The 86,406-nt window shown below is 62.4% G+C and carries 73 protein-coding genes (1 of these 73 cut by a window edge); 33 read left to right on the top strand and 40 right to left on the bottom strand.

Annotated elements, in window-relative coordinates; genetic code table 11:
- Positions 1-250 precede the first annotated feature (250 nt).
- The 7 genes from GGR38_RS14300 (at position 251) to GGR38_RS14270 (ending at position 6,796) form a co-directional block, all read left to right on the top strand.
- The gene (locus GGR38_RS14300) at positions 251-886 is read left to right on the top strand and encodes a phage connector family protein (protein ID WP_183626650.1); all 636 of its coding nucleotides are present in this window, start codon (positions 251-253) and stop codon (positions 884-886) included.
- Entirely contained in the window at positions 883-2,982 is a 2,100-nt protein-coding gene (locus tag GGR38_RS14295; protein ID WP_343059110.1) for a phage tail protein, read from the top strand. Before GGR38_RS14300 ends, GGR38_RS14295 begins: the two co-directional genes overlap by 4 nt.
- The gene (locus GGR38_RS14290; RefSeq protein ID WP_183626648.1) at positions 2,975-3,436 is read left to right on the top strand and encodes a hypothetical protein; all 462 of its coding nucleotides are present in this window, start codon (positions 2,975-2,977) and stop codon (positions 3,434-3,436) included. Before GGR38_RS14295 ends, GGR38_RS14290 begins: the two co-directional genes overlap by 8 nt.
- Complete coding sequence (locus GGR38_RS14285; protein ID WP_183626646.1) at positions 3,436-4,008, top strand: hypothetical protein; 573 nt, start codon at positions 3,436-3,438, stop codon at positions 4,006-4,008. The genes GGR38_RS14290 and GGR38_RS14285 overlap by 1 nt, the downstream gene beginning before the upstream one ends.
- Positions 4,009-6,135, top strand: a complete 2,127-nt coding sequence (locus tag GGR38_RS14280) for a M23 family metallopeptidase (protein ID WP_183626644.1) — start codon at positions 4,009-4,011, stop codon at positions 6,133-6,135.
- A 79-nt stretch (positions 6,136-6,214) separates the two neighbouring features.
- Positions 6,215-6,496, top strand: coding sequence for a type II toxin-antitoxin system RelE/ParE family toxin (locus GGR38_RS14275; RefSeq protein ID WP_183626642.1), 282 nt, complete (start codon positions 6,215-6,217; stop codon positions 6,494-6,496).
- Positions 6,497-6,508: 12 nt separating this feature from the next.
- Entirely contained in the window at positions 6,509-6,796 is a 288-nt protein-coding gene (locus GGR38_RS14270) for a HigA family addiction module antitoxin (protein WP_183626640.1), read from the top strand.
- Between the two features lie 46 nt (positions 6,797-6,842).
- Here GGR38_RS14270 and GGR38_RS14265 read toward each other — a convergent pair whose 3' ends face one another.
- Positions 6,843-7,466, bottom strand: coding sequence for a hypothetical protein (locus tag GGR38_RS14265; protein ID WP_183626638.1), 624 nt, complete (start codon positions 7,464-7,466; stop codon positions 6,843-6,845).
- Between the two features lie 191 nt (positions 7,467-7,657).
- Here GGR38_RS14265 and GGR38_RS14260 point away from each other — a divergent pair, with 191 nt between their 5' ends.
- Complete coding sequence (locus GGR38_RS14260) at positions 7,658-14,557, top strand: LPD3 domain-containing protein (RefSeq protein ID WP_183626636.1); 6,900 nt, start codon at positions 7,658-7,660, stop codon at positions 14,555-14,557.
- 214 nt (positions 14,558-14,771) lie between these two features.
- Here the strand turns inward: GGR38_RS14260 and GGR38_RS14255 are convergent, their stop codons facing one another.
- Positions 14,772-16,463, bottom strand: a complete 1,692-nt coding sequence (locus GGR38_RS14255) for a GmrSD restriction endonuclease domain-containing protein (RefSeq protein ID WP_183626634.1) — start codon at positions 16,461-16,463, stop codon at positions 14,772-14,774.
- 365 nt (positions 16,464-16,828) lie between these two features.
- On the opposite strand from GGR38_RS14255, the gene GGR38_RS14250 reads away from it, so the two are divergent.
- The 8 genes from GGR38_RS14250 to GGR38_RS14215 are packed head-to-tail and all read left to right on the top strand — an operon-like array spanning position 16,829 to position 23,456.
- Positions 16,829-18,499 carry a hypothetical protein gene (locus GGR38_RS14250; protein ID WP_183626632.1) on the top strand — a complete coding sequence of 557 codons (1,671 nt, stop codon included), beginning with the start codon at positions 16,829-16,831 and terminating at the stop codon, positions 18,497-18,499.
- Complete coding sequence (locus tag GGR38_RS14245; RefSeq protein ID WP_183626630.1) at positions 18,499-18,870, top strand: tail fiber assembly protein; 372 nt, start codon at positions 18,499-18,501, stop codon at positions 18,868-18,870. Before GGR38_RS14250 ends, GGR38_RS14245 begins: the two co-directional genes overlap by 1 nt.
- Positions 18,870-19,139, top strand: coding sequence for a hypothetical protein (locus tag GGR38_RS14240; protein ID WP_183626628.1), 270 nt, complete (start codon positions 18,870-18,872; stop codon positions 19,137-19,139). The genes GGR38_RS14245 and GGR38_RS14240 overlap by 1 nt, the downstream gene beginning before the upstream one ends.
- A complete protein-coding gene (locus GGR38_RS14235; RefSeq protein WP_183626626.1) occupies positions 19,126-19,368 on the top strand; it encodes a DUF7940 domain-containing protein in 243 nt (80 codons plus the stop codon). Before GGR38_RS14240 ends, GGR38_RS14235 begins: the two co-directional genes overlap by 14 nt.
- Entirely contained in the window at positions 19,352-19,954 is a 603-nt protein-coding gene (locus GGR38_RS14230) for a glycoside hydrolase family protein (RefSeq protein ID WP_183626624.1), read from the top strand. Before GGR38_RS14235 ends, GGR38_RS14230 begins: the two co-directional genes overlap by 17 nt.
- On the top strand, positions 19,951-20,487 hold the full coding sequence (locus GGR38_RS14225) for a hypothetical protein (RefSeq protein ID WP_183626622.1): 537 nt from the start codon (positions 19,951-19,953) through the stop codon (positions 20,485-20,487). The genes GGR38_RS14230 and GGR38_RS14225 overlap by 4 nt, the downstream gene beginning before the upstream one ends.
- 1 nt (position 20,488) lies before the next feature.
- Complete coding sequence (locus GGR38_RS14220; protein ID WP_183626620.1) at positions 20,489-20,794, top strand: hypothetical protein; 306 nt, start codon at positions 20,489-20,491, stop codon at positions 20,792-20,794.
- A gap of 10 nt (positions 20,795-20,804) precedes the next feature.
- A complete protein-coding gene (locus GGR38_RS14215) occupies positions 20,805-23,456 on the top strand; it encodes a fibronectin type III domain-containing protein (RefSeq protein WP_183626618.1) in 2,652 nt (883 codons plus the stop codon).
- 140 nt (positions 23,457-23,596) lie between these two features.
- On the opposite strand, the gene GGR38_RS14210 is transcribed toward GGR38_RS14215, so the two are convergent.
- The 3 genes from GGR38_RS14210 to GGR38_RS14200 form a co-directional block, all read right to left on the bottom strand.
- Positions 23,597-23,938, bottom strand: coding sequence for a hypothetical protein (locus GGR38_RS14210; protein WP_221227107.1), 342 nt, complete (start codon positions 23,936-23,938; stop codon positions 23,597-23,599).
- A complete protein-coding gene (locus tag GGR38_RS14205; protein ID WP_183626616.1) occupies positions 23,935-24,273 on the bottom strand; it encodes a hypothetical protein in 339 nt (112 codons plus the stop codon). The genes GGR38_RS14210 and GGR38_RS14205 overlap by 4 nt, the downstream gene beginning before the upstream one ends.
- Before the next feature lie 84 nt (positions 24,274-24,357).
- Positions 24,358-24,774 carry a hypothetical protein gene (locus GGR38_RS14200; protein ID WP_183626614.1) on the bottom strand — a complete coding sequence of 139 codons (417 nt, stop codon included), beginning with the start codon at positions 24,772-24,774 and terminating at the stop codon, positions 24,358-24,360.
- Between the two features lie 612 nt (positions 24,775-25,386).
- Here GGR38_RS14200 and GGR38_RS14195 point away from each other — a divergent pair.
- Positions 25,387-26,862: an oligosaccharide flippase family protein gene (locus GGR38_RS14195; RefSeq protein WP_183626612.1), complete on the top strand. Its 1,476-nt coding sequence runs from the start codon at positions 25,387-25,389 to the stop codon at positions 26,860-26,862.
- On the opposite strand, the gene GGR38_RS14190 is transcribed toward GGR38_RS14195, so the two are convergent.
- A complete protein-coding gene (locus tag GGR38_RS14190; protein ID WP_183626610.1) occupies positions 26,839-27,741 on the bottom strand; it encodes a glycosyltransferase family 2 protein in 903 nt (300 codons plus the stop codon). The two genes, GGR38_RS14195 and GGR38_RS14190, sit on opposite strands and share 24 nt — an antisense overlap.
- A 260-nt stretch (positions 27,742-28,001) precedes the next feature.
- On the opposite strand from GGR38_RS14190, the gene GGR38_RS14185 reads away from it, so the two are divergent.
- Positions 28,002-29,222, top strand: coding sequence for an NADP-dependent isocitrate dehydrogenase (locus tag GGR38_RS14185; RefSeq protein WP_183626608.1), 1,221 nt, complete (start codon positions 28,002-28,004; stop codon positions 29,220-29,222).
- Positions 29,223-29,388: 166 nt separating this feature from the next.
- Here the strand turns inward: GGR38_RS14185 and GGR38_RS14180 are convergent, their stop codons facing one another.
- Positions 29,389-30,114 carry a tetratricopeptide repeat protein gene (locus GGR38_RS14180; RefSeq protein ID WP_183626606.1) on the bottom strand — a complete coding sequence of 242 codons (726 nt, stop codon included), beginning with the start codon at positions 30,112-30,114 and terminating at the stop codon, positions 29,389-29,391.
- Between the two features lie 199 nt (positions 30,115-30,313).
- On the opposite strand from GGR38_RS14180, the gene GGR38_RS14175 reads away from it, so the two are divergent.
- The gene (locus GGR38_RS14175) at positions 30,314-32,092 is read left to right on the top strand and encodes a cation:proton antiporter domain-containing protein (protein ID WP_183626604.1); all 1,779 of its coding nucleotides are present in this window, start codon (positions 30,314-30,316) and stop codon (positions 32,090-32,092) included.
- A gap of 145 nt (positions 32,093-32,237) precedes the next feature.
- Here GGR38_RS14175 and alaS read toward each other — a convergent pair whose 3' ends face one another.
- The 9 genes from alaS to GGR38_RS14130 form a co-directional block, all read right to left on the bottom strand.
- A complete protein-coding gene (gene alaS, locus GGR38_RS14170) occupies positions 32,238-34,886 on the bottom strand; it encodes an alanine--tRNA ligase (RefSeq protein ID WP_183626602.1) in 2,649 nt (882 codons plus the stop codon).
- Between the two features lie 190 nt (positions 34,887-35,076).
- Complete coding sequence (gene recA, locus GGR38_RS14165) at positions 35,077-36,150, bottom strand: recombinase RecA (protein ID WP_172341397.1); 1,074 nt, start codon at positions 36,148-36,150, stop codon at positions 35,077-35,079.
- A gap of 107 nt (positions 36,151-36,257) precedes the next feature.
- Positions 36,258-38,708: a response regulator gene (locus GGR38_RS14160; RefSeq protein WP_183626695.1), complete on the bottom strand. Its 2,451-nt coding sequence runs from the start codon at positions 38,706-38,708 to the stop codon at positions 36,258-36,260.
- Positions 38,709-38,716: 8 nt separating this feature from the next.
- A complete protein-coding gene (locus GGR38_RS14155) occupies positions 38,717-39,286 on the bottom strand; it encodes a DUF2062 domain-containing protein (RefSeq protein WP_343059108.1) in 570 nt (189 codons plus the stop codon).
- On the bottom strand, positions 39,283-39,765 hold the full coding sequence (gene smpB / locus GGR38_RS14150) for an SsrA-binding protein SmpB (protein WP_183626601.1): 483 nt from the start codon (positions 39,763-39,765) through the stop codon (positions 39,283-39,285). Before smpB ends, GGR38_RS14155 begins: the two co-directional genes overlap by 4 nt.
- A 123-nt stretch (positions 39,766-39,888) precedes the next feature.
- The gene (locus GGR38_RS14145) at positions 39,889-41,097 is read right to left on the bottom strand and encodes a type III PLP-dependent enzyme domain-containing protein (RefSeq protein WP_172341394.1); all 1,209 of its coding nucleotides are present in this window, start codon (positions 41,095-41,097) and stop codon (positions 39,889-39,891) included.
- A gap of 309 nt (positions 41,098-41,406) precedes the next feature.
- On the bottom strand, positions 41,407-42,582 hold the full coding sequence (locus tag GGR38_RS14140; protein ID WP_183626600.1) for a carboxynorspermidine decarboxylase: 1,176 nt from the start codon (positions 42,580-42,582) through the stop codon (positions 41,407-41,409).
- Between the two features lie 3 nt (positions 42,583-42,585).
- Positions 42,586-42,930, bottom strand: coding sequence for a DMT family protein (locus GGR38_RS14135; RefSeq protein WP_168604558.1), 345 nt, complete (start codon positions 42,928-42,930; stop codon positions 42,586-42,588).
- Between the two features lie 17 nt (positions 42,931-42,947).
- Positions 42,948-44,159 (bottom strand): saccharopine dehydrogenase family protein, encoded by a 1,212-nt coding sequence (locus GGR38_RS14130; RefSeq protein ID WP_183626598.1) that lies wholly within the window; start codon positions 44,157-44,159, stop codon positions 42,948-42,950.
- A 199-nt stretch (positions 44,160-44,358) separates the two neighbouring features.
- On the opposite strand from GGR38_RS14130, the gene GGR38_RS14125 reads away from it, so the two are divergent.
- Both GGR38_RS14125 and GGR38_RS14120 read left to right on the top strand, forming a co-directional pair.
- Entirely contained in the window at positions 44,359-45,597 is a 1,239-nt protein-coding gene (locus GGR38_RS14125) for a BtaA family protein (RefSeq protein ID WP_183626596.1), read from the top strand.
- A 5-nt stretch (positions 45,598-45,602) separates the two neighbouring features.
- Positions 45,603-46,256, top strand: coding sequence for a class I SAM-dependent methyltransferase (locus GGR38_RS14120; protein ID WP_183626594.1), 654 nt, complete (start codon positions 45,603-45,605; stop codon positions 46,254-46,256).
- A gap of 16 nt (positions 46,257-46,272) precedes the next feature.
- Here GGR38_RS14120 and GGR38_RS14115 read toward each other — a convergent pair whose 3' ends face one another.
- The 5 genes from GGR38_RS14115 to GGR38_RS14095 all read right to left on the bottom strand — a co-directional run bounded on the left by GGR38_RS14115 (position 46,273) and on the right by GGR38_RS14095 (position 52,327).
- Positions 46,273-47,472, bottom strand: coding sequence for a class I SAM-dependent RNA methyltransferase (locus GGR38_RS14115; RefSeq protein ID WP_183626592.1), 1,200 nt, complete (start codon positions 47,470-47,472; stop codon positions 46,273-46,275).
- Between the two features lie 15 nt (positions 47,473-47,487).
- On the bottom strand, positions 47,488-48,852 hold the full coding sequence (locus GGR38_RS14110; RefSeq protein WP_183626590.1) for an NAD(P)H-hydrate epimerase: 1,365 nt from the start codon (positions 48,850-48,852) through the stop codon (positions 47,488-47,490).
- Positions 48,849-50,690 (bottom strand): dihydroxy-acid dehydratase, encoded by a 1,842-nt coding sequence (ilvD, locus tag GGR38_RS14105; protein WP_183626588.1) that lies wholly within the window; start codon positions 50,688-50,690, stop codon positions 48,849-48,851. The genes GGR38_RS14110 and ilvD overlap by 4 nt, the downstream gene beginning before the upstream one ends.
- 78 nt (positions 50,691-50,768) lie before the next feature.
- Positions 50,769-51,503: an N-formylglutamate amidohydrolase gene (locus tag GGR38_RS14100; RefSeq protein ID WP_183626586.1), complete on the bottom strand. Its 735-nt coding sequence runs from the start codon at positions 51,501-51,503 to the stop codon at positions 50,769-50,771.
- Entirely contained in the window at positions 51,500-52,327 is an 828-nt protein-coding gene (locus GGR38_RS14095) for a 4-(cytidine 5'-diphospho)-2-C-methyl-D-erythritol kinase (protein WP_183626584.1), read from the bottom strand. Before GGR38_RS14095 ends, GGR38_RS14100 begins: the two co-directional genes overlap by 4 nt.
- 104 nt (positions 52,328-52,431) lie before the next feature.
- Here GGR38_RS14095 and GGR38_RS14090 point away from each other — a divergent pair, with 104 nt between their 5' ends.
- The 3 genes from GGR38_RS14090 to GGR38_RS14080 all read left to right on the top strand — a co-directional run bounded on the left by GGR38_RS14090 (position 52,432) and on the right by GGR38_RS14080 (position 55,621).
- Positions 52,432-53,205, top strand: coding sequence for a uracil-DNA glycosylase family protein (locus GGR38_RS14090; protein WP_183626582.1), 774 nt, complete (start codon positions 52,432-52,434; stop codon positions 53,203-53,205).
- A gap of 146 nt (positions 53,206-53,351) precedes the next feature.
- The gene (locus tag GGR38_RS14085; protein WP_183626580.1) at positions 53,352-55,067 is read left to right on the top strand and encodes a lytic transglycosylase domain-containing protein; all 1,716 of its coding nucleotides are present in this window, start codon (positions 53,352-53,354) and stop codon (positions 55,065-55,067) included.
- Between the two features lie 14 nt (positions 55,068-55,081).
- A complete protein-coding gene (locus GGR38_RS14080; protein ID WP_183626578.1) occupies positions 55,082-55,621 on the top strand; it encodes a molybdenum cofactor synthesis domain-containing protein in 540 nt (179 codons plus the stop codon).
- A 191-nt stretch (positions 55,622-55,812) separates the two neighbouring features.
- On the opposite strand, the gene GGR38_RS14075 is transcribed toward GGR38_RS14080, so the two are convergent.
- Positions 55,813-56,691 (bottom strand): arylamine N-acetyltransferase family protein, encoded by an 879-nt coding sequence (locus GGR38_RS14075; protein WP_183626576.1) that lies wholly within the window; start codon positions 56,689-56,691, stop codon positions 55,813-55,815.
- 102 nt (positions 56,692-56,793) lie between these two features.
- Between GGR38_RS14075 and GGR38_RS14070 the strand changes: the two genes are divergently transcribed.
- Entirely contained in the window at positions 56,794-57,873 is a 1,080-nt protein-coding gene (locus GGR38_RS14070; protein WP_183626574.1) for a PA0069 family radical SAM protein, read from the top strand.
- Here the strand turns inward: GGR38_RS14070 and dnaE are convergent, their stop codons facing one another.
- From dnaE to GGR38_RS14040, 6 genes are all read right to left on the bottom strand, one after another.
- Complete coding sequence (gene dnaE, locus GGR38_RS14065) at positions 57,874-61,431, bottom strand: DNA polymerase III subunit alpha (RefSeq protein ID WP_183626572.1); 3,558 nt, start codon at positions 61,429-61,431, stop codon at positions 57,874-57,876.
- 101 nt (positions 61,432-61,532) lie between these two features.
- On the bottom strand, positions 61,533-62,015 hold the full coding sequence (locus GGR38_RS14060) for a glutathione peroxidase (protein WP_183626570.1): 483 nt from the start codon (positions 62,013-62,015) through the stop codon (positions 61,533-61,535).
- Between the two features lie 10 nt (positions 62,016-62,025).
- The gene (locus GGR38_RS14055) at positions 62,026-62,622 is read right to left on the bottom strand and encodes a GNAT family N-acetyltransferase (RefSeq protein WP_343059106.1); all 597 of its coding nucleotides are present in this window, start codon (positions 62,620-62,622) and stop codon (positions 62,026-62,028) included.
- 3 nt (positions 62,623-62,625) lie between these two features.
- Entirely contained in the window at positions 62,626-62,868 is a 243-nt protein-coding gene (locus GGR38_RS14050; RefSeq protein WP_183626568.1) for a hypothetical protein, read from the bottom strand.
- A gap of 66 nt (positions 62,869-62,934) precedes the next feature.
- Entirely contained in the window at positions 62,935-63,645 is a 711-nt protein-coding gene (locus tag GGR38_RS14045) for an ABC transporter ATP-binding protein (protein ID WP_183626566.1), read from the bottom strand.
- The gene (locus tag GGR38_RS14040) at positions 63,638-64,879 is read right to left on the bottom strand and encodes a lipoprotein-releasing ABC transporter permease subunit (RefSeq protein ID WP_168604540.1); all 1,242 of its coding nucleotides are present in this window, start codon (positions 64,877-64,879) and stop codon (positions 63,638-63,640) included. Before GGR38_RS14040 ends, GGR38_RS14045 begins: the two co-directional genes overlap by 8 nt.
- Before the next feature lie 187 nt (positions 64,880-65,066).
- Here GGR38_RS14040 and GGR38_RS14035 point away from each other — a divergent pair, with 187 nt between their 5' ends.
- The 3 genes from GGR38_RS14035 to GGR38_RS14025 all read left to right on the top strand — a co-directional run bounded on the left by GGR38_RS14035 (position 65,067) and on the right by GGR38_RS14025 (position 69,141).
- Positions 65,067-66,836, top strand: a complete 1,770-nt coding sequence (locus tag GGR38_RS14035) for a sensor domain-containing diguanylate cyclase (RefSeq protein WP_183626564.1) — start codon at positions 65,067-65,069, stop codon at positions 66,834-66,836.
- Between the two features lie 106 nt (positions 66,837-66,942).
- Positions 66,943-68,436, top strand: coding sequence for an amidophosphoribosyltransferase (purF, locus tag GGR38_RS14030; protein ID WP_183626556.1), 1,494 nt, complete (start codon positions 66,943-66,945; stop codon positions 68,434-68,436).
- 3 nt (positions 68,437-68,439) lie between these two features.
- On the top strand, positions 68,440-69,141 hold the full coding sequence (locus GGR38_RS14025) for an SDR family NAD(P)-dependent oxidoreductase (RefSeq protein ID WP_183626554.1): 702 nt from the start codon (positions 68,440-68,442) through the stop codon (positions 69,139-69,141).
- A gap of 182 nt (positions 69,142-69,323) precedes the next feature.
- Here the strand turns inward: GGR38_RS14025 and GGR38_RS14020 are convergent, their stop codons facing one another.
- The 3 genes from GGR38_RS14020 to GGR38_RS14010 all read right to left on the bottom strand — a co-directional run bounded on the left by GGR38_RS14020 (position 69,324) and on the right by GGR38_RS14010 (position 73,896).
- Entirely contained in the window at positions 69,324-70,697 is a 1,374-nt protein-coding gene (locus tag GGR38_RS14020) for a cryptochrome/photolyase family protein (protein ID WP_183626552.1), read from the bottom strand.
- A gap of 262 nt (positions 70,698-70,959) precedes the next feature.
- A complete protein-coding gene (locus GGR38_RS14015; protein WP_183626550.1) occupies positions 70,960-72,003 on the bottom strand; it encodes a 2-oxoacid:ferredoxin oxidoreductase subunit beta in 1,044 nt (347 codons plus the stop codon).
- Positions 72,004-72,015: 12 nt separating this feature from the next.
- Positions 72,016-73,896 (bottom strand): 2-oxoacid:acceptor oxidoreductase subunit alpha, encoded by a 1,881-nt coding sequence (locus GGR38_RS14010; protein ID WP_183626689.1) that lies wholly within the window; start codon positions 73,894-73,896, stop codon positions 72,016-72,018.
- 332 nt (positions 73,897-74,228) lie between these two features.
- On the opposite strand from GGR38_RS14010, the gene GGR38_RS14005 reads away from it, so the two are divergent.
- Positions 74,229-74,729 carry an RNA pyrophosphohydrolase gene (locus GGR38_RS14005; RefSeq protein ID WP_183626548.1) on the top strand — a complete coding sequence of 167 codons (501 nt, stop codon included), beginning with the start codon at positions 74,229-74,231 and terminating at the stop codon, positions 74,727-74,729.
- Here the strand turns inward: GGR38_RS14005 and GGR38_RS14000 are convergent.
- From GGR38_RS14000 to GGR38_RS13975, 6 genes are all read right to left on the bottom strand, one after another.
- Entirely contained in the window at positions 74,726-75,238 is a 513-nt protein-coding gene (locus GGR38_RS14000; RefSeq protein ID WP_183626546.1) for a tetratricopeptide repeat protein, read from the bottom strand. The two genes, GGR38_RS14005 and GGR38_RS14000, sit on opposite strands and share 4 nt — an antisense overlap.
- Positions 75,239-75,325: 87 nt before the next feature.
- On the bottom strand, positions 75,326-76,504 hold the full coding sequence (locus GGR38_RS13995; RefSeq protein WP_183626544.1) for an RsmB/NOP family class I SAM-dependent RNA methyltransferase: 1,179 nt from the start codon (positions 76,502-76,504) through the stop codon (positions 75,326-75,328).
- 267 nt (positions 76,505-76,771) lie between these two features.
- Positions 76,772-78,229, bottom strand: coding sequence for an IMP dehydrogenase (guaB, locus tag GGR38_RS13990; protein WP_183626543.1), 1,458 nt, complete (start codon positions 78,227-78,229; stop codon positions 76,772-76,774).
- A 156-nt stretch (positions 78,230-78,385) separates the two neighbouring features.
- Positions 78,386-79,255, bottom strand: coding sequence for a GGDEF domain-containing protein (locus tag GGR38_RS13985; protein ID WP_183626541.1), 870 nt, complete (start codon positions 79,253-79,255; stop codon positions 78,386-78,388).
- Between the two features lie 210 nt (positions 79,256-79,465).
- Positions 79,466-79,786, bottom strand: a complete 321-nt coding sequence (locus tag GGR38_RS13980; protein ID WP_183626539.1) for a hypothetical protein — start codon at positions 79,784-79,786, stop codon at positions 79,466-79,468.
- Positions 79,787-79,879: 93 nt separating this feature from the next.
- Positions 79,880-81,355 carry a M28 family metallopeptidase gene (locus GGR38_RS13975; RefSeq protein ID WP_246404678.1) on the bottom strand — a complete coding sequence of 492 codons (1,476 nt, stop codon included), beginning with the start codon at positions 81,353-81,355 and terminating at the stop codon, positions 79,880-79,882.
- On the opposite strand from GGR38_RS13975, the gene GGR38_RS13970 reads away from it, so the two are divergent.
- From GGR38_RS13970 to GGR38_RS13960, 3 genes are all read left to right on the top strand, one after another.
- Entirely contained in the window at positions 81,354-81,605 is a 252-nt protein-coding gene (locus tag GGR38_RS13970) for a hypothetical protein (RefSeq protein WP_183626700.1), read from the top strand. The genes GGR38_RS13975 and GGR38_RS13970 overlap by 2 nt on opposite strands.
- The gene (gene ypfJ, locus GGR38_RS13965) at positions 81,595-82,503 is read left to right on the top strand and encodes a KPN_02809 family neutral zinc metallopeptidase (RefSeq protein WP_183626537.1); all 909 of its coding nucleotides are present in this window, start codon (positions 81,595-81,597) and stop codon (positions 82,501-82,503) included. Before GGR38_RS13970 ends, ypfJ begins: the two co-directional genes overlap by 11 nt.
- A gap of 106 nt (positions 82,504-82,609) precedes the next feature.
- Positions 82,610-83,095 carry a hypothetical protein gene (locus GGR38_RS13960; RefSeq protein WP_183626535.1) on the top strand — a complete coding sequence of 162 codons (486 nt, stop codon included), beginning with the start codon at positions 82,610-82,612 and terminating at the stop codon, positions 83,093-83,095.
- Positions 83,096-83,411: 316 nt separating this feature from the next.
- Here GGR38_RS13960 and sdhA read toward each other — a convergent pair whose 3' ends face one another.
- The 3 genes from sdhA to sdhC are packed head-to-tail and all read right to left on the bottom strand — an operon-like array spanning position 83,412 to position 86,019.
- Complete coding sequence (gene sdhA, locus GGR38_RS13955) at positions 83,412-85,220, bottom strand: succinate dehydrogenase flavoprotein subunit (RefSeq protein WP_183626533.1); 1,809 nt, start codon at positions 85,218-85,220, stop codon at positions 83,412-83,414.
- Between the two features lie 4 nt (positions 85,221-85,224).
- Positions 85,225-85,605 (bottom strand): succinate dehydrogenase, hydrophobic membrane anchor protein, encoded by a 381-nt coding sequence (gene sdhD / locus GGR38_RS13950; RefSeq protein WP_172341359.1) that lies wholly within the window; start codon positions 85,603-85,605, stop codon positions 85,225-85,227.
- Between the two features lie 12 nt (positions 85,606-85,617).
- Positions 85,618-86,019, bottom strand: coding sequence for a succinate dehydrogenase, cytochrome b556 subunit (gene sdhC / locus GGR38_RS13945; protein ID WP_183626685.1), 402 nt, complete (start codon positions 86,017-86,019; stop codon positions 85,618-85,620).
- Positions 86,020-86,213: 194 nt separating this feature from the next.
- Between sdhC and GGR38_RS13940 the strand changes: the two genes are divergently transcribed.
- A protein-coding gene (locus tag GGR38_RS13940) for a 50S ribosomal protein L11 methyltransferase (RefSeq protein ID WP_183626531.1) crosses the window boundary here: on the top strand, positions 86,214-86,406 show its 5' end (the start). 791 nt of this gene lie beyond the right edge of the window; the window shows 193 of its 984 coding nt (coding positions 1-193); its start codon is at positions 86,214-86,216; its stop codon lies beyond the right edge, outside the window.

Here is an 86,406-nt window from a genome sequence, read left to right as displayed (position 1 = left end):
TTGAGCAGACCGTCGGGAAACTCCATTGGACACCTTCAAGCGAGTTGTAAGGAAGTACTGTTAGCTGGGTTCCCTCAATGGCCGCAACTGGGCGCCTTCGGACAGGCCGCATTTGTGGCCCAACGTTTAGAAAGCAGACGTTGCGCCTCACCGGCAAATCTATCCACGCGATATAGGCGGCGCGATTCAACGGCGCGGCGGCGCGGCTTAGCAGGGGGTATTCCTTTCCCCTGTTCAGGAGCCCGTCGCCTTGGCCTCTCTCATCACCCTTTGTAATGAGGCGCTGTCCGAAATTGCGGTCGCACAGATCGCCTCCATCGACGAGCCTTCGATAGAGGCGCGCGAGTGCAAGCGCTGGGCTCCGACCGTACTGGAGGAAATGGCCGATTGGACGGAATGGTCGAGCGCCATCAAGCGGGCGCCGCTGGCCCGCATGGCCAATGATCGCGGCGCGGAATGGCTTTGCGCCTATGCACCTCCGGCCGACATGGCCGATCCGGTCGCCCTGCGGGAGGCCGAGCCCGATGCGGCATGGTTGCCTCCCTATGGCCCCGGCACCTTTCCCGCGCAGGACGCCATTGCCATCCCGTTCGTCTATGAGGGCGGCAAGATCTATACGAACATCGCAGGCGCGATCCTCGTCTATACCACCAGCACCATGGACCCCGGCCGCATCCGTCCGCTGGTGCGCCGCGCCTTTGTGCTGGAACTGGCGGCCCGCCTCGCCTTCCCCGTCAAAAAGGATTTGAAGCTGGCGCAGGTCAAGGCCCAGCAGGCAGAAGCAGCGCGCAACCGGGCCATTGCCGATGAGGAGAACAAGAACCCGCGCCGCGCCCCTGAATATATCTCGCAGGCTGAATGGGCGCGCATGGGGGTGGGCCTGTGAGTTTCCGCGTTGGTCAGGTCAATTTCAGCCGTGGCGAAATCGCGCCGCACCTTGCCGCGCGTTTCGATGTGGAAGCGTGGCAATCCGGCCTGAAAACCGCGCTTAATGTGTTTGTCCTGAAATATGGCGGGGTGTGCAAACGGCCCGGCACCGAGCTTGTGGCCGAGGTGCTGGACGCCAGCGGCGACAATCTGCTGATGCCGTTCCAATTCTCCCTGACGCAGGCCTATGCGCTGGAATGGGGCGGCCATTATGTTTCGCCCTGCGCGCTGGGCGGGCGGGTTCTGGATGGCGCCGTGCCCTATCAATGCGCCACGCCCTTTGCCGCCTCGGAATTGGCGGACCTCGATTATGAGCAAACCACCGATACGGTCTATCTGGCCCATATCGACCATGTGCCCAGCAAGCTCACGCGCAGCGGCAACACCGATTGGGCGGTTTCGGCAGTAACCTTCTCGCCCACCATTTCCGCGCCGACCGGGCTTGCGGTGGCGCCCCATATTCCCAATCAGGACCAGAGCAACAGCGGCTCAGCCTATTACCCGGTTCGCCAGTCCTATGTCGTCACCGCCGTCAATGACGATACGGGCGAGGAGAGCCGCGCCAGCGCCTCGATTGAGGTTCAGAATGATTTGAGCCTCAAGCGCAATTACAACTATCTGACATGGGAAGCGCTTGAAGGGGCAAGCCGGTATAAGGTTTACAAGGCCGAGGAAAGCCAATGGTTCGGCTATATCGGCACCACGGAAAAGCTGTGGTTCACGGATAACAATATCGGGCCTGCGCTCGATAATGCCCCGCCTCAGGCCTATAACCCCTTCCCCGGCGCGGGCGACTATCCATCATCGGTAACGCTGTTTGAGCAGCGCTCGGTCTGGGGCCGAACCGCCAACGTGCCGCATGGCATCTGGGGATCGCGCAGCGGGCGGCTGGAAAATATGGATCGTTCGCGCCCCTTGCAGGCCGACGACTGCTTTTCGCTGGCGGTGGCGGGGGGCAAGGTCAATGCGATCAACCATCTGGTTGCCACCAAGGGCCTTGTGGCGCTGACCTCGGACGCGATCTGGTCTGTTGATGGGGATGGGCAAGGCGGGGCCATATCGGCGGCCTCTGCGCCCTCTGTGCGGCGCCAGAGCGGGCGCAGCGCCTCGCGCCTCAAGCCGCTGCTGGTGGACAGCGTGATTTTCTACACGCCTGCCGCTGGCTCGGCCGTGCGGACCATCGGCTATGACTTCTCGATTGACGGGCTCAAGACGAATGATGTTTCGATCTATTCGCCCCATTTCCTCGAAGGCCATCGCATCGTGTCATGGTGCCATGCGCAGGAGCCGCGCTCGCTGATCTGGGCCGCGCGCGAGGATGGCGCGCTGCTCTGCTTTGCGTGGGAGCAGGAGCAGAACGTGTGGGGCTGGACCCTGTGCGAGACGGACGGGCTGGTAAAGTCGGTCTGCTCGATCTTTGAGGATGGCGAGGACCGCGTTTACCTGATCGTCGAGCGCGTCATAGCCGGTGTGACCCGGCGCTTCGTCGAGCGCATGGCCTCGCATTGGTGGGATGATGTGGCCGACACATGCTTTGTCGATTGCGCCGTTTCCGCGTCCTTTGATGAACCGCGCCGGACCTTCACAGGCCTGGACCATCTGAACGGACGCACCGATATTGCCGGGGTGGCCGATGGCTTCATGGTGACAGGCCTGACCGTGACCGATGGGGCGGTGACGTTGCCCTCCTCGCTCCCGCCTTGCCGCAAGGCCTGCTTTGGCATCCCCTATCGCGTGGCCGTCGAAACCCTGCCCTATCGCGCCAATCTGCAAGGCATCGGGGTCAATGTCGGCCGGTCGCATAATGTCGGACAGGCGGTGCTGATCCTGCGCAATTCGCGCCAGATTACGGCCGGCATCGACGCCAACCACCTCTTTGCCGTCAAATCGCGCATGACCGAGGCCTATGCCCAGCCCGACGAATTGATGAACGGCGAATATCTGGTCAACATGGACAACAAGGTTTCGGACAATGCCGCCGTCCGCATCGAGCAGAACGCCCCCCTGCCCTTTACCCTGCTTGGGGTGGCCTATGATCCGGTGATTAATGGCTGACCGGGTTTCGCTGGTGCCTGCGCGCCATGCCCATATCGGCGCGATTGCGCGGCGGATGCGCGCCATGGATGCGATGGAATGCCGGGCCTTTGGGCGCGACCCCAAGACGGCCCTGCGCGTGGGGCTGGCCAACAGCGCGCAGGCTTGGACGGCGCTGGTCGATGGGCGGCCTGAGGCGATGTTTGGTGTGGTCGTCAATTCGGTGCTGACCGGTGATGCTGTGCCGTGGTTCCTCGGCACGGATGAGGTTTACCGCCATGGCCGGGAATTGCTGGCGTGGGGGCCGGGAATGGTCGAGCGGCTGCACGATTCAAGCCTGACCCTGCGCAACCTAGTCTCGGTCCACAATTCCAACGCCATCCGCTTGCTTGAGCGCTGGGGCTTCACCGTCCGCAAGGAAGTGATCGTCTCCGGCGGGGTTGCGTTCTATCCATTTGAGAAGGTGCCAGGTTAATGTGTGATCCCCTCACCCTGACGGCCGCCGCTGCGGCCACAGCGGCCATTGGGACGGGTGTTGGCGCGGTGCAAGCCTCCAGCATGGCGAATTATCGCGCGCAGGTGGCCGACCGCAACGCGGCGCTGGAAATGCAGGCGGTGCAGACCGAGCAGGAAAACACCCGGCAGGCCGCGCTCGACCATTACCGCAAGGTCGCCCAGCTTAAAGGCCAGCAGATCGTGGGCGCGGCAGCCAATGGCGTCTCGGTGGATTTCGGGACGGCGGCCGACACCGTGGCCGATACCAACATGCTGGCCGCCGAGGATGCCAATCGCATCTATCGGCAGGGTTTTCAGGCGGTGCGCAATCACGACATCAACGCGGCCAATTATGGCGCCGAGGCGTCGGCGTCTCGATCCGATGCGAGTGGGTCGCTGCTTAAGGGCGCCTTCGATATGGGTTCGACCACGCTTGGCGCCGCGACGCAATATTCCAAGCTGAAAGCCGGGATGAACCTGACGAACAGCGCGCGATCAGCAGCGAGCGGCATTCGCGTGACCAATGGTGTCACTTCTGGATGGGGTTTCTAAATGCCGCGTATTCCAACCTATCAGCCGGGCCAAGTCGGCGCCGTCCAGCCCGCCACGGCACGGTTCCGTACGCCGGACAGTCGGGGCGGCATCGGCGGGGCTATTGCGGCCGGAGCGCAGCAGCTTGGTCAGGCCATGGGCTCCTTTGCCGAAATGCAGGACCACATCAACGCGCAGAATGACGACACGCAAGCGCGCAAGATGGCCGTGGACTTTGCCGCCAAGGCCAATGCCATCAAGACCGACTTTGGCGCGCTGATGGGCGGCAATGCGCGCAGCGGGCAGCAGGCGGCGCTGGACGGCCTGACGCAATACCGCGATGACCTGGTGAAACAGGCCGCCAACCCGCGCATGGCCGCGCTGTTGCAAGAGCGCATCGCCCCGATGTTTGCCGATGGGCAGCAGGCGATCTTTGGCCATGCGCTCAAGCAATCGCAGGTCGAGCGGGCGGGTGTTCTAAAAAACGAACTGGACCTTGCCCAGAGCGAGGCGGCCCCCTTGTTCAGCAGCCCCGACAAACTCGCTCTGGCGGTCGGCAAGGTGCGCGCGGCGGCGCAGTCCTATGCCGATTTCACCGGGGCAGGCGAAGGTGCGCGCCTGGTAGTCAATGAGGCAACCGGCTCGGTCTATTCAACCGCTGTGAGCAACGCACTGGGGTCCGGCGATGTGGAAATGGCCAAGACCATTTTCGATGCCCACCATGACGAAATGACCTTTGACCAGCGCAACCGCACGTTTTCGGTGCTGCAAAAGCCATTGCTGGAGCATCAAGGCCGGGAGGATGCCTTTGCCTCCCTTCCCGCATCCGGGGGCGCCGGGCCTTCGTCTGGCGGCGGCGGCTTTGCGCTGCCGGTCAATGGCAAGGTGACTTCCCCCTTTGGTGCCAAGCGGGGCGCCGAAACGCATTCGGGCATGGATATTGCCGCGCCCACCGGCAGCGCCGTGCATCCGATGGCGGGCGGTGTCGTGGTCGATGTGGCGCAGGATGACCGATCCGGCCTCTATGTCCGCATCAAGCATGATGACGGGCATGTTTCCTCCTATGCCCATCTTGGCGCGCGGTCAGTCAAAGCGGGCGATCATGTCGAGGCCGGGACGGTGATCGGCACGATTGGCATGACTGGCCACACGACCGGCCCTCATGTCCATCTGCGCGTGAAGGATGCAGCGGGCAATGATGTGGACCCGATGGCCCTTGTAGGCGGCAAAGCTGGCGCGCAAAAGGTGATCGGTTCGACGGATGCCCCGCGCAATTGGGATCTGAACGCCTGGGTGACCGGCATCCGCGCCAATGGTGCGAAACAGGGCTGGACCGAAGGGCGCATTAAAGCCGCCGAGGAACAGGCGCGCTCCATTGCCTCGGTTGACCGGGCCGCGCTGGAAGATCAGTACCGGGACGCTTCGGACAAGGTTGCCGAATGGGTGGGCAATTATCAGGCGGGCCATGGCGGCAAGAACCCTGCCCCTGATGCCATCCCCTCGTCGCTGCTATCGCGGATGGAGCCGGGCCGCGCGGCCTCTTTGCGCGGCGATCTGGCGCGGTCGCAAAGGGCCGAGTTTGATGCCTCCGTGGGCAAGGCGCAGAACGATGCCTATCTGACGGCCCAATTGCGCATGTATGATGAGCCATCGGCCTTCATGCGGGCCGACATTGGCCGGGAATATCTCGGCAAGGTGTCGGGCTCGCAATTCGCCAGCCTTAAGCTGGACCAAGCCCGTATGCGCCAGCAGGCCGGAAAGCCGCAAAGCTGGGACCCTTATGCCGATTCCTCCAAGGCGCTCGGCTGGTACACCTCGTTCAACGGCCTCAAGCTGGATGATGCGCAAAGGGCAACAGTCCTGCAAACGATCAAGGCTCAGGCCGATGAATTGGTGAAGAAGAAAGGTGCGCCGCCCAGCGATAGCGAATGGTTTGATTTCGCCCGCCGCGCCGCGCGGCCTGTCGGGATGGTCGGGGCCTTTGGGCGCAGCGAGAAGCCGGTTTACAGCGTGACGGCCGGGGACATTGATGATGCCAGGAAAGAGCGGGTGCGCTCTGCGTTCAAACAGACGTACCGGCGTGAGCCTACCGATGATGAACTGGCGGCGTGGTATCGCAAGGAGCAGGCTGGGGCTCCATTGAAGTGATGAAGGACGGCTCGGATGACCCGCATTTCTCGCCATAATATCCTTGCAAGCCGTATCATGCAATGATACGTATCACCTCATGATACAGAGCGTCAAAGGGGATCTGATCTCGCAAGTGCTTGCCGGTAAACCCGGTAAAGGCTTTCCGACAGACGTATTCCGGGTCGCGGTGCGCAAGGTGGCTATGTTGGAGGCTGCCGTGAAGTTGAACGATCTGCGCTCTCCGCCGGGAAATCGGCTTGAGGCGCTGTCTGGTGATCGAGACGGGCAGCATTCAATCCGCATCAACGACCAGTGGCGCATCTGCTTTGTTTGGACGGATAATGGTCCTGAAAATGTTGAAATGGTTGACTATCACTAAAGGGATAACGCTATGACCATGCTGCAAGTGCCGGTCCATCCCGGCGAAATCCTGCGCCATGAATTTCTGGATGAATTGGGGATCAGTGCGGGATCGCTGGCAAAGCGGCTGAATGTTCCTCGCACGAGGATCGAGCGCCTTTGCGCGGGCGAAACCTCGATGACGGTTGATACAGCCAAGCGCTTGGCCGCTGTTTTCAGCATGACGCCGGAGTTCTGGCTCAACCTCCAGACCCACTATGACCTGCTGATGACGAAGGTTGAGGGCATCGAGGCGATTGAGCCGCTGATCGCTGCCTAGGCGGTATGGGCGAGTTCGGTGCTGAATGAGCGACGGGTTATGGTGGCTAGCGGTCGTTCAAGCGTTGGAACAAGAATATGCTCCCGTCAGTGTCGTCCATCAATTCCACGGCGGTCGGATGTACCTCGTTGTCTAAGCGCAGCTTCAAAGGTTGACCATTGCGTCGCACCACATACCCTCCAGGAGCGGCACCTACGTAGAACGTGGGCAAAACATAAGGGCCTTGCTTGTCACTTTCCACGACGTAGCTGACTTCCTGCGCGCCCATGATCATCTTGCCGTTCTTGAGGGTCAACCGTCCGCAGCAAGCATTGTCATAAGAACCGTTCGCGAGCGCAAGGGGCAGCTGAGGGACGCTGAACGACAGGGGGCCGAACGACGGAATGAACAGGCAGAGAGCGAAGCCTCCCCATGCAGTGTAGGCCACGATCATTAGCCGTTTCAGGTTCCTCACGTGCCGGTTCAGCACTGCATCGTTTAAGTCCTGATAGGCGCCCCCTCTAGTGAACTGATATAGCCCTTGCATGGGGAAAGTGGATGATTTTTCAACCGACAGGAACGTGTCAGGATGCCGTTCAATAAGGGCGTCACGTACCTTCTGCAGATACCAAAACTGCAAGATGCAACAGACGAAAAACACGCCGAAGGGGAGCAAAATCAGTGGAGGCATGGCGCATCATGCCTACCGCACTGGGACTTGTAAATCCAACGCGTCGAATGGCTGCTAGTGGGCGCAAGCTGCCATACAGGCAACCTCCGTAATGGCACCGTGTCTGGAACGCCTGTTTTTCCCTGAATGATGCCCAAAGCGGCCGAGATTGCGCGATTCAATGCCGCGTCATCGCGGCGTACCGCCGTCTCATGCCCGATCAGATCATTCCATTCCAGCCATGGAAGCAAACCCAGCCCGCCGCCGCGCAGCAGGATAAAGACCCGTTGATTGCCGCGATGGAGCGAGAGCGCGACGAGCGCATCCGCTCCAACCTGATGATGGCGCAAAACCCGGAACAGGTGGCGCAGGCCAGCGCCTTGGCGCGGCAAATGGGCGTTTCCCCTGCCGAAATCGACGGCCTTTTGCCCGAAGCCGCGCAGGCGCAAAAGGCCAAGGCGCTGGTGCAGGTTGCTCAGGATCACCCCGACATTGGAGCTCATCTGGCCAACAACCCGCGCACAGCGGCTGTTGCGCAGGGCGATCACGCTTCCCTTGGCATCTTGGGCGAGGCATGGCGGGTTCTGAAAGACACCTATAACCCCATCCTCGCCTTTGGCGCGGGGCTGGATGCGTTTGATCGCGCCGATGTGGGAAGCGCCACCACTGGCGCGGCAACTCCTGTTATGGCCGGGGTGGCCGCGCTGATGGGGGACGCAGGCGCGCGGGCCGCTCTCCCCTCGCCTCGGCGGGCTGGTATGGCGCTGGCCTCTGGCCTGCCCACCATCGGGCGTTGGGCGACAAGCCCTGTTGCATGGGCCGCCGATATTGCCGGTGTCTCGCCGGAGAAAAACGGCTTCCGTATGGCCGACAAGTATCTGGCCGACACCGCCAAGGATTGGATGCCCAAGGGCGGCTCTTGGGTTGAGCAGCAAATCCTTGGCGGCATTTCCAATACGCCCGGCACCATCGCATCGCTTATGGGCGGGGTCAGCGCGCGGGCGCTGGGCGCCACTCAGGCCGAAGCGGCTATTCTTTCGGTTCTGCCGCCGTCCATCCAGCAGGGCGGCGAAAGCTATTTCAAAGCCAGAGAGCAAGGCGTCGGGCGGGCCGGGGCAACGCTCTATGGCGTGCTTGACGCGGCGGCCGAGGCCGGAGGCGAATATCTCGCCAACAAAGCCTTCATCAAATCCAGCGATGCCGGGGAAAGCATTCTCAAGCGCTGGGTCAAATCGCAGATCCCCGACCTTCTGGGCGAAGAGGCGACGACCGTCGCGGAAAATACGACCGCATGGCTGTTCCTGCCTGAGAACAGGGACAAGACGATTGGCGATCTGGCGCAGGCCATGCCCGAAAGTCTGGCGGCAACGGCCATTCAGACGCTTGTGGGCGGCGGCCTGTCGCACCTCACCATCGCAGGTTTCGAAAAGGCGCTGGACACGGCCGCGAACAACAGGCGGCGCGCGGCGGTACAAGCCGTTGGGCCGGATGCCCTGCGCGCGATTCAGGCAATGCCCGAAATCGCCGCCATCGACGCCTTTGGCCGCGCCGCTGAGCAATCCTCGACGCGCAAACTCGACCCCGAGGCCTATCAGGAACTGATGCGCTCGGTGGGCGAGAACAGCGGCGTAACGCATGTGTTCGTGCCGGGCGAGGCCGCGCAGGCCTATATGCAGTCGGAAAGCTACGACCAATACACCGACCCCCTGCGCCGATTTGCCGCCGATGTGGCCGAGGCGGTGCAGACGGGGGGCGATCTGGTCCTGCCGGTGGAATTTGCCTTTGGCGCCCTGCCCGGCACTTCGGCTTGGGGTGCGCTCAAGGATGACATGCGCCTTGCCCCCGGCGGTATGTCTGCGCGCGAGGCGGCGGAATTTGGCGAATCCATCGGCAAAAAGCTGGATGATGTTCTGGCCAAGGTGGACGAAAGCAACGCCCAGCAGGACGGCGCCCGCCAGCAGATTGTCGAGCGCGTCCGCAAGATGCTGACCGATGCAGGCTATACGCCGGACATTGCCAATGTTCACGCCGAACTCTTCGCCACGCGCGAGGCGGTGCGGGCCGCGCGGCTAGGGCAGGAACTGACCGGGCTGGAATTTGACACGCGCATTGAACAGGTCTTGCCCCCTGCCCTTGCCGCCGCCCGCCAGACCGATGCGACCGATATGGTCATCAACGCCATGCGCAAGGGCAAGCCCGCGACCGTGCAGCAGGGGGACAGCCTGCTCGAATGGATCGCCAAGCGCGGCGGCCTCAATGACAGCGGCGGCGATCTGAAATCCATGGGACTTGATAGCTGGCATTTGCGGATGCCCGCGCCCGGCAAGCAGGACAAGAAAGGCCGCCCTGCCCGCCCCACGCCCATTCGCGGGCGCAAGCAGATCCTGCGCGATTTCGACCCCCGGCAAGGCAGCATGGGCGGACCGACCGGCGCGGGCGACTATGGGCTGGACACCACCCTACGCGCGGCTGTGGGAGCGGGCTATTTCCCCGAATTGCAGGGCATGGCCGATCAGGCCGGTGTCGATCAGCTTGATAGCCAGATGCTCCTCGATGCCATTGGCGCCGAACTGGCGGGCAATGCGCGCTATGCCGAGGAAGCCAAGACCGACCCCATTCGCGCGGCGGCCGAGGAATTGCAGCAGCTTCTGGCCGAGCGCGGCCTTGATCCTGCGGGCATGAGCGATGCCGAACTGCGCGCGGCGATCAACCAACTTTCCACCGAAGCGGTTGGTGCGGGCTTCGATCAGACCGGCAAGCCTATCACCTCCGTCACTGGCGAGGAAATTGCCCCCAAGGGGACGCCTGCAAAGGATCTGCGCGCCAAGGTTCGTGAATGGTTTTCCGCCCATCTGCGCGGAACGTCCGTGCGCAGCGAAGCGCTGGGCCGGGATGTCACCTTTGCATCGCCCAAGAAGATGCTCAGCTTTACCGCTGACCGCGAGAAGCTGTTGGCGGTTGCTGGCCTGCGTGATCTGATCGCCAAAGGTGAACTGATTTCAAGCGCGCCGCCATACAACCAGGCGCACGAAACTTCAGTCAGGGCCTATCATCAGATTGGCGGAACGGTCTCTATCGCGGGGAAGGATCGCTATGTCCGCGTCACCATCCGCGAGGACAATAACGGGAATTTCTTTTACGACCATGTGATACCGGAGAACGCTGGCCGCAACCCGGAGGCACCCGGCTACAAATCCGGACCTGGAGAGACGGCCAGCGCTCTCGATCAAATAGCAAAAACGCCGTCTGTTTTCAATATGGAGATTGAGAGCGGGCGCGGTCCTGCCGCTACCGGCCCGCGCGGGCGCATCATCTTCAACCCCGGCCAGCGTCCCCTCATCCAGCTTTTCCAGAGCCGCAATCTCTCTACTCTGCTGCATGAGATCAGCCACCAGTGGCTTGAGGAATTGCGGGCCGATGCCGCGCACGCCGATGCACCGGATCAGTTGAAAGCCGATTGGCAGACGGTGCAGGACTGGTTCGCCGCGCAGGGCCAGCCCATCGGAGATGATGGGGTTATTCCGGTTGATGCCCATGAACTCTTCGCGCGCGGCGGTGAGCGCTATCTGATGGAAGGCAAGGCGTCATCCTTGGCGTTGCAGGGCATGTTCGACCGTTTCCGCTCTTGGCTGCTGGCCGTTTACAAGACCGTGGCCAGCCTGCGCTCCCCCATCACGCCCGAAATCCGCGAGGTGTTTGACCGCCTGCTGGCGACCGATGAGGAAATCAGCGCCGCGCGTGAGAGGCTGGCGCTGGCCCCGTTGTTCAAGGATGCCGCGCAGGCGGGCATGGCGGGAGCCGAGTTTGCCGCTTACGCCGCCCAGGTGCAGGCCGCGCGCGAAAAGGCCAGCGGCGATCTGCTGGCCAAGACCATGCACGCGATCCGGCGGCGCGAGGAAGCCCGCTATGCGGCCCAGCGGCGCGAAGTGGCCGCCGAGGAAACCGAGCGGCTGATGCAATCGCCCATCCTGCAATCGCTGGAAATGATGAAGGCCGAGCCGATTAACAAGGAATGGCTGCAAGAGGAATTTGGCCTCGATGCGGTGGACCTGATGCCCAAGCGGGTTCCCCCGCTCTATAAGCCCGGCGGCGGCCATCCCGATATGATTGCCGAAATGGCGGGCTTTGACAGCGGCCATGCCATGCTGGAAATTCTGTTCGGCCTTGAAGCAGACCACAGGCAGGCGCGCGAGGGCGGCGACAAACGCACGATGCGCCAGCGGATGATCGACACCGCAACCGATGCGGAAATGGCGCGGCGCTGGGGCGATGATCCGTTCAATGACGGCTCAATCGAGCGCGAGGCCATGGCGGCGATCAACAGCGACCGGCAAGGCGAAGTCATTGCGGCCGAGGTCCGCGTTCTGGCTCGATCCACCGGGAACAGCCCCACGCCCTATCGCATGGCCCGCCAATGGGCGCGCGGGCGGGTGCGCGGCGGCACCGTGGCGCAGGAGGCCAGCCCGGCGGCGGTGCAGCGCCATACGCGCGCGGTGCAGAAGGCCGGACGCGCAGCCGAAGAGGCTTTCCTGAAAGGCGACCGGGAAGCCGCATTCCGCGCCAAGCAACAGCAAATGATTGCCTCCGCGCTGTTGGCCGAGGCCAAGGAAGCCATGGACGAGGTGCAGGCTGCACAGACGCGCATGGCCAAAGTGGCGGCGGCCAAGACCATGAAAAGCGTGGATCAGGACTATCTGGAGCGGGCGCAATCGCTGCTTGAAGCGGTGAACCTGCGCCCGCGTTCGCAGCGCTCCATCGACCGGCAGGCCAAATGGGAGGCGTGGGCGCAGGACCGGCGCGCCGAGGGGCATGATGTGGTTGTGCCGGACAGCTTCGCCGCCACGCTGGAGGGGCAGCATTGGTCGCGCCTGTCGGTCGAGGGCCTGCTTGGCCTGGATGAAGCCGTGGGGCAGGTCATGCACCTTGGCCGCCTGAAGCAAACCTTGCTCGACAATCAGGAGGAGCGGGAATTTGACGCGGTGGTGGCCGAGGCGATTGCGGCGGCGGGCAGCATCGAAGGGCCACCGCCCGCTGGCCTGCAAGAGCAAGGCTGGTGGGCGGCCCGTAAGGCCAATGTCCTGTCGGCCGATGCCTCGCTGCTCAAGATGGAAACCGTGTTCGATTGGCTCGACGGCGGCAATCCCAACGGCGTGTTCAACCGGATTGTGTTCCGCCCCATCGCGGCGGCGCAGGGGCGCGCTCAGGACATGCAGAAGGATTACATGGGCCGCATCCGTGACCTGTTTGCCGCCGTGCCGGCCGATCAGGTTTCGCGCTGGGCCGACAAGGTGCAGACGCCGTTTTTCGACAAGTTCAGCGGCAAACCCTATTCGCCCATGCGCCACAAGCTGATCGCCATGGCGCTGAATATCGGCAACGAGGGCAACATCCAGCGCCTTGCCGATGGCTATGGCTGGAATACCGGGGCTATCGAGGCCTTCCTGAATGACAATCTCACCGCGCAGGAATGGCAATTCGTTCAGGGCGTGTGGGACACGATTGAAACGCTCTGGCCGTTAATGGCCGCGCTGGAGCGGCGCGTGAACGGGGTTGAGCCGGAAAAGGTCGAGGCCCGCGCCTTCACAACACCACATGGCGAAATGCGCGGCGGCTATTATCCGGCTATCTATGACAGCAGCCTGTCGAGCATGGCCGAGGACCGCAGCGCCTCGCCTGAAAGCGCGTTGTTCGAACCTCTGGCGACCAAGGCCACCACGCGCGCTGGCGCGACCAAGGCCCGCACGCAAAAGGTGTCTGAGCCGATCCTGCTCGATCTGGGCGTGATCCAGCGTCATCTTGGCGAGGTCATCCACGATCTGACGCACCGCGAGGCGGTTATGCAGGCGTGGAAATTCCTGTCAAACCGCCAGGTGTCGGGCGCCATCGACGATGCTCTGGGCCAGCAGATCCGGCGCCAGCTTCGCCCATGGGTTAAGTTCGTGGCGAATAGCTGGGCGATGGAGCGCACGGGCAATGAGGGTTTGGGGCGGTTCTTCTCAGCCCTTCGCACTAACGCAACAATCGTGGCTATGGGCATGCGCATTACCACCTCTGTCATGCAGCTTGGCGGGTATGCAGACTCGGCCCAAGTCGTAGGCGCGACCGCCATGGCCAAGGCCATCGCTCAGAGCGCCAGGCATCCCGTCGAAACCGCGCGGTTTGTCTTTGAGCGCTCGGCCGAAATGCGGCATCGGATGGACACGCTCGACCGCGATCTGCGCCGCGAGCTTGCCAAAATTGATGCAAAAAGTTCTGAACTCAAAGCGTTGAACATGCTTACGGACGCTGTCCATAAATTGCTCGATGCCAAACGGTTTTACTTCCATACTATCGGCTGGGCAGACCGAGCAGTTACCGTTCCCACGTGGATCGCGGCCTATAATCAGGCCCTGACACAGGGCATGAGCGAAGAGGACGCCGCCTATTCCGCTGATAAGGCTGTGCGCGGTTCACAGGGTGCAGGGGGGAGCAAAGATCTTGCCGCGATCCAGCGTGATACTGGAGCGTGGGGGAAATTTTTCCAGGTATTCGTCCCGTTCTATAGCTACTTCTCGGCTCAATATCAGCGGCAGAGGTCTCTGGCGCGCGATGTGCGCGGCAAAGATTCGCGCAAGTCTCGCAATCTTCCCATGCTGCTTGCAAGCGCGTGGTGGCTTTACGCCGCCTCGCCCCTGCTCAATGAATTCCTGCGCATGGTGGCGGGCGGAAATGCTGGGCCGGACGACGACGAATGGTGGCTGCAATGGACCATGCGCAAGATGCTGGCGAATGCCTTGGGCCCTATTCCTTATGTGCGAGATTTATTCGAGCCTGCTTGGAATAAGGCTATCAAGGGCAAGGCCTATAGCTCCGGGTCTACACCTATTCAGCGCTCTGCCGAATCGTTTGAGCAATTGGCCAGCGATCTGGGCCAATTCTGGCGCGGCGAACCCACCCAACACGCAACCAAGGATTTTCTCGAAACGGCGGGCTATGTGACCGGCCTCGTCCCCGGTCAGGTGGCAAGCTCGATCCAGTTCCTTGTCGATGTGGCGCGGGGCGATCAGCATCCGCAGTCGGCGTATGAGGTCTGGCGCGGGCTCTCCACAGGGAAGGCGGAGAGGAAGCGCTAGGGGGCAGTATCAGGTTTCACCTTCTAGCGGCCATTCCGCCCCCAAGGTCGCTCTGCTAAATCGCGTTTTACGTTCCAGCCAGTTGTCGATGACGGCAACTGGCTGGAACGAGAAATAGAAATATGGAAAATTCCGATTTAACCAAAAAGATTTATTAAATTAAATCGGTTACATATTAATATATTTAAAATTTGCATAATAAAAATCTATGAAACTATTCATCATCTTCTTGCAAAAATTCAAAATCGCTTGTGACAATCCCGGTCAACTTTTGCAGTTCTGCAACCATATTTTTTTGACGCTCTCGGTTGAAGCGTTTGAACAGTTTGTAGTCAAGCTGGGTTCGATCAATCAACGCAGCCGCCAGAGTCGTGTCAGCAACATCCTTAAGATATTCCATCGGATGCGCAGCGCTTTTGTTTCGGTTCATTTTCCGCGGCAATATCCAAAAATTGCCGAGACTATTGATTTCTTGCGTATCAAGCCCTTTGTCATACAGCTCGGATTTCGGAAAAATATGATCGATTTCCGGCTGATTGCCGTCAGAAAAGATCTTTCCGCCCGTACGTCGCTGGATCAGGGACAGTGCAAGATCTCTGTTATTGGCGAACATTCGGATATCGGCATCCTCAAATCCGCTTTTCCAAGATACGAACCTGATTGCCTCAGTGAACGAAAATCGGTCACCCGCCTTTATCCTGTCCGGAGTCGGGAGGTGATCCCGGATAAACGCTTGGGGTCGGCTATCAGAGTATTGACTAAAAGCGCGCGAGAAGGCGAACAAGAATATGGCCTTGCGAACGTCCGCGCGCTCCGATTTGTGAAAGGTAATTGTGTCCGTATTATAAAGGTAGTGCACGAAAGGGACCAATGAGTTTATGCCGCCGAGGAGACGGACGGAGTCAATACCACAGTCGGCCCGCACGAAGTCCACTACTGCACGAATCGCCTTGAAGCACCGGTCAGAAGATGCTTTCAGCAGGTCGACATTGCTGCGTCGGCGAAGCAAATCGAAATCGAGACGAGTGCCGAGGCCGGCCGTCGAAAACATGCAACGAATGACGAAGTCGGTGTTGATGGCCAATCCTGACCCTTCGTTGATCTCCTTTAGAAATGTCGGCAATAAATTGCTGGCCGCGGGCCAGTACAGTCGTAACATGCTGGCAATGAGGTCTGATCGCTCCAACGCCATGCCACGCGTATTAATCCTAACAAATATCTCTAGAATATCAAAAGCAGTTTTTCGCTTATCATCTTTAGCAGGAAGTCCTGCATCAATAGTTTGCGTCTTCAATAGTTCTGAATTTCCTGAAAGTGCATGCAGCGCTGTACTAAGGTTCATCTCGAGGCGCGACTGACAGTCATCCGAAAGGTTCAAGCTCTTTGTAAGTTTACGCCTCAGTTGAATCAGATCCATTGGCGACAGAATGACTAGCTCTGAAAATCGCAGCCAGTGTGATCTCAACTTGCTCTCGCCCGCAGTCGCATTCAAATTGTCCGCTTCCTCTTTCGTGAAGAACCGGAAACCAAATTTCTTTTCTGCGTGATTGTCATTGTCACGGCCGCTAAGAACATCGAAATAGAGGCTTTTGCCCCCAAAACTCCCTTTTAGCGCTATATACAGTGAACTAAGGCGCTGCTGACCGTCCAATACCAATTTAATTCGTCTTGACTGTTGATTATAATCAAACAGGTGGACGGTATCGCCGCGATAGTCTTTTATGAAATTCCGAATTTGGATAGGTTCATAAGTCTCCCACAGAAGGACGATCCCGACTGGGTATCCGCGAAAAAGCGAGTCCATCAACCCCTCGATTCTGTCAGTGTCCCAGACAAAATCGCGCTGAATTGCTGGCAGAACAATCTCGCCATTGTCGATCTCGTTGATGAGTTGAAAAATGGACAAGCAGCCTCCTAGATCTAGTTTATGGCGTTGTCGTGCCCCATTTATTGAATGGTGGCAATTGCATTGGATGCGCGACATGGCGGTCGCGGCACACAAAATAAAACAAATAGATCTTCTTGGATTTGGTGGTCGATGCTGAGGATTAAATGACAGCTAACCACAGCTTTGCTCTTAATTTCGGACAACCATACACGTCCGCCTAAGCCGCCTCAGGGCAGCCTGATCCAACGCGTGCCATCTCATATCCCCTGGGAAACGCCACTTCGGCCCCCAAAAAGAATTCGCCCACTAAAGCCCCCTAACCCCCGCGCGATTCAAGCCCGCGCGCTCCCCCCGTAAGCCCACCGGGCAAGGAGCGCGCGGATATGCCAATCGGAACCACCAATGCCATTTCAGGCCCCTATTACGGCGACGGGGTGGTGGTGGCGTTCCCCTTTGATTTTCAGGTTCTGACCGGCGATCAGGTATCGGTATATGTCGATGGGGTTGAGCAGGATCGCGCTGCATTCTCTGTCGCTCTCGCTGGCCCCTCCCCTTCGACCGGCACCGTGCTGTTTGCCGTGGCTCCGCCCGCTGGCGCAGCCATTCGGCCGGTTCTCGCCCCGTCCTTCACGCAGGACATTGAATTTGCCGATGGCGCGGCGTGGCTGGCCGATCCCGTCAACCGGGGATATGACCAAGCCGCGCTGCGCGATCAGGCCTTGGCTCGCGATCTTCGCCATGCACTTCGCCTCCCCATGGGCGATGAAGCCGCCGTTCTGCCGCCCGCCGACCGCCGCAAGGGTTACTATCTCGGTTTCGATCCTGCAACCGGCGCGCCCGCGCTCAGGTCTAGCAGCGATCCTTTGAGCCTGACGGCCCTTGGCGTACCCGCTGGCGCGATCAACATGGGCGCTTTCGATGGCAACCTGCTGAGCGATGACCTGACCGGCAAGCAGGTGATGCAAATTCTTGCCTCGGCGCTGGAAAGCAAAGACTTCGATCTTGTCAGCATCATCAATGATAAGAACGAAATCGTAACGGCCAGCATCGCCAATGAAGCTATCGTTCGAGCCAACGCCATCAGTGCGTTGGCTGCGCAGATTTCGTCCATCTCGACAAGCCTTGGCGAAAATGCGTCTGCCATCCATTCTGAGGTAATCGCGCGGGCCGATGCGATCAGCGCCTTGGCATCGCAGGTTTCTAACTTTTCGGCCAGCATCGGCGCCAATGCCGCCGCGATCAGCGCGGAAACAACCGCGCGCACCGATGCGGTGGCCAGCGTTGCGGCGCAGATTTCCTCGCTGAACACGAATTACAACGGTCTGACCGCCACCGTATCGGGCAATTATACCGCCCTCTCCAACGCCATCGCCGCGCAGGCAGCCACAATCAGCAGCGTCCAGGCGCAGGCCAATGGCCTGTCCGCCACGGTAACGGCGCAGGCTTCCGCCATCGCCAATCTGGGCTCGGCGGATGCCTATTGGCGCGTGACGGCGGTTAGCGGAGACAACCGCGCCTCCATCGAATTGCGGGCCAGCGCCGGATATGCGGGCTTTGACATCACCGGCAATGTTCGGATCAGTGGTTCCCTGCTGATCGCGGGTTCTGTCCGGGCCGACAATATCGAAACCGATGGCATCACGGCCATGCAGCAGGCCTACAATGGCGGCACCTTTTACGGTGGTGCGCCATGGACTGAGTACGTCTGGAATCAGGATCTGGGAAGTTCAGAACCAGTCTATCATCCCGGCACCTATAACATTGTAATCTCATATAATGTCGAGATGAGCATGGCGGGCGACATTCTCGCCCTGGCCGTGGCCAAGCAGTCCTATTCCGGCTCTCCCGTCGAATGGCAATGCACGATCTATATTGATGGCGTGGGGGTTTTTACGACCGGCGGCGTCACGGCCTCGGACAGCGTCTCGCTTATGGGCCGCCTGTCGGTCGGCCCAGGCACGCATAACGTCCAATTCGCATGGTGGAGTGGCGGGCCAACGTTGCGGATCACGCCGGGCGGCGCCAGCCTCATGACGCTGCGGAGGTATCGCTGATGTATTTTGCCCTTGGTGCGCCGGGTCAGAATGCCCGCCTGATCTGGCAGGCCAGCGCCATCGAGCAGGCCAACGCGCAACTGCTGGCAGGAGAGGTTGCGGTCGAGGTTCCTTCGGTCGGCGCCTATCTCCTGTCAGAGGATGGCCTGACGGCATCAGCCGTTGAGCCCAGCATGGAAGATCTTTGGCGCGATGTGCGCGCGCGGCGGCAAGGGCTGCTGACGGCCTGCGATTGGACGCAGTTTCCTGATGTGCCGGAGGCCACCCGTGCGGCATGGGTGGCTTATCGTCAAGCCCTGCGCGACATTACCGAAACCTATGCCACGCCCGCCGCCGTAGTTTGGCCGCAAGCGCCAGCAGGGGGCGAATGATGGCCGATCTGTCGCAGATCCCGGCCGACGCCACCGCGCAGGCTCTTGTCGCCCTGCATTCCGCGCCGCTCTCGCTGCGCGGCTGGTGGGACTTCCTTCTCGCTCTGGCGGTGATTGCTTTGATCAAATTCCTTGAGGTTCTGCCCCACCTTGTCACGGCAGCGGGCCTTGCCGTGATGGTGCTGACAATCCTCGAAAAACTCATCGCGCTTGGCTGGATCAAGAACCCCAAGCGCCACCGCAAAGGGAAATCCGATGACCTTGGTTGATGATGCGCGTCAGGCCTGGCGCTGGTGGTCGGTGCGCATGGCCGCGCTGGCCGGTGTGCTGGCGGGCGCGCTGGTGGCGCAGCCCCAGATCCTCACGAGCCTTGTCGCCTATGTGCCCGAACGCTGGCGCCCGCTAACCTCGGCGCTGGCTGGGCTGGCGGTTTTTGCCGCGCCCACGGCGCTGCGCCTGCTCCAGCAAGGGAGCAAGCCCGATGGCAACGCAGCCTGAAACCGGCCAGCCCAAGAAGGGCGGCGTTGTCGTGCTGGTGGCGGCGCTGCTGGCCCTGATCGGCCCGGCCACCACGCAACTGGTGCTGACCGAGATCCCGATGGAGGAATCCGGCCGCAAGGTGGCGGTTACCGTCTCGCCTCAAGCCGGAACCGCCACGATCACGAATATCAGCGGCAAGCAATATCTGCGAGTCTATCTCGATATGATCGGCGTGGCCACGGCCTGCGATGGGCTGACGGGCGAAGGCATCATGGTGGGCCGCGAGTTTACCGAGGGCCAATGCGCCCAGATGCTGGTGGACCGCCTGACTGCTGACGGCGCCCGCGTGATGGCCTGCACCCCCGGCCTCGCGCTCTCGATCCCGCGCCGCGACCATGTGCGCTATGCCGCACTCAGTCTGGGCCATCATGTCGGGTGGCCCACCTATTGCGCCAGCACCATGCGCCGCCAGATCAACGCGGGCCAGATCCGTGCGGCGTGTACCAGCCTGACTTGGTTCAACAAGGCCGGTGGCCGCGTGGTCCCCGGCATCGTCGCGCGGCGCAAAAGAGAGCAGGCGATTTGCCTGAAGGATGCCACATGATCGGCCCCGCCGCGATCTGGGCCGCGATCAAGGCCTTTGGCATCTGGGGGCGAATCGGCGCGGCGTTGCGCTGGATCACCGCCAGCACGGCGCGATGCTGGGCCGCGCTGGCGATCCTCGCGCTGGCCTATGCCGCTTGGCAATTCCGCCGCGCCGAGGATTGGCAGAACAAACTGCTCGATGCGCAGGCCTCCTTTGCCGCCGAGCGCAAGGCCGCCGCCTCCGCAAAAGCCGCCGCCGAAACCCGCTATAGGAGCCTTGCCGACAATGCCGATGCCCAACATGACGCCGCGCTGGCGCAGGGTGATGCTCGCCTTGCTGCCTATATTGCCGCTCACCGCCTGCGCGCATCCGCGCCCGATCCAGCCCGCGCCGCCCAAGGTGACGGTTCCGCAATTCCTGAAAGCCCCACCCCCGGCCCCATCGTGGCGGCGCTGACCATCAGCGAGGCGGATTTGCGGATCTGCGACCAGAACTATTCCTATGCCCTCTCGGCCCATCTGTGGGCGCAGGGTTTGACCAAGGAACCCTGAGATGATTTTGACCTATACCGACAACATCGCCCCGCCGCAGGAATGGAAAAACGGCAGCAGCGATCCGCTCGACGCGCGGCTGTGGGGCTTTGTCGAACTGGAATTTCGCAATGTGACGGGGGCCATCACGATCTATCGCGACCTGACCGATGCAACGACCCCGCTGGGCGCGTTCTACGATCAGAACGACAATGGGCCTTACAGCACCATTACGGCGGCGGGCGTCTATCAGTTCACCGGGGGCGGCAAGATGCGCTGGGTAGCGGCCTCCGGGGAACCTGCCTGCACGGTTCGGGCATCGCGGTAAGGGGCAATCCATGAGTGCTTCTGATTTTGAGCGCGGCAAGCGCGCTGGCCGCATTCGCGCTACGCCTCGCGCCAAAAGCGTCGGCGTGAGCAATTCTGCGGGTATCGTCCATACCATTCAGCGTATGCTTGGCTCGGCCTCGACCCTATCGCTGGCGACTGGGACCAATGTAAATCTGTTTGCTCAGGGTGCAGACATCTTCGCATACACGGCTATCAGCTATGGGGAATCCCAAACGGCTGTTGTGCGCGAGGTGCTTGGGGCAGTTGCAGTTGAATATCCCATCACCCTGACGGTATCCGCCGGGCCGCCAAGCATCCCCCGCAATATCTCGCTGTCCAGCGGCAACAACTCCTGCACTGTCAATGCCAACCCGCCCGCCAGCAATGGCGGCTCAGCCGTCACTGGCTATGACATCTATCGCGGGACCACTGTTGGCGCAGAAACCCTCTTGGCCACCAATGTCAGCCTTCCCTATGCCGACAACACGGTTTCGACCGGGAATGTCTATTTCTATCGTGTGGCGGCGCGCAATGTCTATGGACCGGGGCCGCAGAGCGTTTCTCGGGGCGTCCTGATCCTTCAGGCTTTGAGCACTGCAAAATACGATGGTGACAGCCGAACCGCCAGCATGGGGGGCTTTGCCGTTGCGTCCAGCACGGCCACCGCGCAGGGCGGTTTCGGCACGGCCTATAACATGGCCGGGTTTATTCAGGCCATGTGCAACAACCGCTGGCTGATCGACCAAGGCTATAACCATGGCGTTGGCGCATCGACCACGCTGGCACAAAAATACCGCGACCAGACCACCAGCATCACCACTTCTGGAAACCCTGCGGGTGATGTGACCGGTCAGGCGAGGGACTATTATTACAGCTATAATTCGGATGGGAAGGCGACCGTCCTGACGCAAACCGGCCAGCATATCATTACGTGTTCGGCCAGCGTCAACGATGTGGGATACCCCTATTACAACACGCCACAGACTGCTTGGAACACCCTGCGGACCATGGCTGATATTGCTGATGCTTATGGTACTGCGGGCAAGTGCTGGTATGTCGGGACCGAGTTTCCGCGCGGCGATTCCTGCTTCCCGATGGAAAGCAAAGCTGTCTCTGGCGGCACCTGCACGGCCACCAATACCACCAACTTTGTGGATGGCGAGAGCTTCGGTGCGGTTGGCGTTGTGGGGGTTTTTGCATCTGGTTCGCCCCGTCCGCTGGTCAAGGTGGCAAGCGCCCCCGGACAGGATCAGTACACCGTCACCAGCGGCGGCGTTTACACCTTTGGCGGCACGGCCCCGACTACAGTCTATCTGACCTATAACGCCAGCCCCAGCGGCGGCAGGATCGCCACCTATGACCATCTGCGGATCGTCAACGAATGGGTGCAGTCGAGCGCTGCCAATTTCGTCTCGACGGTCAACGGCGTCTATTACGGCATCCCCGGCCTGCGATATAACCGCCCTTGGGTCCGCGTGGCCGATACCTGGTCGCAGGTGCTGGATACCAGCAGCGGGACGGCTTACCTGCCCCAAAAGGGTTTGTACGATAATCTGCAACTGCACGGAAACCAGCTTTGCGCCTACAAGGTGGCGGCGGCGTTCAAGGCAACCGTGGATGCCGATTATGCCAATTCGCCAACGCTGGATCAGCGGCCGACCCGGAATAACTGGTACGCTGCGCGAGGGACGGGTTCTGGGACTGCGTTCAGCGGGACGCTTCCCCCGACCATGCGAACCGGGTTTACCGGCACGGCTGCCCCCACGCTGATCTCCATCAATGGGGCGCCTATCGGGCAGGCCAACACGAGCACGGGCGCTATCACCGGCACCGGCATTACCTCCGGTTCGCTTGATTTTGCGACCGGCGTATGGGCCATCACCTTTACCGCCGCCACATCAATGCCCGCGAACGCGCAGCTTTGGTTTGAGCAGGACATCGGCAATTACAACCTGACCACCATGGCCGAAGGAACAATCGGTCGTAACATGGTGATGAACGGCCTGATGGACCCGACTGCCGCTGTCGGAACCAACCTGACCACAACCACCGGCACATCCTCGATCAGCACTGTGGCAGCCAGCGGCATTCCCTATGGATGGTCGCTGTCCAACACGGCCATGCAAACTGCCATCACGGCGGGGACGGCAACTGTAACCGTGGCCAATGAAACAGATGCCGATGGGTTCCCGCGCTTCGTTGTCGAGGCGTCCGGATCGGCTGCTGCGGCAACTGGCCTTCAGGTGAATAGCGGCAATGTGAACACGGTGGCTGCACGCATGGCCGCTGGTGATTGGCTTACCGCTGGGGGCCGTGTGCGCTATGCCAAACACAGCACAATCGGCCGCTATTATGGCACAACCGGCGTAACGCTGGCGGGCGTGCAATCGACAAGCGCCATAACCATTCAGGCGCAGTCGGTGACCTCTCTGCTGACGCGCATTATCGATGGCGGAACCGGCATGTTCATCGACGATAGCTTGCTTGATGCAGCAGGTGGGGCGTTCGATTTCTATCGCATCACGCCCCGACTCGATACCACGGGCAGCTCTTTGGGCGGCACCCAGTGCTATGCCCAGACGTCTACGCAGGCCACTACGCCATTCGCCTATCGCATGGGCCTTGGCCGGATGCAGGCGCGGCGCAGGAATGACGTCTGACACCGCATTCGCAAGCGGCATGGGGGCGGTGATCAGGCAAACTGAGTTGGGTCACCGCCCTTGCTCCATGGTACATTGGTCCGCAAGGTCGTCGTGTCCGGAACGCCGCTTATCGTCGGAATGTGGTGGATTGCGGACTTTCAATTGAACCATCGTTCGCGCATCGCGCCGATGAACTTCGCGTCAGCGACTGGGAAGCCGGACGCAGAGCCGATCACCGCATCTACGCCGCAACGAGGGCAGAGGGCCGTTCCGCTTTCGTCGTCTACCCATTCCGCAATATCTTTGACTGCGAACGCCTTCTCACAGAAGAAGCAGCCACAAACCTCACTACGCTCCAACTCCGCCTTGTGATTGGCGGAATGGCGATGAGCAGCGTCAAGTGTCTCATTCGGAAAACTCATTGATGCAGTTTGGGCGGACTTGGGAATGTCTGCAAGTGGGCGCGAGCCGCCTGTCTCGTTATGGTGGGAAGCGGTCAAACCGCCTCAAACGACCATGTGGCGCTTGCAACCGAAATTTCCCAGTAGCCCGCCCCTCCGGCAAGGATGCCTACCGTCCCGCTTATGCGCCCGTTCGAGCAGATTTCGTATTCAAATTTACTTACTTCCAGATTCGTGAAATCAGCAAGTGACAACGTTCCATTGACGTCCAAGTTTATGCTCCTTGCGTCCGTAATCTTCAGAACAAAACGAGCATAAGTATATGTGGATTCAATCCACGGCATAACAACCAGCGCAACCCCGCACTCACTGATCGAGAGGCTTGCAAGGGGAAGGTCGTGCCATTCAATGGAATCTAGCGGAGCATTGGCCATAAGCCGCTCAACTTAGCTTCCGATTGGACCCGATCAAGCGCAATGTCCGCAACTGGGCGTTTGCCGCCCGTCTAGTTATGGTGGCTAGCTGCCGTTTCCATCGCGAACGGCAGCCTTTACCTCTCGACAGATCGCGAGCAGGTCGGCTCCGTACGAGGGCACGATTACGAGAAGAGAGACTTCGCCGGAAGCAATCCGAGCGGCTTGCCTCTCCATAACGATCGCGTGCGCCTTTTGGTACTCCTCAGTTGCCTTGGGATGAGGGGGCTTGAACAGACGCTCAAGGCCCGCGTGTTCATAAGGTAAGCGACCACTCACCACTTCCACCATTGAGATGATATTGCCTTGCCGGAAGTCCTCCATCTGGAGCACCTCAAGGCCGGAAAGCGTCAGCGTGTACTCCTCGCCCGTTGATTGGCGCAGATAGACAGTCGCACTTTGTTCGCCGAGAACGATTCCGGTGAGCAAGCCATCATGAAAATGAGGAACTTCAGATACCATAGCGCATCGTAACTACGATTTTCGAATGTCCGCAAGTGGGCGAAAGCGGGCGTGCAAATTTGCATGCGCGGCCTATGCACAGTATCAGCCCCAGCCTTTCCATCGAGGGCTGGGGCATGTTCTTCAAGGCCGCTGTCGTCTTTCTGCCCCTCCTCGCAACAGCGGCCTTTAGGCCTTTTGCTTTGCCTTATGATCGCGAATCAACCCATCGAGCGTAGCGATGCGCTGGCGCTAAGGTGTATCCTTTGGCAGGCCCAACGGCGACGAATTGGCCCATGGAATTCGCCCAAAAAACTTGCGTGAGTTTTGCGTGAATCACACGCAAAAAGGCTGTTTGTTCCGCACATGTTCTCACAAGGCCCGGTGCAAAAACCGCAGAAATCCGCCATTGTGAATCACCCTCGTTGCGTTGACATCGCAGGGGTCGGAAGTTCAATCCTTCCTACGCCCACCATTCAAAAACCCGCCACGCCGCAAGGCTGGCGGGTTTTTTGTTTGGCGCGCTTTTTGCGCAGAAGGCAGGAACCGTCGGGGTAAATCTTTACCTCTGATGGCTAGAGCTTGGGACTATGATCTCTCCCCTGCCCCGCATCACGCTCGGTTGCTGAACCCATGTCGATTCGCGCATCCATCGCATGGTCCATGGCCTCACAATATCTGGCCTTTATCATCCAGTTCGGCGTCAGCGTCGTCATCTCCCGGCTCTATCTCAGTCCCTCGGAGTTTGGCGTCTATTCGGTAGCGCTGGCCGCCTCGATGCTGGTCTCGATGTTTCAGGATGCCGGGATCACGCGGTTTGTCTCGGGGCAAAGGGCGATGGACCCGGCCCATGTGCGCGAATACGCCGGGGTTGCGGTTTCCATTGCTTGCGGCGTGGCGGTGGTGCTGGGCGCGCTGGCGCCGGTGATCAGCCATGTCTATCACGATCCCACGCTGATCCGGCTGACGCTGATTATCGCGGCGGCCAGCTTCATCAATCCCTTTGCGCTGATCCCGGTGGGCCTGCTGACGCGCGAGATGAATTTCCGCGCGCTGTTTTTCGCCAATATTCTCAGCTCTTTGTCGGGCGGCTTGCTCAGCATCTATCTGGCCGCGCATGGGTTTGGTCCGGCCTCGATGGCATGGGGCCTGCTGCTGGCGGCGTTTTTGCGCACCGGCATCGTCATGCGGTTTCGTCCGGTTGTGCCGCGCTTTCCGCGCGATTGGGCCACAACGCGGCCCCTGCTTTCCTTTAGCGCCAATTCCTTTTTCATCAGCGCCAGCGGCGCCATCGGCATGCGCACGCAGGATCTGATCGTGGCCCGCCTGCTGGGCGTCATGGCCACCGGCCTGTTCAGCCGCGCCACCGCGCTTTCAGCCCAGCTCTCGACGCTGGTGACAAGCGGGCTGACCTCGGTGTTCTATCCCGCTTTTGCGCGCAAACGCGATGCGGGCGATCCGCTGGCGCCCTCCTATCTGCACCTGACGGCCTGCAACACGGCGGTGAACTGGGCCGCGATGGTCGGGCTGGGGCTGGCCGCAGGGCCACTGGTGCATTTGCTCTATGGGCCGAAATGGGCGGGCGTCGCGGTGCTGCTCAAATGGACGGCGCTTTCTGAAACGCTGTTTGTCGCGGTGCCGTTGCAGATGGATGTGCCGATCCTGCTGGGCCGTATTCGCACGCTGATCTGGGTAAACTGGATCGACACGGCCATCATCATCGGCTGTCTGACCGTGGCGTGCTTTATCGGGGTGGAGGCCGCAGCGGCCAGTCGCATTGTCTATGGCCTGTTCTGGGTGGCGATCTATGGCATGTTTTTGGCGCGGCTGATGCATTTCCGCTTTGTCGATCTGCTCAACATCTATTGGCGCAGCGCGGTGGCCGCCTATGGCGCGGGCATTCCGCTGATCGTGGCGCAGGACTGGATGGGCATGGGATCGGCCGATATCGGCTGGGGCCTACTGATCGCGCTGTCGGTGGCAGGGATTCCGTGCTGGCTGGCCTGTCTGTTTCTGGTGCGCCACCCCGCGACCATCGAAATCAGCACCATCACCACGCGAATTTACGCGGTGGCGATGGCGCGTTTAGGCAGCCGCTCGGCGGCCTAAACAGGTGGCGGCATAGCTGACCGCCACGCGCAGTTCCAATTCATCGCGGAACCGCTCAGCCGAAGTCCCCGCCCCCACCAGTCGCCGCGCTGCGCATCCGGCAATCTTGCGCCAATACCAGCGCTGAGCCAGCATGTTGGGCCGCGAGAGCAGCGTATCGCACGTGGCCAGATCGCGCCCTTCCCGTCGCGCCCATTGGCGGAAATAGTCGCGATTGACGCGCGCTGGTTGCAACAGATGGGTCACGCCGAAATCGGGGCAGTAGAAGCCCCGCTTTCCCTGATCGGTCAGCCATTGGTTAAGCCAGCGATCCTCTGCGGTGTTAAAGCAGTCGGGATAGGGGCCAAATTCTTCGAAGATCTTTGCACGCAGCGCGCAATTCCCCTGCGTCAGCATCCCGTGAAAACCGGGGACGAATTGGCGGCGCTGGGCCCCATGATCGATAAAGCCCAGCGCGCCATTGAACCCATCAGGCAGCCATTCGGGCAAGGAACTGCCCTGAGGAAACAGCACGGGTCCGGCGATATAATCAGTGGCCGGATCGGCAAATTCACGCGCGATGGTCTGAAGCCAGCCCGGTACGATGCGTTCGTCATCGTCAAAACAGGCGACGATCTGGCCGCGCACAGCCCCAAGCGCCGCGTTCAGCGCGTGCTGCGGGCCGGGGCGCGCTTCATACAGCGGCACCAGAGCCTCTCCGTACCGCACCTGCAAATCGGCCAGTACAGCCTGCGTATTGTCACTCGATGCATTGTCGACCACCAGCAGGCGAGCATTGATCCCGCGCGCATCGGCCGCAAAGAAGGAGGCCACCGCCTCGGGCAGCATGTCGGCGCGATTATGGGTGCGCAAAATAACATCGACATCAAGGCCAGACATGCAAGGCTCCCATGCAAAGCTCCTCATCGGAGGCAGACAAGCGCTCCGGCCAGATTAACCTAGAGCGGCCGCGTTAAAATAGCCTTGCCCATGGGCGCGGGACCGGCGGAAAGCCTCTGGCGGGGCGTTTATTTGCTATGACTTCGCAATATCAAAAACTATCTGCCGCCGCGCCGTCCAATGCGAAAACCCGCCCTTGCGCGGCGGAAATCCTATGCTAGGGGGAATGCAAGCCACTCCACCCCAGGGAACAAAAGCACATGGCAAAAATCAAGGTAGCCAACCCCGTTGTCGAGATCGACGGCGATGAAATGACCAAGATCATTTGGCAGTGGATCCGTGAACGACTGATCCTGCCCTATCTGGACATCGACCTGAAGTATTACGACCTGTCGGTGGAAAACCGCGACGCGACCAACGACCAGGTGACGGTCGATTCGGCCAACGCGATCCGCGAATATGGCGTCGGCGTGAAGTGCGCCACCATCACCCCCGACGAAGCCCGCGTCGAAGAATTCAACCTCAAGGAAATGTGGAAGAGCCCCAACGGCACGATCCGCAACATCCTTGGCGGCGTTGTGTTCCGCGAGCCGATCGTGATCTCGAACGTGCCCCGTCTGGTGCCGGGCTGGACCGACCCCATCGTGGTCGGCCGTCACGCTTTTGGTGACCAGTACAAGGCCACCGATTTCCTCGTCCCCGGCAAGGGCAAGCTGCGCCTCGTCTGGGAAGGCGAAAATGGCGAAGTGATCGACCGCGAAGTGTTCAACTTCCCCTCGTCGGGCGTCGCCATGGCGATGTACAACCTTGACAATTCGATCCGCGATTTCGCCCGCGCCTCGTTCAACTATGGCCTCGCGCTGGGTTGGCCGGTGTATCTGTCGACCAAGAACACCATCATCAAGAAGTATGATGGTCGCTTCAAGGACCTGTTCGCCGAAGTCTTCGCCACCGAAGGTTTCGCTGAAAAGTTCAAGGATGCCGGCATCCACTACGAACACCGCCTGATCGACGACATGGTGGCCTCGGCCCTCAAGTGGTCGGGCAAGTTCGTCTGGGCGTGCAAGAACTATGACGGCGACGTGCAGTCGGACACCGTTGCGCAGGGCTTTGGCTCGCTGGGCCTGATGACCTCGGTTCTGATGTCGCCCGATGGCAAGACCGTCGAAGCCGAAGCGGCCCACGGCACCGTGACCCGCCACTATCGCCAGCACCAGCAGGGCAAGGCGACTTCGACCAACCCGATCGCTTCGATCTTCGCGTGGACGCGCGGCCTGATCTATCGCGGCCGTTTCGACAACACCCCCGAAGTGGTGAAGTTCGCTCAGACGCTGGAACGCGTCTGCATCGAAACCGTCGAAAGCGGCAAGATGACCAAGGACCTCGCGCTGCTCATCGGCCCCGAACAGGGCTGGCTGACGACCGAAGCGTTCTTCGAAGCCATCGTGCAGAACCTCGAAGCTGAAATGGCCAAGGCGTAATCGCCCTTCGCTCTTTCGACGACGAAAAGAGAGGCTCGGGAAACCGGGCCTCTTCTTTTTTGCCTGCTTTGCGCGGGCGCTTGCCAAGGGCTGCGGACAAATAAAAAGGGCGCCTGCGTGAACAGGCGCCCTTCAGCTTCCCCCCTGAAAGAGGGTCATTAGGGTCTTAGCCGCCCTTCTGTTCCGATGCCGCGCGCTTGCGGGCAATATATTGCAGTTCGCCAAGCGCGACCTTGTTTTGCGGATCGTCGCTCAGACTGTCCCGATAGGCTTTCTCCCCACCTTCGAGATCACCCTTATCCACCAGTAGATTGCCGATGCCGCGGAGCGCCGCCGCGCGATACTTCTGCTGCCCCGGCGCCGAGGCCAGTTCGGCGGCATGGCGATAGGTTTCCATCGCGCCTGCCTTGTCGCCGCTGGCCCGATAGGCATAGGCCAGTTCAACAAAGTAACGCGGATAATCGGGCGAAAGCTGGGTCAATTGCTCAAGAGCCTCAACCGCATCGGTGCGGCGCCCCAATTCGGTCAGCGCAAAGGCACGCAGATAGAGCGCATCACACAGATCCGAATCCAGAACCCGAACCCCGCGCGCGACCGAGCCATCATGCTGACAATAAGGCCGGGCGGAACCCTTGCTCATCCCCTGCAGCTTGCCCATCGCCGGTTCCAGCAGCGCCAGCGCATCGGCCGAACGCCCCGAACGCATCAGATCCATGGCCGCCGCGACCGGCGAGAGCGCCATCGATGTCGAGGGCGATTCCACCTGAACAGCGGCGGCCATGGTCACCGGCGCAGCAAGATCGGCGGCCTGAGCAGGAACGGCGAGCACGCCAGCGGCCGAAACCGCATATCCTGCCAACAGCAACCAAATCCGCTTACCGGTCTTACGCATCCAACAAATCCCCAAACTTCTTTTCGTTGAGGAGAGGCTAACCGATTCGCCCCAACTGGCAAAGCGAAAAATGCAATAGATGTTGCAAGATTTGCAACAGATGGTGTTTTTATGACTAAGTCATGACAAAACCGCCACATTCCATGTCTACCCCCGATCCAGCCGTGACATGCACGCCCCCATCGCCTAGCCTGCCCCTATGGCTCATGTTTCTTTCTCTCCCTCCACGCCGCTGGGCGATGCGCTGGTCATTCTGGGCGCAGCGGGCATCGTCATCCCGGTTTTCGCTCGTTTTCGCATCACGCCGGTGATCGGTTTCATTCTGGTCGGCCTGCTGGTCGGCCCCTATGGTCTTGGCCGTCATGTGGCGGAACTGCCTTGGCTGGCCTTTGTCACGATCACCGATGCGCAGGCGCTGGCACCCTTTGCCGAATTCGGGATCATCCTGCTGCTGTTCTCGGTCGGGCTCGAACTGTCCTTTGATCGCCTCTGGGCCATGCGCAAACAGGTGCTTGGGCTGGGTGCGGCGGAATTGCTGCTGGCGGCATTGACGCTGGGGGTCGGGCTGAAGCTGATGGGGCAAAGCGCGGCGGGCGCGATCGGGCTGGGCTTTGCCTTGTCCATGTCCTCCACCGCGCTGGTGCTGCCCATCGCCGGATCAACCACACCGGTTGGCCGCGCGGCGTTGGCCATGCTGCTGTTCGAAGATCTCGCGCTGGTGCCGATCATCTTCCTGCTTGGCGCACTTGCCCCGCGCGCCGAAGGTGCGGGCTGGATGGAACTGGCGCAAACGCTGGGTTACGGCGCGCTGGTGGTGGCGGTGCTGATGGTCTTTGGCCGCTATATGCTGCCCCATCTGTTCGCTCAGGCCGCGCGCACCAAGAGCCCCGAACTCTTCCTCTCGGCCAGCCTGCTGGTGGTGATCGTAGCCGCTCTGGCCACGGCGGGCGTTGGCCTGTCACCCATCGTCGGCGCGCTGATCGCGGGCCTGCTGATCGCCGAAACCGAATATCACACCGAGGTCGAAGGCATCATCGCCCCGTTCAAGGGTCTGGCACTAGGCGTCTTTCTGATCACCGTAGGGATGAGCATCGACCTTGCCGCCGTCGCGCAAAACTGGGTGGCGATCATCGCGGCCACCGCCGGGGTGGTCGTGGTCAAGGCAGCGGTGACGGCGGGCATCCTGCGTTTGACCGGCGCGCGGCGCGGCGTTGCCACCGAGGCGGGCATCCTGATGTCGAGCCCTTCGGAAACCACGTTGATCGTGTTGGCCACCGCCAGCGGCGCCTCGCTGATCGCGCCATCGACCGCGCAATTCTGGCAGACGGTAACGGCGCTGGGCCTGACCGTGACCCCGCTCTTGGCCTGGGCGGGACGGCGGCTTGCACGCCGGGTCGATGCTGCCTCTCATCATGCGCAAAATCTTGATGAGGAAACCGCGCCCCATGCCGTCATCATCGGCTTTGGCCGCGTTGGCCGACTGGTCGCGGATATGCTCAAGGCCCATGATAAGCCCTATGTGGGTGTGGATTCCGACCCCGACCTGATCGCCGGCGCGGTGCGCCAGGGCTATCGTGCGACGTTCGGTGAGGCATCATCGAGCCATATGCTTGAAAGACTTGGCCTAGATCGCGCCAATTGCGTCATTCTGACCATGGATGAACCGCGCACCGCCCAGCGTCTGGTCAAGAAATTGCGCGCGCAATATCCGGACCTGCCGATTCTGGCCCGCGCCCGCGACACTGTCCACGCCGCCGCCATGTATCGCGCCGGGGCCACGCATGCGATCCCCGAAACGCTGGAGGCGACGCTGCAATTGTCCGAGGCGGTGCTGGTCGAACTGGGCGTGCCGATGGGCTTCGTCATCGCCTCAATTCACGAAAAACGCGACGAATACCGCGAGATCATCATGCATGACGGCGGCTTGAGCGAAAAACCCAAACTGAAAAGCAGCAGCCTGCGCGAACGCGCCAGTTAAGCAGGATCAGTCGCCGGACGCAGAGCGATGCGCCCGGCGATATTCGCGCATCATGTTTAAGCGCCGCCGTCCGTCAGCCAAAAGCAAAAGGGCCACCGCAGCTTCCCTGCGATAGCCCCTTTGGAAACTGATAAGATCAGTAACTTTACCCTGCAATCACAGCCTTGACCGCAGCAATCGCGTCGGCGGCCTTGGCACCATCCGGCCCGCCACCTTGCGCCATATCCGGACGACCGCCGCCGCCCTTGCCGCCCAACGCCGCAACGCCCGCGCGCACCAGATCGACCGCGCTGACCTTACCCGTCAGATCTTCGGTCACAGCCGCAGCAATCGCGCCCTTGCCTTCATTGACAGCCACGATCACAGCCACGCCGCTGCCCATCCGCTGCTTGGCGGTGTCGAGAAGTCCGCGCAATTCCTTGGCGTCCAACCCGTCAATAACCTGACCGCTGAAGGTCACGCCATTGATCGTTTCATCCGCCGCCTGCGCCGCCGCGCTGCCGCCGCCCAAAGCCAGCGCCTTCTTGGCCTCGGCCAATTCGCGCTCCAACTTCTTGCGCTCGTCCAGCAGCGCCACCACGCGCGCCTCAACCTCATCAGGCGTGGTGCGCAAAGCCGACGCGGCAGCCTTCAATTGCTCCTCGCGGTTCACGAACCATTGACGTGCGCCCTCGCCCGTCAGCGCCTCGATCCGGCGCACGCCGCTCGATACCGCGCTTTCATTCACGATGCGCAGAACGCCAATATCGCCCAGCGCCCGCACATGGGTGCCGCCGCAAAGCTCGACCGAGAAATTCTTGCCATCGGCCTTGCTGCCCATCGACAGCACGCGAACTTCTTCGCCATATTTTTCGCCGAACAGCGCCATCGCGCCCGCCGAAATTGCATCTTCCGGGCTCATCAGGCGGGTGCTGACCGCCTCATTGCCGCGAATTTCCGCGTTTACCTCAGCCTCGATGGCCGCAATATCTTCGGCCGTCAGCGCGACGGGCTGAGAAAAGTCGAAACGCAGACGTTCGGGCGCAACCATCGACCCCTTCTGCGTCACATGCGCGCCCAGACGATTGCGTAGCGCAGCATGCAGCAAGTGCGTGGCCGAGTGGTTCGCCCGGATCGCATCGCGCCGCGCCACATCAATCGCCAGCACAACCGCATCGCCTACCTTGACACTGCCGCTCTCAACCTTGCCGCCATGGGCGTGCAGGCGGCCGAGCGGCTTAGCCGTGTCGGCAATTGAAATGGCCAAACCATCAGCACCGGTAATCGTGCCCGCATCGCCCATCTGACCGCCCGATTCGCCATAGAACGGCGTCTGATTGGTGATGATGGTCACCGCATCGCCTGCGCCGGCGCTTTCGACTTCCTTGCCATCCTTGACGATGGCGACTATCTGCGCCTCACCGGTCGTGCTGGTATAACCGGTGAACTCGGTCGCCCCGACGCGCTCGGCAATGTCAAACCACACTTCGCCGGCGGCGGCCTCGCCGCTGCCCTTCCATGCTGCGCGCGCGGCCGCCTTCTGCTGCGCCATCGCCGCGTCAAAGCCGTCCTTGTCGACATTGATCCCGCGCGAACGCAGCGCATCCTCGGTCAGGTCATAGGGGAAGCCATAGGTGTCATAGAGCTTGAAGGCGGTTTCACCTGCCAGCGTGCCGCCCTCGCCAAGACCATCGGTGGCCTCGTCGAGCAGCTTCAGGCCCTTATCAAGCGTCTGACGGAACTTGGTTTCTTCGCGCTCCAGCACTTCCTGAATCAGCGCCTGCGCCCGGCCCAGTTCGGGATAGGCCGCGCCCATTTCCGTCACCAGCGAAGGCACCAGACGATGCATCAACGGATCCTTCGCGCCCAGCAGATGGGCATGGCGCATCGCGCGGCGCATGATGCGGCGCAGCACATAGCCGCGCCCTTCATTGCTGGGCAGCACGCCGTCAGCCAACAGGAAGCTGGTCGAACGAAGGTGGTCCGCGATCACACGATGGCTGGCGCGGGTATCGCCCTCCGCCTTCACGCCTGTCAGCGATTCGCTCGCCGCGATCAGCGCCTTGAACGTGTCGATGTCATAATTGTCATGCTCGCCCTGCATCACGGCGGCAATGCGCTCCAGCCCCATGCCGGTGTCGATGCTCGGCTTGGGCAGGCTCAGGCGCGTGCCATCCGCCTGCTGCTCGAACTGCATGAAAACGAGGTTCCAGATTTCGATGAAGCGGTCACCATCTTCTTCCGGAGACCCCGGAGGGCCGCCCCAGATATGATCACCGTGGTCAAAGAAGATCTCGCTGCAAGGCCCGCAAGGACCGGTATCGCCCATCGACCAGAAATTGTCGCTGGTCGGAATGCGGATGATGCGATCCTCCGACAGGCCCGCTATCTTCTGCCAAAGGCCGAACGCCTCGTCATCGGTGTGATAGACAGTGACCAGCAACTTGTCCTTGGCCAGCCCCCATTCCTTGGTCAGCAGCGTCCAGGCATGCGTGATCGCCTGTTCCTTGAAATAATCGCCGAAAGAGAAATTCCCCAGCATTTCAAAGAAAGTATGGTGACGGGCCGTATAGCCGACATTGTCGAGATCGTTATGCTTGCCACCAGCGCGCACGCACTTCTGGCTGCTCGTTGCACGCGGGATCGCTCGCGTCTCCAATCCCGTAAAGACGTTCTTGAACGGGACCATGCCCGCATTCGTGAACATCAACGTCGGATCGTTATAGGGCACGAGCGGCGCAGACGGCACCACGTCATGGCCATTCGAGCCAAAGTATTCGAGAAAGGAGCGGCGGATGTCGTTCGTCGAGATCATGGGGCTTGCCGATAAGCTACCAGAGGGCGGCGGACAAGCAGGAAGGCGCCATCAGAGCCATCGTTTTTGCCGAACAGTGCAAGGTTTTGCCCAGTTTCTGCTGATTGTTCCCGCCGACGTCAAAAAAATTGGGGGCGCGAGTGTGAATTTCGCCCGCGCCCCACTCATTTTCAACCTTCAACCGAAGGAATCACGCATCGTCTTCGGCATCAGGCCCAACCATCATCTCGCCCGCAAGCCCTTCAGTCTGAGCGCGGATCGCGTTTTCGATGCGATCACGAATCTCGGGATGCTCGCGCAGATAATTCTTCGAATTCTCACGTCCCTGCCCGATCCGGATCGAATCATAGCTGAACCACGCGCCTGATTTCTCCACAATCCCGGCCTTTACGCCCAGATCGAGGATTTCGCCGATCTTCGAAATGCCCTCGCCATACATGATGTCGAATTCGACCTGCTTGAAGGGCGGCGCCACCTTGTTCTTCACCACCTTCACGCGGGTCGCATTGCCGACGATATCGTCGCGATCCTTGATCTGACCGGTGCGGCGAATGTCCAGACGCACCGAAGCATAGAACTTGAGCGCATTACCGCCGGTGGTCGTTTCCGGATTGCCGTACATCACGCCGATCTTCATGCGCACCTGGTTGATGAAAATCACCATGCAACGCGAGCGGCTGATCGAACCGGTCAGCTTGCGCAGCGCCTGGCTCATCAGACGGGCCTGAAGGCCGACATGGCTGTCGCCCATTTCGCCCTCGATTTCGGCCCGCGGCACCAGCGCGGCGACCGAGTCAACCACCAGCACGTCAATCGCATTCGAACGCACCAGCGTATCGACGATTTCCAGCGCCTGTTCGCCCGTATCGGGCTGCGAGACGATCAGATTGTCGATATCGACGCCAAGCTTTTTGGCATAGACCGGATCGAGCGCATGTTCGGCGTCCACAAAGGCCGCCGTGCCGCCGCCCTTCTGCGCCTCGGCAATCGCGTGCAGCGCCAGCGTGGTCTTGCCCGAGCTTTCCGGGCCATAGATTTCCACGATACGCCCACGCGGCAAGCCGCCAATCCCCAGAGCAATATCAAGGCCCAGCGATCCGGTGGAAATGGATTCCACCTGCATCGTCTCCTTGGCTCCCAGACGCATGGCAGAACCCTTGCCAAACGCCCGATCAATTTGTGCCAGTGCGGCTTCCAGCGCCTTTTGACGGTCCATGCTGTCCTTGTCCTTGCCTTCTTGAATCAGCTTGAGTTGAGCTGCCACGTGCCGTCTCCTTGCTAAGGCGCTGTTGCCAAAGGTCAACACGGCATTGTGTATCGGATTTGTTCTATAAGAACAAGGGTGGAACAAAATTATTCCAACCGCTCAGATCAACCTTTCTTTCCAGCCTTTTTGGCCAGCACTCCAGCCACTTTCCCAGCAATCTGGTTTACGGAAAAAGGCTTAGGTATGAAATACATATTTACTATATCAATCTCACGCCGCAACTGCTCTTCGGCATAACCTGACATAAATAATACCGGTAAATCGGGCTCAACCGCACGAATGGCGCGCGCCATCGCCGGGCCGTCCATCGCGGGCATCACCACGTCGGAAACCACCAGATCGAACATCGCAGCCCCCGAATCGCGCCGCGCCATCACCGCCTCGACACCCTCTTCTCCATCGCTGGCCGTTGTCACCTGATAGCCCGCCCGGCTCAGCGCCCGCTCGGCCACCACGCGCACCGCATCCTCATCCTCAACCAGCAGAATGTCGCCGCCACCCGCCCAGGTGCTCACCTCTTCCAACGGACGCGCCGCCGCCTCGACCGCGCCATGATGCACCGGCAGATAGACCGTGAAGCGCGCGCCCGCGGCCACCCCATCCTGCGCCGCGACATTATCGGCAAAGATGAAGCCACCGGATTGTTTTACAATGCCATAGACCGTCGAAAGCCCCAGCCCGGTGCCGCGCCCCTGCTCCTTGGTGGTGAAAAACGGCTCCCAGATCTTGCCCAGAATATCGCCCGGAATGCCCCCGCCCGTGTCGCGCACGACCAGCGCCGTGTAATCGGCAATCGGCAGAATATCGCTGCCCATCGCGCGCACATCGGCCGCCGGCACCCGCCGCGTGGCCAGCATCAGCGCCCCGCTGCCATCCCCGCCCACCTTGCGCGAGGCCTCCTGCATGGCGTCGCGCGCGTTGACCACAAGGTTGACGATCACCTGCTCCACCTGCGTCGGATCAGCCCGCACCGCGCCCAGATCCCGGTCATGGCTGACCTCCAGCCGGATCTTCTCGCCAATCAGGCGGCGCAGCATCTGTGTAATATCCGAAACAATATCGGGCAGTTGCAAGACCTGCGGCCGCAAGGTTTGCTGGCGGCTGAAGGCCAGCAACTGCCGCGTCAGACTGGCCGCGCGGTTCGAATTGGCGCGGATCTGCTGAATATCGTCATAGTCGCTGTCGCCCGGCGTATGGCGCAGCAGCATCAGGTCGCATGTGCCGATGATCGCGGTCAGCACATTGTTGAAATCATGCGCAACCCCGCCCGCCAACTGGCCCACGGCCTGCATCTTGGTCGCCTGCGCCACCTGCCGTTTCAGCCGCGTCTCCTCGGTCGTATCGGTCAGGCCCAGCAAAACCGCTGCCTCACCCAGCCCGCGCACGCCCGCAAGGCTGAGCGACACCGGATCCTCGGGCTGCGCGGCCAGACGCACCGCAACGTCGCCGCTGGTCGCCGCGCCATAGCCAAAGCGACGCACCGCATCCGACAGCGCCGCCTTATCCTCGCGCACCACCAGATCGGTGGGATAGGTCGGCATATCGCCGCCCTCGCGCCCTGCTGCGCGCATAAAGGCGGCATTGGCAAACAGCAGCCGCCCATCGCGATCCGCCATCGCCAGCCCCAGCGGCAATCCGCCCAGCAAGGCCTGCAAATGCGGCACCGCCGCGCTCACCTCGCCGCTGCCGCCAAGGCCCACGCCCTGATCAACCAGCAGCATCAGCGAGGGGCTTTGCTGAGGATCCGCCAGATCCGGCCCGTCGGGATCGACCAAAGGCAGGTAAAACAGCGTCAAAGGCACCGAATGCTTGACGTCATGCGCCCAAAAAATTCGGTCCTGCTCGTCCTGCGTCAACAGGCCGATGAAGGGGCGGCCCGCCAACATGCCCTCCGCACCCGACCTTTGGGCAAAGACCTTGTTGGCCGCGCGAATAGTGCCATCCGTTTCGACCAAAGCCGCGCAAAACCCCGCATGGCCCAGCACCACGCCCAGCTTTCCCGCCAGATGATCGCACAATTCAGCCACCGGGTCGCTCGCCGCCAGAGCATGCAATCGCCAGATCAGATAGGATTCGGCCCGCCCCGCGCGCACCACCTCGATCCGCCAGCGCGTGCCATCAGGCCCGGCCACGCGATCAGAGGCCGCGCCATCGCGCCATGCCGCCCGCGCCAAATCCTCCAAAGCCCCCGCCGCGTCGCCAAAAGGCAAAGCCGGGGGCGCCCATGCGCCAAAACCGGCCTCAAAGGCGCCATTGGCGCAAACCAGCCTCCCCGCGCGATCGACGATCGCCACAGCCGCATCGCCCTCAATCGCGGCCACCGTCACCGCCCAATCAGGCTCGCCCGGCTCGGCATCGGGCGCCGCGCCCGCGCCGCGCCCCAGCATCAAAGCCGAAGCCCCCAGCACCAGCGCGCCGCCGACAAAGCCAGCCACCGCGCCCATCTGCCGCGTTGCCAGCCACACCAGACCCGCGCTGAACAGCAGGGCAACCGCCACCGCCAACAGCCCGATCCCCGGCGCCAGCCTGCCGCCGCGCTCCTGCTCCCCCGTCATCATCTCGTTCAGCCTTGCGCGCCAGCGCGTTGCCGCCGCCGCGCATGACGCACCAACACCACCCGCCGCCAGACCAGCGCGGCCACCACATAGCCCACCGCCGCGCTGACCAGCGAAATAACGCCCAGCCCCAGCAACAGCGCAGGCGCGCCATCCGAAAGCAGCCAGCGGCCCCATTCCGTTAACCCTGCCCCGCTGCGATACAGGTGATCGAGCGCGTTCAGATCGGCGTGGAAGCCGAAATTGTTACCCACCGAAATCGCGCCCACCATGATGAAAGGCGTGGTGGCCGGATTGGAAAGGAAGGTCATCGCGCCCGCCAGCGGGATATTCCCGCGCCAGGGCACGCACATCAGCGCCGCGCCCACCAATTGCACACCGGGGATCAGCGCGAAAATGCCGACCAGCAGGCCGACCGCCACCCCGCGCGGCACGCTGCGCCGATTAAACCGCCACAGATCGGCGCGCAGCACCAGATGGGCAAAGGGGGCGATAATGCGGCTCTTTTCCAAAGCCGACCGGGTGGGCAGCAGGTTTCGCGCCCAATTGGACAGAGAAACGAGCCGCCGCCCGCTCACTTGTATTCCCTCATGATCCGGGCCTGATCACGCTTCCATTCGCGCTCCTTGATCGTGTTGCGCTTGTCTGCGTCATTCTTGCCCTTGGCCAGCGCCAGTTCGACCTTGGCCCGGCCCCGTCCGTTGAAATAGACCGAGAGCGGCACCAGCGTCATGCCTTTGCGCTCCACCGCGCCGGTCAGCTTGGCGATCTCGCGTTCGTGCAGGAGCAATTTGCGCGGGCGTTTGGGCTCATGGTTAAAGCGGTTGCCATGGCTGAATTCGGGCACATTGGCATTGACCAGCCAGACCTGACCATCGCGCACCTCGGCATAGGCTTCGGCAATCGAGCCTTCGCCAAAGCGCAAGGACTTCACCTCGGTGCCGGTGAGAGCGATGCCCGCCTCCAGCTTATCCTCGATGAAATAGTCGAAACGCGCGCGCCGGTTTTCGGCAACGGTCTTTTTCTTGTCGAACTGTGTCGGAGTCGGGCGGGCCATGTCCAGCATGTAGGATGCGCAGGCCCCAAGCGAAACCCCTTGCCGTGCCGTTTTCGAGGCAATGGACAAAAAAGAGGGCGACCCGTTGCCGAGCCGCCCCTTTTTGTCTCTTTTGCGAAGGCCTTAACGCAGGCGCACCACATTATCCGAATGGCGCGGATCGCGGCGGGTGCCGCAATATTGCGTCGCCATCGGCTCATCGCCAACTTCGGCCACCATACCGGTACCAAAGCCGTTGAAGCGCGTGCGCATTGCCGCGCCATAGGCGCCCAGCATGCCGATTTCGATGTAATCGCCGGGCTGGATATTGGCGGGCAGACGGAACGGGCCTTCCATATAGTCGGCATCGTCGCAGGTCGGGCCATAGAAGGCGAAGTCTTCCTCGGCGCTGTCACGCTCGGGGTTCAGACACTTGACCGGGAAACGCCATTCGACATGGGCCGCGTCATAGAGCGCGCCATAGGCGCCCTCGTTGATGAACAGCTCGTTGCCGCGGCGCTTTTCCACCTGCACGATCATCGAGTTATATTCCGCCGACAGCGCCCGGCCCGGTTCGCACCACAGCTCGGACGAGTAGGACACCGGCAGCGATTCAGCGGCGCGGTGGATCGAGGCGAAATAATCCTCCATCGGCGCAGGCTCCATCCCCGGATAGATCGAGGGGAAGCCGCCGCCAACGTCAATGATGTCCACCGTGATCGACGCATCGACAATCGCGGCGCGCACGCGTTCCAGCGCCTGAACATAGGCAAAAGGCGTCATCGCCTGCGAACCGACGTGGAAGCAGATGCCAAGGCAATCGGCAACCTGACGAGTGGCCTGAAGCAGCGGAGCGGCATCCGCCAGATCGATCCCGAACTTCGACGCGAGGCTCAGCTCCGAATATTCGCTCGACACGCGCAGACGCACGCAGAGCGAAAGGTCGGTGGCCGCATTGCCGTCACGGTCGCGGGTGGCCTCGACGATCTTTTCCAGCTCTTCCTGGCTGTCCAGGCTGAAGGTGCGGACGCCATGGATATGATAAGCCTCGTGGATCGCGGCCACCGGCTTGACCGGGTGCATGAAGCACAGGGTCGGCTCGGCGCCCAGCGTTTCGCGAACGAGGCGGATCTCGACAATGCTGGCGGTGTCGTAATGCGTGACGCCATTTTCCCACAGCACGGCCAGCAGGTCGGGCGAAGGATTGGCCTTCACGGCATAGAGCGACTTGCCCGGAAACTTCTCAACAAAGAAGCGGGCAGCGCGCGCAGCAGCTTGCGGGCGATTGAGGATAACGGGTTCGTTGGGCGCGAGGGCGCGAACTACAGCCGATGCATCAAGATGAATGGACAACGCAAGGGACCCCCAATAGGCCATTCGGCCAAGATAAACACAATGGTGAAAAGCTGCCTTGCGGTTTGGAAGTCCCCATGGGGCAGCGAGGGGGGTGCATATAGGCCGTTTGTCGGGGGGTGCAAGCGGAAAAATCACGCCTGATCGCAGCTTTGAGCGCGAATGGCGGAAAACTGGCCTATCCGAATATCATCCCAGAACTGCATGACAGTTTCATGACAAAAACAAGGCGGCGCGCCATCCGAAACGGATGACGCGCCGCCGGTCTATCATTTTGATATTTCGTTATTTAATCAACGAATCGCGCCATCAGCTCAAACGGTCGCGAAATGTCTCCCAACTGAAATGTTTCACACATTCCAGCGAATCATCCGCGCTGTTCCATAGCCAGATCGAGGGCAGCGGCACGCCATTGAAGGTCGTGGTCTTGACCATCGAGTAATGCGCCTGATCGAGGAAGGCGAAACGCTGCCCCGGCTCGCACGGGACCGGCAGGCGATAATCGCCGATCACATCGCCCGCCAGACACGAAGGCCCGCCCAGACGCACCGCTTCACCCTCCTCGCGCTCGCCCAGCATGGCGGGGCGATAGGGCGCCTCGATCACATCAGGCATATGGCAGGTGGCCGAAATATCGACGATGGCGACCGGGATGCCGTTGGTATGAGCATCGAGCACCGTGCCGATCAGGATGCCCGCATCCAGCGCAACCGCCTCGCCCGGTTCCAAATAAAGCTCGCAGCCGGTCTGCGCCTTCACCGCTTGCAGGAAGGCGACCAGATCGTCGCGCTGATAATCGGCGCGGGTGATATGATGCCCGCCGCCAAAGTTCAGCCAGCGGATCGGCCCGCCATTCACCGCCAGCCAAGGCGCGATGGTGGGATAGAGCGCATTCCACGTGCGCTGGAGCGGCTCGAAATCCTGCTCGCACAGCGTATGGAAATGCAGGCCCGTGACGCCTTCGAGATGCTCCGCCGTCACCTGATCGACCGGAAAGCCCAGACGCGAGCCCAGCGCGCAGGGGTCGTATTTCTCGACCTCACCCTCACGGTGGAGCGGGTTGATGCGCAGACCGATGTCGAAATCGCCGCTCTGCTGCGCCAGAATAGGACGAAAACGGGCAAGCTGGTTCGGCGAATTGAAGATCACATGATCGGAAATCGCGCAGATCTCAGGCAGATCCTCGGCCTTATAGCCCGCGCAATAGGTGGCGATCTCGCCCTTATAGGACTGCTGCGCCAGACGCGCTTCCCACAGGCCACTGGTGCAGACGCCATCGAGATATTCGCCCACGATCGAGGCGACGCGCCACATGCTGAACGCCTTCATCGCGGCCAGCACCTTGATGCCCGCCCGGTCGCGAATATCGGCTAGCACGGACAGATTGGCCCGCAGCCGCGCCTCATCCACCACAAAGGCTGGCGAATTGACACGGTTCATGTCAAAATGCGCAAACGCGCCCGGATCGCCTGCACGAGTTTCCATGCGTCAGTTTCCTTTGAAAATCAGCGCCGCGCCCGCAATAATCAGCGCAAAGCCCGCCAGTTGCGCCAGCCCCGGCTTTTGTCCGAACAGCGCCCACGCCACGAGCACGAAGCCCGCGAGCGAAAAGACTTCCTGCATCGTCTTGAGTTGGGCCAGCGAATAGGCCTTTGACCCAAGCCGATTGGCGGGAACGGCCAGCCAATATTCGAAAAAGGCCAGCCCCCACGAGGCCAGCACGGCCACCCAAATCGCCTTGTGGGGCGCCTTAAGATGGCCATACCACGCCACATTCATGAACAGGTTCGACCCCGCCAGCATCAGCGGGGGCAGGATCAAGCCCCAATTCATCAGCCGAGAACCTTCATTTAGAAAGCCACCGGACCTTCCAGCTCTTCCACGCTCCACGGCAGGCCATGCTTGTTCAGCATGTCCATGAAGGGATCGGGATCGAACTGTTCGATGTTGAACACGCCCGCGCCGCTCCACACGTCCTGCATGATCATGGCCGCACCGATCATGGCCGGAACGCCGGTGGTATACGAAACCGCCTGATTGCCGGTTTCGGCATAGCATTCCTCGTGGTCGCAGATGTTCTTGATGTAGAACGTCTTTTCGCCGCTGCCGTCCAGCGCCTCGCCGGTGGCGATGTCGCCGATGTTGGTCTTGCCTTTGGTGGTGGCGCCCAGCGTGCTGGGTTCGGGCAGAACGGCCTTGAGGAACTGGAGTGGAATGATTTCCACGCCATTGTAGATCACCGGATCGATGCGGGTCATGCCCACATTCTGCAGCACGGTCAGATGCTTGATATATTCATCGCCAAAGGTCATCCAGAAACGCGCGCGTTCCAGCTCCGGCAGGAACTTCGCGAGGCTTTCCAGCTCCTCGTGATACATCATATACATGTTCTTGGGGCCGACTTCGGCAAAGTCGAACTGGACCTTGTTGGCCATCGCCGGGGTTTCGACGAACTGGCCGCCTTCCCAGTGGCGCGCAGGCGCGGTCACTTCGCGGATGTTGATTTCCGGGTTGAAGTTGGTGGCGAAAGCCTGACCATGATCGCCGCCGTTGCAGTCGAGAATGTCGAGCTGGCGGATGGTTTTCAGCTTATGCTTCTTGAGCCACATCGCGAAAACCGAGGTCACGCCCGGATCGAAACCCGACCCCAGCAGCGCCGTCAGGCCAGCTTCCTTGAAGCGGTCCTGATAGGCCCACTGCCAATGATATTCGAACTTGGCCACGTCCTTGGGCTCATAATTCGCGGTGTCCATGTAATGCGCGCCCGCGATCAGACAGGCATCCATGATTGTCAGATCCTGATAAGGCAGCGCCAGATTGACTACCAGCTTGGGGCCGATCTGCTTGATCAAAGCGGCCAGCGCCGGAACATCCTCGGCATCAATCGCATAAGTGGCCACGTCAACGCCCGTGCGCTCCTTGACCGACACGGCAATCGCATCGCACTTGCTCTTGGTGCGGCTGGCCAGATGGATGTCGGAAAAGATATCCGCATTCATCGCCATCTTGTGCACCGCCACCGAGCCGACGCCGCCAGCGCCAATCACCAGAACCTTGCCCATGGGCGAAACTCCATAAAAACGGGCCGGCGCTGATGCCCGGCCCTGAAAAATCCGAATGCCGCCATATAGGGCCGGATTGTGACAGCACAACATCCGTTGATAGGCCCAATTGTCGCCAAACCGTCACGCGCACGTCATGGCAACGCAACGCACCGGTCATATGAGCGCTGAAAATAGTTCAGCCGGAGACAAGTCGCCCATGTCCGCCCCTTTGCGCGCCAATCCTATTAATGCCCCGCATATTATCGACAGGGCCGTGGTGCGCAGCCATGCCAAGCGGGGCGAACGCCTTGCCGACCGGGCCTTTGCGCTGGCTTTTCGCGGCCTGGTCTATGCGCAGATCTGGGAAGATCCGGTGGTGGATATGGCCGCGCTGGAAATCGCGCCCGACAGCCGGATCGTCACCATCGCCTCGGGTTCGTGCAATGCGCTGTCCTATCTGGTGGCCGATCCGGCCCAGATTACGGCGGTGGACCTCAACACCGCGCATATCGCGCTGGGCCGCCTGAAATATGCCGCGTTTCGCCATCTGCCCGATTACGAATCGCTGCGCCGATTCTTTGTCGAGGCCGATAACAAGGCCAATCTGGCCGCCTATCGCCAATATCTGACCCCGCATCTGGATGAACCCACCCGCCGCTATTGGGAAGGGCGCGATCTGGCCGGGCGCAAACGAATCGGCGGTTTTGCCAGCGGCATCTATAAGCGCGGCCTGCTGGGCAATTTCATCGGCATGGCGCATCTGGTCGCGCGGCTGTATCGGGTCGATCTGCGCGCCATTCTGGATGCGCAGAGCATCGAGGACCAGCGCCGCATCTTTGATGAAAAGATCGCGCCCGTATTCGACAAACGCTTCATCCGCTGGCTGACTAACCAGCCCGCCAGCCTTTATGGCCTTGGCATTCCCCCTGCGCAATTCGACGCGCTGGCGGGCGATCAGCGCATGGCCAACGTGCTGCGCGCGCGGCTGGAAAAGCTGGCCTGCGACTTTGCCGTGGGCGAAAATTACTTCGCGTGGCAGGCCTTCAACCGCGGCTATGGCAAGGGGCCGGACGCGCCGCTGCCGCCCTATCTGCAACCCGCCAATTACGCGAAGGTGCGCGACCGCATCGACCGCATCGACTGGCGCCATGTCAATTTCACCGACCATCTGCGCGAGCAACCCGACACCAGCCTCGACCGTTACATCCTGCTCGACGCGCAGGACTGGATGAGCGACGAGCAATTGACCGACCTGTGGCAACAGATCACCCGCACCGCCCGTCCCGGCGCGCGCGTCCTGTTCCGCACGGCGGCCGAGGAAACGCTCCTGCCCGGCCGCGTGCCCGATGAAACCCTTTCGCACTGGGATTACAGCGAGGCCGAAGCGCGCGACCTGATCCGCGCCGACCGCTCCTCGATCTATGGCGGCCTCCACCTTTATCGCTTCAAAGGATAATCCCCATGGCAACGGCACCTGTTCTCGACACCCATGGCGATCTGATGGACAGCGTCTATCGCTGGCAGCGCCATATCTATGATGTCACACGAAAATATTTCCTGTTCGGACGCGACCGGCTGATCCGCGGCTTGCGCATGCCCTATGGCAGCGCAGTGCTGGAGGTGGGCTGCGGCACGGGGCGCAACCTCTCGCTGGTGCGCGATCTGTGGCCCAAGACGCAGATCCACGGGCTCGATATTTCGCCGCTGATGCTGGAAACCGCGCAGGATCGGCTGGGCGCCCGCGCGCGTCTGGCGGTGGGCGATGCCTGCAATTTTGATGCGCAGGATCTGTTTGGCCGCCCCCATTTCGAACGGGTGATGATCTCCTTTGCCCTCTCGATGATCCCGGCATGGGAAGAAGCCATCGCTCAGGGCATTGCCGTGCTGGCGCTGGGGGGCGAACTGCACATCGTCGATTTCGGCATGGGCGAAGGGCTGCCCGCGCCCTTGCGCTGGGTGCTGATGCGCTGGCTGGCGCATTTCCACGTCACCCCTCGCCCCGATCTGGCCGAGGTCGCCCATCATCTGGCGGGCAGCATCGCATCGGTGGAGACACATGACGGCCCGCTGGGTTACTATCGCCTGATCGTCATCCGGCGGTATCGGGGCGCGTAATGCGCCCCACGCCGAATTAATCGCGCACGAACAGGCTTGCCAGTTCGACATGGGTGGTCCAGCGGAATTGACCCACCGGGCGCAATTCGGCCAGACGATAGCCGCCCTCGATCAATTGCGCCGCATCGCGGGCCCAGCTTGACGGGTTGCAACTGATATAGACCACGCGCTTGACCGTGCTGGCGGCGATACGCCCCACCTGTTCGCGCGCGCCCGCACGCGGCGGGTCCAGCACCACGCCGCCAAAGCGGTTGAGTTCGTCGGGCATCAGCGGATTGCGGAACAGATCGCGGTGCAGCGGATGGACGATGAGCCCAGAGCGCCCCGCCGCCGATTTGCACGCCAGAAACGCCGCGCGGTCGGCCTCCGCCGCCAAAACCTTGGACCCCGCCTTGGCCAGCGCAAAGGCAAACGTCCCCAGCCCGGCAAACAGATCAGCCACCGGCGACACGCCTTTCAGCCATTCCACCGCCGCGCCCACCAGCGCCTGCTCGCCATCCAGCGTGGCCTGAAGGAAGGCGCCGGGCGGCAGAGGCGCCTCCACCCCCGACAGGTTGACCGTCACGCCGTCCGGCTCCCACAGGCTTTCCGGCCCATAGCCCTGATCCAGCGAAAGGCGCGCCAGCCCATTGTCGCGGGCGAAATCGAGCATCGCCTCGGTCTGCTGCAAACCTTCGACCGTCAGGCCTTTGAGCGCAACATCCACGCCCTGAGTGGCCAGCGTCAGGTCGATTTCCACCGCAAAGCGCCCATCGCGCCGCGACAGCAATTTGCGCAAAGGCCCCAGAACGGCGACCAGTTCAGGCGCCAGCACCGGGCATTCCTTCAGATCAACCAGCTTGTGTGACCCGCCCTCGGAATAGCCCAGAGCGATGGCGCCGCCCACCCGCGCCGCGCGCAGCGCAGCGCGCCGCCGCGATCCGGCGGGCGAAAGATGCGTGGGGGCCAGAATCTCCGGCTCCATCCCCTGCCCGCGCGCGGCATGGACCACCCGGTCGCGCACGAATTCGGACAAAGCCTCATCGCCCACATGTTGCAAGGTGCACCCCCCGCAAGTGCCGTAATGGCGGCAGGCGGGCGCGGCATAATTGGCCCCGCGCGCAATCGAGCCATCCGAACGCAACACATCCCCCGGCGCAGCCCCGGCCACATAGGCCCCGCTGGCGGTTATGCCATCGCCCTTGGCGGCAATGCGCAGGATCGGATCGTCACTCATGCTGGCCCCTTAACTCTAGAGGCTGGCCCGATAGGCCTTTGCGATGGATTTGGCCAGTTCTCCGGCAGAAAAAGGCGGCGGCGTGATCCGCGCCGCTTGCCCATGCAGCCAGATGCCTTCGCAGGCCGCCGCGAAAGGTTCAGCCCCCGTGGCCAGCCTGCTGGCAATCGCGCCTGCCAGCACATCGCCCGTGCCCGCCGTGGAAAGCCAGCTTGAAGCACGCGGCGCGGCGGCCCAACGGCCATCGGGCGCGGCGACAATTGTGTCCGGCCCCTTGGCCACGATCACCATGCCGCTGGCCTGCGCCAGATTGCGCGCGCGCGAGATCTTGTCCTCGCCCCGGCTGTCAAAATGACGCTCCAACGCGGCCAGTTCACCTTCATGCGGTGTGGCAATAGTGGCCGCCATCCCTTTGGAAAGAAGATGACATCCATCGGCATCCAGCACCGTGGGCCGCTCCGCCGCCAGCGCCTCGGCAAGCAGGAAATGTCCGCCAGCATCGCGCCCCAACCCCGGCCCGACCAACAGCGCCGCGATCCTGTCATCCGAAAAATCCGCACGCGCCGCCACCAGATCGACCGGCACCGCCAGCGGCGCATCGCAAAGCACTTTGACATAGCCCGCGCCCGCGCCCTGCGCCGACGTGGCCGCCAGCAACGCCGCGCCGGGCATCGCGCCCGCCACCACGCCCAGCAGTCCGCGCCGATATTTATGCGCATCGGCCGCCGGAGCATGAAACCGGGGCCGCCCAATCACCGCCCCCGCATCGGCCAAAGCCGCGCAGCCAATATCCACCAGTCGCAGCGCCCCCATCCGCGCCATGGCGGGCATCAGCACATGCGCAGGCTTCCATGCGCCCAGCGCTATCGTCAGATGATAATCGGGCAGGCCTTCATTCAACGCCGCGCCCGTATCGGTGGCGATCCCGCTGGGCAGATCGACCGCAATCCGTTTGCCATGGCGCGCCGCCAGATCGTTCAGCAGCGCCAGATCGGCATCCCCCAGCCCGCGCGTCAGCCCGGTGCCGTACAGGCAATCGACCAGCACATCGCCATCGACCACACTATCCGCCACCGCGCCGGAATAAAGCGAGCGCGCCAGCCGCGCCGCATCGGTGCGAGGATCAGCGGCAGGAACGACGACCACATGCCCGCCCATCCGCCGGATCGCCTCGGCAATCACCCAGCCGTCGCCACCATTGTTGCCCGGCCCGGTCAGCACCGTGACCCGGCGCAGCGGCCCGGCGATGCGCCAGACATAATCCGCCGCCCCGTTCCCTGCGCGCTGCATCAGTTCGTCCACGCCGATCCCGCCCGCGATCAGCGCGCCTTCGGCGGCGCGCATTTGCTCTGCGGACAGGATCTGAGACGGGGCGATCATTTCAGTTGCGAGAGATCCCGCACCGCGCCGCGCGCCGCGCTGGTGGTCATCGCGGCATAGGCCTTCAAGGCGGTCGAAACCTTGCGCGGGCGCTCCTTGGCCGGGTGCCAGCCCTTGGCCGCCTGCGCGATGCGGCGCTCGGCCAGAACTTCGTCCGAAACGGCAAGATTGATCGTGCGGCCGGGGATGTCGATCTCGATCACATCGCCGGTTTCCACAAGGCCAATCGCGCCGCCCTCGGCAGCCTCAGGCGAAGCATGGCCGATCGACAGGCCCGAGGTGCCGCCCGAGAAGCGACCGTCCGTGATCAGCGCGCAGGCCTTGCCCAAACCCTTCGACTTCAAGTAGCTGGTCGGATAGAGCATTTCCTGCATGCCCGGACCGCCCTTGGGCCCTTCATAGCGGATGACGACCACGTCGCCCGCCACGACCTGTCCGGTCAGGATCGCCGTCACCGCCGCGTCCTGGCTTTCGTAAACCTTAGCCGGGCCAGTGAACTTCAGGATGCTTTCATCCACGCCCGCCGTTTTGACGATGCAGCCTTCGAGCGCGATATTGCCGAACAGGACCGCCAGACCGCCATCCTTGCTGAACGCATGTTCGCAGCTGCGGATCACGCCCTTTTCACGGTCAGTGTCGAGGCTTTCCCAACGGCGGCTCTGGCTGAAGGCCACCTGCGTGGGCACGCCGCCCGGCGCGGCGAGGAAGAATTCCTGCACTTCAGGATCGTTGCTGCGGCCGATGTCCCATTTGGCCAGCGCATCGCGCAAGGTCGGCGCATGAACCGTGGGCAGATCGGCATGGAGCAGCCCGCCGCGTTCAAGCTCGCCAAGGATCGAATAGATCCCGCCCGCGCGGTGAACGTCCTCCATGTGAACATCATTCTTGGCCGGAGCCACCTTGGACAGGCAGGGCACGCGGCGCGAGAGGCGGTCAATGTCGTTCATGGTGAAATCGACCCCCGCTTCCTGCGCGGCGGCCAGCAGGTGGAGCACCGTATTGGTCGATCCGCCCATGGCGATGTCGAGGCTCATCGCGTTTTCAAACGCTTCAAAGCTGGCGATGTTGCGCGGCAGCACGCTGTCATCATCCTGCTCATAGTAACGCTTGCACAATTCGACCACCAGACGCCCGGCGCGCAGGAACAATTCCCCGCGATCCGCATGGGTTGCCAGCATCGAGCCATTGCCCGGCAGCGACAGGCCCAAAGCCTCGGTCAGGCAGTTCATCGAATTGGCGGTGAACATGCCCGAGCAGCTGCCGCAGGTGGGGCAGGCCGAGCGTTCGATGGTTTTCACTTCTTCGTCGGTATAGGCTTCGTCCGCCGCCGCAACCATGGCGTCGACCAGATCGAGCGCCACTTCCTTGCCGCGCAGCACGACCTTACCCGCTTCCATCGGCCCGCCCGAAACGAACACGACCGGGATGTTCAAACGCATGGCGGCCATCAGCATACCGGGCGTGATCTTGTCGCAATTGCTGATACAAACCATCGCATCGGCGCAATGGCCATTGACCATATATTCGACGCTGTCCGCGATCAGGTCGCGGCTGGGCAGCGAATAGAGCATGCCGTCATGGCCCATCGCGATGCCGTCGTCGATGGCGATCGTGTTGAATTCCTTGGCCACGCCGCCTGCCGCCTCGATCTCGCGCGCGACCATCTGGCCCAGATCTTTCAGGTGAACGTGGCCCGGCACGAACTGGGTAAAGCTGTTGACGACCGCGATGATCGGCTTGCCGAAATCGCTGTCCTTCATGCCGGTGGCGCGCCACAGGCCCCGCGCGCCCGCCATATTGCGGCCATGGGTGGATGTGCGTGAACGATAGGCAGGCATGGGGATACTCCGGCAGACTCGGGAAGACGTTTGCGCCCCTACTAAAGGGCTGCGCAAGTGGCAATGTGAAAATTGCAATCAGGGAAGATTTAGCGCAACTTTATTACAAATGTCCGCCATACGGTTGGCCCATAGCGCCTGCCCTGCGGCATCGCCAATCAGGTCCTGACGAATCTCGACGCCCAGATAGGGGCGACCCTCAGCCTCGGCATGGCGGTTCATCGTGTAATTCAGCACGCGGCCCGAATAGGGCAATTGATCGCCCACGATCAGCCCCTCGGCCTCCAGCAGCGGAATGGCGATCCGCGCGGCGCGGTCATCCTCATTATACAGGACGCCGATATGCCACGGGCGCGCCTCGTCGCTGGTGGCCAGACGCGGCGTAAAAGAATGCAGCGAGAGGATCAGCGCGGGCGGCGCATCATTCAGCAATTGCGAAAGCGCCCCATGATAGGGATGGTGAAACCGCGCCAGACGGGCCTCGCGCGCCTCAGGCGTCAGGTCATTGCCGGGGATCGCATGGCCATCGCTGACATGCGGGATGGTTGCGGCCTGATGGTCGCCCCGGTTGAGATCGCAGACGAGGCGGCTGACATGGGCGCAATAGGCGGCAATGCCGGGGCGCTGGGCCATGATCTGCGCAATCGCGCCCACGCCGATGTCCACGGCAATATGCTGGTCCATCAATTCGGGCGCGATGCCAAGATCCACGCCCTCGGGGACACGGTTGCTGGCATGGTCGGACACGATCAGGATGCCGCCGAACTTGGGCTCTCCAAACAGGCGATAGGCGTCGGTTTCGCGCGCGATCATCGCAGCAGCCCCGCCATTTGCCACCATTGCGGATGATGCGCGGCGATCCGGGCGGCAGCCTCATCGCGCGCGGCCACATCGTCGAACAGCGCAAAACAAGTCGCGCCCGAACCCGACATGCGCGCAAGCCAAGCCCCCGTTTGCCCCAATGCCGCCAACACATCGGCCACCGGCGGACAGATCGAAATCGCGGGCGCCTCCAGATCGTTGCGGCCATGCAGAGCAATCTCTCGCGCGCTGCCCTGCGGCATGGCGCCGCGATCGACGCGGTCCCACGCCTTAAACACCGGGCCGGTTGGCAGTGGCACGCGCGGATTGACCAGCAGCACCGGGCAGCCCTTCAGATCCTCGGGCGCCGGTTCCAGTTCCGTCCCCGTGCCGCGCCCGACCATCGCCACGCTTTCCACGCAGGCAGGCACATCGGCCCCCAACCCGGCGGCCAGCCCATGCCAATCCTCAGGCAAAACCCCCGCCCGCCGCGCCATACGGAAAACCGCGCCCACGTCGGCCGATCCTCCGCCCAGCCCCGCCGCAACCGGCAAAGCCTTGTCCAACGCCACCGCCCAGCCGCCATCACGCGGGATCAGCGCCAGCGCGTCCAGCACCAGATTGCTCTCCTCACCGGCCAGCAAGGGCGAGAATTCCCCCGTGATCGCCAGCGAATCTCCGCCCGCAGGCATCGCGCTCAACGCATCGCCCGCATCGACGAAGGCAAACAGCGTTTCCAGCTCGTGATAGCCATCCTCGCGGCGGCGGCGCACGTGGAGCGCAAGGTTGATCTTGGCATAAGCCGTTTCGGAGAGGGGGAAATCGCTGGGTTCCATGGCGCCTCCCATGGCCCGAGCGCCCGGCGCAAGCAAGACGCCTTTGTAAGGAAATACCTTACAGCACTTGTCATCCGCCCCCAATGCCGCCAATCAGGCGCGCAATGACCGCTTCCCCCCCCCTCTCGGCCCAGATCGCCGCCGCGCTCGATTGGTGGCGCGAGGCCGGGGTCAGCTATGCCTATAGCGACGAGCCGCAGGAATGGCTGGAGGAGATCGCGCAGGAAGGCGCCCCGCCGCCCCCGCCTATGATGCGGGCCAAGCCCGAACCGCCGCCTCCCCCGCCCCGCCCGCGCCTTGGCGGAGAGGTTGGGCAATGGCCCAAAACACTGGCCGATTTTGCGCCATGGTGGATGGGTGAGCCGACCTTGGACCCCACCGGCACCTCGGGCCGGGTGGCCCCGCGCGGGAATGCCGGGGCGGCGCTGATGGTGGTGGTGCCCATGCCTGAAAGCATGGATGCCGAAATGGGCGAGTTGCTGTCGGGGCCGCAGGGCAAGCTGCTGGAGGCTATGCTGCGCGTGATGAGTTTGAGCGCGCAGGATTGCTACATTGCCGCTGCGCTGCCCCGCGCGATGCCTGCGCCCGATTGGGATCTGCTGCGCCATGAAGGGATGGGCGCGATTCTGGCCCATCATATCGCGCTGGCCGCGCCGCGCCGCCTGCTCCTGCTGGGTGATCGCATCCTGCCGCTGCTCGGCCACGACCCATCGCAAAAGCCTGCCCTTTTATCACCGATTAACCAAAGTGAGGCAGGAAATGGCAGCCCGGAGGCCATCGGCACGCCCGTTCTGGCCGCTCAGGATCTGGGCATGTTGCTGGAAAACCCCCGGCGTAAGGCCGGTTTCTGGCGCAGTTGGCTGCATTGGGCCGAATAACGAGACGGAATAAGGGATTGATTTTGCGGTTACGGGATCGACAAAAGGCTGGGTCTGCGCGCGCGTTGCTTTGCGCCCTTGCCGGATTGGCGTCCGTCGCCGGAGCGCAGCCGGCCGCCGCCAATTCCGCCGCCGCCGATTATTTCATGAGCCGTGTCTCGCGCTCTGCTGTGCCCAAACTGCTGACCGAAGATGAACGCGCCTGGTACAAGGACATATTCGGCGCGATCAAGCGGCAGGATTGGGCGCGGGTTCAATCCATGTTTGCCGAGCGCCCCGATGGACCGTTGCATGGCTCGGCGCGGGCGGAATATTATCTGGCACAGGGCTCGCCCCGCATTGATCTGGCCACGCTGACCGACTGGCTGAACGCCAATCCCACGCTGCCCGAGGCCGAGCAGATCGCCGCACTGGCCATCAAACGCGGCGGCACCGCGCTGCCCACCCTGCCCCTGCCGCAGGCGCTTTATACCCAGCCCAACGCCCCACGCCGCGCCCGCCCGCGCAGCATTGCCGACGGCACTATGCCCGCCACCATCGCGCAGGGCATCAATGACAAGATCAAGCTGGACGATCCGCTGGGCGCACGACTGCTGCTCGATGGCGTCGATGCCACGCTCTCGGCCGAGGCGCGCGCCGAATGGCGGCAAAAGGTCGCATGGGCCTATTACATCAACAATCAGGATGCCGACGCCTTTGCGCTGGCTTCATCCATTGGCGACAACAGCGCGCCCATGTCCGGCGCATGGGTGGCCGAAGGGTCGTGGGTGGCGGGCCTTGCTGCGTGGCGGCTGGGCGATTGCCTGAACGCGGGCGAGGCTTTTTCCCGCACAGCCAAGGGTTCGACCAACAGTGAGTTGACCGCCGCCGCCTATTATTGGCAGGCGCGCGCGCAGGTGCGTTGCCGCCAGCCCGAAATGGCCTCGACGCCGCTGCGCGCGGCGGCGCGGCTCGATGAAACGCTCTATGGCATGATCGCCGCCGAACAACTCGGCCTGCGCCTGCCCACCGGCCATTCAACGCCCGATTTCACCGCCGCCGACTGGCAATCCCTGCGCGAAAATCCCAATATCCGCGCCGCCGTGGCTCTGGCCGAAATTGGCGAGGACGGGCTGGCCGATGATGTGCTGCGCCATCAGGCCCGCATCGGCAGCGCGGATCAGTATCAGCCCCTGTCGCGTCTTGCGCGCGATCTGGGCCTACCCGCCACGCAATTGTGGATGGCATACAACGCGCCCGGCGGCGCGGCGCCTGCCCCAGCAAGTCGTTTCCCCACGCCCAAATGGACCCCGGCCACCGGCTGGCAGGTCGATCCGGCACTGGTTTTGGCCCATACGCTTCAGGAATCGGCCTTCCGCGCCACCGCCCTGTCCAGCGCAGGCGCGCGCGGGCTGATGCAGATCATGCCCGCCGCCGCGCGCGATCATGCTGCGGCGCTGGGTGTTTCCGGCTCGGTGGGCGATCTGACGCGACCCGATGTGAATCTGGCCTTTGGCCAACAGCATTTGCAGGCGTTGAAAAACAGCGCCGCCACGCAGGGCCTGCTGCCCAAGGTGATGGCGGCCTATAATGCCGGGCCGCTGCCCGTGGCGCGCTGGAACACGCAGATCCATGACGGCGGCGACCCGATGCTCTGGATGGAATCGGTGCCCTATTGGGAAACCCGCGGCTATGTCGCCACGGTGCTGCGCAATTACTGGATGTATGAGCGGCAGGCTGGCGGCACGTCGGAAAGCCGCACCGCGCTGGCGCAGGGCCTGTGGCCGACCTTCCCCGGCCTCGATGGCGCGCGCGGGGTCAAAATGGCCGCTAATGGCGTGATTGCAGGCCCGGGCATGAACGGCTACCAAGCCACTCCATAATAAGGAGGGCGCCGATGGCCATTGACGAAACCCGCGAGTTCAAACCGATCCGCATCGCGCTCTTGACGCTGTCGGACACGCGCACATTGGACAATGATACCAGCGGCGACATTCTGGCCCAACGCATTGCGGACAAGGGCCATGTTCTGGCCACGCGCAAGATCCTGCGCGAGGATGTGCCCGCGCTGGTGGCGCAATTGGACGCATGGATCGACGACCCGGAAATCGACTGTGTGATCTCGACAGGCGGTACGGGCCTGACCGGACGCGACGTAACGCCCGAGGCGCTGGACCAGATCATCATCGCCCACAGCGGCAAGCTGATCCCCGGCTTTGGCGAACTCTTCCGCTGGCTCTCGTACAAATCCATCGGCACCAGCACCGTCCAATCGCGCGCCATGGCGATCATGGCGGGCGCGACCTATATCTTTGCCCTGCCCGGTTCGAATGGTGCGGTGAAGGATGGGTGGGACGGAATCCTGTTCGAGCAGTTGGACAGCAGGAACCGGCCTTGCAACTTTGTTGAGTTGATGCCGAGGTTGAAGGAAGTTTGAAGAAAGGATGAAGCGGGTTCTGTGCCTCCGGCGGGCAAAGGGACTCGTCCCTTTGCAATCACGTTAATGGTGCTGATTGGCGCCGCAGGCTATTAAAACTCTAACGCAGCGTCCGACACCCTTTCGTCGAACCCTTTACGTAACGCAGACAGTAACGGGAGCGCGAGGGTCCAGACCCTCGCATTTATCCTCTAAAACACCCTCAACCCCGCCACCTCATCCTCGCTCAACTCCACCCGAAACAGATCGGCCAGCATCGCGCGCCAGTCCTGCGCATGGGCGATATCCATGACATCGCCGCGCCCGCCCGCATACATGGTCAACCGCCGCCCGTTGAGCGCGGCAAAGCCGTCCTCCAGCACGATCGAGGCGATCCATGCCGTGGTGAAGCGCGTCTCGGGCTTGGTAAAGGTCCAGTGGTTTGACAGTTCAAGGTCGATGGGCGCAACTTCGTTGAGGTTGAAACTATATTGTTTCTGCCATCCCGGCGCGGTGGCGCGGCCATCGGTGGCGGCGGCGGGGCCAAGACGTTCGACCAGCCATTCGCCCGCTAACGAACCGGGCGCGCTATGGCGGGTGATGCGATGCTGCGCTCCGTCGGAGGTCTGGGCCGTTGCACCATCGGTCAGCGGCATGGGCGGCACATAGGAGCCGCCGAAACCTGCGTCGGCAATCCACGCCTGCTCATCCAGATCGACCAGCCGGAACGTATGGGTCAGCGGCGAGGCAGGAGCATCCTCGGGCAGGCCCAGCCAGACCCGCGCCAGCAAGGGCCGGTTGGCAAAGCCCATCTGCGCCAGCATCGTGCCGAACAGCCAGTTCTGCTCAAAGCAATAGCCGCCACGCGCACCCATCACCAACTTGCCAAAGATCGCATCGGGATCGAGGCTGATCCCGCGCCCAAGCATGACATCCATGTTTTCAAAGCCGATGTTCATGCGATGCGCGCGCTGGAGAACAGCCAACCCCTCGGCGGTGGGTTTGACCGGGGCGGCAAGGCCGATTCGCGCCAAATAGAGCGCAAGGCGGTCGGCATCGGTGGGAATCAGGCTGGCGTAAGGCGCGGACATGGAAGGGATTCCGGATAAGAGAACGTCGCGGATCTGTTTAGTCGGCGCGGGGCGCAATAGCCAGCGCTTGCGCATTTGTTCTTTTTATGTTCTTTATGCGCCATGGTTTCGTCTCCCCCTCCCCGCGGCCGCGGCGCGCAAAGCGGCGCGCTCTCCACCCGCTTTGCCCTGCCCGGGCGCGAGGCGGATGGCGACTGGTTGGATGCGCTGGAGGATGTCGATGGCGGCCCGCCGCCGCTGCGCACCACCGTTACCGAAGAGGCCGCGCGCAAGATCATCTCGCGCAACAAGTCGCCCGATGTGCCTTTCGACCGTTCGATCAACGCCTATCGCGGGTGTGAGCATGGCTGCATCTATTGCTATGCCCGGCCCACCCATGCCTATCTCGACCTCTCGCCGGGACTGGATTTTGAAAGCCGCCTGTTTGCCAAACCCGAGGCGGCGCGGCTGTTGCGACGGGAATTGAGCGCGCGCGGCTATTCCCCCGCGCCGATTGCGATGGGGACGAACACCGATCCCTATCAACCGATCGAGGCGCGCTATCGCCTGACGCGGCAGATATTGGAGGTGTGCCTTGAAACGCGCCATCCCGTCACGATCACCACCAAATCCGACCGGGTGCTGCATGATCTCGACCTGTTGGCCGAACTGGCACAGCGTCGGCTGACGGCGGTGGCGATTTCGGTGACGTCGCTGGATGCGCGGCTGTCGCGCCTGCTCGAACCGCGCGCGGCAAGTCCCTTCAAGCGTTTGGACGCAATCGAGAAATTGAGCGCGGCGGGGGTGCCGGTCTGGGTCAACGTCTCGCCCATCGTGCCCGCGATCACCGAGGAATGGATCGAGCGCATTCTGGAAGAAGCCGCCGCGCGCGGGGTGCGCGGGGCAAGCTGGATCATGCTGCGCCTGCCCCATGAGGTCGCACCGCTGTTTCGCGAATGGCTGGAGGCGCATTTCCCCGACCGCGCGGACAAGGTCATGCATATCGTGCAATCGCTGCGCGGCGGGGCCGATTATCAGAGCGATTTCTTCACCCGAATGAAGCCGCAGGGCGTCTGGGCAGATCTGATCCGCGCGCGCTTTCGCATTGCCAAGGCGCGATTGGGCCTTGGCGACCACCGCGCAGATCTGGACATCACCCAGTTCCGCCCGCCGCGCCGCGATGGCCAGATGGCGCTGTTTTGATCAGGCCACCAGCCGCAGATGCCCGCCTGCCCGCGTTGGTTTCAACGAGACATTGGCCACCCCGTCCAGCCCCGCGATCAGATCGGTCAATTCGCCATCAAGCAGGAAATCGCGCCCCAGACGCAGGCGCGGCTCCTGCGCCCCGCCGGTTTTCAACAGCACCTCCACTGTGCCCAGCCCGCCGCGCGGCAGGATCGAGGCCAGTTCGGCAAACACATCGGGCCGCGCCACTTCAAGGCTCAGCGTCATCTTGGCCGCCGCCTTGATTTCCGACAGGGCCTGCGCGCCCCGCACCGTCACGCGCGGCGGCTCCTCCGGGCTGGGGCTGTCGAGTTCGACAGTAAGCAGCACGCAGGCGCCCTCCTTGGCCCAGTTCACGAAGCTGTCCACCAGCGTTTCTTCAAAGCACGAAGCCGAGAAATTGCCCGACTGATCCGAGAAATCGGCCATGATGAAGTCCTTGCCGCGCTTGGTTTTGCGCTTCTGGACGTTTTCGACCATGGCGGCCATCACCGCACTGGTGCGGCCCGCAACGCCGCTGGCCAAAAGGCTGGAATGGCTGCGCGCGCCATTGGCGCTGGCCACGGCGCGCCATTGTTCGACCGGATGGGCGGCGAAATAGAAGCCGAAATTCTCGCGCTCCTTGGCCATCTGGTCGCTGCGGCTCCACGGCGTTGCCTCATTCAGGCGGATCGCGCCTGCGCCCGCATCCTCGCCGCCGAACAATCCATGCTGGCCGCTGGTGCGGGTGCGCTCGGCCTCGTCGGCCACGGCCAGCAGCATATCGGCATTGGCCATCACCTTGGCCCGGTTGGGTTCGAGCGCGTCAAACGCCCCGCTGGCCGCCAGACCTTCGAGCATGCGCCGGTTGAGCGAGCCATAGGGGACGCGCGTGAACAGGTCGGCCAGATCCTTGAACGGGCCATTGGCCTGCCGCTCGGCCACGACAACTTCCATCGCCTTTTCGCCAACATTGCGGATGCCCGCCAAGGCATAGCGCACCTGATGGCCATCGGCGGTCTGTTCAACCATGAATTCGGCCTCGGAATGGTTGAGGCAGGGCCCAGCCACCGCGATCCCGTTGCGCCGCATATCATCGACAAAAATCGCAAGCTTTTCTGACTGATGCATATCGAAGCACATGGCCGCGGCATAGAATTCATGCGGATAATGCGCCTTGAACCACGCCGTCTGATAGGCGAGCAAGGCATAGGCAGCGGCGTGCGATTTGTTGAAACCATAGCCCGCGAACTTGTCGATAATGTCGAACAGTTCGTTGGCCTTGTCCTTGTCGATATCCGACACTTCGCGGCATCCGATGACGAAGCGCAGGCGCTGGGCGTCCATTTCGGCCTGCACCTTCTTGCCCATCGCGCGGCGCAGAAGGTCAGCATCGCCCAGCGAGTAGCCCGCCAGGATCTGCGCGGCCTGCATCACCTGTTCCTGATAGACGAAAATCCCGTAGGTTTCAGCCAGAATGCCCGAGAGTTTCTCATGCGGATATTCGATCGGCGCCATACCGTTCTTGCGCTGGCCGAACAGAGGAATATTGTCCATCGGGCCGGGACGGTACAGCGAGACGAGCGCGATAATGTCGCCGAAATTGGTCGGCTTCACCGCCGCCAGCGTGCGCCGCATGCCTTCGGATTCGAGCTGGAACACGCCGACTGTATCGCCGCGCTTCAACAGATCATACACATCGGAATCGTCCCAAGGCAGGGTGGACAGGTCGATGCTGATCCCCCGCCGCCCCAGCAGATCCACTGCCTTGCGCAGGATCGAGAGCGTTTTGAGGCCCAAAAAGTCGAATTTGATGAGGCCGGTATTCTCGACATATTTCATGTCGAACTGGGTCACCGGCATGTCCGAACGCGGATCGCGATAGAGAGGGACCAGTTGTTCCAGAGGGCGATCCCCGATCACCACGCCCGCCGCGTGGGTCGAACTGTTGCGCGGCATGCCCTCCAACTGCATCGCCAGATCGATCAGGCGCTTGACCTCGGGGTCATTGGTATATTCGCGGTGCAGTTCCTGCACGCCGTTGAGCGCGCGTTCAAGCGACCACGGATCGGTCGGATGGTTGGGCACCATCTTGGTCAGGCGGTCGACCTGACCATAGGACATCTGAAGAATACGCCCCGTATCGCGCAGAACGGCGCGCGCCTTCAACTTACCAAAGGTGATGATCTGCGCCACATGGTCCGCGCCATATTTGCGCTGAACATAGCGGATCACCTCGCCGCGCCGCGTTTCGCAAAAGTCGATGTCGAAGTCGGGCATCGACACACGTTCGGGGTTGAGGAAACGTTCAAAGAGCAGGCCCAGCCGCAGCGGGTCAAGGTCAGTGATGGTCAGCGCCCATGCGACCAGCGAACCCGCGCCCGAGCCGCGCCCCGGCCCCACGGGAATGTCATTCTGCTTGGCCCATTGGATAAAGTCGGCCACGATCAGGAAGTAACCGGCAAAGCCCATGCGGTTGATGATGCCGGTCTCGAAATCGAGCCGTTTGGCATATTCGAGGAAACTCTCGTCGACGCCCAGCAGCCGCAACGCCTCATAGTGTTCCTCGGGGGCGGCCAGAGCCTTGTCCAGCGTCGCCTCGTCCACGCCCGGCCAATAGGGGGCCAGACGCTTGGCCAGACCCGCCCGCGCGTGATCAACCATCATGCGCGCTTCGCCTTCCTTGTCGCCGGCCAGCGAGGGCAGCAGCGGCTTGCGCTTGGGCGGCTCGAAGGCGCAGCGCTGCGCAATCACCAGCGTGTTGGCAAGCGCTTCGGGCAAGTCGGAGAACAGGTGCTCCATCAGTTCGGCGCTGCGCACCCATTGCTGGGGGTTGGAGCGTTTGCGTTCGGGCGCATCGACATGGGTCGAACCGGCGATGCAGAGCATGGCGTCATGGGCCGCGCTGTCCTTGGCATCGGCAAAGTGCGCAGGATTGGTCGCCACCAGCGGAATGTCGCGGGCGTAGGCAAGGTCGATCAACGCCTCTTCGCTGCCGTCCTCGGCCGGATCGCCGGTGCGGGCGATCTCGATATAAAGCCGGTTGGGGAAGGCCACCTGCAACGCATCGGCATAGCGCAGCGCCGCCTCGTTCTGCCCCTCGGCAAACATGCGGGCCAAGGCCCCCTCGCCCGCCCCGGTCAGGCAGAGCAACCCATCGGTATGTCCATCAAGGTCGGACAGGCGCACATGGGGATCAAATTCCAGCGGGCGTTCAAGGTGTGCCTTGGACACCAGATGGCACAGATTGTTCCACCCCGCCTCGTTCTGGGCCAGCAGCACCACCGCGTCGATCTGGGGCGCCGATGGCAGCACGCCGCCGCCCTCCCCGCTGGGTCGCGCAATGGAGAGCAGCGCGCCGATAATCGGCTGCACGCCCATATCCTTGCACGCCCCGGCATAGGCGGGCGCGCAGTAAAGCCCGTTGCGATCCGTGACCGCCATGGCGGGAAAATTGTGCTTCTTCGCCAGCTTGGCCATCGCCTTGGGGTCAATGGCGCCATCCAGCATGGTGAAGCTGGAATAGACATGCAGCGGGACGTAGGAAGAATGAGCCATGATCAGGACCCTAGGGCGCGGGGGGCCGTTTCATCAATCGGCGCGGCGCGGCGCCCTGTGGATGATATGTGCGTAAACCTGTGGCCAATGCTGTGGAAAATTCAGAGGATATTTTCGATGGCCCCGGCAATCGCCTCCGGCTTAACATTGGGGGCGAAACGGCGAACCACGCGGCCATCGCGCCCGATCAGGAATTTGGTGAAATTCCACTTGATCTTCTTGGTGCCGAGTATCCCCGGCGCGCTGTCCTTCAGCCAGTTCCACAGCGGATCGGCATCCGGGCCGTTGACCTCGACCTTGCCCATCAGCGGAAAGGACAGGCCGAAATTGACGCGACAAAATTCGCCGATCTCCTCCGCGCTGCCCGGTTCCTGCCCGCCGAACTGGTTGCAGGGAAAGGCGATGACTTCAAACCCTCGATCTCCATAATCGCGCCACAGCTTTTCAAGGCCATCATATTGCGGGGTAAATCCGCATTTGCTGGCCGTGTTTACCACCAGCAGCACCTTGCCCAACCGGTCGGCCAGCGAGATGGTTTCGCCATTGGGGAGGTGGGCGGTGAAATCGGCAATCGTCTGGGGCATCGGGGGTTTCCTATCGGTCCAGCAGCGCGTCAAGATGGCGGCGAATGCCCGGCCATTCAATATCCAGGATCGAATAGACCACCGTATCGCGCCGCCGCTCGCCATAATCGGGGTCATACATGACATTATGACCGCGCAGGATGCCGTCCTGTTTCGCGCCCAGGCGTTCGATGGCGCGGCGGCTGGTATGGTTCAGCGCATCGGTGCGGATCTGAACGCAATGGACGCCCAGCACATCAAACGCATGGCCCAGCAGAAGCTTCTTGGCCTCGGTGTTCAGCCCGGTGCGCCGCACGCGGGGGGCATAAAGCGTGTTGCCGATCTCCACCCGCCGCGCGGCTGCGTTCATCCGCATATAACGCGTGGTGCCCGCAACCACGCCATCGGCGTCGAGCACCGCAAACACCTGCGCCCGGCCCGCCGCCGTCTCGGCCTCGGCCCGGTCCAGCCAGCTTTCGATTGTTTCGGCACTGGGCAAACCGCCCGCAAAAGTCCGCTCGAAACCCGTCGACAAGGCCGCCAGCAGATCGTGTCGATCCGCGCGTTGCAGCGGGCGCAATGTCACATGGCGCCCGCGCAACACCGGCAGATCAGGCCAGTGGGTCACGCCTCATTCCGCATGGGGGAAATCATCGCGCCCATACAATTCCATGATTTCATCCACCTTCATCCGGTGATCGCCCACGCGCTCGATCTCATAGCGTTCGCGTTCGGGCGCATCGAGCAGCGCGATATAGCGCACCAGATCGGCCAGAGTACCACGCCGCACCGTCTTCAACTCGTCCAGCAACCCGCCGCCATCGTTGGCCAGATGCAGCGCCACGGTTTCCTGCCAGTTGATCAGTTTGGTCATGGATCTCTCCTTGTTTTGCGCCCTTCCACCTTCATGTGGGGGGCACGCTGTTAACCTTCAAGCGGTCTACTCAGAATTGCCTACCTGTTCATTTGGCGCCGGTTCATAATGCAATCGCCCTTCGTGCAATCGCAAGACCCTGTCCATGCGCAGCGCCAGTCGCTCATTATGCGTGGCGATCAGCGCGGCCGCGCCGCTTTCGCGTACAAGGCGCAGGAATTCGTCGAACACGCGGTCGGCGGTCGCCTCGTCCAGATTGCCCGTGGGTTCATCGGCCAGCACCAGACGCGGGCGATTGGCCAGCGCGCGGGCCACGGCCACGCGCTGCTGCTCGCCGCCCGACAATTGGTTGGGGCGATGCGTCACGCGCGAGGACAGGCCCAGCGCGCCCAGCAATTCGCGCGCCCTGCCCTCGGCCTCCCCCTGCGCATGGCCCGCGACCAGTTGGGGCATCACGACATTTTCCATCGCCGTGAAATCGGGCAGCAGATGGTGGAACTGATAGACAAAGCCGATGGACGAGCGGCGCAGATCGGTGCGCTGATCGCCGTTCATCGCGCTGGCATCTTGGCCCGCCACCTCGATCCGCCCGCCAAAACCGCCCTCCAGCAGGCCGACCGCCTGGAGCATCGTCGATTTGCCCGAACCCGAAGGGCCAAGCAGCGCGACGATCTCGCCCGGCATGATCGACAGGTCGATGCCCTTGAGCACCTCGATCCGCACCCCGCCCTGCTCAAAGGCCCGCGTCAGGCCGGTCAGTTTCAGCACCTCACTCATAACGCAGCACCTGCACAGGGTCCGTGCTCGCCGCCTTGAACGCGGGGAACAGCGTGAACACAAAAGACAGGCCCAAAGCCATCGCCACGATCCCGATCACCTCGACCGGATCGGACCGGCTGGGCAATTCGGTCAGAAAGCGGATCTTGGGGTCCCACAATTGCTGGCCCGTCACCATCTGCACGAAATTCAGCACATTCTGGCGATAGAACAGGAAGACAAAGCCCAACACCAGCCCCGCCCCGGTCCCCAGCGAGCCGATGACCGCGCCGATGGTCAGAAAGATCTTCATGATCGAACGCCGCGACGCGCCCATCGTGCGCATGATCGCAATGTCGCGCGTCTTGGCCCGCACCAGCATGATCAGGCTGGACAGAATGTTGAACGAGGCCACCAGCACGATCAGCGACAGCACCACAAAGGTCACCACCCGGTCCACTGCCAGCGCATCGAACAATTGCGCGTTGATCGTTTTCCAGTCGGTAATGGTCGCCTGCCCGGCCAGTTTTTTGCCCAAAGGCGCCAGCATTTCGGCGGCCTTGTCGGCATTGTCGGTCTTGACCTCGATCATGCCGATGGAATCGCCGGTCAGCAGCAGCGTCTGCGCGTCGGCGATCGGCATGATGACAAAGGCATTGTCATAGTCATAGATCCCCACCTCAAAGATCGCGCCCACCTGATAGGCGACCTGACGCGGGACCGTGCCAAAGGGCGTGTCGCGCCCGGTGGGGTTGATAACGGTGATGCTGTCGCCCACCCGTGCGCCAAGGCTTTCGGCCAGACGCGCGCCGATGGCCACCATGCCGCTGTCGGGCGTGATCGCATCCATAGAGCCGGAAATCACCTTGGACTTCATCGCGGCAATATCGGGCGCGGTCTGTCCGCGCACCAGAATGGCCTCGACCCGCCCGTTAAAGGTGGTCAGCAAGGGCTGCTCGATCAGCGGGCTGGCCTTGACCACGCCGGGCGTGGCGCGGACATCCTTGAGCACCTGCTCCCAATTATCGAGTCGCCCGCCATAGGCCTGAATGATCGCATGGCCGTTGAGCCCGACGATCTTATCCAGCAGTTCGGCGCGAAATCCGTTCATCACGCTCATCACCACAACCAGCGCGGCCACCCCCAGCGCAACCGCCACAAGGCTGATCCCGGCCACCAGGGCGATAAAGGCCTCGCCGCGCCCCGGAAGCAGATAGCGTTTTGCCACTGTCCATTCAAAACGATTGAGAATCACGGAAATATTGCGCCTGTTTCCTGCGGCCCGAACGGGCATCCGATGCAGGATTTAGGCGCGCGGCGCCAAGCGCGCAACGCACAATCCCACATCCGGGCAAAACACTCGGCAACAGAAAGGGTTTCCCCGCCTTTCGGCATGCAGCCTAAAGACGAAATTAACCCTTTTATCCGTACATTCCCCTTCCATGAGATTACGCATTCCGCCAATCCAGGACCATACGCCTCCCGGCTTTGCCATTCTGGGGCTGGTCTATTTCCTTTGCGCGCAACTGGGCACCAGCTTTGCCCAGATCGATCATGGAAACAGCTTCCTCTGGCCCGCAGGGGCGGTGCTGACGGCATCGCTGGCAACGGTTTCGACGCGGGGATGGCTGCCGCGGATTGCAGCCTGCACGCTGGCCTCGGCGCTGGTAACCGGGATGTGGGGCGCGGGATGGATCGCTGCGCCGGTCATGGCGCTGGCCCATATGTCCGAAGCCGTGCTGGCCGCGCTGCTGATGCGCCGCCTGTTGCCCAAGAGCGAACAGGTCGGCTCGCTCAACTGGCTGATGGGTCTGCTCTTCGGCGTTTCGGTCTGCACCCCGTTGTTGGGCGCCAGCCTTAGCCTTGCCGCCCTGTCGATAGCCGGCCATGGCGAGGCGCTGCAGAATTTCCGCAACTGGTATTACAGCCACAGCCTTGGACTGATGATCTTCCTGCCTTGCTTTACCGTGCTGGCCCATTCGCAGCGGCGCGGCAGGCGGTTTCTGTTCGACCGCCCGCGCTGGCCGGTGGCGCTGGGCTTTCCCATCGCGATGGCGGTGGTGGCCACGCTCTGCTTTGCCCAGACTATGATCCCGGTGCTGTTCCTGCCCATCCTGCTGCTGGTAGTGTCGACGGTGTTTGTCGATCTGGCCACGCTTTCGCTGATGTATGTCATTCTGGCGGTGATCGGCTTGTGGTTTGTGCGCGGGGGCGACAGCGCACTGGCATTAAGCGGCCACAGCATCGGGCGACAACTGCAATTCCTTCAGGTCTATCTGGCCTCCACCGCGCTGGCCATCATGCCGGTGACCAGCGCCATCCAGCATATGCGCCACCTGCTGGCCCGGCTGCGCGAAAGCGAGACGCGCTATCGCCTGCTGGCGGAGAATTCGACCGACATCATTTTGTCCACCGATCCTTTGGGCAAGATCCGCTTTGCCTCGACCTCGATCCAGCAACTGGCGCGGCGCGACCCCAAGCGCATGATCGGCCATCCCGCGCTGCGCCTTGTCGCGCCGCGCCACCGCCGCGCGGTGGTGGATGCATATCGCCGCGCGCTATCGGCCAAGGGCAATTCGATTGAGGTCGAATTTCTGGGCCTGCCGCGCAATGCCGCGCCCCGCTGGTACGAGGCGCATATGCGCGCCGTGCTGGACGAGGCCGGACAGGTCGAAAGCGTGGTCAGCGTGGTGCGCGACATGTCCGAGCGCAAGGCTTATGAAAACGCTCTGGCCCGCGCGGCGTTGACCGACGAATTGACCGGCCTGCCCAATCGCCGCCTGTTCCTTGATACGATCAATGGCTGCATTGCGCGGGGACAAACCGGCTGCGTGGCGCTGATCGACCTTGATTTCTTCAAGAACGTCAATGACAGCTATGGCCATGCGGCGGGCGATGCGGTCTTGCGCACCTTTGCCGCTGTGGCGCGTCAGGGCCTGCGCGGGACCGATATGCTGGCTCGCATCGGCGGCGAGGAATTCGCCCTGCTGCTGCCCGGCGCCAGCATCGAGGTGGGCGAACGGATCTGCGCGCGTCTGGGCAAAACGCTGGCCCATGCCGCGACGATTTATGACGGCCATGAAATCTTTGTCACCACGAGCATCGGCCTTGCCCGGCTCGGCTCCTGCGCCGACAGCGCCATGGCCGAGGCCGATCAGGCGCTCTATGCGGCCAAGGGCGCAGGCCGCGATCGGCTCTCCATCGCGGCCTGAATCATATGTCATGAACCGGGGCCTTGCTTTGTCGGGCAACAAGCGCCAAATGCGCGCGCCCCGCGCCGCCACGGCGCATTGTCATCGAAGAGTCGCATCCACCCGCATGACCAGCATCAGCCAACACGCCGCCCTTTCCGACGCTTTCCGCGATGAAACCCCATGGGATGTGGGTGATGACGGAGACACGCTGCATGAAGAATGCGGCATCTTCGGCGTCATCGGCGCGCGCTCGGCCTCCTCGGTGGTGGCGCTCGGCCTGCATGCGCTGCAGCATCGCGGACAGGAAGCCGTCGGCATCACCAGCTTTGACGGCGGCGAATTCTTTTCCCATCGCGGGATCGGCCATGTCGCCCATGTGTTCAAGAATCAGGACATCTTTGCCGACCTGCCCGGCATGATGGCTTCGGGCCATGTGCGCTATTCCACCACGGGCGGTTCGGGCCTGCGCAACATCCAGCCGCTGTTTGCCGATCTTGCCGACGGTGGTTTCTCCATCGCGCATAATGGCAATATTTCCAATGCGATGACGCTGAAGCGCGATCTGGTGCATAAGGGTTCGATTTTCCAGTCGACCTCTGACACCGAAGTCATCATCCACCTTGTCGCCACCAGCCGCTATCCCACGCTGCTCGACCGTTTCGTCGATGCGCTGCGCCTGATCGAGGGCGCTTATGCGCTGATCTGCACCACGCCGGCGGGCATGATCGCCTGCCGCGATCCGCTGGGCATCCGCCCGCTGGTGATGGGCCGCATCGGCAGCTCGGTGGTGTTTGCCTCCGAAACCGTGGCTCTCGACGTGGTAGGCGCCGATTTCGAGCGCGAGGTCGAGCCGGGCGAATTGCTGGTGGTCGATCACAATGGCGTGATTTCCAGCCATCGCCCGTTTGGCGATCCGGCCCCCCGCCCCTGCATCTTTGAGCAGGTCTATTTCAGCCGCCCCGATTCGATTCTGGGCGGGCAATCGGTCTATCAGTCGCGCCGCCAGATCGGCGTCGAACTGGCCAAGGAAGCGCCTGCGGATGCCGATCTGGTCGTGCCGGTCCCGGACTCGGGCGTGCCTGCGGCCATCGGTTATGCCGCCGAAAGCGGCATCCCCTTCGAACTGGGCATCATCCGCAGCCACTATGTCGGCCGCACCTTTATCCAGCCGGGCGACAGCAAGCGCCATGCCGAGGTAAAGCGCAAGCATAACGCCAACCGCGCGCTGGTGGCGGGCAAGCGCATCGTGCTGATCGACGATTCGATCGTGCGAGGCACCACCTCGCTCAAGATCGTGCAGATGATGCGCGATGCGGGCGCCAGCGAAGTGCATATGCGCATCGCCAGCCCGCCGACCGACCATTCCTGCTTCTATGGCGTCGATACGCCCGAGCGCAGCAAGCTGCTGGCCGCGCGGATGGATCTGGAAGCGATGGCCGATTACATTCAGGCCGACAGCCTGGCCTTCGTTTCCATCGACGGCCTCTATCGCGCCGTGGGCCAGCAGGATCGCAATGCGAAATGCCCGCAATTCTGCGACGCCTGCTTCACCGGCGAATATCCGACGCAATTGACCGACTATGACGCCGATGCGGTGGCGGGCGAGACCGAGGCCTAACCGATGAACCTGTCCGGCAAGATCGCTCTCGTCACCGGCGCAAGCCGCGGGATCGGCGCGGCCACGGCGCAGGCTTTGGCCGCGGCGGGTGCGCATGTCATCATCACGGGCCGCGATGTGAAGGCGCTGGAAGGCGTCGAGCAGGCGATCCACGAGGCGGGCGGCACCGCCACCATCGCCCCGATGGACCTGCTCGAACAAGATGCCATCACGCGCCTTGCCGAGGCCGTGGCGGGGCGCTGGGGCAAGCTGGACGTGATGGTGGTCAATGCGGGCATCCTGCCCACGCTGATGCCGGTGGTCGATATTGACCAGAAGGCGCTGGGCAAGGCGGTTTCGACCCACCTGCTGGCCACACAGGCGCTGCTGGCCGCGTTTGATCGCCTGCTGCGCAAGAGCGAGGCCGGGCGCGTGATCGGCATCACCACCACGGTGGCGACTCAGCCGCGCGCTTTTTGGGGCGCCTATGCTGCCACCAAGGCCGCGCAGGAGGTCCTGCTCGACTGCTATGCGCAGGAGGTGGCGAATATTTCCTCGGTGAAGGTGGCGATTGTTAATCCCCGCGCAACCCGCACCGCGATGCGCGCCAAGGCCTATCCGGGCGAAGATCCCAAGAGTGTCAAAGACCCCGCGGTCGTGGCCGATGCGGTGGTCGAGCTGATCGGGCAGGATTTCGCCAGCCCGCACCGGATCACCATTAACTAAGATCAGCAACGGATAGTTCATTGCATTTTGCGAATATGCCTGTGTCGCGGATATCTATCAGCGACCGGGCATAGCGTATTTAGTGCGAAGCGCTGCTGCCCGAGCCCTATAGCAGGCGCGACTGCTGGCCGTTCGTGGACATGCCCCTCGCCACGAACCCCCGACCGGTCGCGCCTGTTTTTCTATCCCTTCATCATCCTATAGGCCGCCAGCGCTCTTTCGCGCCCCTCGACGTGGCCGACAATCGGCATCGGATAGGCGCAGCGACGGCGCGTGATCGGGGTGGGATCGTGGATCTCGCCCTCATCCAGATCGGCCAGTTCGGGCACCCAGCGGCGGATATAATCGCCCGCCTCAAACTTGGGGCTTTGGGTCAGAGGGGCCATGATGCGGGTAAACTGATTTGCGTCCACGCCCGATCCCGCCGACCACTGCCAATTGACCGCGTTCTGGCCATAATCGGCATCGACCAGCGTATCCCAGAACCATTGCTCGCCATGACGCCAGTCGATCAACAGATGTTTGATGAGGAAACTGGCGACGATCATCCGCACCCGATTGTGCATCCACCCCGACACCCACAATTCGCGCATTCCCGCGTCCACGATAGGATAGCCGGTCATGCCCGTCTGCCATGCCTTCAACTCATCGGGGGCATCGCGCCATGGCATGGCCTCGAAATCGGGCTTGGCCGAATGGGCGCCGTAATCGGGAAATTCGGCAATGATATTCTGCGCATAATCGCGCCAGCCCAGTTCGGAAAGGAACACATCGACCGAGCCGCCCTGATCCATCGCCGCATGCCACAGGGTTGCAGGGCTGATCTCGCCAAAGGCCAGATGAGGCGAGAGGCGGCTGGTGCCGGGGCGCGAAGGGAGATTGCGGCGTTCTTCGTAAAGGTTTGAGCGGGGGAGGAACGCTTCGAGGCGATCCTGCGCGCCGCCCTCGCCGGGGGTCCATTCAGCGCGGAAACCCGGCGCCCAGTCGGGGCGGGTGGGCAGCAAGGCCCAGTCGTCCAGCGCATCACTGGCCGGCCAAGCCTCAGGCGCGGGGATTTTTGCGGGCGCGAGTCTAGGCTCTGCGGGCGGCATCCGCAATTGCACCTGACGCCAGAACGGCGTGTAAATGCGATAGGGCGTCCCCGCCCCCGTCGTCACGCTGCCGGGAGGGATCAGAAAATTGCCGTCATGCAGGTGCAGGTCCAAACCCTTGCGCCTGATCGCTTTTTCGGCATTGCGCCACCACGGCTCGTAATGATGCAACCCATGGATTTCCCGCGCGCCCGTCTCAGCCGCCAGTTGCGCCAAAACCTCCGCCGCCGCGCCGCGCCGCAGGATCAACCGGCTGCCGAGCGCCTCCAAATCCCGCGCGAGGCTTTCGAGCGAGCCATGCAGCCACCAGCGCGATGCCCCGCCTAATTTGCGGTGCTTGGGCGTTTCATCATCCAGCACATAGACCGGGATCACCGGCGCGCCGGAGTGCGCCGCCGCCATCACCGCCGCCTGATCGGCAAGGCGAAGATCGCGGCGGAACCAAAGGAGGATGGGTTGGGTCATCGGTTGGGGGTAGTAAGTGGGGCGCGGTTGGGAAGATGGTAGAAGGGGAAGTTTTGGAAAAAGTTGCCTCCGGCGGGCAAAGGGTCTCGGACCCTTTGCAATCCCATTGTGGGGTGGTGGGCCCGATAGGGCGATGAAATAATAAAAGCCTGCGGCGCTTAGCTAAAGGCGCCGCAGGCTTTCAATTTCAAACGCTGCAAAGGTCAACCAGTAACGGGATTGCAAAGGGTCAAGACCCTTTGCCCGCCGGAGGCCCTTACCCTTAAACTCCCGACAAAGGCCCCTGATCCTCCGGCTGCACCGTCCAGGTCTGGCCCTTGGCGAGCAGCTTGGCGAGGTTGGCCACCTTGCCTTCGCGCGCCACGGCGTCCTGACCCAGCAGGGCCGATTCATAGGTCGGGCGCGGATCGTCATAGATCACGCCCAGAGCGACCGGAAACAGCGCCATCGGCAATTCGACCAGCATATGCGCGATCGTACGGTTCTTGACGTCATGCACCAGCACGCCCGCGGCCTGCCAATCGCCATCGACGACATCGACGATTTCCAGATGCAGATGATCGGTGTTCAGGCGCAGACCCTGCGTGCCCTTGTTAAACAGCATCGGCTCGCCATCCTTCAGCCAGAGCTGGCGGGTGTCAGCCACGGCCTTCTCGGTAAAGTCGGCAAAGCGGTCCTTGTTATAGACGATGCAGTTCTGGAAGATTTCCACGAAAGCCGCGCCCTGATGGGCATGAGCCGCCTTCAGCACTTCGCCCAGATTCTTCGACGTATCGAAACCGCGCGCGATGAAACGAGCGCCCGCACCCAGCGCAAAGGCGCAAGGCTGCATCGGACGGTCCACGCTGCCCAACGGAGTGGTCGGGCTGCTGGTGCCTTCGCGGCTGGTGGGCGAATACTGGCCCTTGGTCAGACCGTAGATCTCATTGTTGAACAACAGGATCTGCGAATTGATGTTGCGGCGCAGGAAGTGCATCGTGTGGTTGCCGCCGATGGACATGCCATCGCCGTCGCCCGTCACCAGCCAGACGTCGAGTTCGGGATTGGCCAGCTTCAGCCCCGTGGCGAAAGCAGGCGCACGGCCATGGATCGTGTGGAAACCATAGCTCGACACATAATAGGGGAAGCGGCTGGAGCAGCCGATGCCCGACACGAACACGGTCTTGGCCGGGTCAGCACCCAGTTCGGGCAGCGTGCGCTGCACCGCTTTCAGGATCGCATAGTCACCGCAGCCCGGGCACCAGCGAACTTCCTGATCCGATTCCCAGTCCTTGAGGGTCGTCTTGATGGCGGTCATTTCGTTCATCGATCTTACCCCTTACGCCAGAGCAGCTTCAATCGCGGCTTCGATTTCCGCGATGGTGAAGGGCTGGCCGGAAACCTTGTTCAGCGGACGCGCATCGACCAGATACTGATCGCGCAGCACGGTCTTGAGCTGGCCCGTGTTCATTTCGGGCACGATGATCTTGTCATAGCTGCGCAGCAGATCGCCCAGATTGGTCGGCATCGGCCAGACGTGGCGGATATGGATGTGCGACACGTCGAGCCCCTTGGCGCGCGCGCGGCGCACGGCCTGATGGATCGCGCCATAGGTGCTGCCCCAGCCGACCAGCGCCAGCTTGCCGCCCTGCGTCCCCTGCGACACTTCCTGCGCGGGGATGTGGTTGGCGATGCCATCGACCTTGGCCTTGCGGGCGTCGGTCTGCAACTGGTGCGTGGCGGGCGAGTAATCGAGGTCGCCGGTGTCGGGCGCCTTCTCGATACCGCCGATACGGTGCATCAGATCCGGGGTGCCCGGCTTGATCCAGGGGCGCACGCCATTTTCATCGCGCTTATAGGGCAGAACCTTGCCCTCGGGATTGTTGTTTTCCTCAAGGAACTTGGCCGGGAACGGCGTGAAGCCCTCGGGGTCCGGCACCTTCCACGGTTCGGCGGCATTGCCGATATAACCATCGGTCAGCAGCATCACCGGCGTCATGAACTGCACCGCCAGACGGCAGGCCTCAATCGCGCAGTCAAACGCATCGGCGGGCGAACGCGCGGCGATAACGGGCAGCGGGGTATCGCCATTGCGGCCATAGACCGCCTGATACAGGTCCGACTGTTCGGTCTTGGTGGGCAGGCCGGTCGACGGGCCGCCACGCTGCGAGTTCACGATCACCAGCGGCAGCTCGGTCATCACCGCAAGGCCGATGGCTTCCGTCTTGAGCGCGATGCCAGGACCCGAGGAAGACGTAACGCCCAGCGAACCGGCGTAGGACGCGCCAATCGCGCTGGCCACAGCGGCGATTTCGTCTTCGGCCTGGAAGGTCGTGACGCCAAATTCTTTCAGCTTGGCCAGATTATGCAGGATCGCCGAGGCGGGCGTGATCGGATAACCGCCAAAGAACAGCGGCAGTTCGGCCAGTTGCGCACCGGCAATCAGGCCAAGGCTGATGGCATCCGCGCCCGTGATCGTGCGATAGAGGCCCGGCGTCTGGGGCGCGGCCTCGATATGCAGCTTCTTGACCTGACCGCCGATTTCGGCCGTCTCGCCGTAAGCATGGCCCGCGTTCAGCGCCGCAATATTGGCGTCGGCCAGCACCTTGTTCTTGGCGAACTTGGTGTTGAGCCAATCGATCAACGGCTGGCGCGGACGATCGAACATCCAGAGCGAAAGGCCCAGCGTCCACATATTCTTGCAGCGCAGCGCTTCCTTGTTGCCAAGGCCGAAAGGCTTGACCGATTCCAGCGTCAGCTTGGAAATGTCAAAAGCCAGCAGGTTCCACTTGGCCAGGCTGCCGTCTTCGAGCGGGTTGCTCTCATACTTGGCCTTTTCCAGGTTGCGCTTGTTGAACTCGCCCGAGTCGGCAATGATCAGGCCGCCGGTCTTGAGGCTCTGCACATTGGTTTTCAACGCGGCGGGGTTCATCGCCACCAGCACGTCGGGCTGGTCGCCCGCAGTCGAAATCTCGGTGCTGCCGAAATTGATCTGGAAGGCCGAAACGCCGAACAGCGTGCCCTGAGGCGCGCGGATTTCCGCCGGAAAGTCGGGGAACGTGGCCAGATCATTGCCCGCCAGCGCGGTCGAGAGCGTGAACTGCCCGCCCGTCAACTGCATGCCGTCGCCCGAATCGCCCGCAAAACGCACCACCACCGCTTCGGGTGTGTTGTCAGTCGAACGCCCTTCGTTCGCGCCCGCTTCCAGAACAGTAGCCATCATCGTCCTTCCATACCCGGCCCGAACCGCTGCTGCTTTCGCGCCGAAGGTGATCGCCCTTGGCGCGGCGGCGTCGCATGTGCAATCGAGAAAAACTGTCAGCACAAAAACGCATCGTTGGTTTTTGATGCGTTATCCGGCCGACAATCCTTAACGCCGCCCAAAGAGCCCACATGCGCACGGACCTGTTCTAATTGCCCAAAACCTGTTGCGGGCTCTAGTCAAGCGGCAATCGCGATTCTATTGCCCCGCGCCCTCACCTTTTCCCCTTTGAAGGCGCGGCCAAGGCGTCTATCCTGCCGCCCTGCAACAATGAAAGCCTGCCTAACCCCATGACCGATCTTGCTTCCCTGCCCTATCGTCCCTGCGTTGGCGTGATGCTGGTGAATGCCCATGGCCGGGTTTTCGTCGGCCGCCGAATCGACCAGCGCGAAAGCGAAGTCGATGGCGAAGGCGATTTCTGGCAGATGCCCCAGGGCGGAATCGACCCCGGCGAGGAATTGCGCGCCGCCGCCTTTCGCGAATTGGCCGAAGAAACCGGCGTGGGCGAGGCTCATGCGACAATTCTGGCCCAAACGCGCGAGGAATTGCTCTACGATCTGCCCGATCATCTGATCGGCAAGCTGTGGAAGGGCAAATATCGCGGCCAGCGTCAGCACTGGTTCCTGATGCGCTTTAACGGCCATGACGATGACATCGACCTGAACGCGCATAATCCGGCCGAATTCAACGCATGGAAATGGGCCGAGGCCGATCACCTGCCCGAATTGATCGTGCCGTTCAAAAAGCGCGTCTATCGCGCCGTGCTGGAAGAATTCCGCGCGCTTATTTAATTGGTCTGAGGGGTCGGCTTGGCGGCAACATCCGCCGTGCTGGCCACTTTGGCGCTGGGCAGCGCGCCCTTGGCGATGGCGGCGGCCAGACGGTTCGCCGCCTCGCTGCCCTTGCCGCCCATGCTTTCGATCTTGGCCAGATTCTCGCGCGCCTTTTCCACCGCGCCCTTTTCGGCCAGCGTCTCGCCCTCGCCGCCCATGGCGTCGATATTCTGCGGATCGCGGCTCAAAACGGTGCGGTAATAATGCAGCGCCTTGCCCTGCATTCCCTGCATCCGCGCGGCCTGCGCCAGCGAAATGGTGATCCGGCTCGAACCGGGCTGAATCGCCAACGCGGCCTCATAGGCATCGGTTGCCCGGTCCACCTCGCCCGCGTTCAGCGCCACGCGCCCGGCTTCCTCCAGCACCGCCGCGCGCGGGTCCAGCACCTCGACCGGGGCCGAATGGCTGCTGCTGGCCGCCACCGCCAGAGCCAGCGAGAGGGCAGCCGAGACGGGGGCAAAACGCATGACTATTTCCTTGGCCGAAACGGGGCGAAACCGCCGAATATCAGGGGAGGCTTCGAACATGACAATCTTGCTACCAAAGCCTTGCGCTTACAACAAGCGGGCGCGCGCAACAAAGAAGCCATCGGTGGCGTCACGCGCCGGGGACAAACGGATACCCTGCCCCCGCTTTTCACCAGCAGCCATGTCGATGGGCTCCGGGCGCATCGTGCGATGGCGCGCAAGGAAAGCGGCGAACTGATCCGCGCCCTCTTCGTCCAGCAGCGAGCAGGTGACAAAAATGATCCGCCCGCCCGGCTTGAGCAGCCCCACCGCCAGATCGAGCAGCCGCGACTGGATGCCCGCAATCCGCCCCAGTTCCACCTCGGTCAGCCGCCAGCGCGCCTCCGGGTTGCGCCGGCAAGTGCCGGTCCCGCTGCAAGGCGCGTCGATCAGCACCGCATCGGCCTGCCCCATCAGCGGGGCAAGAGCCTCAACCTCACGGTTCGGGTTCATCAGGATCGTTTCGGCAATCAGCGCACCGGCCCTTTCCGCGCGCGGGGCCAGACGCGAGAGCCGCGCCCGGTCCACATCGCAAGCGATCAGCCGCCCACGATTGCCCATCGCTGCGGCCAGAGCCAAAGTCTTGCCCCCCGCCCCGGCGCACAGGTCGATCACCGTCTCGCCCGGCTGCGCCTCGACCGCGCCGCATACCAGTTGCGAGCCGCCGTCCTGTACCTCGATCTGCCCCTGCGCATAGGCGTCCCAGCCCTCAACCGGAGTGTTGGCGGGAAAACGCAATCCTTGCGGGGCCAGCAGAGCCTCGCCACTTTCCGGCAAAGCCAGCGAGGCGCGATCCGCCTTGAGCGCATTGACGCGCACATCCAAAGGCGCGCGGTCCAGCAGAGCCAGAGCCTCCGCCCCCGCAACCCCGCCCGCCGCCAGACGTTGCGCCAGCCAGTCCGGGGCGACCCCGCCCTGCGCCACTTCCTCCAGCGGATCAATCGGCGCAGGCGCATGACGCCCGCCATCGAACAGCGCGCTCAGCCCCGCATCCCCCTGCGCCACGCGCAGCATCGCCGCACGCCCGCTGATCGGAACCGGGCCGCAGGCGCGGATCGCGCCGTAAACCAGTTCGCGCACCGCCCGCCGGTCCTTGCTGCCCGCAAAGCGGCGCGTGCGGAACCATTCGGTGATGATCCGATCCGCCGGAGCGCCTTGCCTGCGCGCCGCCGCAATCACCTCGTCAAGGATCTCAATCGCGGCCTGAACACGGGCTTGGGGGGTCATGTCGGGTGGGCTTCGCCTTTTGGGGTTTTGAAGAAAGTTTAAATGCGAGGGTCTAAACCCTCGCGCTCCCATTACTGTCTTTGTTGCGCCACGGGTTCGCCGCTGGGTGTCGGACGCCCCGTTCAAATTTTAAAGCCTGCGGCGCTTTGTGGAGCAAGCTCTCCGCGCCGCAGGCTTTCAGAAATCATCGCACAATCCAGCCCCCATCATCCCCATAATGGGATTGCAAAGGGTCGAGACCCTTTGCCCGCCGGAGGCAAACCTAACTCAACGCGTCGGATAATTCGGCGCCTCACGCGTGATGGTCACGTCGTGAACATGGCTTTCCTTGAGCCCTGCATTGGTGATCTGGACAAAGCGCGCCTTGGTGCGCAGCTCCTCAATCGTGGCGCAGCCGGTATAGCCCATCGCCGCCTTCACGCCGCCGACCAGCTGGTGGATCACATCCTTGGCCGGGCCCTTATACGGTACCTGACCTTCGATGCCTTCAGGCACCAGCTTCATCTGATCCTTGATGTCCTGCTGGAAATAGCGGTCAGCCGAGCCGCGCGCCATCGCGCCGACGCTGCCCATGCCGCGATAGGCCTTATAGGCGCGACCCTGATAGATGAAGGTTTCGCCCGGCGCTTCTTCCGTGCCTGCCAGCAGCGAGCCGACCATCACCGTCGATGCGCCAGCGGCCAGAGCCTTGGCCGCATCGCCCGATGTGCGCAGACCGCCATCGCCGATCACCGGCACGCCCGCTTCGCGCGCGGCGCTGGCCGCTTCCATGATCGCGGTGAGCTGGGGCACGCCCACGCCCGCCACGATGCGCGTGGTGCAGATCGAGCCAGGCCCGATGCCGACCTTGACCGCATCCGCGCCCGCGTCGATCAGCGCCTTGGTCGCCTCGGCCGTGGCGACGTTACCGGCCACCACCTGCGCATGGGGATAAAGCTTCTTCACGCGCTCAACCGAGCGGGCGACATCGCGGTTATGACCATGGGCGGTGTCGATGATCACCACATCGCATTCCGCCTCGATCAGCGCCGAGGTGCGCTCGAAGCCCTTGTCGCCCACGGTCGTGGCAGCGGCCACGCGCAGACGCCCGGCGGCATCCTTGGTCGCGGCCGGATAGGTCACGGCCTTTTCGATATCCTTGACGGTGATCAGGCCAACGCACTTATAGGCATCGTCCACCACCAGCAGCTTTTCGATGCGGCGCGCGTGCAGCAGCTTGCGCGCGTCTTCCTGATTGACGCCCGCGCGCACAGTGGCGAGGTTTTCATGCGTCATCAATTCGCGCACCGGCTGGGCCGCATTGTCGGCAAAGCGCACGTCGCGGTTGGTCAGAATGCCCACCAGCTTGCCGCTGGCCTCGACCACGGGGATACCGCTGATGCGGTTGGCCTGCATGATCGCGCGCGCCTCGCCCAGCGTAGCGTCGGGGCCGACAGTGATCGGGTTGACCACCATGCCGCTTTCAAAGCGCTTGACCGCGCGCACGGCGGCAACCTGTTCCTCGATGGTCAGATTACGGTGCAGCACGCCAATGCCGCCCATCTGCGCCATGACGATGGCCATGTCGGCCTCGGTCACGGTGTCCATCGCGGACGAGATCACCGGAATGTTAAGCGCAATACCCTTGGTCAGCCAAGTGCGCGTATCGGCCATGGAGGGCACGATGTCGCTTTCGGCAGGACGCAGCAGCACGTCGTCGAAGGTAAGGCCGAGAGAGATGTCCATGATCGCCACGCTGAATTCCCATGCTGAAGGGCGTTTGATGAATCCGCCCATCGATTCGTGGCGGCCCATGTAAACAAGCATGGCGCAAAGGGCTAGAGGGGAGTTTAAGCTGTTTTCATGACATTGCGATTTTGTTGCGCGCCGCGCGGGGCGATTTTATCGCGCAGGCGTCAGCGCCACCGCCGTGCAGACCTGATCGCGCCCGTTGCGCTTGGCTTCGTAAAGCGCCTCGTCGGCATGGGTCAGCGAGCCGGTCAGATCGCCCTCGACCCAGCGACACACGCCGCCCGAAAAAGTAATCGGTCGATCATCGATCCGGCCAATCGGATCGCCCTGCATCCGCCATGCGATCCGCTCAAGCGCCCAGCAGGCCTCCGTCTCAATCACCCCGTTGAAAAAGACCACGAATTCCTCGCCACCCCAGCGCGCGACAATATCGGCCCGCCGCGTCTGTTCCGACAAACGCCCCGCCAGCGCGCGCAGGACCCGGTCGCCCTCGTCATGGCCCATTTCGTCATTGACCCGCTTGAAGTGGTCAATATCCAGAATGGCAAAGCAGCCGTGGCGCTGCGATGCAGGCAAGGCATTGACCTTCTTCATGAAACCGCGCCGATTGAGGATGCCGGTCAGCATGTCCTCATTCGCCGCCACATCCAGATCGCGGATCGTTTTGTCGGTCGAACGACGCGCGCGGTGAACGCCATTATAGAGCCGTTGAATGAGATCCTGCGCTCGGGACAGATCCACCGCCCCCTCGCCGCCCTCTTCCTCATCCTGCGTGTCAAGCGCATCGGCCAGTTTCTCGATCGGCGCCAGCAAGGCCCCGATGCCCAGCAACGCCAGCACCGTGCCCACCGCCGTTGCCGTCAGCAACAGCCAGAAAGCCGCAGCCGCAATCCGCCCCGTGGTCAGCCCCCAGACCGTATAAGTCAGCAGCGGCACATGTGTGGCGACAAAGCAGAGGAAGAAAATCCGCATCCGCAGCGAGCGCGGAAAAATGAATGAGGTGGCAAGATAAAACTTCATGGCAACCTCTTTTCCCCGATCGACGGCGACACGTTTCGTTGGGCAATGATTCGTATAACTACTGATTAAAAAGAATGACCAACACTGGTTAACAATTCACCATATATTTTTGACTACAGCCATTAAAATCCGGCAATTTCAAAGCAAAACAGCGCGCCGGGCGAATGACCCGACGCGCTGCCTCAATCCCGTCCGGGATGCGTCAACCGTTTAGGCCGCACATTTGATAAATTTGCCCTTGGCGTCCTTGCACGGCGCCTTCTTGGCCGGGGCCATGGCGGGCGCGGCAGGCTTCATCGCCGGGGCGGCAGGCTTCATGGCAGGGGCAGCGGGCTTCATCGCGGGCGCCGCAGGTTTCATGGCGGGCGCGGCGGGCTTCATCGCAGGCCCGGCTTTGGGCTTGGACGGCATCGCGCCGGGCGTACCGCACTTGGCGAACTGACCCTTGGCGTTGCGGCACTGTTCAGCTTGTGCGCTGGCGGGCAGCGCAACCAGAGCCATCAGAGCCATCGGCAAAAGCAGCTTTTTCATACAATCCCTCCATCGTCGCAGGTTACGACTTGCCATGGATATGCCCGGCCCGATGGGCCGTCAATGAACCACCCGTTCAAGCCTGCGAAAGGTTCAGCGGGTTCCTGTTACCACCGTGGCCGGAAAGCGTTTCGTATCGGCAAAATACTGTACCAATGCGACATGGAAAGCCACATCTTCGGCCGCCCCGCCCAATTCAAGGCCCGGCTTCACCACGTCTTGGGGCCGGTGATAATCGCTGTCGAAATATTTTTCGAGCCGCCCCAGATCACCATAGGCGCTGGTCGCCATCACGGCGGGCAGATCATGCGACATCAGCGCCCAGCCATCCTGACGGCGGATATAACGATTGGGCTCATCCGACATCGACAGCTTGCGCTTCTGTTCGCGCGCAACCGTGGCGATGCCGGTGTCCAGCACCGTCATCCCGCGCCCTACTATCCCCACCGGCGTCCCGGCAGGCGCAATCGCCACCGAATCGATGTTGAACGCCGCCACGATATTTTTCAGCGGCAGCGGCGGATTTTCCGCAAAAGCCTCCGCACCCAGCAGGCCGATTTCCTCGCCCGTGGTGAACAGCACGATGACATCGCGCTCCATCCCGCCCGGCACCTTCATCAACCGCCGCGACACTTCCAGCAAGGCTGCAACCCCGCTGGCATTATCCACCGCACCGTTGCAGATCAGATGCTCGGCAGGCGGGCTAGCGCATTGGCCGAAATGGTCCCAATGAGCCAGAAGCAGCACCGCCCCGGCCCCCGGCTTACGCCCCGGAATGCGCCCGATCAGATTATGCGTGCGAATGGTGGTTTCGCGCGTGGTCGCCTCGAAACTGGCCGAAACGTCAAGCAGATGGGGCGCAAAGTCAGGCTTGTCCGCCTCACGCCGCAGGCTGGCCAAATTGTCCGGCACGCCCGCCAGCGCCTGCTCCAGCCCCTCGGGCGAGAGGAAGCCCTCCATATCGCCGCCCAGCGCCTCGCTGGCCAGAGCATAGCCCTGACGCCGCCGCCGCTCGGCCACGCCGTTCAGCGTGCGCTGACCATCGAGCACCGTGACCACGGCCGCCGCCCCGCCCGCCAGCAAAGCGTTCTGCCGAAGCGAAGCATCAGGGCCATAGGGCGCCTCCCTTGCCCCCAGCCCGCCCTGATCGTCGAGCAACAGCGCCACCCGTCCTGCCAGCTCCGCGCGCGGCGGCACAACATTGCCCCGGCCCACGAAATAGAGCGGCGCCCCCTGAACCAGCGAACGCCGCCCAGAGGTCAGCAACAGCGCCTGATCCTGATCAAAGGGCAATACACGCCCGCGCCGCGAAAAGCGCGCCACGCTGCCCGCCGGTTCGCGCGCGACCAGTTTGACCGGCGAATACCAAGGGTTGGCCGGTTGATTCGTGCCCGAAACCAGCCCCATGTCGAACAATTGCCGCCCGATATAGCGCAAGGTCTTGGCCTCGCCATCGGTGCCCGGTTCGCGCCCACCGAAATCATCACTGGCCAGCACACGGATATGATCGAGCAATTGCGCCTCGATCTGCTTTTCGCTCTTGCTGTCGGTGCGGGCGGCGGCGGGCATGGCGCAAAAAACGGCCAGGAACGCGACCGCGGGCGGCAAAATGCTGCGCCGCCTCCTGCTGTCTGTCGCTACTCGGCCTCGTGTCATCATGGCTCAGCCTACACAGAACGCCCTGCCCCGCAAGACCGGCGATGACGCCAAAATGGGGAAAATTCCGAAAGTTGCCTCCACGCATCATCGCGCGCTTGCAAGGCTGGGGGAAAATCCCGATCTAGGGGCGCGAGGACAGGAACAGTTTCATGCGGCTTGACGATTTCGACCCCAATGATGTGGACATTGAGGATCAGCGCGGACGCGGCGGTGGTCTGGGGGGCGGCTTTGGCGGAGGCGGTCAGGGGCTGCAACTGGGCGGCGGCGGACTTGGGATCGGCACGATTGCGGTCCTGATGGTGGGCGCATGGATGCTCGGCTTCAATCCGCTCAGCGTGCTGGGCCTTGCCGGCGGTGGCCAGATCGGCGCGCCCGTTGCGCAGCGCCCTGTGGCCGGCGGCAGCGATGCGGCCAGCAGTTGCACCGTGGATGCGGCAAGCCGGGAGAGCTGCAACGCCCTATCCTCGCTCAACAAGACATGGCGGGGATTGTTCGAAGGGCGCGGGCATAATTTCGCCCGCCCTCGCCTCGTGTTCTATTCGTCGCGCGGGTCCTCGGGCTGCGGTGCGGCGCAAAGCGCGATGGGGCCGTTCTATTGCCCCGCCGATCATGGGATTTACCTCGACACCGACTTCTATCGGCAGATGGACACCGAATTGGGCGCAACCGGCCAGTTTGCGCGCGATTACGTGATCGCCCATGAATATGGCCATCATATCCAGAGCCTGCTGGGCACATCGGCCAAGGTTCAGGCGCAGCAAGAGCGCAATTCTGACGCCGCCAACTCGCTCTCTGTCCGGCTCGAACTTCAGGCCGATTGCTATGCCGGGGTCTGGGCCGCGCGCAACCGCGACCGGCTGGAAAAGGGCGATATGGAAAGCGGGCTGAATGCCGCGCATCAGATCGGCGATGATACGCTGATGAAATCGGCGGGGCGCGCGCCGGTCGAGGCCGCCTTTACTCATGGCACTTCGGCCCAGCGGATGGAATGGCTGCGGCGCGGCATGGAGAGCGGCGATCCGGCGAAATGCGATACTTTCGCGGCGATGAAGGGCTGACGCCACCATTTGCCGTCTCGCGCATTTCACCTTGTGAGAGGAATGATGAGCGGGACAAAAGCCGATGACCCTTTGCCGATTGATCGCTATAGCGCTGGTCCCCATTATGGCCACACCGCGCGTGCTGCACGCTCAAGACGCTCAGCCCCAGAGCGTCCAGCCCAAAAGTCCGCCTCCCGTCACCCGCGCCGCGCCCAGCGTCGAGGATGTCGCCACCACGCCGCTGAGTGACCTCAATATCCGCAAGAAGGCGGTGCCCGGCATCCTGCTGCGCGCTCAGGCCGCGCCCTATGGTCTGGCGGGCATGAAGCGCTGCGCGGCTCTGCAAAAAGAGGTCGGGCAACTCAATGCCGTGTTGGGCGAGGATGTCGATGCCGCACAGCGGAGCGGACGCAAGGTCATCCCCGGCAAGGTGGCGCAGGATCTGGTCGGCGGTATCCTGCCCTTTCGCGGCATCGTGCGCGAGATCAGCGGCGCCAATGCCGAAAACCGAGCGTTGCAGCAGGCGATCTATGCCGGGTTTGCACGGCGGGCCTTTTTGAAAGGTGTGGGGTTGCAGAGGGGGTGTGGCTATCCGGCTAGGCCGGGGTGATTTTTAAGAAAGAGGTGCCTCCGGCGGGCAAAGGGACTTGTCCCTTTGCAATCCCATTTGGAGGGTGGTGGGAGGTTTGCCAGGTTACGTAATGATTTTCGAAAGCCTGCGGCGCGGAAGTATCAGGCTGATTAGCGCCGCAGGCTTTCAATATCAGACGCTGCTTCCGACACCCATTGGCCGCACTTTTGGCACAACGCATACAATAATGGGAGCGCGAGGGTCTAAACCCTCGCATTCAACCCTTTTTCAAAAACAAAAAAGCCGAAGGCTCCTCGCCCCCGGCTCTTTTGCATCTCAATCCGAAACCGGCGTCTTAGTAAACGCGCTTTTTCGGCTTGATATATTCTACATCGTCGGTCAGCGTGTATTCGTGGACCGGGCGATAGTCGAGCTTGACGTTGCCGCCCTTGCCGCCCCAGCCGTCGAACCAGCCCACGGTGTGCTTCATCCACTCGCCATCGTTGCGATCGGGGAAGTCTTCGTGAGCGTGCGCGCCGCGCGATTCCTTGCGGGCGTGGGCGCCATGCAGCGTGACGGAAGCCTGCGAGATCAGGTTGTCGAGTTCAAGCGTCTCGATCAGATCCGAGTTCCAGATCAGCGAGCGATCCTTGATCGCGATGTCCTGCATCTTGTCATAGGTGGCGGCCAGCTTGGTCTTGCCTTCCGCCATCAGTTCGTCGGTACGGAACACGGCGGCGTGGCCCGACATGGTGCGCTGCATCTCGGTGCGGATTTCCGCAGTCGAGCTGCCGCCCTTGGCATGGCGGAAGTGATCCAGACGGGTCAGCGCCAGATCGGCCGAGTCGGCAGGCAGTTCGCCGTGCGCCTGACCGGGCTTCACGATTTCCTTCAGACGGTGGCCGGTTGCGCGGCCAAACACCACAAGGTCGATCAGCGAGTTCGAGCCAAGGCGGTTCGCGCCATGGACCGAGACGCAGGCCGCTTCGCCCACCGCGAACAGGCCCGGAACCACATGGTCAGGGTTGCCGTCCGGCCCGATGGTCACGACTTCGCCGTGATAGTTACAAGGAATGCCGCCCATATTGTAGTGAACGGTCGGCACCACCGGCAAAGGCTGGCGGGTCAGGTCGACACCGGCAAAGATCTTGCCGCTTTCGGTGATGCCCGGCAGACGCTCGCCCAGCACCTTGGGATCGATGTGATCGAGGTGCAGATAGATATGGTCGCCATGCGGGCCAACGCCTCGGCCTTCGCGGATTTCCAGCGCCATCGAACGCGAAACCACGTCACGCGATGCCAGATCCTTGGCCGAGGGAGCATAGCGTTCCATGAAACGCTCGCCCTGCGCGTTGGTGAGGTAACCGCCCTCGCCGCGCGCGCCTTCGGTAATCAGCACGCCCGCGCCGTAAATGCCGGTCGGGTGGAACTGCACGAATTCCATATCCTGCAAGGGCAGGCCCGCGCGCAGCACCATGCCGCCGCCGTCGCCGGTGCAGGTATGGGCCGAGGTGGCGGTGAAATACGAACGACCATAGCCGCCCGTGGCCAGCACCACCGCATGCGAGCGGAAGCGATGGATCGTACCGTCATCGAGGCAGATGGCGATCACGCCAACGCACTTGCCATTGTCCATGATGAGGTCGATGGCAAAATATTCGATGAAGAAGTCGGCGTCATACTTGAGCGACTGCTGATACAGCGCGTGGAGCATGGCGTGGCCGGTACGGTCGGCCGCGGCGCAGGTGCGCTGAACCGGCGGGCCTTCGCCCATGTTCTGCATGTGGCCGCCGAACGGGCGCTGATAGATCGTACCATCGGCGTTGCGGCTGAAGGGCACGCCAGCGTGCTCCAGTTCGTAAACGGCCGCAGGCGCCTCGCGCACCATATATTCAATGGCGTCCTGATCGCCCAGCCAGTCCGACCCCTTGACGGTGTCGTACATGTGCCAGGTCCAGTGATCGGGCGTGTTGTTCTTGAGCGAAGCCGCGATGCCGCCCTGCGCCGCCACGGTGTGCGAACGGGTGGGAAACACCTTGGTGATGCAGGCGGTCTTGAGACCGGCTTCGGCAGCACCCATGGTGGCGCGCAGGCCGGAGCCACCAGCGCCGACAACCACGGTGTCATAGGTATGATCGATGATCTTGTAAGCAGGCGCGGACATTATCTTATGCTCCCAGCGCGAGACGGAGGATGCTGAACAGGCCATAGGCCGCGCCGCCAAAGGCAGCCAGGTTCAGCGCGGTCATGGCGGCGAACTTGGCGCCGGCCTCATGAACATAGTCTTCCACCACGACCTGAAGGCCAAGGCGCGCATGCCAGAAGGTGCTGATCACAAACAGCGCCAGACCGGTCGAGGTCACGGGGCTGACGATCCAGTCGCGCAGCGTGATGTAAGAGAAATTCGGCAGCGCCATCAGCGAGACCGCCAGCCAGCTGGTCAGCACCAGATTACCGATGGCGGTGAAGCGCTGGAGCAGCCAGTGATGCGAGCCCGAATGGGCCGAGCCAAGACCGCGGACGCGGCCTACGGAAGTTCCGTTACCCATCTTCCAATCCCCTTAACGGGCCAGCAGGCAGGCCCAGAAGGCCGCCGTCAGCAATATGCCAATGACCGGGCAAAGCGCCGACCACAAATTGTTGCTTTTCACTTCAAAGCCCGCGCCAATGTCGAGCAGGAAGTGACGGACACCCGAAACGGCGTGATTAAAGACCGACCAGCTGATACCGATCAGCACGATACGGCCATACCAGGTGCCAGCCTGCGCCAAAAAGAGCGCATAGGCGTCAGGACCGGCAGCCAGAGTGCCCAGCCAGCAAAGCAGCAGGCCAAGCCCGGCAAACGACGCGGCGCTGCCCGTGGCACGGTGCAAAATCGAGACAGCCATAGCTGGTCCCCAGCGCCAGATCTGCAAATGCGGTGAAAGCGGCCGCGCTTTGCGGGCTTGCGAGGCTTGAGCCATTGCGACGAATCCCCCTTGGGCTGGTTCATGTTGCGTTGCGGGACAGTCCCGCGCGAAGAACCCCTTAGCCAAATCCTTGTCGCGTGCAAGCTTCACAATGAGGCATTGCCGCTAAAGTCGCAATTGAATGGTAACACGCGGGTCATTTTCGCGCCCACTTGGCACGGGCGGGCCTTGCGCCTATCTGCGCGGACATGACCGACGCCAATGACAGCCCTGAATCCACCGAAAACTGGAAAATCACCGTTTTCGGGCCCCGCAAACAGATCGAGGCGGCGCTGATCGCGCATGAGGACGCTTTTGACTGGGATTTCGAGATCGTGCTGTCGGGCTGCGAAGTGGCCAAGGACAAGCCAGAGGAATGGGTGCTGGAGGCCTATCTGCCTC

Source organism: Novosphingobium sediminicola (assembly GCF_014196525.1).
GTDB lineage: Bacteria > Pseudomonadota > Alphaproteobacteria > Sphingomonadales > Sphingomonadaceae > Novosphingobium > Novosphingobium sediminicola.
Note: the sequence above shows the minus strand (reverse complement) of the source record. Positions and strands in the feature narration are given on the sequence as shown.

Excerpts from the sequence above, each read along its gene's own strand:
- GGR38_RS14290 (WP_183626648.1), top strand. The coding sequence starts at position 2,975 with ATGGCTGACCGGGTTTCGCTGGTGCCTGCGCGCCATGCCCATATCGGC.
- GGR38_RS14285 (WP_183626646.1), top strand. The coding sequence starts at position 3,436 with ATGTGTGATCCCCTCACCCTGACGGCCGCCGCTGCGGCCACAGCGGCC.
- GGR38_RS14280 (WP_183626644.1), top strand. The coding sequence starts at position 4,009 with ATGCCGCGTATTCCAACCTATCAGCCGGGCCAAGTCGGCGCCGTCCAG.
- GGR38_RS14275 (WP_183626642.1), top strand. The coding sequence starts at position 6,215 with ATGATACAGAGCGTCAAAGGGGATCTGATCTCGCAAGTGCTTGCCGGT.
- GGR38_RS14270 (WP_183626640.1), top strand. The coding sequence starts at position 6,509 with ATGACCATGCTGCAAGTGCCGGTCCATCCCGGCGAAATCCTGCGCCAT.
- GGR38_RS14265 (WP_183626638.1), bottom strand. The coding sequence starts at position 7,466 with ATGCCTCCACTGATTTTGCTCCCCTTCGGCGTGTTTTTCGTCTGTTGC.
- GGR38_RS14260 (WP_183626636.1), top strand. The coding sequence starts at position 7,658 with ATGCCCGATCAGATCATTCCATTCCAGCCATGGAAGCAAACCCAGCCC.
- GGR38_RS14250 (WP_183626632.1), top strand. The coding sequence starts at position 16,829 with ATGCCAATCGGAACCACCAATGCCATTTCAGGCCCCTATTACGGCGAC.
- GGR38_RS14245 (WP_183626630.1), top strand. The coding sequence starts at position 18,499 with ATGTATTTTGCCCTTGGTGCGCCGGGTCAGAATGCCCGCCTGATCTGG.
- GGR38_RS14240 (WP_183626628.1), top strand. The coding sequence starts at position 18,870 with ATGGCCGATCTGTCGCAGATCCCGGCCGACGCCACCGCGCAGGCTCTT.
- GGR38_RS14235 (WP_183626626.1), top strand. The coding sequence starts at position 19,126 with ATGACCTTGGTTGATGATGCGCGTCAGGCCTGGCGCTGGTGGTCGGTG.
- GGR38_RS14230 (WP_183626624.1), top strand. The coding sequence starts at position 19,352 with ATGGCAACGCAGCCTGAAACCGGCCAGCCCAAGAAGGGCGGCGTTGTC.
- GGR38_RS14225 (WP_183626622.1), top strand. The coding sequence starts at position 19,951 with ATGATCGGCCCCGCCGCGATCTGGGCCGCGATCAAGGCCTTTGGCATC.
- GGR38_RS14220 (WP_183626620.1), top strand. The coding sequence starts at position 20,489 with ATGATTTTGACCTATACCGACAACATCGCCCCGCCGCAGGAATGGAAA.
- GGR38_RS14215 (WP_183626618.1), top strand. The coding sequence starts at position 20,805 with ATGAGTGCTTCTGATTTTGAGCGCGGCAAGCGCGCTGGCCGCATTCGC.
- GGR38_RS14205 (WP_183626616.1), bottom strand. The coding sequence starts at position 24,273 with ATGGCCAATGCTCCGCTAGATTCCATTGAATGGCACGACCTTCCCCTT.
- GGR38_RS14200 (WP_183626614.1), bottom strand. The coding sequence starts at position 24,774 with ATGGTATCTGAAGTTCCTCATTTTCATGATGGCTTGCTCACCGGAATC.
- GGR38_RS14195 (WP_183626612.1), top strand. The coding sequence starts at position 25,387 with ATGTCGATTCGCGCATCCATCGCATGGTCCATGGCCTCACAATATCTG.
- GGR38_RS14190 (WP_183626610.1), bottom strand. The coding sequence starts at position 27,741 with ATGTCTGGCCTTGATGTCGATGTTATTTTGCGCACCCATAATCGCGCC.
- GGR38_RS14185 (WP_183626608.1), top strand. The coding sequence starts at position 28,002 with ATGGCAAAAATCAAGGTAGCCAACCCCGTTGTCGAGATCGACGGCGAT.
- GGR38_RS14180 (WP_183626606.1), bottom strand. The coding sequence starts at position 30,114 with ATGCGTAAGACCGGTAAGCGGATTTGGTTGCTGTTGGCAGGATATGCG.
- GGR38_RS14175 (WP_183626604.1), top strand. The coding sequence starts at position 30,314 with ATGGCTCATGTTTCTTTCTCTCCCTCCACGCCGCTGGGCGATGCGCTG.
- alaS (WP_183626602.1), bottom strand. The coding sequence starts at position 34,886 with ATGATCTCGACGAACGACATCCGCCGCTCCTTTCTCGAATACTTTGGC.
- GGR38_RS14160 (WP_183626695.1), bottom strand. The coding sequence starts at position 38,708 with ATGACGGGGGAGCAGGAGCGCGGCGGCAGGCTGGCGCCGGGGATCGGG.
- smpB (WP_183626601.1), bottom strand. The coding sequence starts at position 39,765 with ATGGCCCGCCCGACTCCGACACAGTTCGACAAGAAAAAGACCGTTGCC.
- GGR38_RS14140 (WP_183626600.1), bottom strand. The coding sequence starts at position 42,582 with ATGGAAACTCGTGCAGGCGATCCGGGCGCGTTTGCGCATTTTGACATG.
- GGR38_RS14135 (WP_168604558.1), bottom strand. The coding sequence starts at position 42,930 with ATGAATTGGGGCTTGATCCTGCCCCCGCTGATGCTGGCGGGGTCGAAC.
- GGR38_RS14130 (WP_183626598.1), bottom strand. The coding sequence starts at position 44,159 with ATGGGCAAGGTTCTGGTGATTGGCGCTGGCGGCGTCGGCTCGGTGGCG.
- GGR38_RS14125 (WP_183626596.1), top strand. The coding sequence starts at position 44,359 with ATGTCCGCCCCTTTGCGCGCCAATCCTATTAATGCCCCGCATATTATC.
- GGR38_RS14120 (WP_183626594.1), top strand. The coding sequence starts at position 45,603 with ATGGCAACGGCACCTGTTCTCGACACCCATGGCGATCTGATGGACAGC.
- GGR38_RS14115 (WP_183626592.1), bottom strand. The coding sequence starts at position 47,472 with ATGAGTGACGATCCGATCCTGCGCATTGCCGCCAAGGGCGATGGCATA.
- GGR38_RS14110 (WP_183626590.1), bottom strand. The coding sequence starts at position 48,852 with ATGATCGCCCCGTCTCAGATCCTGTCCGCAGAGCAAATGCGCGCCGCC.
- ilvD (WP_183626588.1), bottom strand. The coding sequence starts at position 50,690 with ATGCCTGCCTATCGTTCACGCACATCCACCCATGGCCGCAATATGGCG.
- GGR38_RS14100 (WP_183626586.1), bottom strand. The coding sequence starts at position 51,503 with ATGATCGCGCGCGAAACCGACGCCTATCGCCTGTTTGGAGAGCCCAAG.
- GGR38_RS14095 (WP_183626584.1), bottom strand. The coding sequence starts at position 52,327 with ATGGAACCCAGCGATTTCCCCCTCTCCGAAACGGCTTATGCCAAGATC.
- GGR38_RS14090 (WP_183626582.1), top strand. The coding sequence starts at position 52,432 with ATGACCGCTTCCCCCCCCCTCTCGGCCCAGATCGCCGCCGCGCTCGAT.
- GGR38_RS14085 (WP_183626580.1), top strand. The coding sequence starts at position 53,352 with ATGAGCCGTGTCTCGCGCTCTGCTGTGCCCAAACTGCTGACCGAAGAT.
- GGR38_RS14080 (WP_183626578.1), top strand. The coding sequence starts at position 55,082 with ATGGCCATTGACGAAACCCGCGAGTTCAAACCGATCCGCATCGCGCTC.
- GGR38_RS14075 (WP_183626576.1), bottom strand. The coding sequence starts at position 56,691 with ATGTCCGCGCCTTACGCCAGCCTGATTCCCACCGATGCCGACCGCCTT.
- GGR38_RS14070 (WP_183626574.1), top strand. The coding sequence starts at position 56,794 with ATGGTTTCGTCTCCCCCTCCCCGCGGCCGCGGCGCGCAAAGCGGCGCG.
- dnaE (WP_183626572.1), bottom strand. The coding sequence starts at position 61,431 with ATGGCTCATTCTTCCTACGTCCCGCTGCATGTCTATTCCAGCTTCACC.
- GGR38_RS14060 (WP_183626570.1), bottom strand. The coding sequence starts at position 62,015 with ATGCCCCAGACGATTGCCGATTTCACCGCCCACCTCCCCAATGGCGAA.
- GGR38_RS14050 (WP_183626568.1), bottom strand. The coding sequence starts at position 62,868 with ATGACCAAACTGATCAACTGGCAGGAAACCGTGGCGCTGCATCTGGCC.
- GGR38_RS14045 (WP_183626566.1), bottom strand. The coding sequence starts at position 63,645 with ATGAGTGAGGTGCTGAAACTGACCGGCCTGACGCGGGCCTTTGAGCAG.
- GGR38_RS14035 (WP_183626564.1), top strand. The coding sequence starts at position 65,067 with ATGAGATTACGCATTCCGCCAATCCAGGACCATACGCCTCCCGGCTTT.
- purF (WP_183626556.1), top strand. The coding sequence starts at position 66,943 with ATGACCAGCATCAGCCAACACGCCGCCCTTTCCGACGCTTTCCGCGAT.
- GGR38_RS14025 (WP_183626554.1), top strand. The coding sequence starts at position 68,440 with ATGAACCTGTCCGGCAAGATCGCTCTCGTCACCGGCGCAAGCCGCGGG.
- GGR38_RS14020 (WP_183626552.1), bottom strand. The coding sequence starts at position 70,697 with ATGACCCAACCCATCCTCCTTTGGTTCCGCCGCGATCTTCGCCTTGCC.
- GGR38_RS14015 (WP_183626550.1), bottom strand. The coding sequence starts at position 72,003 with ATGAACGAAATGACCGCCATCAAGACGACCCTCAAGGACTGGGAATCG.
- GGR38_RS14010 (WP_183626689.1), bottom strand. The coding sequence starts at position 73,896 with ATGGCTACTGTTCTGGAAGCGGGCGCGAACGAAGGGCGTTCGACTGAC.
- GGR38_RS14005 (WP_183626548.1), top strand. The coding sequence starts at position 74,229 with ATGACCGATCTTGCTTCCCTGCCCTATCGTCCCTGCGTTGGCGTGATG.
- GGR38_RS14000 (WP_183626546.1), bottom strand. The coding sequence starts at position 75,238 with ATGCGTTTTGCCCCCGTCTCGGCTGCCCTCTCGCTGGCTCTGGCGGTG.
- GGR38_RS13995 (WP_183626544.1), bottom strand. The coding sequence starts at position 76,504 with ATGACCCCCCAAGCCCGTGTTCAGGCCGCGATTGAGATCCTTGACGAG.
- guaB (WP_183626543.1), bottom strand. The coding sequence starts at position 78,229 with ATGGACATCTCTCTCGGCCTTACCTTCGACGACGTGCTGCTGCGTCCT.
- GGR38_RS13985 (WP_183626541.1), bottom strand. The coding sequence starts at position 79,255 with ATGAAGTTTTATCTTGCCACCTCATTCATTTTTCCGCGCTCGCTGCGG.
- GGR38_RS13980 (WP_183626539.1), bottom strand. The coding sequence starts at position 79,786 with ATGAAAAAGCTGCTTTTGCCGATGGCTCTGATGGCTCTGGTTGCGCTG.
- GGR38_RS13970 (WP_183626700.1), top strand. The coding sequence starts at position 81,354 with ATGGCGCAAAAAACGGCCAGGAACGCGACCGCGGGCGGCAAAATGCTG.
- GGR38_RS13975 (WP_246404678.1), bottom strand. The coding sequence starts at position 81,355 with ATGCCCGCCGCCGCCCGCACCGACAGCAAGAGCGAAAAGCAGATCGAG.
- ypfJ (WP_183626537.1), top strand. The coding sequence starts at position 81,595 with ATGCGGCTTGACGATTTCGACCCCAATGATGTGGACATTGAGGATCAG.
- GGR38_RS13960 (WP_183626535.1), top strand. The coding sequence starts at position 82,610 with ATGGCCACACCGCGCGTGCTGCACGCTCAAGACGCTCAGCCCCAGAGC.
- sdhA (WP_183626533.1), bottom strand. The coding sequence starts at position 85,220 with ATGTCCGCGCCTGCTTACAAGATCATCGATCATACCTATGACACCGTG.
- sdhD (WP_172341359.1), bottom strand. The coding sequence starts at position 85,605 with ATGGGTAACGGAACTTCCGTAGGCCGCGTCCGCGGTCTTGGCTCGGCC.
- sdhC (WP_183626685.1), bottom strand. The coding sequence starts at position 86,019 with ATGGCTCAAGCCTCGCAAGCCCGCAAAGCGCGGCCGCTTTCACCGCAT.